The sequence below is a fragment of the Paenibacillus thalictri genome (assembly GCF_004307995.1).
GTDB classification, from domain to species: domain Bacteria; phylum Bacillota; class Bacilli; order Paenibacillales; family NBRC-103111; genus Paenibacillus_AF; species Paenibacillus_AF thalictri.
The window spans coordinates 115,344-230,686 of the sequence record NZ_SIRE01000010.1 but is presented as its reverse complement, the minus strand read 5'-3'; the positions used below and the strand labels follow the sequence as shown (position 1 = coordinate 230,686).

Here is a 115,343-nt window from a genome sequence, read left to right as displayed (position 1 = left end):
GGGATCACACCCAGCACCGGAATGCCCGTCCGCTGTTCAAGCCAGTCAAGCCCCGGCTGCAGCAAGCTGAGATCGCCGCGGAATTTATTGATGAGGAAACCTTTGATTCTCCTTCGCTCGTGCGGCTCCAACAGCTCCAGGGTACCGACAATGGCGGCAAATACGCCCCCTCTGTCGATATCCGCCGCCAGCAGAACGGGAGCGTCAGCCCATTCGGCTACACGCATATTGACGATATCGCGGCTCTTCAGATTAATTTCAGCCGGACTGCCGGCCCCCTCGATCACAACGAGATCGTATGCCGCTCCGAGCCTGTCCAGCGCTTCGCGGACAATGCCCGCCGCAAGCGGCAAATAATCCTCGCGGTAACGGCGCGCGCTCATCTCCTCGTGCGGCACGCCATGAACGACGATTTGCGCGGTCATATCGCGGGTCGGCTTCAGCAATATCGGATTCATATCGGTTGTCGCCTCAATGCCGCAGGCTTCCGCCTGCATTCCTTGGGCTCTTCCGATTTCTTTGCCGCAAGCCGTGACATAGGAGTTCAGCGCCATATTTTGCGACTTGTACGGAGCCACTCTCCAGCCGTCTTGATAAAAAATGCGGCAAAGCGCCGCGGTCAGCACGCTTTTTCCCACATCGGAGGCGGTGCCCTGAACCATAATTGTTTTCGCTCTCAACACAAGGGGCCTCCTCATCTTATATTATGCCGCATTCGCAATATTGACCGGGTTCGATGGCAATGTCCCAGAACGGCTCTCCCCGCGAAAAAGCCAGCCAAGCGCGGATGGGGCCGCCGTGCGAAACGATCAGCACGTTTTTGTATCCGGAAGAGGCAACATCGCTCATAAATGAGCGCATCCGGGCCAATACATCGCTTAAAGACTCCGTCCCGCCCGGCGGCGCCGACGTTTCGGCATGGTCGTACCAATCGGTAAGCCGGCTGCCCAACTTGGCCAACGCCTCATCGTACGTCAAGCCGTCCAAATCGCCGAAATCCGTTTCCATCAGCCGTTCATCGGCAATCAGCGGACACTCCTCATTTACCATGGATCTGAGGAGTTCGGCGGTTTCTTGAGCGCGGCGCAGCGGGCTTGTATAGACGGCTTCGCAGAAGACGCCCGCTGCCGCGAGCCGGTTCCCTAACTCCTCTGCTTGTTTGCGGCCCGCCTCGTTCAACGGAATATCGCTGCGGCCCAAATATCGCTTCTGCACATTCCAATCGGTCGCTCCATGCCGGACCATAAGTGCGTTTACACCTTCGCCGGGCTTCACGTTGCGGTTTCCCCGCCGCCTAATAACGAGGCGGCCAGCGCTGCGACAAGCCGTTCGTTTTCCGGGCGGGTTCGCACGGCAATGCGGAAATACCGGTCATCCAGCCCGATAAACGTCGCGCATCGCCTAATAAATATGCCTTGCTCCGCAAGCCGCCGCTGCATCTCGTTGGCGGGAATATGGCTTGGACCAAGCGCAACCAGCAAAAAGTTGGCAACACTGTCGAAAGCGGTGCAGCCGAGCCCATACAAACGGTTTTGCAGCCAGCTTCGCTCCACGGCGATCAATTCCCGCGTCCGCCGCTCATATTCGTGATCCTGAAGCGCCAGCACTCCCGCTTTTTGCGCAAAATGGTTTACGCTCCACGGCATCTGCAGCCGCCGCAGTTCGCGGATCATAGCCGGTCCGGCTACGATAAATCCAAGCCGCAGGCCGGGGATCGCATAAAATTTTGTCATCGAGCGGATCACCACAATATGTTCGCTGGCGGCCGCTTCGCGGATCATCGTCACATTCGATTCGTCGGGAAAAAAATCGGCAAACGCTTCATCGAGCACAAGTTTGGCTCCATGCTTGTGCGCCTGCCGGGCAAGCTCGCGCAGCTCATCGCGTTCTCTGCGTTCGCCGGTAGGGTTGTTCGGCTGTCCGAGAAACAAAGCGTCCACCTGCGGCAATACATCGATCAGCTTGGACGGCTCGATGCGAAACCGTTCCTCTGGGGACGAAGTTACCGAGACGACGTCGGCCCCCGCCTTCTCCAATGCCTCACGGTACTCTGAAAAAGTCGGATCCGTAACGGCCGCCCGGCGAAAACGCAGCGCCCGCGGAAGCAGGTCAATCAGTTCGGCCGCACCGTTGCCGACAAGTATCGAATCGAACGGCACGCCGTATTTGGATGAGATCGCTTGGCGCAGCTCCCGGACCTCCGGGTCGGGATAACGCGTGATGTAATCCCACTCGTCCAGCAGCATGTGCCGCAGCGCGGGAGGCGGTCCCAGCGGATTAATGTTGGCGCTGAAATCGAGCCGTTCACCGGCTTTTCGGCCAAACGCCTCTTCGGCGGCCGCCCAATTGCCGCCATGCCCGTTTTTTTCCAAATCGATGGGGCCGCCGGTTTGTGATAACTCGTCTTTTTGCAGCATCTTCTGTATTCACCCGCCTTTTCGTTGATTCTCTATTTCTTGAAGACCCGGCTTATAGGATCAGCTTGCGGACGGCACGGGCGATCAAGCTGCCATATACAACATCAAATATGCCGCCGCCAGCAAGCCGGCCAATTCCACAGCTTCATTTAAGGCGCCGTACGTGTCCCCCGTCCAGCCTCCCAGCTTGCCCGTCACATAACGTCCGGCCAGCCAAGCAACGCCTAGCTGCACGGCGGTAACCGCCAACCACGACGCGGAAGGGACGATACATAAGCCGGCCAGACAAAAGCAGGAGGCCACGACCCAATCGCTTACGCGTGCAGCGGAAAAGTAACTGCCAAGCCCCCCTGCCGAACCGATATACGAGCCGCGAATAATGGCAGCGACCATACACCAGCGGCTGACTGCGGGAATCGTCACAAAGCCAAACAACAGCCCGCCGCTGAGCCACGAACCGGGCGCTGTTTGCGCCCCCGCAAAACCGCCGGTCCCGCAGGCCAGCAGCATCCATAATGCGGCCCATTTGAGCAGCAGCAAAAATATCGCGGCGATCACGCCCATCGCGCCAACCCGGCTGTCTTTCATAATTTCCAGCATACGCGCCCTGTCGCGGTGACTGCCGAACGCATCGGCAGTATCCATCCAGCCGTCCATATGCAGCCCGCCCGTCAGCAGCGTCCAAACCAGCAGCGCCACTGCCGCATTCAGCGGGGCAGCTTGTGCGGGCAGAAGCACTGCAACTGCATAAACAATAAGGCCGATGAACATCCCGACCAACGGATAAAACCTCAGACTGCGGCTGACTGTATGAGGCACATAAGGAACATGAAGCGGCAGCGGCATTTTGGTCAAAAATTGAAAAGCAATAACAAGGCCGTGCCACCATTGCGGTTTTGGTTCATGATTCATGGCCGCCACCACAACCAGCCTGCGAGAATGAGGAGTAACAGCATAATCAGCACCGCCGTTTTGTACATCATGCCAACTGTCAGAGGAATGTCTCCGCTGACAATGTTCCGATGCGCTTCCCCCATCCGCGCCCGCACGGAAACGACACCTCCGTAGCGGTTTTCTCCGCCGAGCTGGATGCCCAGCGCCCCCGCCACTGCCGATTCAGGGATGCCGCTGTTCGGGCTCGGATGTTTGGCGGCATCGCGGAGCATGGCCTGCATGGACTCTCGCGCATTCAGCTTTCTGCTGAGCAGCGCGACAAACCACAGCAAGCAGCCGGTTATTCGTGCAGGCACATAATTAAGCACGTCGTCAAGTCGTGCGGACGCCCAGCCGAAGTAACGGTATTTGTCGTTTTTGTAGCCGACCATCGAATCCAGCGTGTTTGTGGCACGGTACAGCAGCGCGCCGTACGGACCGGCGAGCAGCGCGTAAAAAAGCGGCGAAACAAAGGCATCCACGATGTTTTCGGCGACTGTTTCTACTGCCGCACGCGACACTTCTCCTTCCGGCAGCGTATCCGTATCCCGCCCGACGATATATCCCACACGAATGCGAGCTTCCTTCAAATCGCCCGCGGCAAGCGCGTCATAGACCTGCATCGCCGCCTCTTTAAGCCCTTTGACCGCAATCGTGGTCGAGATGAGCCAGATGGATAACAGCACGTGAACGATGGGATGCAGCATCGCGGCTGCTTTCAGCAAAACAAAAGATACGATCAGCGTGACCGCCAATAAAAAAAACACAAGCGCGATCCCGAGTCCCCGCTCCTGTGCCGGACTCATCCCGGAAACGCGAAACCGCCTCTCGAACCAGGCGATCGCTTTGCCGAAGCCGATGACCGGATGCGGCAGCCAGCGCGGATCCCCGACCGCCAGGTCCACGATCAGCGCGGCAATAGCAAACGTCAGCGTATTCACAGCTCGTCCAAACCTCCCGTTTGCTGTAATGCAAGCTGTCGTAAGTTTACCGGAATGCCGCACACGACAAAATAAGTATCGTCCGCTTGCGCCGCCAATAATTGATTGACCCTGCCCGCCAAATCCCGGTACACCCGGCCCAGCTGATACTCAGGAACGATGCCGTGACCGACTTCGTTGGTGACCGCGATGACCGGAAAAGGAGCCGATTTCAGCGTTGCCGCAAGCTGTTCGGCCTGGGCTAACAGTTGACGGCCCGTCCCCGGCTTGCTCCAGCGCTCTTCTCCCGAACCATCGTTCTGCAGCAGCAAATTGCTCAGCCACAACGTGATGCAATCGATCAGAACCGCTCCTACCGGCAGTTCGTACAGCCGTTTAACCGCTTCAGCCAACTCATATGGCGACTCCACCGTCTCCCAACCCGCTGGACGGCGCTTCCGGTGTTCTTCCACGCGATCTTCCATTTCGCGGTCATAAATTTGCGATGTTGCGATATAAACGACCGGTTTGCCGCTGCGTTCACCGTAACGCTCACCCAGCCGCTCGGCAAACGAGCTTTTTCCGCTGCGGGCGCCGCCGGTTACCAGGATGAATTTGTTGTTCACAGCCATGTCGTTTTTTCGGTAAAAGGCGTTCTGGCCGTTACCGGCGCATCGGCTGCGGGATATCCTACAAAAACCGAACCGATAATTTTGCGGTTATCCGGCGAGCCGATAAATCGATGCAAACGTTCGTCGCGCACAAGTCCGATACCGCGGGTTCTCCAGACAAGGCCAAGCCCATGCTCCGCCGCCGTCAGCCACATCGAATGAATCGCACAAGCGGCAGCATATTCGTTGTCCTCGGAGGAAGCCTCGTCGCCGGGAACCTTATCGGCTGTAACAACGATAACCAGCGGCGTATTTTCCAAAACCAGCAGCGATTCTTTGACAAGATGCGGTTTGGTAGGGAATCTTTCCTCCAAAAACTGCTTCGCCAGTTGTTCATAACGAAGTTTGGCTTCGCCGCGGATGACATAAAAATGCCACGGCTCACGCAGCCGGTCGTTTGGCGCCCAAGTGGCCGCTTCCAGCAAGGCCGCAATTTTGGCGTCCTCCACCTCGCGTGGTTCATAGGCGCGGACTGCCCGGCGATTTGCAATAATCGGGATCGTGCTCATCTATGTAGTCTCCTTCATGCTTTCCTTGAGGAAAGCCGGTAATGTTTAAAATTCCAACCCAAGCACGGCAGGTACGCCTTCTTCATAGTAATGCTTGACCGCCCGAATTTCCGATACGAGGTCGGCCTGCTCAATCACTTCCGGTTTCGCATTGCGCCCGGTCAGCACCAAATGCATATGACCGGGCCGGCTTGCGATCAGCTCCAGCACTTCCTGCAAAGGCAGCACGTCGTCAACCGGAAATCTGTCGATAGCCAGCGCATTGTTAATTTCATCCAAAATAACGACGTCCCACGGGCCGTGCATCACTTCGGATTTGGCCGTATCCCATGCAACGCGCAGCGCTTCGCGATGCTCCTCCGGCGTCTTTGTCCACGTAAAGCCAACCCCAAGCTGACGCATCTCTATGCCGATTTTACTTAAGGTAATTTGTTCTCCATAGGTGCGCTGCGGCGACTTGATGAACTGCAGGATCAGCACCTTGCAGCCGCGTCCCGCAGCGCGGACAGCCAAACCAAGAGAGGCGGTCGTTTTGCCTTTGCCGTCCCCTGTATATACCAGCGTGTATCCCTTCCGGGAGGCGCGGTTAGTCTTTGTTTCCTGTCCGTCCATCGGTACTTCGCCTCCTTGCTTGTCCGTATTCGGCGCAGCGGTCGACGAACCTTTTGGCCGCACCTTGGTTTGATGCAAAATGCATATGAGTGTATCCCGCCGTCACGGATCCGGCGCAGTACCCGTCCCATCCGGCCCCGCGCAGTCCTTTCGTCTCATAGGCATACGGATAATCATCGACAGCCGGAGCAAGGGTTGAATAATGGAATTCGTGTCCCCGGATCGATTCCCCTTCCGCCAGCAGCAAATTATTTCGCGCTGCCTTCACTTCGCGGTAACCAAGCGCCGCCAATTTGATCTGCATCCGCACTTCGGCGGGAATCAGCCCGACCATCGGATGGACTTGTCCTGCCCGGTCGGTAATGGAGCGGGTCAAATACATGTATCCGCCGCATTCCGCAAATAACGGCAGTCCCGACTGGACACGCCGTTTCAGATCGTCGTTTTGTTTTTTGTGCGATGCCAGCTCGGCGGCGAACTCCTCCGGAAACCCGCCGCCGATATATACGCCGTCCGCTTCCTCCGGCACCGTTTCGCCGCGAAGCGGGCTGTACTCGTAAAGCTTGGCCCCAAGCAGCTCCAGCAGCTCGAGATTTTCCGGATAATAAAAGTTAAAAGCAGCGTCCCGCGCTACGGCAATGGTCGGGGTAAACGACAGCGCCTGCCGCATTTCCTCAAACAGCCGTATTTCCGGCTGTTTCAGCGGTTCGGCAGATTGCGCCAGCGCCAATACCGCCTCCATATCGACGCCTTGCTCGACGACCTCGGCCAACCGCGCAAACAGTGGCTGCAGCTCCCCGCGTTCGACGGCCGGAACGAGACCCAGATGCCGCTCCGGCACCTGCAGCGTCTCGTCCCGACCAAGCCAGCCAAGGACAGGCAGGCCGCATTCCTGCTCGATTGCGGCTTTGACGATCTTGTAATGCCCGGCGCTGCCGCATTTGTTGACGATGACACCGGCGATGTTGAGGTTGGGGTCCAGCTTCTGAAAGCCAAGCACGACAGCCGCCGCGCTGCGGGCCATGCTTTGCGCGTTCACGACAAGCAGCACCGGACTTTGCAGCAAAGCGGCAATTTCCGCAGTGGAGCCTGTATTGGAGAGCGGGTCTTTGCCGTCATACAAACCCATCACGCCTTCAATGACCGAAATGTCGGCAGCTCGGGAGCCGCGCAAAAAAATGTCACGCATCGTATCGTGCGCCGTCATCCATGTGTCCAAATTACGCGATACGCGGCCTGTCACCGCCGTATGATAAGTCGGATCGATGTAGTCGGGTCCGCACTTGAAGCCCTGCACCTGCAAACCGCGACGCCTAAGCGCCGCCATAATGCCGAGAGTTACCGTCGTTTTGCCGGCTCCGCTGCCGGTTCCGGCAACGACAAGGCGCGGTCTATGCTCGCTCATATGTTTGCCTCCGTGCCCGCGGCACGATGATTAGTAGCGCCTTGCTGAGAAGTCGTCGCACGATCAGCATCCGCGTTTTCGGAGCCGCCTCGCTCCGTGCTTACGGCCATTTCGCGTTCGGCCGGATTACCCAAATCCGCATTTGAGCGACCGCTTCCGGTCCCTTCTTGGCCAAAAACAGCGCGAGCGACGGATATCGTCACGTTGCCGCTTTTTTTCTTCTTCAGCAGCCAATCTTCCGCACCGCTTGCAAGACGAGCAGCAGGCTCGCATACGCCGTAAGCCCCGGTATACTTAAACACCGTGTCCGAAGGATTCGGCAGCGTCACCGTGTTGAGCTGCTCGGGAGTATAAGTCGTGAGCGGCCATTTATATTTGGAGCATACTTCCAGGAGCCCCTGTTCGTCTTTTTTCAAATCGATAGTGGCGATGCCACGCACGCTTTTTATCGAAAGGCGCAGCTCTGCCAGCGTATCGCCAATCACCTGCTCGATTTCCGCCGCCGAAGTGCCGCGGTTGCAGCCGATGCCCAACACCAGCGTTTTCGGACGGTACAACACGCCATTACCAAGCAGCGCCCGCTCTTCGTCGCCGCTCAACAAGCGGTCCGTTACGACAAGCGCTGCGTCAAATTCCACGCTCATCGCCTCATCGGCGCTGCCGAACACCCAAATGTGCCCCGGCAAAGGTTTGTCGTACGTCCACCAGTTTGTTTCTCCGGTTTCTTGCACGATCACCACACGTTCCTCGTTAACGACCGATGCGCTGACCGGCGTCGCTTTCTCGAAGCTTTCGATTTCCCAGCCGAAGCTGCGGCCGAACAAATCGACAGGGATCGTTTGCTGCACATCCGACGCCGTCGTGATGACCGGGCGAGCGCCAAGCACTGACGCCACCTGACGGGTTAGCTCATTGGCTCCTCCGAGATGGCCGGAGAGCACGCTGATGACATGCTCTCCGCGGTCGTCGATCACTACGACGGCGGGGTCTTTCTTTTTGTCTTCCAAAATCGGAGCGATCATGCGGACCACCGCACCAAGCGAAATAAATAAAATAATGCCGTTATACCGTTTAAACAAGTCGGGCAAGATCAGCTTGACCGAACCGTCGAACAAAGCGATACCTTTCTCTTCTTCATCGCCTCGGGCGAATTTGCCCATATAATAAAGGTCAATGCCCGGGAACCGCTCCACAAGCTGCCTTGCCATCTCTACCCCGTGTTTGGTGATCGCTGCTGCGACAAACGGCTTACTCATGGCTTGGCACCCCTTTCCGGTAGCCGTGCGTAAACGATTTATCGTATAGTTTCGAGCGGTGCTCGTCGCGGTCGACAATCGACGGGTCAAGCGCCCAGCCTGCAAGTATCATCGCATGCATACGGATGCCGGCTTCACGCAGGTCGTTATCCAGATTGCTTAACGTTGTCCTGACGATTTTTTGGTCCGGCCAGGTCGCTCTTTGCACGACGGCCACAGGAGTGTCTTCCGACCAGCCGGCGGCAAGAAACTCTTTAACCACCTTCTTGGCCAGCGTTGCGCTTAAGAACAGCGCTACCGTACAATGATGGGACGCCAAGTCGCGCAGCTTTTCGCGTTCCGGTACAGGCGTTCTGCCTTCCGCCCGCGTCAGAATGACCGTCTGCGTCAAATCGGGAACCGTCAACTCCGCGCCTAGCGCCGCAGCCGAAGCAAAAACCGAGCTGACGCCGGGTATGATCTCATACGCGACATCTTGCTGCTTCAAGAGTACCAGCTGCTCCAAAATAGCGCCGTATACGGACGGGTCCCCGGTATGGACACGCGCCACCGACTTCCCGGCCCGTACCGCTTCCACCATACGTTCCACCATTTGCTCCAAGTCCATCCCGGAGCTTTGCAGCACTTCGGCATGCTCGCCGGCACGGGCAATCAGTTCCTCGCTGACCAGCGAGTCGGTGTACAGCACCACATCGGCCTGCCTTAAAATGTTCAGCCCTTTGACCGTAATCAAATCGGGGTCCCCGGGTCCTGCACCAACAATATACACCTTCGGTTCGATCCGCATTATTTTCTCACCACCATTAATGTCAAATATTCAAGCTCCTGGCCCTTCAGCTCCCGCACATCCCGCCAAACCAGTTCGTGCGGCGAAGTTACCTTCGTCACAACCGACGCCTTGTCGGCAAGCCCGAGCTCCTCCAAAATCTCAATCATCATATCCAGCACTTTGGCCACTTTAATAAAAACGATGGCTTCATGCGATTGTACAGCACGTTTCATCGCCTCGCGGTCATGATTCGCCGGGACGATCGCCACTTGATCGTCGCCGTCAGCAAGCGGCAGATCGAGACGAGCGGAGGCGGCCAGTACCGAGGAAATGCCGGGTACCGAGCTGACCGGCACTTCAGGATGTTTCTCCCGCATCAACCGCGCCATGTGAATGAACGTACTGTACAGATTCGGATCGCCTTCCGTCACAAAGGCGATATCTTTTCCCTCCCGAAGCAGCTGCCAGCACATATCCACCGTCTTATTCCACTCGCGGTCCAAAGCCGCTTGGTCGCGGGTCATCGGAAATACGAGGCCCAGCATTTCCTTCTCTGCCGTATCCACATAGAGCTCGACGATTTCCAGCGCGTACGATTTGGCTCCCATTCTTTTTTTCGGGTAAGCGATAACCGGGCATTCCTGCAGCATCCGGTACGCTTTGACGGTAATCAGCTCTGGATCCCCTGGCCCGACGCCAATGCCGTATAAAGTTCCCGGCTGTGCCGCTGTCGTTGTCATATGTCGTTCCTCCATCCGGTAATTACGTAAATCGGATTCAATCCTTCAAACCGGGTCATATCCAAAATCGGCTTGCTGCGGGCAATTTGCACTAGCGCCACTCGCACTTCATAGCCTTCTTCGCGCAGCGCCTTCTGCGTGTCCGCCAGCGTTTCGATCGTCGCCGCATTGACAACGATACGGCCGCCTACACGCAGCCGGCTGCAGCAGATATGCAGCAGCTCGCGCAGCTCGCCGCCGCTGCCGCCGATAAATACCGCGTCGGGATCGGGGAACCCGTCCAGCCCTGCCGGCGCTTTCGCCTGTATAGCGGTAAAATCGGCGCGAAACTTGCGGAGGTTCAGCTCGATATTTTCCATGTCGGCTTCATTTTTTTCGACAGCATATACTTGACCGCGCGAAGCCAGCTTGGCGCATTCCACCGCCACCGAGCCGGAGCCCGCTCCGATATCCCACACGATGCTGTCCGCCTTCAGCTTCAGCTCGGACAAGCTGAGCACACGCACTTCTTTTTTCGTAATCAGCCCTTTGTCGGGCTTGCGCTGATGAAATTCCTCGTCTTCGAAGCCAAAGCCGCGCCGCGCTTCGGCGCTGCCGCTCTTTCTGCGTAAAATGACGATATTCAGCGGGGAAAAGGTACTTGACGCCGCCATATCGGCAAGCGTCCAATGACCGCAGCGTTCGTCTTCACCACCGAGGTTTTCAGCGACAAACGCCTCGTATTCGTCCATCCCGAAATCAAGCAAATAACGGGCAATCACCGCGGGATTGTTCGTTTCGTCCGTCAGCAAGGCAATTTTCGCTTTGCCGTCAATACGCTGCGCCAAGCCGCGGATCGGCCGGCCGTGCACGCTCTCCAGCACCGCATCCTGCCAGCTGTCCCCTAGCCGGGCGAAGGCAAGCTGCACCGAGCTTAAATGGGGGTGTATTTGGACGGCCCCCGCGCCCGCTTTCTTCGCAATAAAGCCGGCCACGCCGAAAAAAAGCGGGTCGCCTGACGCCAGCACAACGATGCTGCTGCGGGTTCGGCGCTCCAGCAAATCGTCCACGATGCCGCTTAAGCCGCCTTTCAGCACGATGCGTTCAGCCTGACTTTCCGGGAACATCGCCAAATGCCGCTCGCCGCCGACCAAAACCTGCGCTTCCCTTACATAACTCAGAACTTGCTCGTTTAATCCCGATGCTCCATCGTCACCGATACCGATGATTTGTATCCGGTTGTTAACCACTACGTATCGCCCTCCCTAACGTATCGCCTTTCATAGTGACCAGCACTGTCTCTATCCTGATTCCGCCGCTCACATGATTCAACGCGTGATGGCAGGCGTATTCGCATAATATATCGAAAAACTTCATGAACCCCGCTGCCGCAAGCACATCTCCGGCATGCGAGGCCGTATTCGCCCCTTCGACGGCTGCCTGCAGTTCCGGATCCGCGCCGGCTTCCCGCGCCGCTTGCGCGAGAAAAGCAAAATCGACGGGCGCACTTTTGGAATGGACCATCATCACGCCTTGCGCTACTTTCGAAAATTTCCCCATCATGCCGACCAAACTGACGGTCTCCATGCCCAGTCTTTTCGCATGCAGCAAAGAGAACCCGACAAAATCGCCCATTTGGATAAAAGCTTCTTCCGACAGCTGGGGGAACATTTTCATCGCATATTTTTCGCTGCTGCCCCCGGTTGTCAGCACGACATGCCTGCAGCCGGAAGCCTTGGCGACCGATAACGCCTGCACGACGCTGGCTTTATAAGCCGACGTCGAAAACGGCACAACGACGCCTCGTGTGCCGAGAATCGATATGCCGCCGAGAATGCCCAGCCGCGCGTTCAGCGTTTTTTTGGCGATTTCCTCGCCGTCCGGCACGGAAATCACAACCTTGACGCCCCGTTCCACGGCATACTCGGCGAGCACTTCTTCCACTGCCTGCAAAATCATGCGGCGTGGTACCGGGTTGATCGCCGCTTCGCCAACAGGAACCGGAAGCCCCGGCTTGGTGACGCGTCCGACGCCGACGCCGCCGTCCAATTCAATGCCGTGGCCGGATGTCCAACCTACGGAGGCGACAATTTTGGCTTTGTGCGTTGCATCGGGGTCGTCTCCGGCGTCTTTGATCGTAGCGCATTGCGCCATGTCTTGCGTATATTCGCATTCGATCAGTTCGAATGTATGAGCAAACCCGGCGGGCAGCCAAACCTCGGCTTCCTCCACTCGCTGTTGAGCGATCAACATCGTAACCGCGCCTTTGGCAACCGCGGTCGCACAGGCACCGGTCGTAAACCCGTGGCGCATCGGTTTGTCATCTTGACCTTCCGACCGTTCGCTCATTTGGGACACCTCCGGCGCTGCATTATCCCCGCTTGTCCGCCAGCAGCGAGAGCGCATTCACCGCTGCAACGACAACTGTGCTGCCGCCTTTGCGGCCAATGTTCGTAATAAACGGAATATCGAGTTTGCGCAGCTCGTCTTTGGACTCCGCCGCGGACACAAACCCTACCGGCATGCCGATGATAAGGCTTGGCTTGGCATAACCTCCCTTGACCAGCCGGATCAACTCCAGCAGCGCCGTCGGCGCATTGCCAATCGCATAGATGCCGCCGCTTGTTTCCTTCAGCGCTTTGCGCATCGACACAATCGCCCGCGTCGTATTCAGCCGTTTCGCTTCTTCCATCACATCCGGATCGGATATGTATACATGGACGTCGCCGCCGTATTTGCGCAGCCGGTCTTTGCTGATGCCCACCTGCACCATCTGGACGTCGGCCACGATGTTTTCGCCGTTGCGAATTGCGGTGATTCCCGCTTCCATCGCCTGCGGATGAAACACTAAGCTGCGTCCAAGCTCAAAATCCGCCGAAGCGTGAATAACCCGCTGCACAACCCGGTATTGGTCATCGCTGAACGAATGTTCGCCCAGCTCTTCCGTAATGATTTGGAAGCTTTTGTCTTCAATTTCTTGCGGCTGTATCGTTAATGGCACAAATTCCGTTTTAAAATCCATCGCTTGACCTCCTGATTGAACTTATTTTATGTATCTGCCCTGAACCTGCTTGTACACAAGTTTGCAAGTTGGTTTCGGTTTTAGGCATTCAAAACCTGAATTTATCTTGCTAGAGCTGCAGCTTCTCCACTTCGGCGAGAACTCCGCCGAAATCGGTAAATACGGTGCCAAACTCAATCTCGGGACGTGATATTAAAATAACCTCGATCCCCATCGCCAGCGCGGTTTCCACTTTTTCATCGACGGCCCCGGTTGTACCGCTTTCCTTGGATACCATCACCGTGGTTTTGAATTGACGGTATAACGCTTCGTTCATCTCTTTGGTAAATGGGCCTTGCATCGCTATAATGTTCTTCTGCTCGACGCCAAGCTCTTCGCATTTCTCCATATTGTCGCGTCTTGGGAGCATGCGGGCCACTAAGCGAATATCGGGATCTTGAATCAGGTGGCGGGCAAAAATATGCAGCGTTTTGCTGCCCGTCGTCAGCATGACTGAACCCTTGCGGCGTTTGGCTTCCAAAGCAGCTTCCTCATAACCGGAAACGACCGTTAGCTGAGGATTGTCGCCATACAGCAAAGATGCGCGCTCAAAACGAATATAAGGCAGCCCCAGCTGCCGCGCCGCAACCATCGCATTGCGGTGTGCCTCTTCGGCAAACGGGTGGCTGGCGTCAACGACGGCACGGTAACCGCCCTCTTGCAGTAATTGCGCCATCTCATCCGCCGTCAACCTCCCCGTGCGGACGGTTAACCCGTGCTCCTGCAAACTTTTGGCGGCGCTATCCGTCACAACCGAACAGCATAAGGAGCTGCCGGTTTCTTTCAGCCGCAGCGCCAGTTCTCTGGCGTCGCTTGTGCCGCACAGCATAAATATCATACGGTTGTTCCTTTCCGAATGTATTTCATCATAATTGTCACTTATGACCAGCGATCATTTATTGTGATCATGCTTATGGTCGTGGTCATGAGCGTGTTCGTGGCTATGTTCATTTTCATGCGCATGATCGTGGTTGTGATTATGGTGATGCTCGTGAGCTTGTTCATGTTCGTGTTCATGTTCGTGTTCATGTTCGTGTTCATGTTCGTGTTCATGTTCGTGTTCACGCTCGTGCCCATGTTCGTGCTCATGGTCATGGTGATGATGATGTTCATGATGCGCAGCCGCTTCCAGGCGGTATTTGCAGTTGTCGCAGTTCATGAACGCCTGGCCTTGCACCGCTTCGGCCACACGGTCGAGCAGCAGCTCCACCAATTGCGGATGGAAGCCGAAGTATCCCGCCAATACGACATGCACATCCGGGTTCCTCTCGGCAAAAGCCGCCGTTAATTCTTCAATCCGCTTGATCAGCACGCCTGTAAACAGAAAATAAGGGAGCACGTAAATCGTCTTCGCCCCAAGCCGCAGACACCGTTCCAGCCCCTCATCATAAGAGGGTTCCGTAACGCCGATAAAGCAGCTTTCCGCCCATTTCACCGGCACCTGCTCCCACAGCAGCCGTGTCATTTTATAAAAATCGCTGTTTGCGTCGCTATCGCTGCTTCCCCGTCCGAGCAGCAGCACAGCCGAATTGGCGACTCTTCCTTCTTCTGCGCCGTTAGCGGCAAACCCCGCTTCGCTCAACCGTGTTTTTAAAATATCGGTGACTTTCCGGTGCACGCCGATCGGACGTCCGTAGGCAAATTGAACATGCGGATATTTATGTTTGGCTTCGTCGATTGCAGCAGGGATATGCAGCTTGGCGTGTCCGGCCGCAAACAATATAATCGGCACCAGCACGACCCGCGAAGCCCCTTGCTCTACGCAGCGGGCGATACCTTGCAAAATATTCGGCGAAGCAAACTCCAGAAAACATGTCTCAATCATAAATTGCGGCGCCATGCTGCGGACTTGTCCGGCAAACTGCAGCAATTCCTCATTTCCTTCGGGATCACGGCTCCCGTGGCCGACTAACAATATTGCGTCCATGTTAATCTCCCTTCATCAATCGCCGCAAACGGCATTCACTTCCACTTGCGGCGCGTGCTCCCGATGCAGGAAGCCCGCCACGTCGCCAACACGTTTGAAAAATTTATGAAAGCGTTCATTCGGATGGCCTTTTTCCGTATATAAACGGAAAATTTGTTCGACAACCGGCACGATTTCCTCCGCGGAAATGCCTTCGGCGACAAGCTGCGCGGGATGCGCATTGCGTCCGATCTTTTTGCCTCCAAGAAATAAATCGTAAGCGCCTCTGCGGAATACAATGCCGATGTCTTCCATCACCGCGCCGTAACAAGCCATGCCGCAGCCGTTGAGGCCAATCATCAATTCCTTTGGTGTTCTGACTCCGCCCAAAAGCCGATTCAACTGCTCCGCGACCGGAATCGCCTCATCTTTCTCCAAATTGCAAAAATCGCACGCCTTCACCTGCGCCACATCGCCTAACGGAAACACTAGCAGCTTCTCCTGCTTAAGCCGTCCGATCAGTTCGGCCGGATCTTCGGTCTGTACCCGCAAAATGACCTGATGGTTCGGCGTATATTCCAGCTCGCCGGTTTCTCCCGCCATATCGGCCAGCAGTGCCATTTGGCGTGCTGTGAACTTCTTATTGGCAATACCCGGGGATACGCCAACCTCAAAAATCGAAACTTGTTTGCGTACTGTAGGGACCTTTGGTTCCGTTTCCGTAAACGCGCCGCCGGATATAACGCCTTTCGCTTTTAACGTTTGCAGCGCCTGTTTAGCGAGCTCAACCGGATTCCGTGCGTTGCTGCGTAATGGTTGATCTGCTTGCGGGCGCGTTTGAGCACTCCAAACCGCCGCTCCCTGCGGCCTCGCTTCAACGGCGACGGCAGCGCCCCCAGACACTGCTGCGGCTGCCTCACCTTGAGGTGTCTCTCCCCAGAAAGGGATACCGGGCTCATAAGCGGGTTGGCCCGTACCGCCGGCTTTTGCCGCTTGAACGAAATCTGGCGTTTCCTCTTCGCTCTCCCAAAAATCTTCCTCATCCCTGTTCTGAAGCGCCCAAGGCTCCGCTTCCGGACGAAGCCGCTCATGCGGCTTCAGCGGCTGCTCCAGCGTATCCAGCGTATATTTGCGCTGATATCCGCGTGGGGTAATCATTTTTCCATGGTAGGCAAATGTAGACGAGTTGCCGATAATCACCGTCGTCAGCATGCCGATATCGTGCTCAAGCATAGAACCTAGCGTTGTCAATATGACTTGCTCACGATCGCGATAGGCGCTTTTCACCAGGCCCACCGGCGTATCCGGCGAACGGTATTTCATAATAATCCGCTGGGACTCGACAATTTGCCGTGTCCTTCTCCCGCTTCTCGGGTTGTACAAAGCGATGACAAAATCGGCCGAAGCCGCCGCTTCCACACGGCGCACAATTTTCTCCCAGGGGGTCAAATGATCACTCAGACTGATCGTGCACGCATCGTGCATGATCGGCGCCCCGAGCAGCGACGCGCAGGAATTAATGGCCGAAATACCCGGGACCACTTCCACCTCAACGCCGGTGTCGGGAGTCCAATTTTTGCCGATCAACACCTCGTATACCAATCCCGCCATCCCGTACACACCTGCGTCACCGCTGGAAATAACTGCCACCTTGCGGCCCATTTCCGCCTGCCGGACCGCCTCTTGCGCCCGGCTTACTTCTTCGGTCATGCCGGTCCGCACGATTTCTTGATCCGTAAGCAGTCCGCGAATCAAGTCAACATAAGTGTTGTAACCGATAATTACATCGCTTTCCTGAATGGCTGTACGCGCCCGTTCCGTGATATGTTCAAAATTCCCTGGGCCGAATCCGATAATAAGCAGCTTTCCTTTCATCGCTATCCGCCTCCTTTTTTACGACTCATCTTATGCTTCTGGTTCCGGCGCAGGGCTTGGAAGCCCCAGATCGGCGAAAGTCGCCATCTCATCGGTCAGCTTCAGCGCGGCCTCCATCAGCGGGAAAGCAAGCGCCGCTCCGGTCCCTTCTCCGAGTCTCATACCGAGATGCAGCAGCGGACGCAAACCGAGCTCTTCAAGCAAAATGCGATGGGCCGGCTCTACGGAAAGGTGAGATGCGAACATATACGCCTTGCATCGCGGCTCCAATCGAAAAGCTGCCAACGCCGCCGCTCCGGTGATCACTCCATCGATAACAACCGCCACCTTCCGGGCGGCCGCGCCGAGTATAACGCCGACCAGCGCAGCGATCTCCAGTCCCCCCACTTTGGCGATGACGTCGAGCGGGTCCGCAGGATCAGGCTTGTTTATGCGGATCGCCTTTTCGATTACGGCGATTTTTGCATTCAGCGCGGCTTGCTCCAGACCCGTGCCCGTGCCGGTCAATTCGCTCACGGAACGTCCGGTAAAAACCGCTGACATGGCGCTGCTTGGGGTCGTATTGCCGATGCCCATCTCCCCGAGAGCCATAACCGCGATGCCTTGGTCAGCCAATTCGTGAGCGGTTTTTATGCCGGTTTGAATCGCCTCCAGTGTTTCCGCACCAGACATAGCCGGACCTTTGGCCATGTTGTTTGTGCCGCCGCGCACTTTGCGGTTCACAATCCCTTCCGGGGTTGGGTCAAGCCGGCTGCCGACATCAACTACACATACCTCCGCTCCGAATTGCCGGCTCAGCACATTAATGGCCGCTCCGCCGCGGACAAAATTGCCCATCATCAGTCCCGTCACCGCAGAAGGATAAGCGCTGACGCCTTCTTCCGTCACGCCATGATCCCCGCACATGACAACTACCGCCTTACGTTCCAGCTTCGGGTCCGGCTTGCCCTGAATTCCGGCCAGACGGACGGCCATATGTTCAAGCTCCCCCAAGCTTCCAAGCGGTTTCGTCAATTGATTTAGACGATGCTGCATGGCCCTCATGGAAATTTGGTCGGGCTGGGTAATCTGTTCGATCGTCTGTTGTAAAATGTCCATCCGTTTCCTCTTCCTCTCTACCCTTACGCTCCATATCGCATCAAGCCATTTTGATTATCAATGGTAAAAGTGAACCCACCCTATAGCAGAATCGGTAAGACTTGTTCTCCGCCCTAAGAGGGCAAGAACTCATCTTAATATTCGCGCGTTGCTTATGCTTAAGTCCCGGTCTTCGCTCATACCGGTTATGACTTGGTCCCGCGCTGCATGGCTCGAATCGCCTCTACTGATTCCTTGACGGAATCGTAAACCGCTCGCCCGATCGCATTGCCAAGCGCAGTCGCCGTCCCCGCATGTAGATGAACGGCATCCGCAAAATATTGCGGGCTGGAACCTATGACTATCGCATCCGAAGTCGTTCCCGTTGCAATAAGCCCCGTGTTTGCATCCATGACCTGCAGATCGTGAAGCGCCGCCGCCTTCGCTTCCGTTGCCGCCACCGCTGCTTCTACCAGCGCGGAATCGGTCATCGCCCCTTGGACAAATATCATAATGTTGATCGTTCCGGTTTTGTAAGCGGCGTATACCGGCCGCGGCATACCGGCCCGCGCGGCATTCCCTACACCTGCCGTCGTACAAACGACAAGACCAAACCGCTCCCCGCACGCCTCTTGAACCGATGCATTTTGCAAATAAGCGGCCGTCATGAGTCCGATCGTACCTGCCGCCGGATAACCGTGAGATTGGATGATGTTCTCCATATCCCTCTCCGGGTAACTGCAATCGTAATCTTTGGATACGTGCACATTGATAAAATGATCGGCTTTCCCCAGGCCGCCTCCAACGATGGCGCTCGCCAGTACGGAAAGCATCGATTCGGAGCGGATCCGAATAAGATTGTGCTGCAGCTGCATCTTAAGACCTTCCCATACCTTCGGCCGATAGAAGGCCGCTCCTCCGGCAAACGGCAATGCCAACTTGGTCCACCCCGTTTCAACATTGGTAAAAAAAAATCGCTGCAACCGCAAAAAAATAGAAGCATTTCCGACAATGGGTCAGAAAATGCTTCTATTTACGTTAATAATAGAATAATAGATTCCATGCATAAACAAGGAATGTGTAATCCTACTATTAGGATAAACGCTGCAAGTTTTCCGACACCACCCTAATTCCCGTAGGTAACAGTGTCTTCAACATCAGGTAGGTCTCCTGACTCAGAGCTTCCTTTCCAGCGTCTTCCCGGAATGACTCCAGTGACTTTATGCAGAAAAGTTAATCGGCTTTATCATGCCGATGCTCCTTACAGTGGCGGGTCCGTGCCGGATTTAAACCGGACTTCCCTTTTAAGCCGAATCTCACAAATCATGCAATCCGGCACCTGATGGAAACAGTATTCAATTCTTTCATTAATGCTGCTCTTAACGATACAGTAACTATAACATTAGCCGGAAGGTGTGTCCAGAATCCGCATGAAGCCCGTCATGAAGTCCATAGGACTGCACACTAAATCAACTTGCACGGCGAAATACGCAAATCAGCGATGCCGCGTTTAGTTTAACCGACTTGGCTTACCGCCGCACGGCTGCGCAGGTCGTCGCCGCTTACTTTGGACAATTGGTTTAAAAATTCCTGCTGAAAGCTTCCCGGACCCGCATCGGAGGTAAGCGCCGCCGCTTTCTCCGCGGCAATGCCGTATGCGGCAAGCGCCGCTGTGGAGGCAACCAGCAAATTGTTCTCCACCGCCGCAAAAGCGCCGATGACCGATGTCAATAAACAACCGGTTCCGGTTACCTTCGTAAGCAAGCGGTCGCCGTTGCTGATCTTATACGTCGTTTCCCCATCCGTGACGATATCGTCTTTTCCCGTTACGACAACGACGCAGCCCAGCGTGCGGGCCGCTTTTTGCGCTAGTTCCGTGGCGCTTCCCGCGCCTTCTCCGGCATCCACGCCTTTGATCGCCCAATTTTCCCCGATCAGATTGGCTACCTCGGCGGCATTTCCGCGAAGTACGGATACGCGTATACTTTGCATGATCGTCCGGGAAGTTTCGGTTCTGTAGTTCGTCGCTCCCGCTCCCACAGGGTCAAAAATGACCGGGATGCCGTGAGCATTCGCCGATTTACCGGCCAACAGCATGCTGTTGACGACATGATCGTCCAATGTGCCGATGTTCAGAACCAACGCTCCGGCAATGCGGGCCATATCCTCCGCTTCGTTGGGAGCGTATGCCATCACCGGAGATGCGCCAAAAGCTAACAACCCGTTTGCCGTAAAGTTCGTGACGACAACATTGGTTATATTAAACACCAAAGGATTGCTGCTCCGCACCCGTTCCATAGCATCTACGAGACTTTGAACATTCATATGATTCAACCTGCCTTTACCCTTTATTGTAATGAGTCCTGAGTGCTTTGCCGCTCCTTTTTGGCAAGCGTGCGGCTCAGCATGTCCTTCTGCATATGTTTATTCAGCACACCGGCTACCGCTTCGCTTGTTTTGCAAGAAAACAATTGATCCATCATCAACACGGAGCTTTTTAGCGAGCTTTGCAAGATGCTGTTTTTTACTTTCAGAATCGACTGCGCCGACATGCTTAAATCGGTGATGCCAAGTCCCAGCCACAAGGGCAAAGCGCGGATGTCTCCCGCCATTTCGCCGCATACGCTCACCGGGATGCCCTGGCGGTGCGCCGCCTCCACCGTAAGTTTCAATAAACGAAGCACTGCGGGATGATACGGATCGTACATATGGGCAATCGCTTCATTCATTCTGTCGACCGCGAGTACATATTGCACCAAGTCGTTTGTCCCGATACTGAAAAACTGCACTTCATCGGCGAGCAGATCGGCAATTAACGCCGCTGCCGGCACTTCGATCATGACGCCGACTTCAAGGTTATTTTTAAACGGAATGTTCTCTTCCGTTAATTCGCTTTTCGCTTTCTCCAAAATTGAATTGGCCGCACGTACTTCGCTGATGGAAGAAATCATCGGGTACATAATTTTCACATTGCCGTAATGACTTGCGCGCAAAATGGCCCGCAGCTGCGTCTTGAACAAATCTTCCCGGTCCAGCGAGATGCGGATGGCGCGGTAACCGAGAAACGGATTCTCTTCTTCCGGAAGCGAGATGTAGTGAAGATTTTTATCCCCGCCGATATCAAGCGTGCGGATAATCACCTGCTTGTTTCCCATCCGTTCGGCTACCTGCTTATATACCTCAAATTGCTCGTCTTCCTTGGGCAAACTGTCGCGATCCATATACAGAAACTCGGTCCGGAATAAACCTACGCCGGTTGCGCCGTTCTTCACAACCAAATCCAGCTCCTTCACCGAGCTGATATTGGCCGCCAGATGCATCATCACTCCGTCTTCGGTCTGCGCGGGAAGATGAGCCAGCTCCTGCAGCTGCTCCCTCATGCTTGCCCATTCCCGCTTGCGAACCATATATTCTTCGGTCCGCTCCTCCGACGAATTTATATGAACGATCCCCTCTTCCCCATCGATAATTAAATAATCTCCGGTTTGTATCGGTTTCTGCAGTTTGCCTTCCAATCCCAACACATAAGGAATTCCGAGGGCGCGAGCCATGATCGCCGCATGGGAAGTTTTGCCCCCGAGCATGGTCACTACGCCAAGCGCAGAGCTTAAATCAAGATGCGCAAGCTGTGAAGGCGAGAGTTCCTTGGCAACGAGAATATACGGCTCATCAATCGGCAGCATCGGGCTCTCCAGCTTGCCTAATAAATGCTTCAGCAGCCGGTTGCCCACATCCTTAATATCCAAGGCGCGGTCTTTCATATACTGATCGTCCAGCAGGTCGAACATGCCGACAAATTTATCGATCGTCTCCCGCACGGCCACCTCAGCCGCCTTATATTGCCGCTGCATGATGCTTTGCACTTCGTTCATAAACACCGGGTCTTCCAAGATGGCCAGATGGGCATCAAAAATCGTCGATTCTTCTTCACCGATCAAACCCGCGATTTCATGTTTAATATGCTCGATTTCGGTCTTAGAGCATTGAATGCCCTCATAAAGCCGTTCGAACTCAACGGCCAGATCGGCAACATCAATCATTTTTTCGGGAAAATCCCACTCGAGTGCCGGGATGACAAAGGCTTTCCCCATCGCGATGCCGGATGATGCACCTATCCCCTCAACCAACAGTAGTCCCTCCCTCTCCCACAGATGATTTCAGCACAACGGACATTACTGAAGTCTGGCCTTTTTTCACCGACGTATAAGGAGCAAAGCTCCACGACTTAACTTGATTAACGTTTGTGATCAGCATAGGCGTCGCCAGCGATTTGCAATTCTTTTTCACTTTCTGCAGCTCGAAACGGACAAGCAATTGCCCAGGCTCAACGATATCGCCTGCTTTGACATATGCGGTGAAATATTTGCCTTGAAGCGCTGCGGTATCGATACCGATATGCAGCAATACTTCCAGCCCCTCTTCCGTCTTGATGCCAAGCGCGTGCAGCGTCGGATAAATTAATGTGATTTCGCCGGCGACCGGGGACACAAGCTCCCCTTTGTCCGGGATGAAGGCAACTCCGTTGCCGACAAGCTTGCCGGAAAAAATCGGATCCGGCACTTCTTCAAGCGGAATCATCCGCCCTTGCATCGGCGCGCTGAACAGCACCTGCTGAACGTCTTTGCCGATGACTTTTTTGATCTCCTCACGGATCAGCTCGGAATAAGTGCCGAATACAACCTGCACATTGCCGCCGCCAAGGCGAATGACGCCGGCTGCGCCAAGATGTTTCAGCGAAGTCGTATCCATGAGCCGGTCGTTCTCCAGCGTAAGCCGAAGCCGCGTTATGCATGCTTCCATTTTCTTAATATTTTCTTTTCCGCCCAGCGCTTGAAGAATTAACGGAGAACGGTATGGAATATCGCCCGCCCATTCCTCCAACTTAGATCCTTCTTCGCGCCCCGGTGTCGGTATTTGAAAACGGCGGATCGCCCAGCGGAACAAAAAGTAATAGACCAAACCATAACCGATGCCAAGCGGAATAAGCATCCATCCGTTTTTAGCGAGATGCAGGTTGATCAGAAAATCGATCGCCCCGGCCGAATAGGAGAAGCCATGATGAATATCAAGGGCGTAAGCCGTCCACATCGACAAACCCGATAATAAAGCGTGAAGCACAAACAAATAAGGAGCTACGAATAAAAAGGCAAACTCGATCGGCTCCGTTACGCCCGTCAAAAACGATCCAAGGGCCGCGATCAGAAAAGTCGCCCTGATCTTTGGCTTCAAATCCTCGCGTGCTTCATGGATAATAGCCAAGGCAATCGCCGGCAGTCCGAACATCATGATTGGATATAACCCGGCCATATAGATCCCGGCTGAAGGATCTCCGGCAAAAAAACGCGGCAAGTCGCCAAACACCATTTGCCCTTGCTTGGAGTAGGCCCCGATCTGGAACCAGAAGAAATTGTTGAAAATATGGTGCAAGCCCGAAGGTACCAGCAGCCGGTAAATGACGCCGTACATAAACGCTCCAAAGCCGTCTAGGCTTAATATCGCCCGCGACAGCTTTTCCATCAGCACTTGGAGCGACGGACCGATCTGCACCATCAGCCAAGACAACAGCAGCGCGACGATCCCCATTATAAGCGGCACGATACGTGGTCCGCCGAAAAACTGTATATATTCCGGCAGCTGCATGTTTTTGAACCGGTGAAACGTAATCGCCGCAAGCAACCCTATCAATATACCGCCGGGAACGCCCAACTGAAACGAAGGGCCAAGGTAATGCATCGTTACCTGCGTGAACATATAATAGCTGATTAAAGCCGACATCCCTGCGATTCCGGCGCTTTCCGTCAAACCAAGAGCCACGCCGACGGCGAAAATCATCGGCAAATATGTAAATACGATTTCTCCTGCAAAGCTGAATATATCCCCCAAACGTTCCAAAGAAGCCCCTTCCCAGGGCATGTTTCCGAGCCGGAGCAAAATGGCGCCGACCGGAAGGGCGATCGTCGGAAGCATAAGGGAGCGGCCAAACTGCTGCAGGTTGCCCATCCAGTTCATGGTCGATTCCCCCTGTTAATAAAAACGTTAGCTATTACGATGGTAATTCGAGACGGGCATTTTGTCAACGAGCGCTTATAAGCCCCCTAATGTGCCTTGTACTCGCGCATTGCACGCCTTCCTGTCGCTTCGCTTAGCATCGGCGCGCCGCGCTTTACAAATAGCGTTGATATAATACAAGAAGCGGGCCAATTGGCCCGCCATTATGCGCATATTTGCAATTTTTAAAATTGGCGGCTGTTGAAGCCGTAGCTGCTTGGCATAAAGCTGTTTATGCCAGCACCATATTGCTGAGTTTGTGCCGTTTGGGCTTGATACGATTGGGTCGGAGCTTGGGAATCCGATCTCAAGTAGGCGTCATGGCCCCATTGGTTGCCGCGGTAATTTGCCGTATGGAAGCTTTGCGGCGATTGCTGGTAGCTGGAGTAGGAAGACTGGTATGAAGTCCCCGTTCCGAAGTTTTGGTTGCTTTGGTTGTTTTGGGCCGTTTGAGTGTACTGCTGCTGCAAATTGGTCGGAGTTTGAGAATCCGATCTCCACTGAGCGTCATGACCCCATTGGTTGCCGCGGTAGCTTGCCGTATGGAAATCTTGCGGATTCGCTTGTTTTTGGTTGGTGTAATGGGATTGTACGAAGCCCACCGGCTGATATTTCGCTTGATAACCGCGATACTGGGAATTTACGGAACCGGCTTGACCAAAAGTGCTTTGGGACGCGTTGTTTTGAAATTGATTGTACATGTGTGTGCCTCCTTCAAAATTGGGGTCAGTCTTCACCAATGAGAACTTTTAAGCTTTTTCCCATTTCCGAAGCCTTTCTTATTGTCTCTGTCGGCCCGTTTTTTATGAATGAATGGAGGCTGGATATATAATGCAAAAAAACCCGTCGCTTGCGCGCGGGTTTCATTTCATATACGTTTGCTTAAAGCGGCTTTTACGTTCTGATGCAGCATACTGGCGGCGCTGCGGGGCGCCGCTTGCTTCGTAATCGCCGACACGATCGCTACGCCGTCGCCTCCGGCGGCAATGACCTGAGCGGCATTATCGTGACCGATTCCGCCGATGCCCACCATCGGAATGCTCCATCTTTTCTGAATTTGCCACATCAGATTGGTTCCGATCGGCTCTCCCGCATCGCTTTTGGTCGCTGTTGCATAGATCGGCCCGACTCCAAGGTAGTCGGCCCCTTGAGCTACAGCATATTCCGCTTCTTCCATCGTTCCCGCGGAAATGCCGATAATTTTGCTTGGGCCGAGCAATTTCCGCGCATCGCTGCCCGGAATATCATCCTGACCGACATGCACGCCGTCCGCATCAAGCAGCAGCGCGACGTCAACACGGTCATTGACGATAAACGGCACATGATATTTGCGGCAGAGGTCCCTGATTTGTCGGCCTTGCTCAAGCACTTGATGGAGCGGCGCATCTTTCTCGCGAAGCTGCAGCAGCGTAATGCCGCCTTCCAGCGCTTCCTTGGCCATCTCGGCAGCGGTCCATTTTCCGTTGCCCGACAGTCCCATAACCAAATATACAGGCAAATATTGTTTGATTCTTTGTCGCATCAACACAAATTCACATCCTACGTTCTTATACGTTTCGCGGATTTAATACGGCGTCTTCAACTTTGATGCACCGGTCCATAATGACTTCAAGCCCGCTGCGTTGGGCGATTTCCGCCGCTTCGTCGTTAAAGATGCCAAGCTGCAGCCACAGCACTTTGGCATGAATCGCAGCCGCTTCTTCGGCCACAGGCGGCGTATGCTCGCTGCGCCGGAAGACGTTGACGATATCGACCGGCTCGGGGATGTCTTTTAAAGACGCATAGCTTTTTTCGCCCAAAATCGTTTCCGCGTTCGGATTGACCGGAATGATCCGGTATCCTCTTTTTTGCATTGCTTCGGCGACCATATACGACGTGCGGTCCGGTTTATCCGAAAGCCCGACGACAGCGATGTTCCCTGCCCCGGCCAACATTTCTTTAATATGTTCCCTTGACGGATTTTCGAAAGCCATGTCTGCATCCCTCCAGATGGATTACGATTTTTTGTAAGATATCGCTTGACGTCCCATCGCTTCCCAGATAGCGACAAACTGTTCTTTGTCGATCTTCTGCTTTTCTTTACCGCTTAGCGGATCGTTGATATAAACGTTCTGCTCATCAATGCCAACGACCAGTACCGCATGCTCCATAAACGTAGTTTGAATCGGGCCGATCGGCGTATCCCAGATAACCCACTCCGAAGGAACACGGTAGTCGATCGTTGTCCAAGCGACAACCGGGATGCCGCTCAGTATTTGCTTCTCAACTTCGGCAAACGGCTTACGGGTCAGATCCACAGCGGTCGGAACATACTTTTTCAGCAGATCGATCAGAGCGGAGTGATAAATGCCAAAACCTCTTCCCCTAGTTCCGGTCGGATCTCCGACAAATCCCAAGTTGGGATTTCCCCACGATTGAATGCGCCCATCCTTATTAAATACGATTGGCGTTTTATCGTATTTCATTTCCGGCAGCAGCTCCATTTTGCTTTTGTTCACGCCGTAAAACTGGAGCAGCATCGTCAAACTTGTGATTTCGCAACCGGACGGCAGCTCGGGTTTCTGCCGCACCATAGGAGCGTCGATCATATTGGACGTCTTTGCCGGCGGAAGCTCGGCAGGCTCCGGAGCCGGATTAGCGGCAACGGTGGCTTGCCCCGTACTTTGATTGTCGTTAACCGGCGCTTCCGCGTAAGCGATCATGCCGCCCGCACCTTCGGCTTCCGCGAGCAGTTTGCCCGAAAACTTCGAATAAAGCATAAATGAAAAGACGCCGGCGGCAAACACGAGACCCGCGATGAGAAAAAAGCCCAAAGTCACTTTCATCCCGGCCAACAGTACTCTCATAGCTTTCCCCCTCCGCCCTAGTTTGTAAGACGTGCCGTTATGTTATGCGTCGACGAGTTCAATCTGAGCGCCGAGAGACAGCAAATGATCGAAATATTGCGGGTATGATTTGGCCACATGATGCGCATCGTTGATAGTCAATCCTTTTTCCGAACGCAAGCCAACTACCGTCAACGCCATAATGACGCGATGGTCGTAATGCGCGTTGATTTCAACGCCGCCCGTAACGCCTTCCGGCTTGCCGTGGATGATGATTTCGCTTTGACGCTCCTCCACGTCTGCCCCCGCTTTGCGCAGTTCGGTTACAAAATCGGTAATACGGTCGCATTCCTTATAACGCAAATTTTCGACATTATAGAAACGGGACGTTCCTTCCGCAAAGACAGCAGCAGCAACCATAGCCAGCACCGCATCGGTAAAATGATCCCCGTCGAATTCGCCCGCTTGCAAACGTTGGTTCCCTTGTACATGAACAACGCCGTTTTCATGCGTCAAATTAACGTTCATGGCGCGCAGTACATCAACTACCGCCTTTTCGCCTTGGCGGCTTTTTTCCTCGAGTCGCAGCACTTTTACATCCGAATGGGTTACGGCAGCAGCAGCCAAGATGGCGGCAGATCCCGGATAGTCACCTTGTACGACATATTTTTGCGCCGTATACTTTTGCCCGCCGGGAATTTTGAAATGCATCAAATCGTCGGAAGCTTCGATCTTGACGCCTGCTTGTTCGATCACTTCCAACGTCTGGCCAACGATGACCTTCGATTTCAGATCATGCAGCACTTCGATCTCGCTGTCCTCTTCCAATAGAGGCGTCATAAACAGCAATGAACTTAAAAATTGCGAGCTCACATTACCGGAAACGGTAATTTTACCGCCGCGCGGTTTGCCGCCGCGAATCGTAATCGGCAATTTGCCGCCGTTATGCTCTACCTCCACACCCATTTGCTGGAGCGAATCGATCAGATCGTCATGAGGACGTTTTCCGAGTGAATTCGGGTATGCGTTAATAAAGGTTAAATCCGGGCAAAAAGCCGCGATCGACATCAGAAAACGCAGCACGGCTCCGGCATTGCCGACATTCAGCTCGCCGATTTGTTTCGGATGGCGTCCGAAACCGGTGATTGTCATTTTTTCCTCGTCTTCGTGCAGCTCTGCACCCAAATCTTTGATACAGCGGCGCATCGCATCGCTGTCCTCGCTGTGAGCGGGGTAATAAATCGTGCTTGTCCCTTCGGCAAGCGCAGCAATCAGCATATAACGCGTCGTATAATTTTTTGAAGATAATGCATTGATAGTGCCTTCAAGCCGCTCTGTCGGTTTCACTAAAGCCTTCATGAATTCAATCTCTCTCCTATTCGCCTTCAACTGTTATAACCTATGTATGCAAGCAATCATTCAGCAACGCGACTTATGCCGTGTACGTTACGGAAGCCCGGCGTTCTCCTGCAGGCGGTAAGCGCACACACTCCAACCTGCCGATCCAAAAAGATCCAAGCAGGTTTACAGTCAGTGTACCATACGGAATCGTTCTTGGAAACCGTTTGGAGACGGCCCCGCAAAGCCAATAACGCGCAATTGGCGCCCAAAAATGATTCTCCGCTAAGCACATTAGATCTCATATCATGTAAGGGGTCAAATCCCGTTTGACACCTCGCTTTTGTTTATTCTATCATGAAAACAAATCCACCAAAAAGGCAGGTCATATTTCATGAAATCCATCAATGCCAGTCAGCTTCAATCCCGCTTGGAAAAAAACGACGTACCGGTTATCATCGATGTCCGCGAACCGGAGGAAGTTGCCCAAGGCATGATCGCCGGAGCGATACATATTCCGCTCGGAGAAATTCCCGCCAGACTTCATGAAATTCCGCAGGACCGGGAAACCGTTATGGTTTGCCGCGGCGGCAACCGCAGCAAGCGAGCCATCGAGTTTCTGGAAGAGCAAGGCTATACCAAACTGGTGAATCTGGAAGGCGGCATGATGGCGTGGGATCAGCAGTAACTATTACAGCCTGGACACGATTTCATCCACAACCTGCTCGACGCTGAATAACGTCGTATCGATGGTCATATCTGCAAAATCATAGGCCTGCTTACGCTGTTCCGCCAATTTGCGCACTTGTTCTTCGAAATTGCCTTGGAACAGCGGGCGGTCTTTGTCCGAACGAACCCGCTCTATAATGACCTCGACCGGCGCTTTCAGCGCGATGACAAGCCCCCCTTGCTTTAACGCCTGGCGATTGGTCTCCGCAAGCACTGCGCCGCCTCCGGTGGATACGACAAGACCGGAGCGAGCCATGGTACGAACGACGGCTTCCGTTTCGATAGTCCGAAAAGCAGCTTCCCCGCGTTCCGCGAATATTTGCCTAATCGGCATTCCCTGCTCCCGTTCCACCAGATGATCCGTATCTATCAAATCCCATCCCAGCCGGGCAGCCAATGCCTGGCCTACGGTCGTTTTTCCGGTACCTGCCATCCCTACAAGCACGATATTTTTCGACAATCTGATCATTCCTTCAGGTAAAGTTTTCTCCTATCATATCATAAGCCTAGCTCCGATGAATAGAAACGCGCTTTTTTTCATAATATCAGAATGTACCTATTTTCAGCGGAGCTGAACCATTCTGATATTGCAAGAAAAGCTTCCGCTAGAGCACGAATGTATCTTCATCGAAAATCTTCGATTCAGAGCTTTTCTTATAATATCAGAATGTACCTATTTTCAGCGGAGGTATAAACTCCATTATATGGAGCCAACCTGATATTACAAGGTCTGCGGTTCTCATTTTATTCAAGGAGAGATGGTAGCTATGCACTCAGCGCGTTCATGCCAGCATTCGGTCCAATCGTTAGGAACTTCGGCCAGCCCAACCCAGAAGAAACTGCATCACATCATCAATTCGGACACACCGCTGTGCCGCGAAGATGTCGTATGGATTCTTGAATATATTAAAAAAAAGGTGGCTGAGGAAGATCCTCACTTGCTGGACCTTTCCCAACCACGCTTGCTGCAAAACTTTCGTTTTTTTGCCGAAGTCGCGCTGATGCTTATTCAGCGGAGAAACGGCTTCGATCAAGAACCGGATCGCTTAAAAAAATGGGTGGCCGAGGCGTCCTACGGTCTGTTCGAGCAGGAACGCCGCTAATGTGCGCCAGAGCCCGGCGTACTATTCCATCCAGTTGAAGTGGAAAGAGCCTTCTTTGTCCAAGCGTTGGAATGTATGTGCGCCAAAGTAGTCGCGTTGCGCTTGCAGCAGGTTCGCAGGCAAACGTTCCGTACGGTAGCTGTCGTAATAAGCCAATGCGGAAGCAAATGCCGGTGCCGGAATACCGCGTGTAACGGCGATCGACACGACTTTTCTCCAAGCCGCTTGGTAGTTGTCGACCACTTGTTTGAAGTAGTCGTCAAGCAGCAAGTTTTTCAGTTCCGGATTGCGGTCATAAGCGTCTTTGATGTTTTGCAAGAAACGGGCGCGAATGATGCAGCCGCCGCGGAAGATCATGGCAATGCTGCCATAGTCAAGATCCCACTTGTACTCCTCGGAAGCCGCGCGCATTTGGGCGAAACCTTGTGCATAAGAGCAAATTTTGCTGGCGTAAAGCGCTTGGCGAACCGCTTCGATAAACTCGTTTGCGTCGCCGTCAAACGGCACGTTTTCAGGACCGCTGAGCACTTTGCTTGCTGCCACGCGCTCTTGTTTCATCGCCGACAAGAAACGGGAGAATACCGATTCCGTAATGATCGACAACGGAATGCCGAGGTTCAGCGAATCTTGGCTTGTCCATTTGCCGGTACCTTTTTGGCCCGCGGAGTCGAGGATCACGTCAACCATTGCTTTGCCGGTTTCCGGATCTTTTTTCGTGAAGATATCGGTTGTAATTTCAATCAGGTAGCTGTCCAGCTCGCCTTTGTTCCACTCGGAGAAGATGTTGTGCAGCTCGTCGGTGCTTACGCCAAGCACGTCTTTAAGCAGTTGGTACGCTTCGCAAATCAGCTGCATGTCGCCGTATTCGATGCCGTTGTGCACCATTTTGACGTAATGTCCGGCGCCGTCCGGACCGATGTAAGTACAGCAAGGGTCGCCGTTGACTTTGGCGGAAATCGCCGTCAAGATCGGCTCGACCAGTTGATAAGCGTCCTTTTGGCCGCCCGGCATGATGGCAGGGCCTTTCAAAGCGCCTTCTTCGCCGCCGGAAACGCCTGTACCGATAAAGCGGATGCCGTGAGCTTCCAGCTCTTTATTGCGGCGCTGCGTGTCAGGGAAAAATGCGTTGCCGCCGTCGATGACGATATCGCCTTTGTCCAGATGCGGGAGCAGCGAATTGATCGTGTCGTCCGTTCCTTTGCCGGCTTGGACCATGATCAAAATTTTGCGCGGCGTTTCAAGCGATGCCACAAACTCCTCGATGCTGTATGTGCCAACGAGATTTTTCCCCTTGGCTTCTTCAATAAGGGTGTCGGTTTTTTCACGGGAACGGTTGAATACAGATACCGTAAATCCTCTGCTTTCAATATTTAATGCGAGGTTTTTCCCCATGACCGCAAGGCCGACGACTCCGATTTGTTGTTTCGACATTTGGTTTCTACATCCTCTCGTCTTTATAAATATTAGATCGTCATAGCGCAATAGCCGCCGTCTACATAAACAAGCGAGCCGGTGACAAAGCTGGAAGCTTTATCGGAAGCGAGGTACACCGCAGCTCCCTGAAGTTCTTCCGCTTCGCCGAAACGGTTCATCGGCGTATGACGCATGATCGAATCTATCCGATCGGGAGACAAAATTTTACGATTTTGTTCCGCCGGGAAAAAGCCAGGTACAATCGCATTCACCCGCACGCGGGCCGGCGCGAATTCGCGAGCCAGAAACCGGGTCACATTGTTTACGGCCGCTTTGGATGCGGAGTAAGTAAACACCCGGGACAGCGGAATTTCCGAAGATACGGAGGATATATTGATGATGCTGCCGCCTTCGCCCTTGTCGACCATATGTTTCCCAAAAATTTGGCAAGCTAATACGACGCTCTTCAGGTTAACCTCCATGATGGAATCGTACTCCTCCATCTGGATGTCGAAGAACGGCGTTGCGCTGTTTTTGCCGGGGCAGTTCATCAATACGTCCACACGGCCTGTCCATGCGAGTACATCGGCCAGCAGTTGTTTCAGATCGTCCGCGCTGGTCGCGTCGGCGCTGAACACTTTGGCGTTGCCGCCGGCTTCGCGTACGCGTTGCGCGACTTCCTCGGATTTCTCGGCGTTACGGCCGACTACTGCCACATCGGCACCATGACCGCCGAGACCGACGGCCATCGTACCGCCCAAAGTGCTGTTTCCCCCGATAATCACCGCTGTTTTACCCGTCAAATCGAACAAATTCATGAAAAAAGCCTCCATTCTTTTCATTATAATCCACCAGGGATTGGGTTGGAAGAGCATATTGCATTTTCGTTATGCAAGTTTCGCTTGCGTTACTTCGTATGTGCTTTCTGGAACGCCGCGATAGCATCAAACTGATCCTTCAACTGGTTGTAGACCTGGCTGTAAATCCCCGTCAGCTCACGGTAAACACCATTATTCTGAGCATTTGGCTCATAACGACGGGTTACCTGCATCCAGTGGTGAACCTTGGAGAAATCGTTGATTTCGCCCATGGCCAGCATGCCTAGCTGCGCAGCCCCCAGACCCGAGCTTTCAATCGAATTCGGCACGGCCACTTCGGTATCCAGCACATCGGACATGATCTGCAGCCAGAACGGCGAGCGGGCAAAGCCCCCTGAAGCGCGCACTTCTTTCGTTTTGCCGCCCAGTTCTTCCAGCGCCGTAGCAACGGAATGGATGCGATACATTACGCCTTCCAACACGGCGCGGATCATATGTTTCTTCTGGTGATACAGCGACATTCCGAAAAATACGCCGCGTGCGTTGGCATTCCAATATGGAGCGCGTTCTCCGGCCAGCAGCGGCAAAAAGATCAGTCCGTCCGAACCGGCCGGCACCTCTTGCGCCAGCTGCGTCAAATAATCGTACGGGTCCATGCCGCGGCGGATGCCTTCTTCGGCTTCCGCTGTCGCCAGCTGATCGCGGACCCACCGGAACATGATGCCGCCGTTGTTAATCGCGCCGCCGACACACCAGAAATCCTCGTTCAGCGCATAACAGAACAACCGGCCTTGCGGGTCGGTCAGCGGTTTCTGCACGACGCCGCGAACCGCTCCGCTTGTGCCGATCGTCACCGCATAGATGCCCTGCTCAAACGCGCCTACGCCGAGATTGGCCAGCACGCCGTCGGAAGCGCCGGCTATAAACGGCGTATCCTCGCGCAGCCCCATCGCTTGCGCAAACTCCCGCTTCATGCCTTCCAGCTTGTGGGTGGTCGATACCGGATCGGGCAGCTGCTCGTGGCGTATTCCCGCCGTGCGCAGCGCCTGCTCGTCCCAATCGAGCGCGCGCAAGTTAAACAGCCCGGTGGCGCTAGCGATGGAATAATCAATCACCAGCTTGCCGAACAGTTTGGCGAAGATATACTCTTTAATGCCGAGAAATTTAAAAGCCGTATCATGAAGGTCGGGACGGTTGTCTTTCATCCACATCAGCTTGAGCAGCGGCGACATCGGATGAATCGGCGTGCCCGTGTTCAAATAAATTTGATGGCCGTTATGTTCTTGTTTAAGTATGGTTTCATAACCTGCTGCGCGGTTATCCGCCCAAGTGATGCACTGTGTCAGCGGATTGAGCTCGCGGTCGACCGCGATCAGGCTGTGCATGGCGGAACTGAACGATACGCACAATACCTGATCCGCGGAAATACCCGATTTTGCCACCACGCCGCCAATGGCGCCTACAAGGGCCCGGAATATTTCATCCGGGTCCTGCTCGGCGATATCCGGCTTAGGCGTATGCAAAGGGTATTCGATCGAATGCGAAGCAAGCACCCGTCCGTCACGGTCGATCACAAGTGTCTTGGTACTGGTCGTACCCAGGTCCGCAGCTATGATATATGGCTTTGCTGCTGCCGAAGTCATTTCACCAAGTTCCCTTCGCTGTCAAATTGAAGATCGTACGGTTCGGTCAAAATTTCGATATCCGGATGATTGCGCGCTTCCTCCAGCAAATTGACGGAAATCTCGATTTCCCCCAGATGAAGCGTATCTTTAATCCGCACCATGCGGCATTTGGTGTAATCCAAAATGTTGCACGTTTTGACCGCTGCTTTGATTGCGTAATAATCGTTCTCCAGCGTTGTCGCGATTTTGGTCGGCGCGCAAACAGTGGAAGTAAGGCCGTTGACGGTTGTGGCGTCGCGGTCCATCTGATCGACAAGCCGCTGGGTCGTAAAATCGGCGGTGCCGACGCCGTTGGCATTGCCTTTCGTTTCCGGCGTCAAATCAAGCACGACCATCTTCGATACGTCGGGTCCGCCATGCGCATAAGGCGTCGGATAACGCCCGGTCACGTTTGGATCCATGCCGTCGCCGCTGATGTTTTTGCCGATATAATCGATAATAAGAGCATCGATTTGGCCGAACAAAATTTTCGGCAGCCGCGCTTTCGCTTCTTCCAGCAGCTGCTCTTCGCGCGCTTCGATTTGCGCCGCAGGCAGCACCTCAACGCGGCACGTCTCGTCGTACGCATTTTCGACCAAAGCTACGCCGAACAAAATCGGCAGCTTGGCGAGCATAATATTGGCCATAGCCGGCACATTCTCGGCCATATATTTGAAACCAAGCTGGTGGCATGCCTCAGCGCCCTTCTGCTTGCCCAAACCAATCGAAATCATCTTCATTATGCCGCTTTCGATCCGGCCGCGGAAGGCGGTATGCGGTTTGACGCGGTTAATGACAACGATGGCGTCGGCTTCCGATGCGTATTTATCCACATAGACCGGCAGGCCGTTCGGGAGTTCGTCGAGCTTGACCACTTCCATCGTCGAACGAATCGGGGCGCCCATCGCTTCTTCCGTTACACCCAAATGGTGCAGCACTTCCTTCTGGCCTTCCGCTGTAGCGCCGCCATGGCTGCCCATGCAAGGCACGATAAACGGCTCGCCGCCCGCCTCTTTGATCGCGTCGATCGTCGTTCTCGTGAACTGAGCGATGTTGGCCACACCGCGGCTGCCGACGGCTACCGCTACGCTTTGTCCCGGCTTGATCTGATCGATTGCGCCCGGCTTGCGCAGCTCTTGGCGCAGATCCTCCGCCGGCTGATCCAGCTTGGCTGCGTCAAATTTTTGACGGATGCGTACCATTTGCGGAATCGGAATGTCCGCCAGCACTGTTCTTAAGATGCTCATTACATTGCGCCTCCTGATATGTTTTTGACAGAATCGCGGATCACCAGCTCAGTATGGAAAAAGATCGTCTCCTCCTGAGTTTGCTTTGTTTCTATAAAATCAAGCAGCCTTGCGGCTCCCTCCCTGCCGATGCGGTCTATGGGACGTCTGACTGTCGTTAACGCCGGGCTGGTATACCCGGAAAACAGCTGCGCGTCAAAACCGGCGACGGAAATTTCGTCGGGCACCTTAAGGCCGCTTTCCTGGATCGCTTTGATCGCGCCAAGCGCCATCTCGTCGTTGCAGCAAAACACCGCAGTCGGCAGCTCACCGGATATGCCCGAAAGCAGCTGCTTCATCGCATCATAACCGCTCTCCAGACTATAGCTTCCCCTAACCTGGTATTCCGGTATTACCGCGAGCCCGTTTTGAGTCAAAGCGTCCTTATAGCCTTCCCGGCGGGCCTGCGTCGATTTGAAGGTTTCTTTCCCTTCAATAATGGCGATCCGCTTGTGTCCCTGCTGGATCATATAGTCTACAATCCGGTAGGCGCCCCCGCGGTCATCGGGAATCATATTCATGACCTTGACCGGATCCACTTGCCGGTTCATCACGATTAGCGGAATTTCCTTGGCTTTCACATGCTCGATAAACGGCTGGTCCTGTTCGCTTTGGCTCATGACCAAAATGCCGTCAAAACTTTTTCTGGTGATGCCGTCATACGACTTGTAATCGTCGATGCCGCGTACAACCAAATTGTATTGTTCCTTAATGACATCGTTAACGCCTCTGACCGATTCATAAAAAAAGCCGGCCGACGTTCCCGTTTGAAGCGTTGAAAAAAAGAGCCCTATATTGTATGATCGATCAAGCACCAGACTTCTCGCGCTGTAGTTTGGCGAATAATTGAGTCCTTGGGCGAGCGCTTTAATGCGCTCCTTGGTCTCCGGATTGATCAGAGGGCTGTCGTTCAGCGCGCGGGAGACGGTCGTATGCGAGACGTTTGCAAGTTTGGCAATATCTTTAATGGTGACCAAGTCTACCACCCCGCGTTCATCATATCATAGTGGTGCACACGTTAACAACGGGTTTTGCGATTTTCGCAAAAAACATCGCTTGTGCGCAAAAAATGAAAAACTTTCAACCAGCACTTTCGAAAAGTTCGCCGGCGGCCGCTTATAAGAGTATGCTCGTCAGCAGAAGGTTTCCATTCCCCGGCAAAACAAATGGCCCGTGCAGAAGCATCGCACAGGCCATCGTTATTCAAGCAATCGTTCACATTTCCAGCAGAAGCATCTCATAGCGCAGGTCCTTCAACCTTTCCTTGCTTTCCTCGGCCGCCTTCAAATCGCCGGACTGCAGCGCATCGCTGAGCGTTGCCAGCTCATAGTCCAGTTCCATGCGCAATACGGGAATGCGCTGATCCGGACGTTTGGAACGGAATGCGTGCATCATTTCCTCTACTGTAACAACAGGTTCCTTTTGAAATAACACTTTATGCTCCACCCCCGATATTTCAACCATACGGATAATTTCCCCGAACATAATGTTCTCGATCAAAATTTGCCTGTCCTTGAACCTTTTCACCACCGCATGACCGCGGGTGTCGCCAATCATCTTCTCCATCAGCTCTGCCAACTTCTCGTCTTTAAACGAATAATTCCCGACAATTTTGTAACGTTCCCCAATGCGTTGGAACTTCAGCTTCACCAACTTGCGTCCGGTACGGATGGAGATGATGAATTGCTGCTCATTCTCATTCCAATACAAGGAGTAGCCTTCCTGGATCAGTGCCTTTATAAAGTTACGGATTAGCCGGCGATCAAAACGCAGCTCTAGGTTGCAGTACTCCACTTCGTGACTTTTACTCACGGCAATCCCCTCCCCATGTAGTATTTTCGCCAGGCAGCAAGGCCGAACATCGATTACAGACAGCCCGTCAGTTAATGGAATTTTCAGATAATTCTGTCTTACCTCTATCTTATTATGAATAGTATGATTTAGCAACTTGGATTATTGTCTTTTTTTTAAGGAAACCGAACCTAAATTTTGGTAAGCATGGGCAAAAAGCAAACCGCCCAGCAGATTTGAACTGCGGACGGTCTATTTTAAGCGCATTACGCCGGTTTTATGGCGTCGTCGTTGCATCCTGCGGGTTGTTTTTCTTGCGTTCGCGATCGTCGAGCTCGGATTGCAGATCAAGCTGGTTATCCGAGTTGATCGTATAAAAATCTTCGTTATAGCCCTTATAAATGCGCAGCCGTGTGGTCATCAACCGGTTATTGACGTATTTGCCGTCGGTCAGCTGGGCGTTCTGCCAGAACATATATTGATATATGTTCGTGTCGGACGTTGTGTCGACAATGATCGGTTTGGTCGATAAAGTGACGGTTGTCGTGCGGATGCTGCTCGTATCCTTGATATATTTTTGGATGGCTTCGATTTTCTCGTTGTCCACTTCTCCCGCAACGATATAGTTGTAACTGTTGCGCGGCCTGTTGTACGAAACCGTCGGCGCCTGGCGCCATTTCTTTTTCAGCTCGGATTCGCTGACATACAGCTGCTGGGTCAATTTTTCCTTCACAAATGTCAGGCCGGTCACGTCGATGCCCATTCGCTTCACATCCGACAATCTCCAATATTTGTTGGAATCGCGTATCGCCGTGTCGTTGCCGATAATCAGCGCCGGATACTCCGAGCCCAAATAGACATAAATATTAGAGAGAGGGTCTCTCATTTTGATTTCCTGATAGTCGATGTTCGGATCCTGGACAGGTTGTTCCTTATATAAACGGCTGTTGATATAAATCGTTTTCGTATCGTCTTTAAACGTAATATTGGCGCCGAGCAGATTGCCCAGCTCTTTGACTGGCAGATAGCTGGAGCCTTCATATACCAGCGGGTCGTTCTCCATCTTGATTGGCTTGCCGTCGAGCACGACGTTAAAGTCCGGACGCAAATACGCCTCAACCCTCTTGAGCACATCCTCTGCATACGCCCCTGCGGTAAAAACCGAGGCCAACAGCGCGCCGAAACCTAAAATACGGCCGATTTGCTTCACTTTCATGTTATTCTCCTATCCTTAAATATTGAAATAAATAAGTGCATCTGTACCCATTTTACCATGATACGCCATTTTTCGCATGTTGTCCTGTGCCTGGAGGACGAATTCATTCGTAAAAAATAGATTGACTTTGTCACTAATTCCGATAAAATAAGTTGGTAATAACCCGTGAATGGCATCCAAGGAGTGATAGTTTCGCATATGATAGAAATCGCAAATGTCTCGAAAACGTTCCATCAACGCACAGGCGGTTCGTTTACCGCTCTTGATAACGTATCGCTGACGATCCAAAAAGGGGAGTTTGTTTCATTGCTCGGTCCGTCGGGCTGCGGCAAGTCGACTTTACTTAATCTCGTAGCCGGACTTGAAACGGCGGAATCCGGCAACATCCATGTCAACGGAAAAGCTTGTACCGGCCCAGGCCCCGACCGTGTCGTCGTTTTTCAGGAGCACGCCTTGTTTCCATGGCTGACGGTTCTGGACAACGTGGCCTTTGGGCTTAAGCAAAAAGGCGTCGGCAAAAAAGAACGCGAAGCGCTGGCCATGGAGCAGATCAAATCGGTGCACTTAAGCAAATTCGCCGACCGGTATCCCCACGAGTTGTCGGGCGGCATGAAGCAGCGGGCCGCTATTGCCCGAGCGCTGGCCATGGACCCGGAAATCCTGCTGATGGACGAGCCGTTCGCCGCGCTGGACGAACAAACCCGGCTTGTGCTTCATAAAGAACTCGAAGAAATATGGCTGCGCACCCGCAAAACGATACTGTTCATTACACATAATATCCGCGAAGCCGTTATATTGTCCGACCGCGTGCTGGTCATGTCAACCCGGCCGGGCAAAATCAAGAAAGAATTTCTTGTACAAGCCGCCCGCCCCCGGGACATATCCGACTCCGTGCTGCACCATGTCGAAAGCAGCATCATGGAAGTGCTCGCCGATGAGCTGGAAAAAGTCGTAAAGGAGGAGACTGGCGATGAGTACAGCATTAAGAAGAAGTCTATTTCTGATCCTGCTGCTGATAGCGTGGGAGGCGGGATATAGAATATTCGACTGGGGTTGGAAGTTCCCTTCGGTATTTCAAGTGCTGCAAGCCTTTTACGACGGATTTGTCCACGGCAAGCTGCTGGAAGCCACCTTCGAGAGCGTAAGAAGGCTGCTCACCTCGTTTGTGATATCCATAGCCGTAGGCGTCACACTGGGCTTTCTGTTCGCACGATACCGGATTGTCGACGATACGATCGGCTTCCTGGTTGTCGCGCTGCAGACGATCCCTTCGATCGCCTGGCTGCCCTTCTCGATCATTTGGTTTGGCATGAACGACTTTTCGGTCATTTTCATCACTACGCTGGGAGCAACCTGGACCATGGCCATGTCGAGCCGCACCGGCATCAAAAACATTCCGACTTTGTACATTAAAGCGGCGCAGACGATGGGCACCGGGAACGGGTTTAAAATGTTTTACCAAGTCATGGTCCCCGCGGCGTTTCCACATATGATGACCGGTGTGCGGGTTGCGTGGGCGTTTGCCTGGCGCGCGCTTGTCGCCGGCGAGCTGATCGCCAAAGGCGTCGGCCTCGGACAATTGCTGCAGGACGGCCGCAATTTGGCAGACACCGCACTGATGCTTTGTATCGTCATCATTATTGCTGTACTGGGCACCCTTTCCGACCATTTCTGCTTTAAGCGGATGGAAGATAAGATTTTGCTCCGTTACGGCTTAGCTTCTTCGAAGAAATAAGGCTGACTCAGCTTACGTTATACGGGCTGTTCGCTGCACTACAGGTTGCTTGTGGTATGGAATGGGCATAGCCAACCAATCTTGCCGATTCCGTACCGTAAAATATAAATATATTAAAAAGGTGGAGAAAAACATGAAAAAACGTTGGACATTTAGCGTTGCCCTGCTGCTGATTACAGCCCTGGTGCTGGCAGCTTGCGGGAGCAAACAAGAGCAAACCCCTGCGGCATCGGGAGGCGCGTCTTCCGGCAAACCGGCTTCTTCCTTATCAACCGTAAGACTCGGTATTTTCAAAAACGTCACTCATGCGCCCGGTTATGTGGCGATCGAAAACAAATACTTCCAAAAATATTGGGGCGACAACGTTAAAATCGAAATCACCGCTTTCGATAACGGCTCCGATTTCTCAACGGCGCTGGCAACGGATCAAATCGACCTGGGTTTTGTAGGCCCCGGCCCTTCTACCAACCAATTTCTGAAAAGCAAAAACTTCCGTGTCGTCTCCGGATCCAACAACGGCGGCGCCGTATTGGTAGCCGCTAAAGATTCCGGCATCACCAATGTGAAGGATCTTGTCGGCAAAACGGTAGCGATCCCGACCAAGGGCAGCACGAACGAAATTTCGCTGCGCCTGCTGCTACAGCAAAACAACATCAAAGTAACCACCGATAAATCCGGCGCCAACATCATCGCCCGCGCCCCGGCCGACACGCTGATCGCTATGCGCCAAAAAGAAATCGACGCCACACTGATTCCCGAACCTTGGGGAACGCAAATGGAGCAAGAAGGCATCGGCAAAATTATCGTAGACTGGGATAAAGTGCCGCCGAACAACGGCAATTATCCGCTGACCATTCTTGTCGCCAGCGACAAGCTGCTGAAAGACCACCGCGATATCGTGAAAGGCGCCATTCAAGCAAACATCGACGGCATCGATTTTATTAAGAAAAATCCGGACAAAGCTTACGAGCTGATCAACAACCAGTTGAAGGCGCTGAGCGGCAAAGGAATGGACATTCCGCTGATCAAAGCGGCGATTTCCCACTTGAACTTGACCTCCGACGTCAGCAAGGAAGCGATCGAAGAAATGGCCAGAGTATCAATTGACGCAGGTTACATTAAAGATGTGAAAAAAGAAGAGCTTGACCTCAGCAAATTCCTTGATTTGAGCTTGCTGGACGAAGTTAAGAAAAGCAAATAAGCCATAAGGCATAAGACGGACTTTCGAGAGTCCGTCTTATTTTTTTGCGTATTTTAGCTTCCCGCTCCTTAGCCGAGCCTTTCCGCGAATGATTCAGATCGGTAGGCCGTAGCTTGTAGAGTTGGCGCTTCAAGCGCCGGGGAAGCCGAATATCGCCGTTTCTGCCGTTTCTCCGGCAGGAACATGCTGCCGGCATGTGGTATTTTAGGGGTAGCCAACTACGAAAGCGCATCCAATCCATCTTAAGGAGTGAATGGAGACATGCCTGCGGTTACGATCCGGGATGTAAAAACAATTTTGACGGCTCCGCAAAACATCAATCTGGTTGTCGTAAAAATCGAAACGTCGGAGCCCGGTTTGTACGGTCTCGGCTGCGCAACCTTTACCCAGCGTTACCTCGCCGTCGCCACAGCCATCGAAGAGTATTTGAAGCCGTTTCTGATCGGCAAGGATGTATCGCGCATCGAGGATATATGGCAGTCGGCCATGGTAAGTTCGTATTGGCGTAACGGGCCGGTGCTGAACAATGCGCTTTCTGGCATCGACATGGCCTTGTGGGACATTAAAGGCAAACAGGCGAATATGCCGCTCTACCAGCTGTTCGGAGGCAAATGCCGGGATGCCGCGGCGGTCTACACGCATGCCGACGGACGCGACCTGCATGAGCTGGAGGAGCGCGTTGCGGCTTTTCAAGAGATGGGCTACCGCTATATCCGGTGTCAGATGGGCGGTTACGGCGGCAAAAACCACAAGCTCCACTCCCCGGATTATGTTCCGCCCGGCGCCTATTTTGATCCCCAGGTGTATGTGCGCAGCGTCCCTGCGATTTTTGAACATATCCGCGGGAAATTCGGCTATGATCTGGAACTGCTGCACGATGTGCACGAGCGGCTTGCCCCGATTGAAGCGGTGCGGCTTGCCAAGCAATTGGAGCCTTATCGGCTGTTTTTTCTCGAGGATGCGCTGCCTCCCGAGCAGCTTGACTGGTTCCGCATGATACGCAGCCAATGCACGACGCCGCTTGCTATGGGGGAACTGTTCGTTCACCCCATGGAATGGACTCCGCTTATCGCCGAGCGGCTCATCGATTACATCCGCGTACATATCAGCGCCATAGGCGGCATTACGCCGGCGCGCAAGCTCGCCGTGCTGTGCGAAGCGTTTGGCGTGCGAACGGCATGGCACGGTCCGGGAGACGTCTCTCCCGTCGGTCACGCAGCCAACGTGCACTTGGACGTGAGCTCGCACAATTTTGGCATACAGGAATGGTCGCATGTCAGCGACCAGCTGCTTACCGTATTTCCCGGCACACCGGAAGTCCGCGGCGGTTATGTGTACATCAGCGATGCTCCCGGGCTGGGCGTCGATATTGACGAACAAGCGGCAGCGCGATTCCCATGCGTCAATAAACTGCCGGAATGGACGCTTGCCCGCACGCCGGATGGAACTTCCGTCCGCCCGTAATTCAGCATATATGCAACAAAACATCCGATTGCGAGGAGAGGTGCGATATGAAGGTGGCCGTAACCGGAGCCGGCGGTATGGTCGGAAGGTTCGTAATCCGCGAGCTGCTTGAGCAGGGCTATGAGGTCAGAGCCGTTACACTGGAACCGTGGGCGGATTGTCCGGTCGAGCAAAAACAAGCGGATATGCTCAATTACGAGCAGGTGTTAGACAGTTTCGCAGGGTGCGGCGCGGTCATCCATCTGGCCGCTTTCCCAAGTCCTGTCGGCCGTCCGGAAACGACGGTGTTTCACAACAATGTGATGGGGTTATATCACATGCTGCTCGCCGCTGGCGAAACCGGCATCGCCAGGGTGGCGATCGCATCCAGCGATTGCGCTTATGGTGTGACATACAGCTTTCAGGAAACCCGCCCCGTTTATTTTCCGGTTGACGAACGCCACCCTGCCGCTCCGGACAACTGCTACGGCTTATCCAAGCAAGTGGGAGAGCAGGTGGCCGGGAGCTTGGCTAAACGCTTCGGCATGAAAGTATCTTCACTGCGCATTACCTATGTCGTCGACCCGCAAAAATACGATGCTCCGTCGTTTATCCAATCAACGGAGCAGCCTGATCGAGAGCCTTGGAATTTATGGTCCTACTTGGACGGGCGCGATTGCGCGCGGGCCTTCCGTATGGCAATTGAAGCGACGTTTGACGGCCACGAGGTGTTTAATATCGCCGCTGCGGACCATCGCTGCGTGCAGCCGACCGAAGAGCTGTTATCGCGTTATTATCCGGAGATCAAGCTGACCCGGGCTCCTTCCGGTCACGAGAGCTTGCTGGATTGCTCCAAAGCGAAGCGCATGCTGGGATTTGCCCCGCAGTACAGCTGGAGACGCTGATCTATTGCGACGTATTGAATTCCTGCAATCCGCAGGCCTATCTAATAAAAGGAATTCAAAACAAGCTGTCTGAAGCGGCAAAATAATCCCTTTCGGAAAGCAACGGGCTTCCAAGTCATTTGTTCAATTTATATAGCGAAAAAACGAACTGCACCCCGGCGGCTGGAGATGATCCAACCGGTTGGAGGTGCAGTTCGTTTACATGAACCGGTATTAAAAGGTTGTTCAGCAATTATTGCGGCGGCGCTACCGGATAATCCTGCTCGATTTTCGGGATAATCGTGCTTTGCACCTTCGTATGGGTCGTGCCGTCCGTCGTGAGCAGCACGCGGTCCCAATCGGCCCCGCCCTTGCGGGAGTATACCCGCAGCACGTGGGTCCCTTCATTTAACGCAAATTGCGTATTGTCGAACGCCCGCTTCCAGTCCGCGTCCTTCAGCGTAACACGCTTCAGATCCGAATTGTCGAATTGAATGAATACGGAGCCATTGGAGGCCGACGAACCTGTCGAAAACAAGTGTACTTGGTAAGAATCGGCATGTTTCACTTTAAACTCGTATTCAACATAGGCGGTGCCGTTCGGAATTTTGTCCGGAGGCAGTACGTCCTTATATGCCGGGTCCAGCACTTTTGCGCTTGTGACATCGGGTACATTCAGGCCGACTTTCACGTATTTCCCGCCGGACACATCCGGCTTGTCGACAATGGCGATTTCGCCGTCCTGACTGGAATTGTAGGTGATGTCCTCCGCTTCGAACAAAACATATACATTTTCGTCGTCGGCATTTTTAAGATCCACATTAAAATATCCGTAAGGACTGCCCGATTGAACGATCGTTGAAGTTTTGTGCTGCAAACCAAGGGTATCCGTCACGGTCAGCGTTACGGTAAAGGAACCTACCTTTTCAAACGTATGCTCTACCCTGCTTTGATCCTCTCCCGCTACCTCCGGCGTACCGTCTCCGAAATTCCAGCTGTAAGAGGCAATACGGTCCCCCAGCTTCCGATCCGGATCGTAGGATTCGCCTGCGTCAAACGTGATCTTCAGCGGCGGCCGCCCTCCGGCCGAATCCGCCTTGAGCATGGCAACCGGAGCTTGGTTGGGATCTTTGTTTTCGATCAACGCCGTTTTTGTATCCGTACGACCCTTATCGTCGGTCACCTTTAAGTTAACCAAGAAGGTGCCAAAACGGTTAAACTGTTTAACCGGCGCGCTCTGTGATGAGAAAGTGCCGTCCCCAAAGCTCCATTCGTACTTCAAGTTGTTTCCTTTGCTCGAAAACGCATCAAATTTCACCGTACGCGCCCCTGTACCCCGCTCTCCATACTCGCTGGCATGGTCCACGGTAAATTCGGCGCTTGGCGCTCCGGCCGAATCCGGCGATGATTTGCCGGATACCGCGATCCGGTAAGTCTCCGACTTGAGCGGTAAGCTGACCGTTTGGCCGTCTACCCGCGCTCCCGCTACCTTTTCGCCGTTAACGGTCACGCTCTCCGCTTGAATCCCTACCGGCAAATTCACAGTCGCCGTTGCGTCCTGCGGCGCATCGGAAACTGTAAGCAGCCATTCCTTTTCGTTTAGAGCAAGAACGGCGGTGACCGGTACGTTTGCTTCCAGCCGCTTTACGCCGTTAATCCACAGCTGCCGGCCTTCACGCATCATCATGCCGCTAGGGACGCCGGATTGTTCACGTATCCAGGCAAATGTTCCGTCTGTCGTCAGATGGCCCGCCGTAGCAGACTGGCCGGAATTCATCTGCAGCAAATACGTGTCCTGGCTGTCCTCCATCCCCACTCTGGCCGCCGTAACCTCCGCCGTGCTTAAATCTTGAACGGCAGGCGCTTTCTCGTTAAGCCCTTGCGGGACTAGCACGGTCAAATATTGGATTTTATCGGCGTTCTGAGCCGCTTGGATATACGATTCGTTAATATCCTCCTTAAAGAGGCTGACGATGCCGCTTTTGGCTTCTACTTTTTGCGAAGACGGAAAAATGTAGGCTTCCATCTTGGCTTCGGCCAGTCCGTAATAAGGAATCGTGTTTTCCGTTCCTGGTTTTGGCTTTTCGGTCAGCTCCGGCGTGGCCTGCTTGGTGATCGCCCAGCGGGCGTGTGCCCCTTCGGCATGAAGTTCCCCTAGACTATGCAGGTTCATCGTCCAATCGGCGGCCCCGATCCGTGAAGATGTCTGGTCGGCAACAACAAAATATTGTTGGCCGGGAAAAGCGACCGCCCGCTTGTGCGTGCCCATCACCGAACGGTCGTCGGCGTAGAAGTCGCCTTCCTTTTGCGCAAAATCAAACCGGTCGGTATCGATTTCATAAGCCGATCGCACCGGCATGTACGGATCGGTTTCATTGCGGGTGCTGCGGCCGTTCATCGTAATCAAGTTGTGCGCCTGCGGCGTTTTCAGCCACGAATTAAAGGCGCTGTACTGACCGTAACCGGTATCCGTGGCAAACAGCGCATTTTTGCCCCAGATGTTAAAATGCAGCTGATCTTGATGCTGGTGATTGTCCGATTCCGGCGTCCCGTTAAACATCAGCCAAAGCGTTTTATCGCCTTGGGGCTCCATTGGAGAACTCCACTGGTTGCCCAGAACGGCATTCCCGCCAAATGGCTGCCCTGTCTTGGGATTAACACCTCCGTTCATAAACGTCGTCCGCGATACGGTCGGCGGTTTGGCGGCAATCGTCGCATCATAGGTCAAATATTCGTCAATGCCGATCTGATATTGCGAAGTAGCCCCGGTATAATCGGGCAAATATACTTGCGTGTTCGCATAACTCCACTGCAGCACCTCCGACAGCTTCAGCCCTTGTCCATACTGGGGCGCATCGGTGTTTTTATATAACCCGGCCGCCATATGGGTGGCGTACGGCTTGACGTAACTTTCTTCCGTATTCGGCAGCCAGCCGTTGCCCATGCGTGTTTTGACCGCCCATTCGAACACCGGCTGCATGTTGCGGATCAGCGTGTCCGGCGCAATATCGGCCGGCGCCTGATCGCCGGTAACATGTTTGTAATTCCATAAAAAAGGGATCAGATTGACAAGCGTAAACTGCCCGTAATGCGCGCCCTCCCGGGAAATGCCGTCCGAGCTGAATTGGAAATCGAACACATTGTATGTACGTTCGATGGCGATGTTCAACCAGTACTGCGCTTCCGGCTCATCCGCCAAAGTCAATGCCACCGTACCGAGGCCAAGCGCCGGCTTGGAGCGGTGATTATGCGGGCGCGGCGGCTGCGGCGTCATCAGCCAGTCGGCTATGAATTGCGCTTCTTTTTTCAAACGGGCACGCGCCTCCTGGCGTTCTTGTAACGACAAGTCGTTGAACAGCCAGTCATAAGCCGAAGCATAATCTTGCAAATAGGTCGCCCAGTAGATGTCACCGTCGTCCTTAGTCCTCTCCTCCACCGTACCGGTGTACATATGTATAAGCGCCGCTTTCGCTTGATCCAGCGCTTGCTTCTTGATGTCGACGCTGACCGCTGTATCGTCTTTGATCATCATATAATAAAAAGCAAGCAGCTTCGCTCCACGCGAACGGTCGTTTTCATGAAGCTGCGGGTCGGCGTAGTCGTAGCCTAAGTAGGTGTTGTTGACATCGGCCTCCATTTTCGCCCACAGCTGCTCGTAATAAGAGCCTTTCATCAGCCTGCGCGCCTGGTAGTCCGGCAATTCCTTATCGGTAAACCACAAGCTTGGATGCACCTCCTGTGCGGGTAACGCAGCTAGTTTCAGCTTTTTGTCCTGCAGCTTGCGAATCAGGCCGTCCATCTTTTTGTCTTCGTCCGATGTTTTGGACTCCGGCGGAATCAGCTTCGGATCGATGATGTGCAACCCGCTGTACGACGTGTAATCGTAAGCGCTTGCAATTTGCGGTGCGGCTAAAGCAAGGCAGACCATCAGGCCAAGCGATGCCGGGCGGTTCCATTTTTTTCGTTTCATCCCATACCTCCTGTAAAGCGAATGGTTAACAATCAACGAGCTACCCCTATTATACTTCCGTCCGATTTTGCCGGGGGCAGGTTATTTTTATGTAGGGTTGTGATTAATTTGGGGGAAATTGCCCCCTCAATCCCCCACGGGGGGACTCCAGGCGCTGCGCCCTGAACCCGCCGCCGGCGGAGCGAGTGTGTGCCCCGGGCACGCGCCTGTTGCTTATCGTTTTGCTGATGCAAAACTGATAAGCGCCGCGCTTTACTTTTGGCGGAGGGATGCGGGGTGCTACGGGGTGCTTCATCCTCGCGCATTCGGTGCGCCTTGCTTTTGCTTCGCTTAGCATTGGCGCACCTGCGCTTGCTGTAGTGTAATGAGGTAAGGCTCACCGCGCTATCTGTAACGGCAAGTTTTTGAAATAAAACAAGGACACTCACTAGAGTGCCCCCGGGCTAAAACCCGCTGTTTTCAGTTTTGTTTACCGACCGCTTCGAGACCGATATCGATACTTTCTCCGTATGCAGCTATTTTCATGGCTTAAGATCGTAGGAATTGCGATGCGATTTTTTTATGATGTAATATCGTCGAAATTTTGCAAAAGGCGCAGCTTCAGCCCTTTTTCGTTTGTTTTTAGTTCTTGCATGATCGGAATCGTCATATCGGTATTGAGGTTGTATTTCAGGCCTCAGTGCATAATGGCAAAAACGACCGGAAACAGGTCAAGCGCCTTTTGTGTTGGTCGGTACATGGTTTGTGAACGGTTTGTATCTCCTTCTATCTTGACGAGCAGGCTTGCTTCAACAAGTGATTGGAGCCGTGCGCTCAAAATATTAGTTGCGATGTGCTCGCGTGAAGCAAGAAACTCACGGTAATACCGCTTGTTATGGATAAGGACGTCACGAAGTATGACTAGGCTCCAGGGATCACCCCATATGTCGAGCGCATATACGATTGGACAAACTGTGGAAGGTCGCTTTTTCATGAGGCTGATTATACAATTCGTACTTGCATTTTGCAATCTTGTACTTGCATTTTAAAAGTACATAATTTATACTCGGTGTGTAGCCAACCATTAACGAGGGGAGATAATTTGCATGAATCAAAGTTACAGCACTTTTTTTAAGGTAGACCAAAGCCCCGAAGAAGTCTTCGCCGCTATCAATAACGTCCGCGGATGGTGGTCTGAGGAAATTGAGGGAACTACCGACGAACTCGGTGAATTTAAGTACCACCACCAAGACATTCACCGCTGCACTATCCAAATCACCGAGCTTGTTCCAGATAAAAAGGTCAGTTGGCACATTACAGACAACTACTTTAACTTCGTAGAGGACAAGAAGGAGTGGACGGATACCAACATTGTTTTTGAAATCGACAAAAAAGACGGCAAAACAGAAGTTCGCTTTACGCACGTAGGCCTCGTTCCCGCCTATGAGTGCTACTCCGTCTGTACGGACTCCTGGGGCATCTACATAAACGGCAGCCTTCGCGACTTGATCACCAAGGGTAAGGGCCAGCCCAACCAAAGCGAGCAAATTGCAAACAAACACGGCATAGCGAACTCTTAGAAACCCCATACCATAGCCCGCAGCTCGGCGCTTAGCAACCGAAGCTTTGCCAAGAGATTGCGCTGCTTCTTCTGAAAGCGTCGAGCAACGTATTAGCCATAGTCAACGCAGCCTTATGCGGGTTTCTCCCCAAAAATTTCGCCGTCACTTTGGGTAGGGTTCCCCTCTCAATCCCCCCACAGGAGAACTCCAAGAGCTGCGCCAATGTTGTCCGTTTAGCGATCAATGGCTGCTATTCAGACCGCGTACTGGCTGCATTAGCGCAATCATATCGGGCTTATGGAGTAAACCGGAACCATAACATGCTTGAACGCAGCAAATGAAGCGATTTCGATTCAACTTGATGAAAGTTGATCGTTGGTTGGCTGGCTGTAAAACGGACATCTTCGTTGCTATGGTAGGACTTATGCGTGCGAACATCATGCTCCAACGCTAACGGACCGGAGCGCCGTTATGTGGCAAAAAAAACAAGGTTTACATTTTTAACGGACAGGTGCGACTTTATTTGCCCAAAAAAGTCGGAGAAACCGCGATGGTAAACCAAATAAGAGCGCTGGTGTCCGTCCCATTGAGCAAACCTCAGATTTAGTTCACATAGCTGCGCCCATGTCCATTAGAGAGGGGGTTTCTCCAACGTCCGGGATGCACAATGCTTAAATGATGCCCAATGGGTGGGGGAACCACAATGAATCGACAGTCCCACTCAGTCCGTGATCCATCCGGATGGTTCTATGTCCGGAACGGGTCGCCGCCGCGCATAAAAGAAGCTTGATCATTCCTGTGACGATACTTTGATCCATCGGCTTCTTATCCTGACAACGGCGCTGCGCCCTGGACCCGCCGCCGGCTGAGCGAGTGTGTGCCGCGGGCCCGCGCCTGTTGCTTATCGTTTTGCTAGCGCAAAACCGATAAGCGCCGCGCTTTACTTTTGGCGTGGTGACGCGGGGAGCTGCGGTGTGCCTCGTCCTCGCGCATTTGGTCCGCCTTGCTTTCGCTTCGCTTAGCATTGGCGCACCTGCGCTCTACTTCGTGGGATGCTGACTTAAGATAAACGAAAATAACCCGACCGGATTAATGCCGGCGGGTTATTTCCTAAATCCATATGAGCTTACTCCGAACCCCTCAGCCTATTAGTACTATTCTTTCAATAAGCTTTTGGCACTTCGACCTTTTGGGTCAAGCCGTTCTCCGTAAAATAAATGTGTACGCCATGGTCCTGATCATCCATAAAATGCGACACATATTTGCTTTCGTCCTTGCGAATCGGCACAAGCAGCGTGGCGATCCGGTGGCTGCGGGCTTCGCGGGTGGCGGCGTTTAAGTGCCATTCGCGCGGCAAACCTTCGATTTCAACAGGATCGACGCCGGTGAACTCATCGGTTTGCGACAAGGTCAAGTCTCCGGAAGAGCTATAGACGAATCTGCCGTCGAGACCCGCTTTTTGGCCGCGCAGCTTGAAGGTTTGGCCGTCCAGCTTCATCCGGTTCGGGGTATGGAGCAGCCAATCGATTTTACCCGGCTGAGAAAGGTCGATCTGATCGACAATCACGATGTACGATTGATTGAAGAAATAAATTTCGCGCACATAACGGCTCAAGTAAGGCACGTGTTCTTGATACGCGGCTGTCGCGTTGCAGCGGGAATACGTATAAGCGTCATACGATGCGACTTGCTCGACGACACCTTTGGCCGCCATGTTGAGCACTTTGTTTGTACCGGCGTATTGCCCCAGACCGTCGATCAAAATATTGTTGGTCGAGCGTGTCGTCTTGCGCCAATTCATATGCATCGTGCTGCCAAAAGCGACGTAATGCCCGCTTTCGATGGCCAGCGGCTCGCCGAAGGCATGCAGCAGGAAGCCGTTTTGGTCGCCGTGGCTGTGGCTGATTGAGCCGTAAGGGCTGCTCTTGATCAGCAGCATAATATGATCCTCCGGCTTGTGCATATTGGCGTGAAACGCCACCCAGCCGATATCGCGGAACCACTTTACTTTTTCGATGTCCGATGGCTCCACTGCTTGAATGGCAGGGAAATCGTTGCGGTACATCATTTCGTCGAAACGGAAATCCCACCAGCCATAGTTATAGAACTTCATCTCCGAGTCGGTGTCGGTTTCTTTCACCCGCTCGTAGTACCATTGATGCCAGCCGTTTCCGGTTACCCCAGCGAACTGCCGCACGTTAAATCCGGTTTTTAAGCTGACCGGATCACCCAGCGTGGACTGGTCGCCAAAGCTGCAGCGAATCGTATCCGGGCTGAAGCAATACAGCGGGAAATCGGCGGTTTTTTTGAAAAATGGCCGCTCGTAAAAATTAATCGCCGTATATTTTTTCAGCAGGTTCATCGCTTCGGTGACAAAAGCCATCCCCGTCGTCCAGTACATCGGGCCTTCCGCCCAGCCGCCGTCGCTGCCGCCCCACGGAGAATATAAACCGGAGTAGTATTCCAATGTGTAATCAAGCCATTCCCGCGCCTTCGGCTCCTCGCCGAACATCGCGATACAGCAAGGAACAAGCACAGATGAAAGCGAACGCACCGCATGGCTGTCAAACGGGACCTGATGAATTTTCGATCTCTCGATGACATGGAAAGCGATCTGCTCGGTACGGCGCAGCAAGTTCGCCCGAACCTGCTCGCGTTCTTCGGCCGTCAACGTAGGATACAGCCAGTCGTAACCCCACGCCACAGCTCCCGCGATCCGGAAAGAAGCTTCGTCGTTATAATCCCGGGAAGTTGTGCCTTCCGTTTCCCAAGTCAGCACATGCAGCAGCCATGTTTTGGCCCGCTCCAGCAGCATCTCGTCCTGCAAAATAACGCCGGCCACACTCAGATGGCGTATCGCATACAACGTTTCCTGGCAATCGATGTACATCTGCCTCCACAGCTTGGCCACCCGTTTGTTGTTCGGATAACGCTGCGGTTCCGGCATGAGTTCCCGTTCAATCCACGGCTTGACGGAACGCTCGTAAAATGCGGACCAGCCGCTGCCCTCGGGATCTTCCTTTATTTTACTCCGGAACGTATCCAGCTCCGCAGCCTGCAGCCACAATCTGGGATGCTCCGCTTGGGCATGACGGTACCTCACTTCCCGGGAAAGAAGCGGCGTCTGCGGCAGATCCTCCGGCACCGTAAAGGAGCGCACCCCACTCCATCCGGTATATTCGTCTGCTCCTTGTTCCGTATCTTCGTTGGTTATTAAGGCATAACGCCAATAATGGGTGCCGGCAGGCAGCACATAATCCGGCGTATATAAATTGTAAGGGATCGGTCCGGCGGTTACCGTGTCGTCAGATGAAAAATCGGCGGTCGATGAAATTTGCAGCACATAACGGTCATTTTCCAGTTGTGCCGGCATCCATGTAAACCGGGGCGGATTTTCAAGCAGCTGCGTTGTTTCATTAGGTTCGTATTGTACCGTCAAAATGCCGCTTTGCGGTTCGTATAATGGCTTTTTCATAAAATGGCATCCTTTCTCTCCGAGGCCGCTGAAAAAGTGAACGCTGTATGAGCAAATCATACTTACGATCGCCAATTGTCCCCAAATTTCTTGAATTCACCTACTTGCAGCAGGTGAAATTCGGGGACAAAAGCGAACGCTGGCGCTTCTCCAGCATGATTTCGCTCACTCCGCTACTTTTTTGTGGCCTCTTTCTCTCCCTGTTTGTCCCTATTCTTGTACTAGCACCAAACCTTGATCGCTTAACATATAACGCATTTGCTTTTCTTCCAACTGAACGATCAGCATATCGCCGTCCATTTCCAGCTGGGCGGGAGAGCCGCTGCGGTATGCCTGCACATACCGGGCTTGTGTTCCATGCGTTCGCTGCACGATGACATAAGCGGCTTCGCTTGGATCAACGGATGTGCCCGGCGTTTCGCCATAATAAACCGTACCGCCGACCGGCATCACGGAAGCGTAATACAGCTCTGCCGCCTCATGAGTTCCTGTTTTCCATACGAGACCGGCCGCTGTAGATGTCATTCCGGTTACATGGATGTATTCATAACCATTTTCCGTACCCAATTTCTCGCCGCTGCGTCCCCACTGTGCCGTGTCGCTTGCTGGAATGAACGGATATAACGAATGGAAGAAAAGATCGATATCGTTTGCTTCGTCCAGCTTCGTTTCCACCCAATCGATCAGCAGATCGCCAGTCAGCAGCACGTGCCGATTGATTATGCAGCCTTCGTAAGCACCGGCCGAACGAGTCCAAATATATGTGCTTTGCGGCGTTTGTTCCCACTTGACGTATTCCCCGGTATGTTCCTTCTGCGATTTGGCGCCGACTGCAACCGTATTATGGCTGGCCGTTTGTGCAAACCAGCTCTTGCGCATCTCCGAACCGTAAGGCACCATGCCCATGTCCGGGGAAATCGCGCCTAAGCGGTGCTCAACGGAAACGTGGAGTTTGTCGTAATGGCCGTGCGATCCGCCGTGCGCGCCAAAATCGGTTAAAAATGACAGCGCATTCCCGGGTTGTCTGCCAACCGCAAATCCGGAATCGGGCAGCAGCTTGGACGTATTGTCCGGCACAGCGACTGACAAGTCCGCTTCGCCGTACACAACGGCTTCCAGCCCGCTGCGCAAAGGTTCGCCGCCCAATTGGCGGTACGCTTCTTGCAGAATAGGAACATAAGACGGCTGACCGTATTTAGCAAAACCGATCTCCATAATTTCGGCGATTTCCCGCGCATAAGGAACCCGCTTGTAAGGTCCGTCATGCAGCGCAGGCAGTTCGCCTTGCCCATTGGCAAGGTCCGCCAGCACATCGTACATTCCTTTAAAACATTGCTCCTGGTCACCGCGCAAATGGTACAAGTCGATTCCGAACCTTTCCGCCATTTCGACGGTAATCATATATGCCCGCAATACGAAAACATGGTAATACGTTGCGCCTTCAAATTCGAATTGATCGGGTTTGACGCCAATCGTCAAGTGATGCTGCAGACCGCCTTCACCGGCAATAAGCTCTTCCAGTTTCTTTTGCTGGCCTCTGGCCGCATAAACACAGGACAACGAAGCGTTCAACCAAGCCGTGTAATTGTTCTCCGGATTTTTTTTGTCATGGATCAAGATACGGCGGTATTCCACCATGCTTTCCTCCAGCATATCCAGAAATTTCTCCCAGACCGGCTGGTCTTCATTCAAACCCACTCCTTCATCTTGCAGCAGCAGATAAGCGCGGATCAGTGTCGTGGACCAGATTCCTTCGGTAAGCGCCTGATGGAATGCCCGGCCTTTCAACATCCATGGCTGTGCATCAGGGTGAACCGGATAATGCGGAAATTGTTCCGCGTATCGTACCAGTATGGTTTTCCCCAGTTCGGCATAACGCGCTTCTCCAGTACCCGCATAAACGGCCGCGGCCTGCAGCGCGTAACGGGCTATCGACTGATGTTTAAAAACAAGCCATGCCCCGCGGTAAACATCCTCTTCGATCCGGCAGCCATGCGGACAATGAAAGACGGTTGCATCCTCCTCCGCAGGATCAAACAACAGTTCCGTATGGTGTTCGGGGCACACATATTGATGCCACCAGCCTCCCGGCTCCTCGGGGATGGTTACGCCATGCTCCAGCACCACATCCAGTTCCTGCTGCAGCTTCAACAGTTCCTGCTTACACCAATCGGTACGGTTCATTTTTTCCGCTATGTTCATTGCACTCATTTTGTACAGCCTCCGATTTTATCCGAAATGATCTCTTTGTCGGGTTCCCGTTATGACATCGTTGACTTGATTGAAGATCCGGCCGGTTTCGCCGAACCGATCGCCACCAGCTTATCGGAAGGCATGGTCAGCGTCACCCGTGTGCCTGATCCTAGCTCGCTTTGTATGGAAAGCCCATACTTCTCGCCGAAAACGATTTGAATACGGCGGTGCACATTCATCATGCCGATGCCTCCACGGCGGTATCCGGATTGGGCCGGCTCGTCGGCCAGCTTGTTTTCGCTTAGCTGCTGCTGCAGCTTCAGCAGCTTCTCCGGCGGAATGCCGCTGCCGTTATCTTCGACGGTAACGATAAACAGCTCATTTTCTTTTTTGGCGTCGATGCGTATATAATGATGCGGTTCAATGCCGTTAAAAAACGCATGTTGAAAAATATTTTCGACAACCGGCTGCAGCGTAAGCCGAACCATTTTTTCCAGCAGCAAAGATGGCGGAATGACCACGTCAACTTCAAATTCGCGGCCGATCCGGTGCTTCAAAATGTTCAAATAATTGCGCACATGGTTCAGCTCGTTGGCTACCGTAATTTCTTCCAAATTCGTTTGCACCGAATACCGCAGCATAAAAGCCAGCGCTTCGACGATCTCCGAAATTTCCCCGGAATCCTTCACGATAGCGTAACAGTTGATCGTCTCCAATGTGTTGTACATAAAGTGGGGGTTGATTTGCAGCTGCAGCGACTGAAATTCCGCCTTATGCCGCTCCAGCTCGATCAATTGCAGCTCCAGCTCGTTTTTCTGGTTAATCAGTTCGGTTTCGTACACCTTCTTGATCATTTCCTGAAGCCGCGTCACCATCAGATTGTAGCTGTGAATGAGCCCGCCGATTTCGTCGTTGCGGCGAAATTCCCCGATGTACTGCCAGTTGCCCTTTTCCGTTTCGCGCATCCCTTCCTTCAACTCGCGAATCGGAGCGACGATTGATTTGCCGAACCGGTATGCAAGCCACAAGGCGACGATCAGCGTAATGAAACCGACGACAAGCGTTGTGGTGCGGATCGTCGCTATCGGCTTGCGCAGCTCGTCGACAGGCATCGATACGACCAGATGCCATTTGGAATAAGCGGATTCGCGGGATACGTACAGTCGTTCCTTGCCGCCCGCTTTCTCCGTAAACATGCCTTTGTCGTAAGTGAGCACATTTTTGCCCAATTCGCCGGCCAATTCGGTACCAAGCAAATTTTTGTCGGGATGATACACGTAACGGCCATTTTCGTCAACAATAAAGAAATATCCGTCCTTGCCGATGTCAAACCCATCCCAGATGTTCGACAGCTCCTGGACCCGAAATTCGATGGCCAGCACGCCTTTGTAATCGTAACTTGCCGCTCCGCGGATTTTACGGGCCATTGTGATGACCAGGTTCTTGTCCTCCGGCCTCACGCTTTCGTTCAAAATCGTCAGCGCCCCGTTGTCCGGCGTTTTTTCCACAAGCATTTTATATCGTTCGGATATGGCGCGCTCATCCAGCGCACGCTGATTTTGATTGTCATAAAAAATCGAACGTCCCTGATCTCCGATCAGATAGACGAGATTCAGCTGCCTGTACAGCGTAAATAACGGCGGCATGACATAACGATTGATCTGGTTGCTGTAATCGAAATAAGCGTATGAATCGTCTTTGTCGATTTCCAGGAAATTTCTCACATCCGAACTGGAAATAATCGAATTGCTGACCAGCTCGTAGGTCTGGAGATAAATATCCGTTTGGTACAACGCGTTATTGATCGTCTGGGACATATATTTTTCGACTTGGACATCCAGCGCTTTAGACGATTGAAAATAAGAGACAACGCCAACCGAGGTTAAAGACAATACGATCACGATAATAAAATACACATAAATTTGACCGGACAACGTGCGGGCTTTCATTATTCAATCCCCAGCTTATGACGGAACTCGGACGGCAGGCAGCCCGTATATTTCTTGAACGTTTTCGTAAAATGCGGATGATCGGCATATCCGACCTCGTTGGAAATGTCCGTAATCCGGTAATGCGGGATTTCCAGCAGTTTCTTCGCTTTCTCCATTCTGCGGCGAATCCGGTACTGGACAAACGTTTCTTGGGTCGTCTGCTTAAACAGCTGACTGAAATAGGAGGCGTTCAGCCCTATGTAGTCGGCCACCTCCTCCAGCGACACTTCCCTAGCCAGATGTTCTTCGATATACAGCTTTGCTTCCTCTACGGGATCTTTTGCTTTGCCTTTGCGTTTTTGCTTTAATTCGTTAAAAATATCCATAATCGCCGCTTCAAACGTATGCCAAGCTTCCTCTTCGGTTTCCACACCGTGAAAACGCAGGCCGGAAATAAATGCAAACACGTCGCGTGTATTCAGCTTTTTGATCAGCAGGGCGTAACACTCGTCCAGCAGATCGCAAAGCTGGCTTATCGTCAGCTGGTGTGCGCTGCATTGCTGCCGGAACGTATGAAGCAGTTCGTTAATTTTCCCAAGCTGCAGTGTCCAGATGGCGTCTTCCGTTTGTTCGGCCCAGCCGTCCAGCTTAAACACGGAAACAGACGTCTTTGTCTGTTTGGACGTATTGGCGATCAATTTGCGTAGCACGTCATGGATCACTTTTTTGTTGATTGGTTTCAGCAAGTATTCTTTGACGCCATAAGAAAGGCATTTTTGCGCATATTCAAAATCGCTGTATCCGGAAATGACGACAATTTGCATATTCGCCGTAAACTCCAATTCCGTCAGCTTGCTGCACAACTCCAGCCCGTCCATCTTCGGCATACGGATATCGGTAAATAAAAAATCCGGGCGATCGTTCCTGATTTGCTCTAGCGCATCTACACCGTTTTCAGCTACTCTGATTTGAGCGATCGGCAGTTCCGATTGCTCGACCAGTTTCTCAAGCCCTTTACGAATCATCGGCTCGTCATCCACAATGAGTATGCGATACATCATCAGCCGCCCCCTTAATACCTTCTGTCATGAATTTTATCCTGTTATAAGTAGTGCTCCCCACGCGTTAACCGCGTGAGGAGGCTTGTTGGCAACGCTTATTTTCTTCTCGATTCCGTAACGATAATTTCCGGATATTTGCTCTTGTTGTTGTATTTGTCAGTTGCTTCTTTAATGACGTCGTTACCGCCTTTTTGCTTCCACTCGTCGATTACTTTCGGCCAATCGGAAATCGGCTCTTTGCCATAAACCATTTTGACCATATGAGTGAGCAATACGTTAGGCGGCGTATCGGAGTTCGGCGCAACATCCGGGTTCTTCACCAGCGCATCAAGACGCGGCTGGAAGTCGATGCCGTCGCGGCCCTCTTTTGCAAGTATTGTATCATAAACGTTCATCAATTTCTTGCCTTCATCCGTCAAGCTCAAAGTACCTTTGTTGTAAGTGGTGTCTTGAACCATCCACAGGAATGCTTGACGGTAGCGCTCTTCGTCTACAGCAGCCGGTTCGGTTGGCGTTTTGTAGTTGATTTTGCCGTTTTCTTCGGTATACGTTTCGCCTTTGACGCCAAATGTGAAGAATTTCTCAGCTTCGTCGCTTAGCATCCAGTCGAAGAACTTAATGATGTTTTCCGGATTTTTCGCTTTTTTGTTGATGAAGTACGTTCTTGTTACGGAACCGTACAAGTAGTAGCCGCCTTTACCGTCCGGACCTACCGGAGAAGGGATAACTTCCAGCTTCGCCGTCGGCACAGTCGCTTTTAATTGGGCTTCCCATTGCAAAATTTCGTTGGCGTTCATCGACCACATGCCGGCTTTGCCTGCAAGGATGGTGTTTTTGAATTGCGTCGGGTTGATCGTCGCAAATTCTTTGTTGATGAGGCCCTCATCGTACATCGTTTTGTAGGTTTGGAGCGCTTTTTGCATATTTTCCGTGTTGAAGAACTTCGGCACGATTTGATCGCCTTGCTTCATGGATTGGGACAAGTACGGGAATACGTCATAAGAGCCAAAGAACGTATCGGCATATTTAAAACCTTCGCGACCCATGAATGGATTCTCAACACCGAGTTTCTTGAATTCGCGCAGTACATTCATCGTTTCGTCTACCGTCTTCGGAACCGGCAACCCTGTCTTGTCCAGCAAATCTTTGCGGATCCAAGTAGAGCGGCGGGAAGGATTGGACAAGAACTCCGGAATACCGTAAATCTTACCTTGATATTTCATCCGTTCCCAAGCTTCCTGAGGAATTTTCTTCAGCAAGTTTTGGCCGTATTTTTGCAGCAGATCGTCTAGCGGCATAAACACGCCGGCTTGGATCGAACCCGCCATTTCTTTACCGTTAATGCCGCCGTCGCCTTGAACGACATCCGGGATGTCATTTGTCGCGAACATTTGAATCATTTTTTGCTCGTATTCTTTGTGGGGGACAAGCACGATATCAAGATCTGTGTTTGTCATTTCCTCGAGTTTTTTCACCCATTTGTCTTCGTTGATGTTTGGCGATTTCTCTACATAAGTAAAGTTCAGCGTACGCATCGACATCGAGAACTTCGTTTTTTCAGCCGGTTTGGCCGGAGTTCCTGCAGCCGCATTCGTATTGCCTCCGCTTGGAGCCGCAGCAGGAGCCGGTTTGGCTTCCGGGGAACATCCTGCGAGCATGCTTGCAGCTACCACAGAAGCCGCGCTAACTTTAATCCACTTTTTCATAGTACCCCTCTTTTCGTAAAATGATGTTATAACCGACAGCGCTTACATCGTTTGCACATTTTCATTATTAATCCCATGCATTATTTTCACAATGGAATGACTTTGGCTGCTATTGTCTTTTCTTTAGGTGAGAGTCTGCCGGGCGAAAAAAAACCTAGTGACTATTTATTCATCTCCATGCTGTATTCCGGCTATGGGATGGCACTCCACCGCTCATGAATAAATACTCACTGCAATGCATCGCCCAGCAAACCGAGGCCGCTGAAAATGTAGCGGAGTGAGCGAAATCATTCTGGAGAAGCGCTAGCGTTCGCCTTTGTCCCCGAATTTCACCCGCTATATGCGGGGACAATTCAAGAAATTCGTTGGACAATCAACGATCGGAGGAATGATTCGCACATGCAGCGTTCACTTTTCAGTGGCTTCGCAGACTCTGGTGTTTTCTTTAGGACTTGATCGAGCCGATCATCATGCCTTTGACAAAATGCTTTTGCAGGAACGGGTAAATAATGACAATGGGAATCGTTGCAACGATAATCGTCGCCATCTTGATGCCTTCAGGATCCATATGAGCAAGCGCGCTGAACTGCGAAGAACTCGGGTCGACGCTGATATCGTCGGTCATGATCAGCTGGCGCAGCTTAACCTGCAGCGGCCATAAAGCCGGTTTATTGATGTAGTATAACGCGTTCATGTACGTATTCCAATGACCGACCGCATAAAAAATACCCAAGGAAGCCATAACCGGCTTCGACAGCGGCAATACGATGCTCCAAATCATGCGCATCTCGCTGCAGCCGTCCATCCGCCCGGAGTCGATAATTTCGTTAGGCAGCTGCATGAAAAACGATCTCATGACGAAGAAGTTAAATGCGCTGATCGCGCCGGGAATCAGAAGCGCCCACAATGAATTCGTAAGGTGGAGCCACTTCATCAAAATAAAGTTAGGAATCAGCGGCGCTGAAAACACCATCGTAATCAGAACAAAAATAACGATATATTTGCGTCCGGCATACTCCTGGCGGGAAACCGGATAAGCCAGTGAAGCCGTTGCAAGCAAGTTGATGATCGTCCCGACAATGGTAATGTACACCGTCACGCTGAAGGAACGCCAGATCGATGCGTCGCCGAATACGTATTGATAGTTAATCCATGTGAAGTTAACCGGCGTAAATACGACTTTACCCGCTACGATGGCCGTCGAATCGCTGAGCGATTGCGCCAGCACGTTCAGAAACGGCAATATCATGATCAAGGACAGCAAGCTCAGAAACAGCAAGTTAAAAGCGTTAAACGTTTGCTGACCGGCACTTATTTTTTTCATTCGAATCACCCCTAAAAAGTGCTTTTCTATCGTAAAAGCTCGGCTGCTAAGCACGTGCTTAGTACAAGCTCTCTCCCGTTGTTTTTCTGCTGAACAGGTTGCCGATCACAATCAGCAGCAGCCCGACCACCGATTTAAACAAGCCGATTGCCGTGGTGTAGCTGAACTCGGAGCCCTGCAGACCGGCCCTGAAAATGTACGTATCCAATATATCGCCATGTGACATATTAAGCGGATTGAGGAACACATACACCCGTTCGAAACCGAAATCAAGGAACTTGCCGATATGCAGCAGGAACAAGATCATAATGGTCGGCAGCAGCGAAGGCAATGTAATCGATAACGTCTGTCTCCAGCGGTTCGCCCCATCCACCTCGGCGGCTTCGTACAGATCCGGATTAATGCCCGCCAGCGCGGCCAAATAAATGATTGTGCCGTAACCCGAGTCGCGCCATATGCCCGACCCGATGAGAATCGTGCGGATCCACGACTCTTCGCCGAGGAAGTAGACCGGCTCAAAACCAAGCAGCTTGATGAACTGGTTGACAATCCCTGTCGATGGGGATAAAATGCCTACGGCAATCCCGCTGACGATAACCCACGACAGAAAGTGAGGCATGTATACCGCGGTTTGCAGCACTCTTTTGTAAAATACGAGCCTTAATTCATTAAGCAAAAGCGCCAAAACAATCGGCGCCGGGAAAGCGATCACCAGATCGTACAACCCGATCAGTAGCGTATTGGACAAAATTTTCAAAAAGTCCATGTTGGAAAACATCCGCTCAAAATGCTCCAGCCCTACCCATTTGCTCTTCCATATCCCGTCGAAGATTTTGTATTCTTGAAAAGCGATGATGGAGCCAAGCAGCGGAAAATATTTAAAGATTAAAAAATAAATGATTCCCGGAAGTGAGATAAAATATAAAGCTTTATACTTCCACATATAGGAAAATAACCCTTTATTCGTAGCCGATTTGTAGCTGATATTATCAGTTGCTTGCACCTTGCCTGCCATGCTCGTCCCCTCCCTCAAGTTTATTCTCGATTGTCGCGACCGCTTTCTTCATTGATATCATGTAAACTCTGACTCCTCCCAACCGGCACCGTAAACTGCTGTTATTCGTGAGTGTGCCGAGCCAGGCTGCGGCTTGGCGAAATTGCAGATTACGTTTTATACCTATATCGTAACCGGAGCCTTGTAGATCGACAATGGAATCGCTTTCTGATGAATTGTGTTTTTTTTAGGTTTCTTTTTATAGCCGTTATGCTATAGTGGGAACATATCTTCCCCAGAGGTGAATGGCATGAACTTTAACGGCTTTTCCGCACAAGATTTTGAAACATTTACCATCGATGGTCTTGAACCTCGAATGCATGCAATACAAGAACGTATTCAGCCCAAATTCAGAGCGATCGGCGAAACCTTGGCGGGCGACATGTCCGTTATGTCAGGCAGAGAAATGTTCGTGCATATCGCCAAACATGCCCGGCGTAAAGTAAACCCGCCGGTGGATACGTGGATGGCGTTTTGCGCCAATAAACGGGGGTACAAGCAGGTCCCGCATTTTCAGATCGGGCTGTTTGACGACCGGCTTTTTATGTGGCTTGCTTTTATTTACGAATTGCCCAATAAACAAGCGATTGCCAAAGCGATGCTGCGCCAATTAAATGAAGTGAAGCAAACGCTGCCGGGCGAATTTATGCTTTCTTTTGACCATATGAAAAAAGATGCCGTATCCGCGGCTGAACTTAACAAAAAGGAACTGAAGTCGGCGATTGAACGGTTCCGCGACGTCAAAAGTGCGGAGCTGCTGATCGGCAGACAACTTTCGCCGCAGGACGCCGCCGTTACGGACGGTGCCGCTTTTATCGAAACCGCTGTCGGCGTCTTTCAAACCTTGATGCCGTTGTACAAGTTAGCCTGCGACGAAAAATTTAGATTAAATTAAGCTTTTCTAAAGGAATATTTAACACATATTGTATACACTAAGGGTGCAACACCAGCTAACAGGCAGTACATAATCCACAAGGAAAGGTGGCTACCGAAAAACATTGTCGCGTATGTACAGTAAAAAGCTGATTGCCAGCGCTATGGCTCTAACTATATTGCTAGGCGGCGGGCTTGCTTACGGTTCTGCTCAGCAAGCGTTCGCCGAAGACACGAATTCTGCCAATCAGCAGCAAACGCAAAGCAAAAAAAGCGAAGCAAACTCGGGCGAGCTGAAGCAAAAATTCGGCAAACGTCAGATGTCCAAACGCAAGGAAGGAAACTTCCCGATTGTCAGCGAAGCGGCCGAAATTCTCGGCATGGACAAGGATGCTTTGGACAAGGCGCTTGAAACCAAGACATTAACCGAAATCGCTAAAGAAAAAGGCATTTCGGAAGACGATCTTGTGGCCAAGCTGCAAGCCGAACGCAGCAAAAAAATCGACGAAGCCGTGCAGTCCGGAAAAATTCCCGCCGACAAAGCGGAGAAACTCAAAGCAAGCATGTCCAAGCATCTCCGGTTTATGGTCAATAAGCCAAACCTGCACCAAATGGACCGCGAGCGTTTTATGAAAAAACATCCTATGTTTTTCCATGGAGTGGACAACATTGCCGGCATTCTTGGCATGACAAAAGAAGAATTAAAAACCGAGTTGAAATCGGGCAAGTCCATCACTGAAATTGCAGCCGCAAAAGGCATTGCCAAGGAAGATTTGATCGCAAAAATCAAAGAGCAGATGACTCCGGTTATCGAAAAAATGATTGACCGTAAAAAAGAAACAAAGTAGTACCTTGCATTGCACATCGTTTCCATTTCGACCCCCAAAAAGAAAGCTGCCGCTCCCCCAAAGCGGCAGCTTTCTTTTTGTCGCGTTCTGGCGTGTTCACAATTCCGTCATAACCTTCTTATATAATAGGAGCGATGATCAACCGCCCTTAACGGAAGGTGTGAGCCTATGCGAATACGAAACCGCCATATTCCGGCCGCTATGCTGGCCGTCGCTGCCATCTCCTCGGCCATTGCCGCAGCAAGCCTGAATAACGATAACAGCGCCGCCGCGTCTGCCGCAATCCCGGCGCCAGACGGACAAGCGTTATATGAGCAGCATTGTCTGGCATGCCACGGCACCGATGCCCGCGGTATGAGCAAATATCCAAGCCTGATCGGCAGCGCAAAAACGAAAAATTTTGATCGTGCTTATAGTTTTATTAGCCAAAATATGCCGCAAAATGCCCCCGGATCGCTGAAGGAAGATGAATACAAAGCGATAACCAAATACGTTTTGTCGCTGAACGGAGTTCCTACCGATTTCTCCGATATCGATTCCCACTGGGCCCGCCAGGACATTGTGGAGCTATTCGACAAAAAGTATGTGGACGGTTATACGGTTAACGGAAAGCTGCTGTACAAACCGGACCAGCATATTACACGCGCCGAATTCGTCCGCTATTTGGTTAAAGCCAAAGAGCTGTACCTATCCAATTCGGACACGGCGGGCTTAACGGATATCGATTCGCTGAAAAACAACAAGATTTATATCATTACCGCGGTGGAGAACGGGCTTGTGGACGGTTATCCGGACCATACGTTTAAACCGAACAACCCGATTACCCGTGCCGAAATTGCCGTATTGCTAGCAAGGAGCGAGCTTTTGAGCGCTGGCGCCGCAGATCGCGGATTTCAAGATATCCCGCATGGTTACTGGGCGGAGAAAGCGATATTCGCCGTGCAGCAGGCGAAGCTGTTTGACGGCTACGAAGACGGCAGCTTCCGCCCCGACAATAAAATGACCCGCGGTGAAGCGGCAGCGGTAATCAAGCGGTTGGTGGACGCTCCTTAAAGTGCAGTACCGCCGGCCATGCCGCATAAGCGCATAAAAAAGAAGCTTCGAAAGCCGCGGTATACTGCGGTTTTTGAAGCTTCTTTTTGAAAAGGAATCTTAACAGATTCCCGCTTCGTATCAGTTTTTCGAAAAAGCGCCTTGGCGCACTCTCGAGGCGATGCGGTCAAGAGCGTGAAACCGATACAGCAGGTAAAGCGCTGCGATCGACAAAATCGCTCCGGTCCAGAACGGCAATTCATGGCCGGAATCGTAAACGGCGGCGCCAAGCAGCGGGCCTGCAATACGGCCCAGGCTGTCCATCGAAGAATTTAAACCTGAAGCGACGCCTTGTCCGACAGGCGTTTTTTGCGAAATCAGCGAGGTGACGCACGGACGGATCAGCGCATTGCCTGCTCCAAATACCGACAAATAAATCGCCGCCGTCACTACGCTCGATGACAGCAGGATCAGCAGAAAGCCGGCAGCGGAAAGCAGCAGCCCGATCGCAATCACTCGCTGCTCGTCGCCTTTCTTAATATAACGGCGCACGACGCCACCCTGAATGGCCGCGCCGACCACGCCGCTGACCGCAAAGATAATGCCGAATTGAAGCGGCGTAGCGCCGATTTTATCCTGCTCGAACAGCAGCAGCGTAGCCTCCAGCCCAGCCAGCGAAAACGATACGAAAAACGAAAGGATGTACAAATATTTATTGACGCCAACAAAGGCCGACCACCGGGACTGCTTTTCCGTTTTGCCGCGTTTCTCCGGCGTCAGCGATTCCGGCAGCATAACCAAAGCAAAGAACAGTGTGGCCAGCGCCAGCAGCGACGAAGCAAAAAACGGAACATGATGCCCCCACTGGCTTAAAATCCCGCCAAAAGCCGGTCCGAAGATGAAGCCGAGACCAATCGACATGCCCACCAAACCCATGCCTTTCGTGCGGTTTTCCTCCGTTGTTATATCCGCCACATACGCCACAGCGCAAGCCGTAGCAGCTCCGGAGAACAACCCGCCGCATACGCGGGACAAATACATAAGCCATAAGTTATCCCCGGATATGCCAAAGATGAAAAAGCTGACGCTGAAACCAGCGAGCCCGATCATAATGATAGGCCGTCGCCCGTACCTGTCCGACAGCCCGCCCCATAAGGGAGACATAAGAAAAGACGCGGCGGAGTAAACCGACAGCAGCAATCCCAGATGTACGGTACTGGCTCCCGATTCGGTAACGACCTGCGGCAACACAGGAATGATAATCCCAAAGCCGATAAAAATGGTCATCAACAGCACCATAATGACGGCAAGCTGTTTTTTCATACTTCAAGCCCTCCAATATTCGCTTATGAAATGATTCCCAGCTGCATACCAAACATATGTTATCACAAAATGCGATTGCATGAAAATACGGCTAAAAATCATGCCCGCTCATGGCCAATCTGCTTACCTGCAATTAGACGGACACACTTTGGTTAGATTTACAAAATATTGAGAAACTATATCTTCGAATATACTTGCATCCGCGGCAGTTTTTGTTATACTCAAATCTGGTTTATTTCTGTCGAAAGAAGGGCTGTCAAGGTGGATCACCATCGAACTCCTCTATTTACAGCGCTGAAGCAGCATGCCGAGCGCAACCCTATTCAATTTCATATCCCCGGTCATAAAAAAGGTGTAGGCATGGACCCGGAGTACCGTGAATTTATCGGCGACAACGCCTTGTCCATCGACCTTATCAATATAGCTCCGCTGGACGATTTGCACCAGCCGACCGGCGTGATCGAAGAAGCGCAGCGGCTTGCCGCAGACGCTTTTGGCGCAGATCACACGTTTTTCTCCGTCCAAGGCACAAGCGGCGCGATTATGACGATGATTTTGACCGTCTGCGGCCAAGGCGACAAAATCATCATTCCGCGCAACGTGCATAAATCGGTGATGGCGGCGATTATTTTTGCAGGCGCCAAACCCGTATTTTTGAAGCCGGTACGCGATGCCAATCTCGGGATCGATCATGGGGTCACCACCCATTCGGTCAAACGTGCGCTTGAAAGACATCCGGACGCTAAAGCCGTGCTGGTCATCAATCCGACCTATTACGGGGTTTGCGCTAACTTAAAGGAAATCGTCGATCTCGTGCACAGTCACAATATGCCTGTACTGGTCGATGAAGCGCACGGCGTACTCATCCATTTCCATGACAAACTGCCGATGTCCGCGATGGAAGCCGGGGCCGACATGGCAGCAACCAGCGTGCATAAGCTCGGCGGCTCGATGACCCAAAGCTCGGTGCTGAACGTTCGGGAAGGAAGAGTCAACGCTCAGCGTGTGAAAACGATCATCAGTATGCTTACGACGACTTCCACATCGTACATCTTGTTAGCTTCGCTGGACACAGCCAGACGGAATCTGGCGGTCAACGGGCGGCTTATGGCCGAAAGAGCGCTTGAATTGGCGCATCACACCCGTAAAGCGATCAACGAAATACCCGGCCTTTACTGCTTTGGCGAGGAAATTCTCGGTACCGAAGCGACTTACGACATGGATCCGACTAAAATCAACGTACACGTAAGAAAGCTGGGCATCACAGGATATGACGTGGAAAACTGGCTTCGCGAGCACTACAACATCGAGGTAGAACTCAGCGATATGTATAATGTTCTCTGTCTTGTAACTCCCGGCGATACGAAGCAGAATGTCGATATTCTCATTCAAGCCTTCGTCGAACTGTCGAGACAGAACTACAACATTCGTACGGAAAACGAGCTGGTCATCAAAATTCCGTCTATTCCGCAGCTGACATTGACCCCACGCGACGCATTTTATGGAGATACGGAAGTCATTCCGTTTAAACAATCCGCGGACCGCATTATTGCCGAATTCATCTATGTGTATCCGCCGGGCATTCCCATTCTCCTCCCAGGCGAAGTCATTACTCAAGATCTGATTGACTACATCACGGAGCATGTGGAAGTCGGACTTCCCGTGAAGGGACCTGAAGACCGCAGCATCCAATTTGTCAAAGTCATCGTAGAAACGCCAGCCATATTTTAAATACGTCAAAATCCGGCCCCATTTGGCATTGCGCCTCCGGCGGCCGGATTTTTTCATAACTTCAATTAGCTCAGCTTGGGCCAAGCGCTTTCGATCCACTCCACCACATCGGCAATAGCGTGTTCGTTATGGTGTTTCCCCCGCCGATTCGCTATGCGGTGCAGTTCAGGCACCGCGTTGTCTACGGCAACACCCACCCCTGCCCTGGTCAGCATCTCCAGATCGTTCATTTGGTCCCCTATCGCTACGCAATGTTCAATCTTCATATCGAGATGATCCAGCAAAATGTCAAGGGCATGCCCTTTTGTCGCGTCTTGGGGCAATATTTCATAATACTTGCCGTCCGAACGGACAAAAGTCACATCCTCCTCCACTACCCACGCTTCCACCGTTTTCTGCACGTCATCCAGCAAGGCGGGTTCCCAGGCAAGCAGCACCTTGTGCCAAGGCTGCGGCAGCGTATGATAATCGGTTACCGTTTTTCCGTAAAAACCTTCGATTTGCCGGTGCAGGTCCGTAATCTGATTTTCCTGTACGAAATAAGGCTTGCCGTCGCAATAAATCTCCACACCCAGACCTGGAAAATGCCCGGTCAGTCTCGCCAGCAAATTCGGCACCGATGCCGGCAGTGTCTTCTCCCACACGGTCCGCTCCATGGCATAATCATAAATGACAGCACCGTTGTACAAGATAACCGGCGCGTTAATCGGCAGCTCTTTCACATATTTTTGCGCAGAAGACGTAATTCGACCGGTCGCTATCGTGAACCGTCCCCCTTGCTGGGCAAAACGGTGAATAGCGCGTTTATTTTCTTCACTGATCGTCTTACCGCTGTTCAGCATCGTTCCATCCATATCGGTAATCAACAGACATCCGTCCAATTTCCCCATACATGAATCTCTCCATTTCGTCTCATTATTGTAAAAACGCCTTCATAATGCTATGATAAATCTGATGCGTATTGAAAATGATTCCAGAAGCTTTGATTCTAGAAACCAGTCAGGCAGGTGTAATTTTAATGGCACAAAGCGCTTATATCAAATTCGTAACAGGCTCTGCCGTTTCATCCATGACGCTCGACGAATTAAAGGAACAACTGCTTGGATACAAGGAACAGCTTGCTTTGACCGGTAAACAGCTGGGCTGGGACTATGCCGATGCCGGCTTTCCTTATACGATTGAAACCAAGCCCGAGGGCGAAGGCAAGTGGTTTTATTTAAAGGGTACTTCCTCCCTTTATAAATACATTGTGCTTGGCGTCGGCTCCGATCCAAACGGAGATGAGCAAAAAAATTATGTGCAGATGGTACTTCCCGATGACTGCACGCATGGCGACAAAGCCAAAGGCAACGAGCTTTGCAAATATTTAGGTCGTCGCTTCAAAGCGGAGCTGCATCTGTTTAACGGTCGCACGATGTACTTCAACCCGAGAAAATAGCCGTGAACACACGAAAAAACCCTTCCGCTTAATGAAGAAGGGTTTTTGTTTTCGCTTATTGTTCTTTGTCTTGCTCCATGAGCTCTTCGTACACTTTGACTACGCGGTCCCATTCCGCTTCGTCTTCTATAGTTGCCAAGAAGGCTTCATCGTTTTCTTCCTCGATACGGAAAATAACACCGTCCGCTTCAGGTTCGTTGCGATCCAGCAACACGGCGTAAGCCTGGTCCTTCACCTCAAAAGTGTAAACCATGACCATTTCATGCTCATTGCCGTCCTGATCGGTTACGATAAATATTTCCTCATCATGCTCATGATCATGGCCACAGCCGCAATCGTCATGTTGATGATTATGATCGCTCATCGAATGACCCCGTTTCTTGTAAAATTAACAACTCCCATCACATAGTATCATGTTCACGGGATGAGGTCAACGAAGGAACGCGCAGCTGTGATCCGATCCGTTATTCGGATACGATCACTTTTTCGGCTACCACCGTATAGTCGCTGGAGTCATCCAGCTTCACGGAGAATTTCACCTTGTAATTGCCGGCTTTCGAGAACGTAACGGTAAATGGCCACGGGTACCAGAAATTATCCTTCTGCGCCCCTACCGTCTTCTCATGAGGAGCGACAGCTTGCTCTCCGGTTGGCGTTTCAATAGAGATTTTAAACGAGCTGATGCTCGTATTTAAGCTGTCGACTTGAGCAAATACCGCAAAATCTAACGTATCGCCTTTCTTCACTTTGCCGAACGGCTTCTTGATCGAATAATCTTTATCGACCTCCGAAGCGATGATCATATGTACATTCGGCTTATAGATGTTAATCGTAGAATTGGCATTGTCCCACTTCACCAGCGACTGCAGCGAATCGGCCAGCGCTCTTACGGGTATCATGGCATTGTTTTTTATAAGAAAAGCGGGTGCATCCCCATCTGCGAACTGCTTTTCCACATTGTTAATGTATACCTTTGCCTTGCTAAAGCCTTCGTAGTCTCCCCAGAGCGGGCTTGCTGCTACCGTTGCCGTTCCAAGAAGGGAAAGCGTTAATGCCAGAACAAGCATCCGACGTGCTTTCATAAAGTAACCCTCCATCATGACGTAAGTGCATTATCTATAACGTTATACTCACGATGTCCCAAAGAGTTGCGCGGAAAAAATATTTTTACATAAAAAAATCTATATATGGTGCTCTCAACTCAATTATCGATATTTTTTCACAAAATATGCTATAAATTTCAAGCTCTTGTCGATCATAAAGCCCTACGGCCGCAACGGTTTAAAATCTGAACTAAAACTATTTTAATATTTTTAAAAAGAAAAAAACTTGAAATGATTGGTATCCACATGATAGATTATAAAAGATATGCGAGGGTCCGCGTTGTAATAGAAAGTGGGGGTATTTATCGTGAGCCTGCAAATTCAAATGCTTGGAACCGGAAGCGCTTTTGCCAAGAAGTTTTACAACAATAATGCGTTGGTATATTGCAACGGATATACTTTATTAATCGATTGCGGCTTTACAGCACCCCGCTCCTTATATGAGCTCAAGATTCCATTAAACCAGATTGACGCAATCTTAATCACTCATATTCATGCCGATCACGTCGGAGGGCTGGAAGAAATGGCTTTCCAGCTTAAATATGTATTTAACACCCGGATAAAGCTGATCGTTCCTGCGACGATCGTAGATCCGCTCTGGGATACTTCGCTTAAGGGCGGGCTGAGCAATCCTGCCGAGGGCATGACCGGACTTGACGACTATTTCGAAGTTATCATCGTGGATGAAGGCGACATAATCCCTCTCCATGACGGCTTTAACATTGAATTGGTTCTCACGGAGCACATCCCTAATAAACCGAGCTATTCAGTTTATCTCAATGACAATACGTTCTTCAGCGCGGATATGAAATTTATGCCGGCGCTCATCCATCATGTTCATTATGAACGGAAATGCAAGTACATTTTACACGAATGCCAGTTGTTCTCTCCCGGACTGGTTCATGCTACGCTTGATGAATTGTTGACGCTTCCCGAGTCGATTCAGGAGAAAATACTGCTTATGCATTACGGGGACAATATCAGCCAATTTGTCGGAAATACCGGACGAATGGAGATCATGGAACAACATCGCATCTACCAATTCCCATAACTCAAGTTTGCCCCGTTATTCCGAACGGGGCTTATTAATTTTCCATAGCGGCAGGAGGGATTAAGGCGGTCGGCAGAGAATTGGTATCTTGTACCACGGAATATGACTAGTCGTTCCCAGTAAGGAGTAATGTCTGATGTACTTACGTACTTTAATTGCCATTTATTCCGTCGTTATCGTCATTTCCTCTATGGCTTTTGATACTGTCCGCAACCCTGAGATCCTCGCGCTGCTTGGGCTGCTGTTTGTACTTTTGCATTATGTGAAAAAAGACAGCTTCTATATACAGGTATTGCAATTTGCGCTGCTTGCCGGGATGCACCTCTTAAGCGGCTCAAATATGGTTTTGATCTTATATCTGCTCCACCTGGGCAAACAATTTCAAACCATTCGCTCCAAAAGATGGGCGTTTGCATTTTCGGTCGTCTATTTTATCGTTTTTGCCATCGTTTCTGCTTACCATAACCCTTTGTATTATACACACTTGTACAAATCGCTCTTTTATACTTTGTTTTCCGGCGTTTCATTTTCAATCGCTTCTATATATGTATATAAATTTGTACAAATCTTGCGCTCGCATGCGCAAATCCTTTTGCACGAAAAAGAACGCCTGTCGGCCTACGACACACTTACCGGGCTTATCAACTTCGATGAATGCCACCGCAAGCTGGAGAAGCTTGTCGAGAAACAAGAGCCTATCGTGCTGATATTGCTGGACTGCAAGGACTTGAAGTCGTTAAATTCGGCCAACGGCTTCCACGGGGTCAATAAGCTGTTGAAGCAGGTTGCCCAACTGCTTGGCATTATGTTTCCGGACGCTTTGTTTACAGCGCGGTACGGAGGTGATGAATTCGCCATCGTCCTGAGGGCAAATCAAGTCGATGCGCAGCTCTCCTACATTTCGCACCAATTGGCTTCCGAGTTCACCAAACTGACCGGCATTCAAATCACTTACGGTACGTCCATCTACCCCAACGACGCGCAGTCCAAAGACGATCTGATCACGATTGCCGAAAAAAACATGTTTGTCATGAAACGCGAAGCATGGCTCAAGCAAGAGGAGCAAATGTTTCGCTCGGAAAAACTGCGTGTCGTAGGCGAACTGGCTTCGGGAATGGCGCACGAAATCCGCAACCCGTTAACGACCATTAAAGGTTTTTTACAAATTGCCAAAGCAAACGGTTACAATATCGAACAATGGTATGGGCTGATTATGAATGAAATTGACCGGATGAGCATGCTTACGGGAGAATTTTTGCAATTTTCGAAACCCCAGCCCAAACAATTTAAGCTGGGCAACCTGCAAGGCTGCGTGCAGCGGGTCGTCTCTTTGATCGAATCCGAAGCGACCCGGCTTGGGCACAGCGTAAAGACTGAAATGCCCGATGATGAGGTTTTATTGTGGATGGACCAAGACAAGATGATTCAACTGCTGCTTAATATGGCCAAAAATTCTTTTGACGCCATGCCGCTGCCCGGTGAAGTCACCTTCCGACTCACAACAAAGTCCAAACATACGGTTATTGAAATTCGCGATACCGGAATTGGCATGACAAGCGAAGAGCTTGAGCAAATATTCACCCCCTTCTATACAACCAAAGAAAACGGAACCGGGCTGGGCTTGTCGATCTGCCACAAAATCATTCAAGACCATCAAGGGAATCTCGAAGTACAAAGCGAAAAAAACAAAGGAACGTTGTTCACCATTACGCTCCCGCTTGCAGATATGAATTAAAACGAACTTCCGAAGTTAACACGTCAAAGTACCCGGCTCGCTGGCAAGCCGGGTACTTCCGTTTCTTTAAGGCTCAGCCGCGCTGTCGCCGCCGCTCCGGTTTTCAATAATTAATGTGCCGCTTTGCTCAAACCAGGTTGTCTTGATGGGCAGTAAAGCCGAGGCATCTTCGATGGAAATCACCGGCTCCTGCTCTTCCATTCTGATCTTCTTTTTCAGCTTGCCCTTCCCTCCGTTTAAGGTAAAAGCATCCGTATCGAGCAGCAGATCGACTTTATTCGATGGAAGTTTGATTTGATACTCCTTGTCTTGATCGGCTGCTTTCACTGTCTCCATGGAAGCTCCGAGCTGCTGTGTCAAATAGGAAACCGGCACGTATATGCCGCCGTCCCTCTGGTACACTTTGCGCTGCGGGTTGACGCCATGTCCGTTATAATACAATCTCACCAGCGGCCACTTTTTCATCCCGTCACGCTGCAGCATGGAGCTGATTCCTTGCTGTTCAAACGGCGGTGCAGACGGTTTCGGCTTCTTATCTTCAAGCTGGTACCAATGGTCGTAGAACGGAGTATAGGCCAAACGTTTTCCGGCTTTATCGTATGCCCAGACTTGCAGATTGACGAAGGCTACTTTGTCAAGCGGAGGCATGTCGGCAAGATCGACAGTTAAGGTAATCGGTTCTTTTGATGAGGTGGATGTTTCGTAAAAACTCCTTTGAGGAAAAATATCTTCTTTTGTAAATACGGCAACTTTCACGGAATAATCGATCTCTTGGTGTTCCGTTACAGCTGCTGAGGAAAATTGAATGCGGTAAAGGGATTGTGAAGCATCTTCTTCCGACTTTTCCTTCATGAAGTCGGTTACTTCGGGAGTGCGAATATCGGCGTAGTCGTCCATCTTTGCCACGGAAGTCCAGTATTTCAGCATTTCCGGCTTGTCGGTAACCGGCGGAATGTACTCATTCTCATGACGCAGCATCCCGACGATATCGCGGTTCGTTTCAGGCTGCTCCATGGCGCTAGGGCCAAACAACATCACGTAGTCCTCCGCCATAATTTCACCCGGATCCCAGCGGTGGTTGTAAGGCATTTTCTCGCCGGCAAATCGTACCGGGTAACCGTCGAGCTGGCGAACCTTGGCCCATTCCGACGTTGAGGTCACTCGCGGAGGCGTTACGCCTTCTTTCTTTTTCAACCAATAATACGTAAAATGATGGCCATACTCGTGAATAAGCGTTCTGCGCACAGGAATTCGCTCTACCTCGTACAATGAGATCGACTTGCGTTCCGGATCGTATTTGCCGACCCTGAAGCCGCTGTTTCCTACACTCTTATCCTGGTGCAGCTCCACCGATTTTAATTCGGCCAATTCGCTGCTATGCCCGGCCTGCAGCAGAAGCTCATACAGTTCCTTTAACTGCTGCGTATCCCACATGGGCGTATCGCTCGTAAATCGTATTCCTTCGGGGGATGTATACTCATAGGTGCTTGCGGTGCTTTCCGCGGCGCTTGCAGCGCCTCCTAAACCGATGCAGCAAAATATTGCAACAGCCCAAATCCATTTTCTCATCGGCATTCCCCCGTTGCATCTTGGTTGTATGCGTTTTCAATAATAATCCATTTTATCATATCCATAGGACCAAAGATACTGCTTTACGATAATTTAATACTCTGAAATGAATCCGCAGACACATTTTTTTGATACATTTAATCATAGCAACCCGCGCAGGTTAATTGTATACTGTCATTACATGCATGAACTCATATTGCGTTAAGTTCAGCCCACTTCAGAGCAGGAGGTCGCCAATATGCCATTGTCGGCTGAAGCGTTATTTACGGCAGCTCATCACCGGATTGCCGATTTTTTGTCGGAAGAGCATTTTTCCCGATTACAACAGGTTATGCAAATGGAGAAAGTTGCGGAAGGGCAACGCCTGTTCTGGGAAGGCGAGCTCGCCGACCGCTGTTTTTATGTAAGCAAAGGAATCGTGAAAGTATCCAAAACAACGGAAGACGGCCGGGAGCTCATATTGCAGCTGCTGTTCAAAGGGGGTTTCTTTGCGGAAATCGGCGGTTTTGGAGACGTCAATTACAGTTGTACCGCTGAGGTGCTGAAATCCGGCGAGATCGGAATCGTCACCCAACAGGACCTGGACGGGCTCATATATCAGTATGGCGGCTTTGCCGTGCAGTTTATGAAATGGATGGGCCTCACCCATAGAACAATGCAGTCCAAAATTCGCGATTTGATGCTTTTCGGCAAACCGGGGGCGCTGGCTTCAACGTTGATTCGTCTGGCCAATTCACATGGCGACGTATCCCCTGAAGGTATCCGCATCAAACTGAAGCTGACCCATGTGGAGCTCGCCAACATGATTGGGGCGACCAGGGAGAGCGTCAATCGGATGTTATCCTCCTTCAGGGAAGAAGGCAAGCTCAGCATAGACAACGGTTATATGGTCATTCACGACCTGGGATATTTCAAAAACATCGTAAAATGCCCGGATTGTCCCCCCGAAATTTGCCGGTTTTAACGTTCAAGTGCCTGCCGTGTCGCGAGTCCTTTCTTGGCGGGCAGCCATTTGCAAAGCAAGCGTGTAATCATCTTTCGAACCGATGGCAAAAGCAAACTGCGAATCGACCTGCTGCTCGTTCAAGAAACTTTCCGAAACGCCGCCCCAAGCGATTTTTTGCAGCATATCCGGCAGACGTGTTTCCCCTTTGGCAAACATGTCTGCAACCACTTCGCCGCAGCTGTGATGATATACCGCGTGCAGCGGACAAGGTTGTCCGGCAATCACCGGAACCGCCGCGTCATACGAAAAATATTTGCGGTGCTCCCACAGCAAACGTCCCGCCTTCGCCGATATAAACGGCATATTTCCGCCGGCAATCCACAAATCATCGTGTTTGGCCAGCATAAAAGCGGCATGCATCCCTCCTAACGGACCTTTACCCGGCAAGTAATCCGTAATGATGCGGATCGATCTATCCAATACCGGTAAAAACATCATGGGTTCATTGGTCACGACTATAATTTCGGAGCAAAGCTTCTGCATCTCGCGAATCTGCTTCTGGATCACCGTTTCCCCGCCAAAAGGCAGCAGCGCCTTAACCGCGCCGTTCATTTGTCGATTGTCCCCTCCGGCCAATAAAACACCCGATAACATAAGGACCCACTTCCTTTTTTACTCATTCGTCCGATCTACTTGTAACTATAAACCGATTACATGAATCTGCATGTTATATATGTCACAGAAACAAGGCCTATTTCTAGAAAAAGTGATAATTGTCACATCCGTTTGGCAGAGGATCATGTATCTTAAGATCAACGAAACCAGTGCGGAAGGGGTTGCTTCAATCATGATCGATGTACTGCAAACAAGCGTAAAAGGCGTTCATAATACCGATTTTTTCTCGGAAGAAAATATGAATAAATTGAAGGAAATTATGTATGAGCACAAAATGCCTGCGGGCTCCCGGTTGTTTTGGGAGGGGGATAAAGCTGACAAGCTGTACTTTATTAAACGCGGCAGAGTCAAAATAACTAAATCCAGCGATGACGGGAAAACGTTTATTTTATATATGTACGGCGAAGCAGATATGTTCGGACAACTTGATCCGTTCCACAATTCGACTCACGGCTTTAACGGGGAAGTGATGGAGGACAGCACGATCGGCATCATTCAGCAGAAGGACCTCGAAGTGCTGCTGTGGCAGCATGGAGACCTGGCGATCGAATTTATGAAATGGATGGGGCTCATGCACCGCATGACCGAAACCAAGTTTCGCGACATCATGATGTTCGGCAAGCCGGGAGCGCTTTGCTCCACGCTGATCCGATTAGCCAATACGTATGGCAAACCTCATGGAACCCATACCGTGATTTCCAAAAAATTGACCAACAGCGAACTTGCCGATATGATCGGAGCGACACGGGAAAGCGTCAACCGGATGCTCAGCGATTTGAAGAAAGTCGAAGTTATCGCTTACGAAAACAACTATATTATCATCAAGCGGCTTGATTATTTGCGCGATGTCTGTCAATGCGAGAATTGCCCGAAGGACATGTGCCGGATTTAAAAACAAGAAAGAGGCTTTTCCCCAGTTGGCGGAAAAGCCTCTCTTATTCTAACCGGTTATTTGTGCGGTTCCAGCAGCGAAAGCGGAAAACTGGCTTCCCGGTCAGCCCCCATCTCGCCCCAAGCCATAATTCCATTGACATACTTCAAATGAAACGGCTCATCAAAACCTTGCACCCGGTATACGCCAGGGAGAAATCCGGCTGCATCCAGCGTATAGGCCTTTGCCGTGTTGTATTTGCTTTGCAGTATTTCTCGCTCGCTTGGAAATTGGGCGTGTTTCATCTGCTCCATAAGCAGCTTTAATTCCGTTTCCAGCTCATCTCGGGTCATTTCGCTAAACCGCTTTTTCACTCTGCTGCCCCTTTCGACGAAATCCGACTGATTTTCAAGGAAATATACGAAAAATCAACAAAACTTCTTAACATTCTGCATAGGCGTTTGATGTATAATTGAGATAGTAATCCATAGGAGGTGCCATTTCTTGATAACAGAGCTTTTGCTTTCCAGCAAGAAGATCCCTGTCAGCTTTATATCCTGTGATCAAAAAGCGATTCCCCAGTTAATTCGCATGCTGCAAAACAATGAATGGCGAAATTCAAGAGAAGGCCTTCCCGAAATTGATGAAATTGAACATATCGAATTAGTCGGCAATCATGCTATCCTTCATTCAGCCAAAGCCAATGAACAAATCCATGTACCGCTCTATTAGAGAGCGGTTTTTTCATTTTCTTTTCTAAAGATTTTTTTAGATTAGCAAGTGCTTTTGGCTTATTGCTTGGTAAATGGCCTTCATTTATGATAGTTACGTAAACTTAACCGAGGTGTTGTTGCAATGAATAGAGAAAATCAACGCAGCTTTTTCCGTTTGGCCTTTGAACATCCCTTATGTGCGGAGTTGAAAATCATCGGCTTGCAGGACGGACTTGAAACAAAAACGGGAAAAATCGCCATTCACGACGTAAGTGCCGGCGGAATGCGCTTCTGGTCAGACATCGACTTTACGAACGAGCTGAACGTTCTTTTTGAAGCCAAATTTATTGGTCTCGGCAAACCTTATAAGCTGCTCGGGCAAATTTTGCGGATCAAAGAAGTAAAACCTCGCATCTATGAATATTCATCCAAATTTTCACTTAGCGAAGCGGAAGAATCCGCATTAATCAGTTTATTAAATGCGATGTCCATCAAACTTCGCAAGATGAAAATGTTATCCAGCTGCAGCTTTTGCACAAACGAAGAGCTGGAACTATTTCAGCTGTTATAGTTTACGAGGCTCCCCAAACATACCGGCAGCTAAATATTGCTTATCCTGACTAAGCGGCCACAGCCAAGTGTTAAAATGTGTTTTCTCCGGCAGCAGCCGGTCGAAAGCATCTTTAATTCCCGCCACCGCTCCCGGCAATCCGTATTGACCGAAGGCGCCAAACAAGCTGCGCACTCGGTCTTTTTCCGTCCGGGCCATATACATCTCATCCATAACGCTTTGCGTCTGCTCATCCAGCTTAATGATATCGGTCCATAAGACGACCCGCCCTCCCGGCTTCACACTGCCGAACAGCAATCGGTTATAAGCTTGTACGCAACGCGCGTAGACAGAGGAAAGCTGCTGTGAAATGAGATTCATTCCCGGTTTGTCGTATTGCTCCAAATAAGGGGCTAACGTAAGCAATGCATCGATAAAAAACAACTGTGTATACACAGGGGAAGAGATCACAAGATCATATTGCGGTTTACCCGCTTCAGGCTCCGCTTTCTCGAATTGTCCGTAAGCATCAAGCAAATAATTGGACAGGCGGCCAATATCGGCCTTTTTCTCCAGCATCTCCATCAGAGTGCCCATAAAGTTCATCCGTTCCAGCCCGATAAAATCGACGTTTGTTTTTAAGCTGATCTTATGGGCGAGCGTGCCGGTGATGTTCTGCACCGCCGCTTGGCTTCCCGTATTGCCCATATCGTAGTAGTCCACTTTATTCGTATACGCAGCGAGCTGCACCAGATCGATATCCGTCCAATGTCCGGTACCGAATACCGCCACATCGACCGGCTCCTGCAGCTGCTGCAAGGCGCTGAAAATCAGCCTCTGTATCTCTAATCTATGATACTCTGCATTTTGCTGCAGCTCTTTTTGCAATTCCTCGTGTGTCCCGGTATTTTTCATCGTAAATCCCTCGCCCTATCGTCCATATGTACATTCAATGGTACTTATTATATCATACTGCTGCTTGATGTGATCAAGATTACAAAAAGAAAAGAATCCTTAAAAATTAAGGATTCTCGTTCAAACATATGACCTGTAGTGGGCTCGAACCACTGACCCCCACCCTGTCAAGATGGTGCTCTCCCAGCTGAGCTAACAAGTCGTGTAAACCATTTCGTCTGGTGCATAAGCTATTATATGACAAGAATAACGAATTGTAAAGAAAAATGTTGAAAATTCCCGAATTCAGGTCCAGCCCTATGAAAGCCGGACCTATTCGCACGTATGACGCGGGTTTCCGATACCTGAACGTGAGTCCCGGGCGCTCACCCGGGCGACGCAGATTTCACTTAATGGTCGTACCATGGATTCAAATGAATCAGCACCTCGTCGACATCGTTATGTTTTTTCTTAATTGTGCTTTTAATGAGCCGGGAAATATCGTGGCCTTGCTGAATCGTCAGCTCTCCGGGCACGCTTAAGCGCACATCGATTAAAATATAATGGCCGTGCTCACGGGCGCGCAGCCGGTCAATTCGTTTCACTTCGGGAATGGATTTGATCAGAGCCTCATATTCGGCCAGTTTTTCCGGGCTGACCGTTTTCTCCATCAGCACGTCGATCGATTCTTGTCCCATGCTGACGGCGAGCTTTAAGACTAGGATTGAGACGATAATTCCCGCAAGCGGATCTCCCAACGTCAAATAAGGGATGTTGTAAGCTGCGCCTAACATAGCTAAGCCAATACCGGCAACCGCCGCCAGAGATGCGTAAATATCGGCCAAATGGTCATATGCGGTTGCAATCAAACCTTTGCTGTTAGCCTCTCTGCCGATACGAATCGTGTAAATGTAAAGCCACAGCTTCCAGACCAACGAAACAAGCGCCGCGCCTAACGCAATGATACTGGCCTCACCTGGCTCTTCAAATAACGCGATAATGGCGTGATACCCGATAAACAATGCGGCAATGGCCAAAATCACGGCCACTACGGCGGAGCCCAGCACCTCTGCTTTGCCATGACCATACGGATGGTCTTCGTCCGCAGGCCGTTTCGATATTCGCATCGCGCTTAACGCGGCGGCGGATGCAATGACATCGCCGGCATTATGAACTCCGTCGGCCAGCAGCACCTGGCTGTTAAAGAAAAAGCCGACAACCAGCTTAATGGCCGTTAAGCCGACATTGCTGATCAAGCTGACCCAAACTGCGAAAATGGAAGCATTGTTCCCTGAACTCATCAATTGTTACCTCCGCCAGAAGTTTTTCCCCATGGAAACAAAAAACCTCGACCGGTGTGGTCAAGGTTTGCGCTTATTTTTGAAATTTATCATCACATTGTTCATGTTAGATCACCACTTTTTTTAGTCAGCACAATAGCAAGTACGATAAATTATAGCATGTTATGGGAACCGGTGTAAAGAAAGCTTAGCCCATATGCCAAAAGACCGGTTACTTAAAGGTTTGAGCGTTCGTGAGCACGCCATTTGTAAAATATAAATACTGGACTGCCGAATAACCGTAACGGTACACCCACTGTTCCATGTTACCGTATGAGTTGACGTTGTCCGGTTTACCCCAGGACATGAGGACCTGTTCCCTAGTCATGTTTGTTTGAAGTTTCTGCCTTCTAATTAAATCCTTCATCTCTTCAGACCAGTTGTAGTCGCCAAAAGGATCTTGGATGAAAAACGCAGTTGTCAGAGAGTTGAGCGAAGGAAACTCGAAATCGACCGTTTTGCTGCCATTGCTTAAAGTCACATTTAGTCCGTTATAGCTGACCACGGATAACTTCTCGTACTGATAGAACTTATCGTCTTCGCTACTATTTTTGGGATACGGCAAACTGCGGGCCCATAACGTATCGGCCGCCTGCTTCCAGAAAACTTCTGCAGTTAAATCCGTCTTCAACTGCTTAACCGCATCATTGATCTTGTTTTTATCGCCCCATGAAACATCTTTGGAGAAATCACCCGCAGTCAGATCGATCCTCCGGTCTTCTCCCCAAGCGGCTTGTATGTCCAAATAATCGGTCAAAAACGGAACCGGCGCATACAGCACATCTTGCTCTGAAAGAATAGGATAGTCCATACGGCTGGTGTGCGGATCCATACCTCTGCCAAAATAAGAAATCAAATCGTTGTTTGATCCGACCAGAATGATCCGGTTGGGATGATTGATGCGCAGCACGCCTTCCAAAGGCTGGGCCGACATTCTCAGCTCGCTGAGCAGCGGCCATAACGGGATATATACAACATCATTGCGGACGATGGGAGGATAATCGGATTTCAGATAATTGCCGTTAACATAAATTTTGTAACCGTCCTGCAGAAGATTGACCGGTTTACCCTGATCCCACGGCCCGTCATACCATACATCGCTGTAAAAACTCGTGCCTTTAACGGCAGTTCCATTCCCTTGCGGTATGCCGTTCTCCAGATCGCCCATATAAACAAAGTGATTGCCTTCCCATTCAAAATAAGGGTGGCCCATAATCTATAACGTACTATCCTTAGTCTGAACGACCGCATGTTGTTTTTCCTCGTTCCACTCCACCTTGGAGCCAAGAGCCTCATCGATAAATTGCAGCGAAACGAAAGCTTGTCCGTCTTCCAATGCCGGAGGCACATCCAACGTCAGCGATTTCCCGTTCACTTGAATTGCTGGATCCCCCAGATCCAGCTTCACGGACAACCCATCTTTGCTTAAGGTATAAGACTTCTGTCCATCCACCGTAAGTGAAAGGTTAAGAATTTTGGCTAACTCGCCTAGAGGTACAAGCATTTTGCCGTCAATAAAAATTCCAGCATCCCAATTCACCGCTTTTGGCTCTGCCGGATCGGCGGCAAAGACCGTACCTCCAGCTCCAAATATGAAAGCAAAAGACATAAGCATTACTACACAACGACGAAAAAATACATTCATAAGTACGGTACCTGCCCTTCGAATAGATACCCTGAGTGTAGTAGATATTTCCATATTTTTCAATACAAATCTGGTATCTCCCATTTTGCATCGCGAGAACATAAAAAAAGAATGCCAAAAAGTTTAGGAAAATACCGTTCAATCATGGACAGGACGATGAACAAACTATGAGTTTACAAGCCGAGTTTTGTCATGTATGCTATATTCAAACTAGCAAAAGGAGGTGAACGCATGAATGACAATCAACTAAACCGTATAGAAGAAATGCTTGGAGCACTTATCAAAATGGTCGGAGAGAATAATAGCAGATTAAAGACGCTTGAGGACAAATCAGATAGGTTGGAGTCCAAAGTCGATAGGTTGGAGGACAAAGCAGATAGGTTGGAGTCCAAAGTCGATAAGCTGGGATCGGATATGCAAGAGGTCAAAAGCAGCGTTAAAGAATTAATGCAAGGTCAAGAAAGGCAAGATCGTATTCTTGAAATGCTTTCGGTCAAATCGATTGAGACCGACTCATACATTCGAGATTTCAAACGAAAAATGTAGAAGCCCACTCATCCAAATGAAGAGTGGGCTTTTGTTTTGAGCGATTAAAAAGCAAAAAAGCCTTGCTACACAAGGCTTTTCCTGTATGACCTGTAGTGGGCTCGAACCACTGACCCCCACCCTGTCAAGATGGTGCTCTCCCAGCTGAGCTAACAAGTCGCATTCACCGCTTGTTTGTTTCCCTTGCGGTTTTTTTATAATAACAGGCCAGGCAATAGATGTCAAGACTTAGCGCCCGTCTTTTTTCAAACCGTTTGCTTTCTCAACGTAGTTCATACAAGGCTGGCCCGACGATTTAAGCACAACCGCGGATGGCAGTTCGCCGGTTTTGAAGCCAAACGCTTTGCAGCCTCGCGGAAAACGCGAATCCCATGTCACATAAAAATGTTTACATCTATAACAGTTAATCCGAGCGGCTGCTTCCTTCTGTTGATTCATGGATACCTATTACCTCGTCGATTGAAAAAATTCGATCCGTTCCCCGTTTACACCGCAAAAAAAGAAATAGCGCGATCCATCGCGCAATGCGATAACGGTCAGCATGTATACTTTACCATAATCCGCCTTCGATGGACACAAAAAAATCCGGTCCCGCGCCGCGCGCCAAGTCCGGATTTTCGTTACCGCAATATACGTTTTTTCACTTGAACATTGTTGCCGTGATGACCATATTTCGCTTTTACATCTTTCATCTTCTCTTGCATCGTCACAAGAATGTCCTTCATGCGCTGGCTCATTGGCTTAACCGTTTCCTTTACTTCGCCGTTAACGACGATATCAAAAACTAACATATGCCTCTCGCTCCCTTAATTCATCGTTTGGTCTTAAGTTCATTGTATTGTACGTTCATTAAGGGAGCATTAAATCCATGTGCGCAATTTGTGAACACGACTATTTTTTTACGGCCAACCCTTTTCCCCGCGTCAAAATACACGGAACCCCAAAGCCGACGGCGCCCGGCTCCGCCATTTTCTCCAAGTAACGCAAGCCCCGTGCGCATAGCCGGCATTTATCGCAAACATCGGACGTAACCACTTTCATGCTGAACTTCGACCGGTCAATGCTGCTTGGCGGCATATTTTTTTTGACAGTTTTATTTTTGACCATGGCTCGCTGCACCTCTTTTGGCTATACCTTGACGGGCATACGTCCCGTAGTATTATGTATGCAGATCGCCATAAAGAAGCGTGGGCAGGTGCCAAGGGTTTCAAAAATAGAAGCAGCGCCGAGATTTGGCAGTGTGGGCCTGCCAGTTTAACTCAATGATTTTGTTTCAGGCAATCCGCTACAAAACGTTTGGTCTGCTCAATCGCTTCATGCAGCTGCGGAGTTTCCCCCTGAAACGGGTGGACCGTGTTAAAGGTATGATTGCCTCCTTCAATGACGACATGCCGGGCGGAGGGATACTGAGCAAGCAATTTCTCCGTACCTAACAACAAGCGGTCGTGGTCTTTGCTGCCTTGAATGAAGGCAACCGGAACCTGTATATGCGCGATTCTTCCGATAATATCGAACCTGTCGCGGTTGCTTTCGATGTCATCGATAATAACTTTATCCAGCGGCATTTGCTGCTGAGTGCGGCCGTTTAACGTATAAGAGCGCCCGACGGACTTCATTTCATCGATGTTTTCTTTGGAATAGATGTTGACGTTGGCGATCCCGTTCCAGCTAATGACTCCAGCGACCTGGCCGGGATTGTCCAAAGCATAAATCAGGCTCGATCCGGCCCCTTTGCTGTGCCCTAACAAAAAGATCGGAGCGCTTTTGACAGCGGCGGCATTTCCAATGCGTCCTGATGCGACCGCTAGTACAAGCGTATCGACATCCTCGAGCTCAAGCGAATACGTATTTTTCTCAAATTTCTCCAACTCGGTAAACTCCAGCAAATCCGCTCCGACCCCGTTATGGGAAAAATTAAACGTAACGACGTCCATGTTTTCCGCGAGCCGCTCGGCTGCATAAGGGAAAAATCCCCAATCTTTAAATCCTTTAAAACCGTGGCAAACAATTAATGTAGCAACCGCCTCCGATCGTGCCGGAAATACGCTGCCGCGGATGTTCCTTTCTTGCTCCAATTGCAACTCAAAATCAAGCGCCATAACAAACGCCTCCTTTGGTGGATTAAATGCCCAGCATCTTTTTGCCTCTTGGCTGCGTGCCTCCGGGATCGGGTTCTAACGTAATGCCGATCGTATCGAAATCTTTCCCGGCTTCTTTTAACGTATAGGTCATAATCCCGTTGCCCTGCAAATCGACTCGAAATGTACCGCAATTGCTCCGCTCGCCTTTTTTGACCAGCCATACTTGATAAGCCTGCTCCCCTTCCAGCGCGGGAAGTCCGCTGGTCTGCAGCACAAGCTGTGTCGTAGCGCCCTTTTGGGCTATCCAGGCCTTGCCTTTAGCTTCAGGATGCGCTTGGTCAAACGATTTCAGATCATATTGGGCTACAAATTGCGACGGCATTAATTCCGTCCGCTCGGCCGCTTGTTCCAGCCGCTGCATCTGGTTGATCCCCCACCAGCTGGCAGCTCCGATGATTAATAGGCAAGCTGCGGCAATCGAAGCGGCCCGGCGTGCTTTCCCCGGCCGGCTAGTATGGACCCATATATTTTTGCCCTCAGCGCTTTCCTCCATATTTGCCTCAGGGTGGCTGCCGGTAATTTCGCCAAGTATTTCCGCTTTCCAATGCGGCGGCGGTTCCACTTCGTCCAGCTCCATGGGCAGCATCTCCCACGTCTTCGAAAGCTCGGCAAGCTCTTCTTGGCATGAAGAACATGCCGATAAGTGCAGCTCAAATTCGTTTCGCTCATGATCGTCCAGGTCATTGACAAAATAAGAAAACAATTGATCGCAGGGATTGTTGACTATGTTCATTCGACCCCCTCCTCCCTTAGCGGCGCCAGATGCTTGCGCAATATTTTTAGCGCCTGATGCAAGCGGCTTTTGACCGTCCCCAGCGGTTCTTGGTTGTGCTCGGCGATTTCGCTGAGCGTATAACCTTCCCAATAAAAAGAACGTATCAACCGGACCTGGGAATCCGACAAATGCTCGTACGCCTTTTCGATATGTTCCTTAAGCCAGCGGCGCGATGCGGCTTCCTCGGGTCGAATCAGCGATTTCTCCTGCAGCTTCTCCCAAACCGACGTTTCGATCGGAACGATGTGTGGTTGTCTGCGCAGTTTCCTGAGCTGGTCGATACATATATTCCGGGTAATGGTCAGCAGCCAATTGATAAAAAGTCCTTTGGCGGCATCATAGCCTTTTTCGGTAGTCCACAAACGGGTAAATACGAGCTGCACGATTTCTTTGGCCAACTGCTGGTCTTTGCATGTTTTGATCGCAAAAGAGTACACGAGCCGGGCATACCTGTCGTACATCGTCTCCAGAGCATCGCTCTGCTTGTTTAAGATCATGCGCATTAACTGCTCGTCGGAATATTGTTGCATTCATGCACTCTCCAAAATTCAGCAAGCACCCCATAACAGGTAACGCTGCACATTGTGCTTCCGGTTTTTTATACAGTCATTGTACCATCACTCCAAACAACAAAAACAGTCCGAGATGAAAAAGGAATGAAGTTTCCTTTTCTCTGCGGACTGCTGATGTTATTAATTTCGGAAATTATCCGGCCTGGAACTATTTGACGATAATTTTACCCTTCATCGATTCTTTATGAGGCTCGCAAAAATACGTATATTCCCCCGGTTGATTGAAGGTCAACGTATAGGATTCTCCATCTGCAAGCAAAGGTGTTGCGAATAACGGTTTACCTTCCACTAGCGCATCGGAGACAACGTTATGTTTGGCGATCTTGTCCTTGTTCGTAAACGTAACGGTGGAACCGACCTCCACCGTCAATTCCGGCTGCGTAAACTTAAATCCCGCAATATCCATCGCATACGCTTTGCCCTTGGAGGTTTCCGGCGCAGCGGACTGCTTGGACGATGTGGTCGGGTCGATGACATACCATACGCTGCCGACGCCTTGACCGGTCACATCGCCTGGTTTAGCGTCTTTCACCCAGTAATAAAGCGGGGCTCCTTTATATGCCGTTTGTTTTGTGCCGTCGTCGCGGGTTATCACAGTGAAATCAGGCGCCTTCAAATCCCCGCTGGAAGTGATGTGTTCCGAATAAAAGATCGGCCAATTCGCTTCGCAAGTTCCTTTGCATACACTTTTATTTTCCGTATCTTTGGTGTATAAATAAAGCGCCATTCCTTTGCCGTCCGCCAAATAACTGCCCAACTTCTCATCTTTGGCGACCGTGACCGCGGAATAACTTGCCGCATACCAGACGTTGTTTACGCCTTGTCCTTTGGTGTCGCCCGCTTTCTCGTCTTTAGCAAAATAATATAACGGCATGCCTTTATAGGTAGTCTGCTTTTTCCCGTCTTCGCGAACGATCGATTTAAAATCGCCCGCGTTCAGCTCGGCCGGAATTTGCATATTGTCGGCATAATAGATCGGCCAGTTTACGGCGCATTGATCTTTGCACATGCTCATATTCTCCATATCTTTCGTATACCAATACAATGTGCTGCCCGCAGAGTCGGTCAGGTACGCGCCAAAATCCGGATTGGCCGCGATGTTGATCCGGGCGTACTGCGTTTCCGCCGCCTTCGCGGCGTCAATGACTTTCTGCTCGGCCAACGTATCGGCCAGCGTTTTGCTTCCGCCTTTCACCTTCGCCTTCAGCGCTTCAAGCGTAGCGGCGGCGATGTGCCCATTCCGCAAGCTTCCGGCCCCCGCAACTTGCGTCAGCCCCTGTTTATTGGCAAATGCCAGCACGCCGTCATATGTAAAATCGCTATCCTGCTTGTAACCAAGCGACTCCAGCAGCACCTTGTAATACTGCTGGGCCGTCACTCCCGCCGACGGTTCAAACGTCCCGCTTCCCGTACCGCTCCAGCCTAGGCTCGGATTCGCTTTTAAATAACCCAGTATGGCTTTGTTTGCCTCGCTGACCGATGCGGCGTCCGTGAAATTGTCCATCCCTTTATACGCAAGCGCCGTTTGTTCCAATCCTTTCAATCGTAAAAATAAGATCGCCGCCTGCAGTCTTGTGGTTGCTTTCGCCAAATAAGCATCGGTAACGCCGCTGCCCTCTCCTTGCAGCATCCCTAAATCCGCGGCGACTTGCGCGTCCGTTTTGACAACGGGCGCTACCGCTTCCGTGCTGCCGTCCGCAGCTAAAACCGGAAGCGCGGAAGAAAGCGCAACTGCGGTCCCCAATACGAAAGCCGTCATTTTTTTACTTGTCATCACCAGCTATTCCTCCCCATATACATTGTTTTCCAGCCTATCTGTAAAGGCTTTCAAAGAGAAATAACGGAGCAATCCGGCAAACGGTTTGTTGAATGCCAAAAAATGTTCAAACAAAAAAATTCTGCGAGGCAAACTGCCGCACAGAATTTTCGTCTATGTATACTGTTAGAAAAGAAACCATTCCACATCAATCCAAAAGAATATGCCGAAGACCGGACTCGAACCGGTACGGTAGTCACCTACCGCAGGATTTTAAGTCCTGTGCGTCTGCCTATTCCGCCACTCCGGCTAACAAGGGCATTCATGCAGCCTTATCATGGTGGGCCCTGAGGGACTCGAACCCCCGACCAATCGGTTATGAGCCGACCGCTCTAACCAACTGAGCTAAGGGCCCTTATACATAAAAAGGAGTATTGGTTGCGGGGGCAGGATTTGAACCTGCGGCCTTCGGGTTATGAGCCCGACGAGCTACCGGGCTGCTCCACCCCGCGTCATTGCCGTCTTCACAGCGGCAAAAATAAATATACACCAGTTCAATGTATAAAGTCAAGGAAAAATTTATACCATATATCTTACGCCAAAACGCCCTTTTTTCGAGCGGTACACTTCCACTTCCTGCGGACATTCGTACCCGTAAATCCACCAGTCCTCTTCCATTCGTTTGGCAAGGCAGCCGGCTTGAAATTTGCTTTCATACAGTTTGACCCAATAAACCCACTTTATATTCATATATAAAATCACTCCTGTTATGGAAAAACTGAGGCATTTATAGGATAACCAAAAAAGCTTCCTTGTTACCAAGGAAGCTTTTCCAATTTTTGAAGCCCACGACTGTCCGTTGAGCCTTCTATTATAAGTGCATATTAACTGGCATGATGCTCGCGCTGCTCCGACTGCGCCGCTTGCTCGTCCAAATCCCGCTGACGATGGGCGATGCGGCTGGAAGCCGATGAGGCGATGCTGGCTACGAGATCGTCAAGAAACGTATTGACGCGGCTGCCGATCTTCGTATCCAGCTTTTTAATAATGCCCGTCTTTTGCTTATCCAGATGGCCGAATGTCGTAATCGCGATGCTGCCGTATCCGAAAACAGACCCGAGGGCAAGCGTTTCGTCACAACCAAACAACCCTTCATCCGTCTCAATGATCGACTGCAGCGGCTCGGACAGCATACCTTTTTCAGCCAATACGTCAAGCTCGATGCCGACAAGAATAGCGTGCTGAAGTTCCCTTTTATCCAATACGGCCTTGATTGATTCTATACATGTATCTAACGTGAGATTAGGGTAATAAGGAAGCTGCATTTCTCTGACGATATAGGCGATATCCGCGAGTTCCACACCACGTTCCGCCAGCTTCTGATAAACCGCTTCCTTCACTTCTTTGCTGTGTACTTGACGTTTCATGATAAATCGCCCCTTCCGCATCGTATACTCGAGATGATAGCTCCAAATGTGTACTTTCTGTGTACACCGAGGAGAATTTTATTATAACATGTCCTGCGCCATTCTGCTCATATAATATGTAGAAACAGACACGCAGGGAACGACAGGGGCGACCATCTTGGAAAATTTACCGCTTGAACTCACCCAGCAGACGTTTGGAATCACCTGCCGGGGTCGTGAACACTTCGTACATTTTAATGGTTAACTGCATCTCCATTTGTTCCGTCGTGCCGTTTAAGTAAATATTATTTTCGCCGGTGGTCAGCTTGCCGGTGCCAAGAAAACTTGCCTGAGTCGTGCCGACCAATCGGCCTAACGTATCGAAGGCGTCAAACTGCAGCTTGGAGAATCCGGAATCGATCTGAACCAACGGATCACGCTTCATATTCATATCCAATCGTAATTTATAGGAATACGTCATGGAATTTCCAAGCCGGTTGTAATAAGGCGTTATCGTGTAGTAGTCGATTTTGACATCAAACGGATATAATGAAAACTGTTTGTCGTCCAGACCGTCCTGCAAGGCGACGCTGTATGCGGCTATCGTCGATTTATATGGCGAGACTGTAGCGGCATCTTGAATTTTGATGCTTAAACCTTTACCCGTTTCCGAAGCCGGAAGCGTAAAAGAATAACCGACCACCAGCGAAGAGTTTGGCAAAATGTTCTGTGTTGTTACGTTTTGCCGGTTGCCCGAATACAGAAATCCATCGGCGCTTTGCAGGTCTGTTTGAAATGCCGGTACGGCCATCGGCCTGTCGCTCTGATTGGTCAGCTTGAATTTGGCCGTTATGTTTTTGGAGCCTTCGCCTTCATTATCGTTCATGCGAAATTCGATCATCGATACAGCCATTTCCGGATGGATGACGTCGCTGATTTGATCGAATTTCATCGGCGTACCCAAGGTGTAAGGCAACGCCGCGCTGCCATTTAGGTCCGCGCTGCCGGGAAGTGCGATATTCACTCTGCCCACACTGTAATTAATCGGCCCGCCGCCCGTACCTTGAGCAAACGTCTCGGTTGTCAGCACGTTTAAGCTGGAAAGCACGGAATCCAAATCGGTATTGATAACGTAATGAATGTATTTCTGCTCCTTGGCCTCCAACACAATCGAACCCGGCTCGCCGCGTTTGCCGCTGAATATTTTAGTTGAAGTTTTGCCGTCCACATTAAAATCCGGTACCGTTTCCCGGCCGCCCGTCGGATTGCTGACTAGAAGCTGAACCACATAAGAAAGTCCTTGGGATGTAATTTCCTTGTTAATGCTGACCGGCTTGTATTCCAGCGGCGATATGTAAGGAAGAATGTTAAACGTATTTCCCCATTTTTTCAGCATCGACTTATCGGTGATGAGGGTATCGCCGCCACGCCATTGACGTTCTCCGACCGGAATCGCTAACATGAGCGTTTCCGCCTTCGGATAAGCATAAACATCGACATCGGTCCAATTGATTTCGGACAATGTTACATTATCGCTGCGGTCGATTACGGACATATAGCTGAGCTCTTGTGTTGTTTTCGGCTGGATCGATTTCGAATTTGCCGAACTTGGCTGAAGCGTATATTCCACGCCTTCTGCCGTTTTCACCCGCAGCTCGTAAGTGTCAGGCACACGAACCGTTTGTGCGGCCTTGTTACTAACACGCACAACAACGCCGATGCGGGTCCCGTTTAAAACATGCTCGTTGAGCGTTGATTTGACTTCCACATCCAACTGCTCGTTCAGCTTATATTTGCTCGCAACATCCATAGACAAGCTTGCTTCCTCAGCCATTCCTTGTTCGGGAATATCCGAAGCGCTGACGCCCATCCCGCACGTAAGCAGCGATGCGGAAATTACAAGTGAACCCGCCGTTTTTCTCCAATTGATTGTCAAGATACTCTCCTCCACCTAAGCACAATATTATTTCGCAAGCTGCACTTTTTCTTTATCTTTGAGTTGATGTTGTCCGGAGACGACAAGCTGCTCGCCTTCTTTCACCCCGGAGGTCACTTCCTGGACGGTTTCATTCAGCCGGCCCAGCGATACTTTACGCCGTTCCACAGTATCCCCGTTTAAAATGTACACAAAAGTATCTCCGCCTTCGCGCACAACCGACAACGTGGGCACCGATACGACAACCTGGTCGGTTTCTTCGGTCAGCTGAACTTGCGCTTTCATCCCCGGTTTCAGCTTTTTGTCTTGGTTAGGCACCTCAAGCTCAAGCGAATACGATTTCTGGGACCCCATGACATCGGACAAATAGCTGATTTTACCTTTTGTTTTATCCACGCTGCCAGGCACATAAAAAGTGAGTTCGCTTTTGCCGCGGACCAGCTGCGCGGTCGCTTCCGTCAGCTCCGCTTTGATTTTGATCGGATCGAGCTTCTGCATCTGCGCAACTTTGAAGCCTACCGGAATGGTCATGCCGACGTCAATCGGCAGATCGGTAATCACGCCGCTGGTTGGCGCTTTAATTTCCAGATTGCCCAAGGCGCGATCGGCTTCGCGCAAGCTCAGCGACGATGATTGCGCCTGCTGTTCCAAGGCGGCGAGAGAATTGGTGCTCTCTAGTGTTTTCAACTTGTCTTGGGAGCTCTGGATATCAAGTCTCATATTGCCCAGTTGGGTTTCGGTCTGCTCCAATTGAATTTTGGTGACAAGCCCAAGGTCGTAATCGTTTTTCATTTTGTTGTATGTTTTTTCCAAATCTTTAAGTGACGCTTCGGTTTTGGCAATGCCGTTTTTCAGCTCCTGCTTGGAGTTGGCCAAGTCTTCCTTCGACTTCGAAAGCTGCAGCTCCGAGCCGCGGACGGCCACTGCCGCTTTTTCCTTTGAAAGCTGCACATCGGTCGGATCCAGCTTCACAAGCACTTCGCCTTGCTCCGCGTAGTCGCCGCGTTTTTTGAGAATTTCCAAAATATCTCCGCCGCCCTTGGCAACGACATCCATCTGAATGGAAGAGGCGACATCAGCCACTTGTTCGATCGGATCACCGATTTTTTGCTTTTCGATCTTGCTTACCTTGACGGTTTTTAATTGCACCTCCGCCGGCTTATCTTCCGTCTTGGCGGGCGGTTGGGCGGCTGTACAGCCCGCCGCCAGCGCCGAACTAAGCAATATTACGGCAGCCCATTTGGCAGTTTGCTTTGTTTTACTCAGAAACAAGGTATTCATCGATTAATCTCCCTCTCCTTACGTACATTTGCAGTAAACGGACAGCCCATTTCTCCATTAATGAAGCGGCGCCGCATCCACCTCGGAATGGTCTGATTTTTGCTTTTTATGAAACAGCCGCGACATTTTGTCTTTAAATTTGTAGACCAGCTCATAAGCAATCGGTACGATAAGAAGCGTCAGCATCGTTGAGGTGGTCAAGCCGCCGATCACGACTACCGCCAGCCCTTTCGATATGATCGTACCTTTGGAGAGTCCGAGCGCAAGCGGCATTAAGGCAATAATCGTCGCACCCGCGGTCATGATGATCGGACGCATCCGGGTCATGCCCGCTTCCACTAAAGCGTCGCGTATGGACTCGCCGCTTTCGCGCAGCTGTTGAACGCGGTCAACCAATACGATCGCATTGGTAACAACAACGCCAATCAACATCAAGAAACCGATAAGCGACGTGATGTTAATCGATTCTCTCGTCAACACCAGGCCAAGCAAGCCGCCAATCGCGGCAAGCGGCAAGGAGAACAAAATCGCAAACGGCGCGCTTGCATTGCCGAAAGCCAGCACCATAACCAGATACACAATAAAAATAGAAGCAAACATTGCCATAAACATCTCTTTAAAGCTTTTTTGAATATCGTCGGTAACGCCTTTCACCTGTGTGCGGACCCCGCTTGGAAGGTCGACGCTTTTCAGCGCTTGCCCAACCTTGTTGCTGACGCCGCCTTTATCTTTGCTGTCGATATTGGCGGTGACACTGACGATTTGTTCCTGCGCTTCTCGGTTGATCGCAACCGGCGCATCGATCTGCCGCACTTTCGCCACCTCATTAAGCGCAATGGTTGCCCCGGTTGGCGTTTTGAGCGTAAATTGGCCGATTTTGTCCAATGAGTTTTTATATTTCGGGTCAAGCTCCACTCTCGTCTTATACAACACGTTGTCGAAACGCAGATCCCCGACATCCAGCTTCGTAATCCAGCTGTGGACGCCGCCCATAATTTGTGATGAAGTCAGCCCGTACAGCCTTGCTTTGTTCTGGTCGACGGTAATTTCCACTTCGGTTTTCGATTCGCTCAAGCCGTCTTTGATTTCAACAAGCTCCGGAAATTCCTTCAGCTTCTGCGTAACCCGCTCGGCCGCCACTTTCAGCAAGTTGATATCGTCACCGATCAGTGCATAAGAGAAATCCGATCCGCCGGAAGGTGGTCCTCCTGTCAGCAGCACGCCTTCCGCTTCAGAACCCTTGGGCAGCGAATACAATATTTTTTCTTGGAACTCCTTGGCGATCGCCTTCGCATTTGACGCTTTGGACGCTTCAGCGAAAAAACTCGCCCGGTAAGCAACCCGGTCCGTGCCGCCGTTGTAACCGATCAGCGATTCGATATAGTCGAACGCCGGCTGGCCGGCGGAATCTTTGGCTTCGAGCATCATCGTCTCGATTTCCCGAACCTTTTCGTTTAACGTTTCGATTGTCGTTTCGCGAGGCATTTTGATCGTAAACTGCATCAGCTTGTCGGATTCGCTTTCCGGCATAAACGACACCGCCAGCTGCGGAACCGTCGAGATGACGGTGACGGCAAACAGCACAAACGCCAGCAGCGACATTTTGATCGGATTTTTCAAAGACCACAGCAGCGTGCTTTTATATTTCAGCATCAGTTTTCCCGTATGATTTTCGTCGTGATGACCGATCTTGTTTGATCTTAGCACCATCAGCTTAGCAAGCATCGGAATGACCGTCAGCGCCACGATCAGCGACGACAGCAGCGCACACACGATCGTTATCGCAAAGGGGCGGAACACTTCGCCGATGACGCCGCTGACAAAAGCGATAGGGCCAAATACGCCGACGGTCGTAATCGTTGATGAGGTGATGGCCGCTGCGACCTGTTTGGTCGCAAACCGGATAACGGATTCATCGCGCTGCTGCGCTTTTTGCAGCTGACTGAATATATTTTCGATCACAACGATACTGTCGTCGACGACCCGCCCGATCGCAATCGCCATGCCGCCCAAGGTCATAATGTTAAGCGAAATGCCCAACGGCGCCATCACCAGCAGCGTAATAAGTATCGACAAAGGAATGGACACAAGCACGATAATCGTCATACGCAGGTTGCGTAAAAACAGCAATATCATTAATGAAGCGAGTATGGCGCCCATCGAGCCTTCCTGCACCATGCCGTGAATGGACTGCTTGATATCCGTGGCGCTGTTGTAAATCGTATGGAACATGATGTTCGGGTAATCTTTCTTCCAGCCTTCCATCAACTGGTCCGCCGCGGCGCCGAATTCAACGGCGTTAGCGCTTTTGGTCTTGTACAGGTTAACGCCGATTGCCGGTTTGCCGGACAAGCGCGAATAAAACTCGGATTCCTGGATCGCTTCCACACGGGCCAGCTGTTTGAGCAGCACCGTATCGCCTTTCGGCGTCGTAATTTTCATGTTTTCCAAGCCATAAATCGTATTGGCGTCGCCTTTGACGCGCACCATCTGAGTATTGCCGTTAAAATCAACCGAACCCGCAGGGCTGGAAACAAGCCCTTCCTGAATCAGCTGCGACAACTGCGCCGGAGTCAGGTTGTAATTGTTCATAGCGTTCAAATCCAGCTTGATGTTGAGCACCGCTTCCTGGTTGCCTACGGAGTCGACATGGTCAAGCCCTTTGAGCGAATTGAAGCCGGGCAATATGACATCTTTATACACCCGGTCAAGCTCGTCTTGGTTCATGCCGTTCTGGGCATAAACCGATAAATAATATACCGGTTCGGAAGCAAAACCAAGCGTAAGCACTTTTGGCTTCTCCGAGCTCTGCGGCAGCTTCACGTTGCCGATCAAGCTTTCGACGTCTTTTTTGACATCGTCGGGTTTCTTATCTTGTTCCAGCTCAATGATGATTTGCGAAATGTTGTCGCTGGACGTCGAACGCAAAGTCTTGATGCCTTCCAGTCCGGCAATCGCCTTCTCCAGCGGCTTCGTAATGTCTTCCAGCACGTCTTTTGGCGGCGCCAAATATTGCGTGGACACAACGACAACCGGAAACGAAATGTCCGGCATGCTTTCCACCTTTAATGTCGACGAGGCAAATACCCCTCCAACAAAAAGCAATACGATCAAAATAATGATAGCCGCAATATTTTTCATCGAAAAATCGGTTAACTTCAACATGCTCCCCTAGTTCCTCCCATCCATTCCTTCCATCCTTGCAGCTTATGTATGCGGGTAATGAAATTACTCGTCCCTATGCCTGATTCATTCCTCCTCTATGAAAATTCAGCAGCCATATTATTAAAGTTAATAAGTTTATTAACGATAATAACATACAATTCCCTTAAAAAGTGGCCATGCTGGAAATATGTACCCTTGAAGATTTACGCTTCATTTTTCCATATTATGCTGGTTGTCATGATGTCATTGTACTTGATGCAAACCGTTGAAAGCGCCGGGCCAGGGGCTGATTTTCCGCAGCGGAAAACTCCGTCTGGAGACGGAGAACGCCGGCACAAATCCAACTCGCCGGAAGACACAGAAACACCGCTCCCCTACAAGAGATGCGGTGTTTCATGCTACGCTGCCGATTAGTCTGTCGTCGTAAACCAGTCGATTTTTTGCGAGGCGAGCAGTTTTTTCTGCCCTTGGAATGAGTCATATACGCTCAAGCGGTATGTTTTTAACGTTTCCAGCTTGAAAATAAGATCTTGGTCGGTTTCGATAATTTCAAAACCGTCCGTTTTGCCAAGACGAATTTTCGTATCTTTGGTACCGTCGTTTGGCTTGGCTCCATCAAAATCTTTGAAATCAAATTCGCGTGTAAACGTCTTATTTCCTTTCTCGTCGTCAAACGTAAACACAAGCTTGCGGCCTTCGGTATTTGTTTCGACAAGCGCATCTTTAGTCAGCTCATAATTGAAGGTGAGCTTTAATTCGCCCAGCTTCAGCCAAGTCGTAATATGGTTTACGGTGAGCGTATAAGGAGCCAGGTCCACCTTGGTCAAATTGGCTTGTACCGCAACGCGTTCTTGCGGCAGCCAATAGGCCGAAGCGTTGATGTATCCGTCGGGCACGGCGTCTTTCTCCGAAAGTTTTCCTTCCGTTATCGCTTCGCCGATAATGATATGCATACCTGAAGGCGATACGCCTTTAGGCACGTTGGCCGAAACAAACAACAGCGCTTTGCCGCCCGGTTTTACTTTGTTCTGGATATTGGTGACGGCCGCCGGATAAATCGAACCGTCCGGCGCTTTAAATTGAGCGATCAGCCGGGTGACACCGGTGTACCGTTTTTCAAGGTTCGCTACCTCCAGCTGCGCCAGCAGCGTGTCCGTCGTATCGCCCTGCAGCGTCTGCACGCTGCGTACCTGGTAACCCGCGCTGCGTCCCAGATGAGAAGACACGAAGGTCTCCCCTACATTATTGTAAGGCATATTCATCAGCTCGGAGCTGCCCGTAAATTCGAGCAAATCGTTGATGACCGTGTCGCTTTCCTTTTCCTGAAGCACCAGCTTCACCTTGGAAAATGTATAAGTATAAGGCATCTTACCGATGAACTGGTAATTCGCTTCGCTTCCCACAGGAAGCCCAATGATTTTATCCGTTTGGATCAGCTTGGCTTCTACATTAACCGCATCGTCGAGTTCGAAATATCCGGTCAGAGCGGGAATCGGCAGCGCATCGCTTTGCTTGTTCTGCAGAACCAGATTCGCCGTCAGCATGTCCTGATCTTCCCAAGGCAGGCGGTTAAACGTCATCACTTTAGCGGTGTACAATCCTTTTTTGGTCGAAAAATTGTACTCTTTGCCTATGTCTCCCCCGTCCGTTTGCGATACGGCAGGCAGCTCATAATAAGCTACGCCAAGGTTCATTTTTAAATCGGCCACGTTTTCCACTACCACCAGCTGCCAATCGTTAGGCTGAACGGCGATCGGGATTGTGCCGGACATTTCGATTTCTTTGTCGACCTGCGGATTGATCGTCAAATCTTTGATGTTTTTGGCATCCAGCGGGTACAGATAACCTTCGCTTGTCCGCAGCGCGAACTGATACGCCGGAATCGCAATGCTTTTATTGCCGACATTTTGCATAATGACAATAACCGTCGCGTTGTAGTCTTTTTCGTTTTTGCTGACCAGCAGCTTTTTGATGCTTGTTTTCATCGGAATGCCATTCATCTTGACGATACGCGAGCTGCCCGCCGGGGTAACGACGGAGTAGCTGTCGGGTACGCTGATTTCGCCGATTTTGCGCTCAAAGCTCGGCAAGCTGAAATCCCATTTGATAAATTGAAACACAAGATCCGAAAGCTCGGTTTCTTCGTTAACCGTTGCATAAAAACCGATATCCATCGTTGCCTTTGGCGTGACCCGGTTTTTATCCTTATCTTTCGGCAGCATGCGTACCGAAATCTGATTGCCCGATTTGGTCAGCAAATGGACCCAATAATCGATAAACATCAGATCGGCGGCATCGTTGTTATGAATCGTAACGGTAAAAGCCACATTTTTACCGCCCTGATCGTGCAAAATGTTTAAATCTCTCAGCTCGAAGTAGCTGTTGTCCGTAATGTTCACGGTGCCCAGCGTCGGTATGCCGCCGTCATCCGTTCCAGACGCTGCGCCGCCGTCGGCATAAGCCGGAGGAATTGCGCCGATCATCAGCGCAATCCCCAGCAGCAATACAAGAAGCCTCGTTCGTGTTCGGTGCATGATGCCGGCTCCTTTCTATTATCTCATAATCGCTTGGGTCGAGGTCGCTCCTCCGATATTAATCGGGGCGGTCGGGTTGTCTTTCATCTGCTGCAGCGCGGCATCTCCTTGCGACTGCCACTGTTTTAAAGCATCGCGGATTTGCGTTTTGCCCTGCACGACATCCTGGAATAAATTACGTCCGATATCGCGGACTTGGTAAATGTTCGGTTTCTCGCGATATAATTTATAGTCGTCCTGGCGGCTGACCGGAATCAGCTTCGTGAACGCGTCCATGTTAAATTCGATGCCTTCTTTTGGCTTCAAAAACTTTTTCCGGGCTACGAGCTGGTACGAGCTTCTTGCTTTTAATTTGGCCCACTCTTCGCCGTTGATGAACTTGATAAATTTCCATGCATCTTCGGCATTTTGCGCTTTCGCGTTAATGCCCATAATGCCGTTCATCCCGATATAACCTCCGACATTAGGAGCTTCCGGGTGAGTCGGAACCGTTACGACATTCCAATCGATCGGCGTAAAGCCTTTAATGTTTTGCGCGCTTTTGTTGGCGTTGATGATTTGGTCGAGCTGTCCGTAGTTAATGATCGACATCGCCACCCGGCTCGATAAGAAGTCGTCATGCTGGAACGGATTAAAGTCCTCTCCGTTCGGATTCATCATCCGTTCTCTCATCTTGCTTTGGTCTTGCGGCGCCGGAATAATTTTATCGTTGTTGAGCTGGAGCATCGTCTTCCAAATCTTTTCCCATTGATCGGAATCGACCGTCATTTTCTCGCCTTTGTCGTCAAACAAAGTGAGCTGCAGCGGAGCCGTATACATATCCATCGAATAGAACAAATCCCCGCCGGAATACGTGTTGAAGGAAAATCCGTATTTGCGGTTGTCTCCGTCGCCTTTTGCCACTCTTCTGGCCAGTTCAAACGTTTCTTCCCAAGTCATGCCGTCTTTGGGGTAAGGTGCGCCGGCATCGTCGAACATTTTTTTATTATAAATCAGTGCGGAGGAGCTGAATGTCGGGGCCAATGCGAACAGCTTGCCGTCTCCTTGCTTTTTTAAGCCGTCGATTACAGCGGGCACGATGTCCGTCGTATCGAATTTGTCCTTGGCGATCAGCGCATCAAGCTGGGTCAGCATATTGCTGGACACCAAATCGTTTAGCTGCTCGTAGTTGGTGAGGATCACGTCAGGCGGGTTATCGCCTTCCATCGCCTTTTTCAAATTTTCCATCGGATCTTCCGGCTTCTCGCCGGGGTTCGGTCTGGCATACCCATAGCGGTATTTCTCATCCATCGTCGGGATGATTTCGATCTTAATGTTCGGGTTGGCGAACTCGAATATTTCGGTAAACTGCTGGCGGAAATATTCATCGTCTCCATAACCCATGCTGGAGGCGATACGCAGCACACGTTCTTTCTTAGAATCGTCCGAACCTTGATTTTTGCTGCATGCGGCAAGCACCGGTATGGTCATGCCAACGGCCAGCGTGAGCGGTACAGCCCTCTTTATCCATCGTTTCAATGCAGGTTCCTCCCATTTTTTATAAGTTGAACCCAAGCCTTGGAGGGACCGTTCCATTCCGTAAAAGGATGGTCTTGCCCGCTCCAGACTTTTGGTTGCACTTATATATTTCTTTATATTTATTTGATTGCTCATTTGGCGAGCTTCTTAGGCGGACGGATCATAATCGTTTCACCGTCGAACTCCATGGAAGCTTTCGTATCAATCCCCAGCGCCTGCAAATAAGCCTTCGGTATTTGCAGTCTTCCCGCTTTGTCGAGCACGACATATTCCTCGTGAACGTCCTGAATCGATTGTTCGTCGGAAGCCGCCGCATCCAGATTCGGGTTGCGCTTGACGAATTCCGTGCTTGTCATCCCGTCGCGGATGGCAATGACACGGTCCACCTTGCTGGCCAGCGACAAATCGTGCGTAACAATGACGATCGTCACGCCAAGCTCGCGGTTGAGCTTGCGGAATATATCCATAATCATATCGGACGTTTTCGTATCGACCGAACCGGTTGGTTCGTCGGCGAGCAGCATCTGCGGACGGTTCGCCAGCGCAATCGCGATCGCCACCCGCTGCTGCTCGCCCCCTGAGAGCTGATGCAGCTTGTTGTGAATGCGTTCCTTCAGCCCGACCCATTCAAGCAGCTGCAGCGCATAAGCGCGATCGTATTGTCCGCTCAGCATCATCGGGGTTTCCACGTTCTCAAGCGCCGATAAATAAGAAATCAAGTTGCGCGCATTGTTTTGCCATATAAAACCGACCGTATTGCGCTTATATTGTACGAGCTGTTCGTCGGTGATTTTCAGCAAATCCCATTCGCCTACCTGCACCGAACCTGCCGACGGGCGGTCCAAACCGCCCAAAATATTCAGCAGCGTCGATTTGCCGCTGCCGCTGTTGCCGATAATCGCCATCATTTCCCCGGCAGCAACGGAGATATTAAGCCCCTGCAAAGCGACAACCTCGATTTCGTCGGTTTTATAAATTTTGACCAAACCTTCGCATGTAATCACAGGTCATCACTTCTCCTCTCCCAGTTTGACGGCCTGATGCACGCGCAGCCGGCGGATATGCAGGAACAACAGCGCAGCCCCGGTCAACATCATAAATCCGACGACAATATACAGCTGATCCGTATCGCGGGCATTAAATACGACCCTGAACGGCGGTACCTGGGTTTTGACGTTTTCCGTCGTTTGCAGAAACGGCAGGAACAAATAACTCGTCAGTTTGCCGATGCCGATGCCCAGCGCAATCGACAGACCCGCGGTAGAAATCTGCTCCAGCAGCAGCATGCCGGTCAGCTGTCTCCGCGACAGTCCCATGGCCCGCAATACGCCAAACTGCACGACACGGCTGGACAAGTTGAAGAACCAGTACAACACGTAGCCGATCAGCGACACGATGACGGACACAAGAAAACCAAGGCTGAGGATACCAAATACGCCGCCTCTGGACGGATGTTTCTTCTGCGTAATCAGTTCGTTGCGCACATCCTGCACGCTTGCAATTTGCATGTTTTTGGCGGCCAGCGCCTCGACAATCGGCGTTACTTTAGCGCCTTCGTCCATTTTCAGCCATACTTCATAAGGAACGATGGAAGCCTGATCGTATATATATTCCAAATTGGTGATGAAAAAAGGCGTCTGATCCGGATATTGACTTGGCCAATACGGCACTGTCGCCACAACAACGAATTCAAGCTGCTGCTGGGCCACCGTAATATTGATTAAGTCGCCTTCTTTAATTTGATATTTCTGGGCGAACGAGGTCGGAACAATTACCGCTTGCTCGTAAGTGCCAAGCAAATTCAAATATTGGTTCGGATGTGCTTTAAATAAATCTCTCCGGAACCAGCCTACTTTGGCAAAATCGACATTGTCGATACCCAGTACCATGCCTTGGCCAAGCGTTTTGCCCCCGGCTACGACGTTGCCTTTTGTTTTCAGCACCCGTGCCGCCTGAGTCACCCCCGGCAGCTCGCGGAACACTTGAAAAGGCGGCTCTACGTAACGCAGCTTGGGTGGCGGGCCTTCTCCTTGACCGCCCGGTCCCCCGGCTCCCCCGGGAGCGCCGCTTCCTGCCCCGGAACCCGCTCCGGCACCGCCGGCGCCCGAACTGTTTCCTCCGGAGCCATTGCCTCCGGAACCGTCTTGAGGCGAAGCGTTAGGATCCGGCAAATCGTCCGAGAACCCTTCCCACACCGTCTGAATAATGACATCCGTGCCGTATTGATATAACGTGCGTTCCGTCGAGTTCAAATCGATCGTCCGCGCCGCCGACGAATTGTACACCCCAAGTCCCAGCGTCAAAATAAGCAGCAGCATAAGCGGATAATACGCTTTGGACGAACGGGACAGCTGCGTCAGCGTCAAATAAACGGGCACCGGCACAAAACGTCTGCTAAGCCAATTGCCGAACTTTAAAAGCCATGGAAAAATGCGCAGAAAAAACAGTCCCAGCGCAATAATCGACAAGGCCGGCACAAAAAACAACAGCGGATGCACTTGCAGCTGGTCGCTGGTCAGCCCTGTTTTGACCGACAGCACTTGACGTTGGTCGAACAAATAATAGCCGTAACCGACCACTCCAAGCAGCGCGATGTCCAAATACCAGCGCTGCCACACCGGAGTCCGGTCCGAGCGGGCGAGCTGCTTTTTGTAATCGACGATGGAAGCTCTGGCATATACGATGGCTGGAATAATGCTGGCCAGCAGCGCAATCACAACGGCGGCTACTCCGTACAGCAGCGATTCCGCCGACATGCCGACAGGGACCGCCTTGCGGTCGACGAAGGTCAGAAATCCGCTGGAGGAACCGATGCTTTTGGCCATAAACCAGCCAAGCAGCGGTCCGACCAACAGTGCAATACCGCCGAGTATGATGCCCTCCAGCAAATAAATCCAGATGATTTGCCGGGTGCTGCCTCCGCGGCTCCGCAGTACGGCGATAACGCTTCGCTGCCGTTCGAGCGACTGGCGCGCATTCATGACGATATAATAAAAAACCATGGCGATCATCGGCGCAGCCAGCGTAAACAGCAAAATTTGCAGCTGGATGCTTTGGGTCTTAAACTCTCCCAGCATAGGCAAAAACGAAACGTCGACTTTCGTATTTTTCAGTTTCTGAAATAAGACGATATCGAGCCGCTCCAGCTTATTCTCCAAAGAAGAGATCTGACTCGTCTGAATATCTTTCAAATCAAACGCGTAATACCAATTGGCCAAATTAAGCGGAATTTTCTTTTGCTTTAATATGTAATCGTTAAACAGCGCATCGTTTACGTAAAACTGGCCAAGCACACTTTCCATCCCTTGGTACCAATACAGGTCCGCATCCTGCTTTTCCTTAAACGTCCCGACCACCTTCACCCGCAGCGGGGCGATGCCAAGTCCACCGGTAATCGGATAGTTAAAAACATCACCGACATGAATGTCTCCCCGGTACATCGCTTCTTCATGGATAATCGCTTCGACGATGCCGTTCTGCAATTTATCCGACGGCAGCTGGCCGTTCGCCAGCTCGATATGCTCGTTTAAATCGGGCTGCGCCACGATGGTCATCTGCCGTCGCTTGCTGGGGTCCACTTTGGAAGGATCCTCCGGCGAGATCTGGCTGCCGCGAATCGAATAAGTGCGAACATAAATGCTGAATGGGAAACCGATGCTTGCAGGCAAATCTTCGTGTATGTATCCGTCGACGTCGGCCAGCGCTTCCAGATCCGCTTTATCGCTGCCGGCCGCCTGGTAGCGCAGCAGCACGGAGCCTGCCGGAAAACCGCCGCTTTTTTCCTGCAGCGAACCGGCAACAACCCTTTTGAGCGAGCCGTCCGCATACATCGGAATGCTTGTCGTAAACGCAACCGCCATAATCAGACCAAGCAGCGTGCTGGCAGTGAGCCATCTCGTATTCCACATTTTGCGGCGCAAAAACCGCAGCAACGGCAGTTTCATATTAGCGGCCTACTACTTTCTGCCCCGGGGTCAGCCCTTTGACAATTTCCACATCCGTCGGCGTCTGCTGGCCGATTTCCACATCGACCTCCCGTTTGTTGCCTTTATCGTCAATGAGTTGTACATAATTGCGTCCCGAATAGGAGCGCAGCGCCGCATTCGGGATCATCACCGCATTTTCTTTGCGCGAGAGAATGACGGAGACGCTTAACGGCGTTCCGCGGTTGAGTCCTTGAGGAAATTCGTTCAACTGCACAAGCAAGTAATTGTCGATCGAATCCGGCTGGTTCTGTTGTCCGTTCGGACCCGAACCAAATCCGCCGCCTTGGGAATTTGCCGTTTGCTTCGGGTTGGGCAGCTGCAGCACTTTACCCTTGTGTTGTCCCGACCCGTTAATATCGACGATAGTCTCCATGCCTACAGCAATTTTCTTCAAATCGTCCTGGTTGTTGATCGAAGCCGCCACCGTCAGCTGGTTCAGGTCGGCAACGACGGCAACCGCGTCGTACGCTTTGACGGTATCGCCTTTTTTCATATAGACGGAAACGACGGTGCCGGAGAAAGGCGCCTTCAGCTTCGCCTTCGTGACCGTATCTTCCAACTTCAGCATATCTTCGCGTTTAAGCTCAAAATCGATTTTCGCCTGCTCCAGCTGTTCGGCGCTCATCTCATCGGCTTTGCGCAGCGTCTCGATCATCTGCAATTCGTCTTTGCGCAGCTGCAGGCGCTTCTGCTTTAATTGGGTTTCCTGATCAGATACATCGAGCTCGGCAATCATCTGTCCTTGCTCCACAGTATCGCCGGTTTTCACATAAATTTCCTTCAGACGTTTGTTCGTATCGTCCGTAAAATACAAATCTTCCTCTTTAGTCGCCATCAGCCGTCCGGAGCCCCGCACCTTCGTTTCGAGCGTATCCGTTTTGACGGTATATTCGGGTTTCTTGGAAAGCTTGGGCGGATTTACAGTCGGAAGCGTCTCCTCCATCTCTTCCTTTGGAAGCAAGGAGCACCCGTTAGCGGTCAGCAGCACCGCCGCCGCACATAAAATCATGACGGGTCTGGCCGGTCGTCTAACCTGCCAAAAATGTTCCATCCACCATTTCGAAGACACGGTCGGCAACCTCCATTATTGTAGTATCGTGTGTGGTCATACAAATGGAAATGTGCTCATCCGCTATAATATTGCGAAATACGGACATCACTTGCGCCCCCATTTGAGAATCCAGCTCCGCGGTAGGCTCGTCGGCCAATATGAGCGACGGACGATGCGCGACCGCTTTGGCGATGGCAACGCGCTGCTGTTCTCCGCCCGACAACTCGAACGGACGGTGATGCATCCGTTTGGTCAAACCGACCAGTTCCAAACAATATGCCGCGCGGGCCTTCCACTGCGATTTGGGCACTCCGGCCATCCGCAAGGAAAGTTCAACGTTCTCGTATGCGGACAACAATGGCATCAACGCGAAAGACTGAAATATAAAACCAATCTCCTTGCGCCGGATGACCGTTCGTTCATCGTCACTGCAGCGGTGAAATAAATGCTCCTTAAACTTGATTTCCCCGCTGCTGGGCGTATCAAGTCCGCCGATCAAGTTCATCAGCGTCGTTTTGCCCGATCCGGAGCGGCCTTTTAACATCACCAGCTCCTTCGGGTACATCGAGAAGTTGATTCCTTTTAATACGTGCAACCGATCTCTCCCCACTTGGAACGAACGCTCTACGCCACGCACAGACAAAATCGGCATGCTTTCTTCCGTTTCCGGCTGCAAAACCGTGTTCCCGCCGCTGGTTAGCGCAGTATCTCCTTCCCGGTCCGGTTGGCTGCTCTCTTTGTTTTTGCCGAACCATCTCGCCATTCCTTTCTCCTCCCACTGGTACGATGCTTCCTGTATTGGATAAGTATAACAAACATATAGACGATGCGAGTTACGAAAAAGTTACAGCATTCAGCAAAATTTATTCGTTTCCTTGCATCGCGCTTGCATGAAAAATAAATATTTATTAAAATAAAAATACGAACATATATTCCTATTTCAAATCCCTTTAAAGAGGTTAACCTATGACAAAACAGGTCACGTTCGAACCGATACGCTCCAAGCAGGCGCTGAATCCCGTGAATGCGCCTTCCATGCCGTTTTCCTGGTCGCTTAACCCGTACCGCGGCTGCCAGCACGGGTGCAGTTTCTGTTATGCCCGCTCCACCCACTTCTTTATGGGTATGGATACGGACGACACGTTTCAGCGCCATATTTTTATAAAGGAAAATGCCCCTGACGCGCTGGAACAACAGCTTGCCAAGCTGATCCGTTCCAAGGGCGGGCTTGCCAAGCTGGGCAAAGTCGCGATCGGCACGGCGACCGATCCGTACCAGCCTATCGAAAGCAAAGAACGGGTTACCCGCCGCTGTCTGGAACTGTTCGCCTGTTACGGCGTACCCGTCAGCGTGACAACCCGCTCTCCCCTGGTGCTGCGGGATCTGGATCTTCTAAAGCAAATTCCCGACGCTACGGTCAATCTCAGCATCAGCACCTTGGATTCATCCGTGTGGAGAAACTTCGAACCGTTTACCCCCTCGCCCTCGCAGCGGTTCAAGACATTGGGCACTTTAGTCGAAGACGGCATTCAAGCGGGAATATTTATGGCCCCCATACTGCCCGGGATTACCGATTCCGAAAGCACTTTGCAGGCCTTTATACAGGAAGCCGCAACATATAACCCCCGGTTTGTGATGGCGAGTTATTTAAGATTGAGCACTCGTGCGGTGAAGGTATGGTTTTTTCAAAATCTGCAGCAATGTTATCCTGAGTTGGTTTCATTGTATGCGCGCTGGTACGCGGAAAGCGGACGATTACCGGGAGAATACCGCAATAACAAACACCAAATGATCGATTCGCTGCTCCAGCAATCGGGATTAACCGCCCATGTTCCATACAGCCAAAACAACCGTCCAGCGGATTTGGAAAATGCAGCCACTCCCGTGCAATTGGAGTTTTCTTTTTAAAGAAATGCGCTTTTTCGCGCCGTTTTTATCAGATCAAATAAGCCTTTGGCCGCTTGTTTGTCGATTTATATTTCGCATTGGAGATATGTCCCAGTTCCTGGCACATTTTATACATTGCCCCCAAATTGGAGGATGTGATACCTTTAAACAAGTGTCGAATCCAATACGGATCACGTATTGGTACGGGGGACGCTTTTACATGGGGTGAATGTGCGACTTGTCAAACTAGGGAAAACCTCTTCCCGAACCCGTCAACTAACCTCGGAGGCTATAGGAGGTACGTTTTGAAAAAATTTACTCACACCATGCTGCTTGCAGCTGCCATGGTCTCTTTGCTTATGACAGCCACGGTAGAGACGCAGGCCGCTCCCTCGCAAGAGGATAATGTCAAAGTACAAATCAACGACGAGCTAGTGCAATTCTATGACGCGGGACCTTATGTAGACGAAGAAAACCGGCTGCAGGTACCGGTCCGTTATTTGACGGACAAGCTCGGACTCTCCTTGGATTGGCAGAAGGCAGGAGAACAGTACAAACTGACGATTGCAGGCAAACAAAAAAACATCACATTGACTACAGGTCAATCCGTTGCGCTCGTGAACGGCCAGAAAGTGAATATGGATACCGGCGCGAATTATAAGCAAGGACGTGTATACGTACCTTTCCGGTTTATCTCCGACGCTCTTGGCATCCGGCTGCAATGGGATGCGGATAACCGCATTGCGATTATGAACGAAGACGGCCAATACCACGCTCCGGCTTGGTACGCGCAAAAGTATGAAAAGACGCTGGATATGCGGGCAACCGCTTATACCGCTTCGGCTGCTGAGAACGGCAGCCACGCAGCGCTTGATTACTTCGGCAACCCGCTGGAAGTCGGCACCATTTCCGTGGATCCGTCAATCATCCCGTTGGGCTCCCTCGTTTATATCGAAGGGTATAATTACGACGGTTTGCCGGAAGGCGGAATGGTCGCCAAAGCCGCCGATATCGGCGGTTCCATAAAAGGCAACAAAATCGATATTTTTGTGCCCGGCAACCGAAAACAAGCTTTATCTTTTGGCGTTCAGAATGTGAAAGTATATCTGATGAAACAGTAGGATTCCCCCGAAATCCAACATAAGTACTCCGGGAAATAACGTTCCAAATTGACTTTTCAATTTGGAACGTTATTTTTTTACACAATCTCCAGGAATGCATTTGGCCTATATAGGGGAAACCAATACAGTCATTCCTATACGCATTTCCCGGAGGTGGAATCCGTTTGAACCTAAAAATGACGTGTGTCATTGCCGTTCTTCTGCTCGGCTGCCTCGGCTGGATGCCGTTAACCGCCGCGGCGCCGCAAAGCGAGGTCGTTTGGAATGTGGAAACGGATCAGAAATTGATCGCTCTCACGTTCGATGACGGTCCCAATCCGGTGTACACTCCGCAAATTCTCGATATTTTGCAGCAATATCAAGCGAAAGCGACCTTTTTTGTGCTTGGCAAAAAAGTGCAAGCTTATCCGCAAATCGCGATTCGCGAGGTAAATGAAGGCCATGAAATTGCCAATCACACATTTGACCATCATTTTCTCAAAAATGTATCGCCTGAAAAGCTAAAGGAAGAAATCCGGCAAACCCAAGATGTAATTTTCGATATCACCGAGCAAATTCCGCACGTATTTCGGCCACCCGGGGGATTCTATAACGATGCCTTAATCGACTTGGCCCGGGAAGATCACTTTACGGTGGTCATGTGGTCATGGTATCAGGACACGAAAGATTGGAAGAAGCCGGGTGTGCAAAAAATCGTCAATACGGTGTTAAACAACGTCCATAACGGAGATATCATCTTATTTCACGATTTGGAGGGAGACTGCCGGCAAACGGTAGAAGCGTTAAAAATCATCCTTCCCGCCCTTAAGGAACAGGGTTACCGGTTCGTTACCGTTTCCGATATGATGAGAATGACTAAAAAGTAGCCGTTATTTCATGCCTTTGGCCATTTTGACAACCTCTTCATCCGTAAGTTGTCTTCCGGTTATGCTAATATAAGTCCCATTTTCCAGCCAGTTAAACATGAAAAAATCGTCCTGGGTCGTAATATACACGGCTTTGCTGCCGCGAACGAACACTTCTTCCGTTTTTTGCGGCATGTTGACACCGGTCGAAATATTTCCATATTCCGGCATTTTATATAACGTGACACGCAAAAGATGCTCTTGATCATTGATATAAGTCAGAAGGGCATGATCCGCTTTGCTTTGTCCTTCATGCAGCCATACCGCGGCTTCGTCTAACCGGTATCCGGCCGGCAAGTAACCGGGAACTAATGCGATAAAGCTGGTATATTGCTTAAGTTCGTTTTCGGTGACCTGGACGGCCTTTAATTCACCGATTACCCCGGTATTGCTTTCATTTTCATTTTGAGAGGCAAGGACTACCGCATTATTGCCCGGAGCGGAGAACGACCCTTGGCCCGGAACAAGAACTCCGAACACAATGCCGCCAACCAACAAAATAAATGTAATCATTGCGATTACGCCCGTTTTTCGGATAAGGCTGTGAATTTTCCGCTTTTTGCTCAGTAAAGCCGATGTTTCGTCCCAAGCCTGGGCAATGTCCACACCTTCCATCCCTTGCGACGATTCAAGATCCGCTTGGCCGCGGAGAACGGAAACCCGTTTGGCTTCCGCCCACAGCCTTACCTTCATCCGCAGCAGTTCCGCGATTTCTTCCGGCCCTTTGTCCTTATAGCTGGCTGCAGTTGCTTCCATAAAAGCAGACACCAGCACCTGCCGGCAATCATTCGGTTCAAGAGCTTTCAGAGGTTCGACGCACCCGACGGTCCGAACATAATGCTCAAACAAAGCCCGCTGCACCGCTATTTTCTGCAATATGACGTTCCCCTTAAAGAGTAGCAGCCAATTGGATTCCATTCTTATTTATCACCCGCACCCGCGTCTACTTACGGTCTTGACAATCCGCTCGCCAGCTTCTCGAGATCCTGACCGCTGATTTCCCCTTGCAAGTAAATATTGATATCGTTATCGTTCCATTCCAGCGTTTGGATTCCGCTCTTATTATCCGATTTCGCCCGCTGGCCATCCGGCATATTCCCTATGCTGCTGAATGCGCGTTTCCGAAAAAGCACTTTTAACTGCTTCCCGCTGCCCTGATCTTCATAAATCAGCCGAACCGCACTCCCTTTGGTTTCCCCCATGGAATAATGAACGACGGCTTCCTTCAATTCATAACCTTCAGGCAAGTAACCGAGGACAGGCATTGAAAATTGAGCTTCCCGGTACGCTTGCTCCAGTGTGACGGTCACACGGCGAAACGCGCCTTCATCAGGCAGATCGTGATTGTCCTCCGGCGGTGGAGGCGGCCCGTCATCCGGGGGCGGCGGCGGTGTCAACGCCTTGCTTGGATCCGGCTGATAGGTGCTGCCGGCATGTATGCTGACGGAGGTTCCTTTCTTTTTATAAACCATCTCGTACATGGAACGAAACGCTTCGGTCGTTTGCAATGAATGAAACAGAACCGCCCCCAAACCTAACGAAGCCGCAGTCACCGCGGCCCACTTGAACGTACGGCGCCATTTCCGCAAACGCCGTTCACGCTCCAATTTCTCGCGCATTCGAAGCCATGAAATCTCAGGAGCCGGCACAGGGGGCAACGCGCCTTCCTCACTGTCCTGTAAGGCGCGCTCCCACAACCGATCAAACGTTTCGTCAAACCGGTCATTACTCATGGACCACCCACCTTCCATTCCTGCTCGACTTTGCGTTTGACCGCTTCCCTGGATCTGTGCAGCGCCGTCCTTACGTGTTCTTCGGAAACGCCAAGGCGCGCCGCCATTTCTTTATAACTCAGCTGCTCCAGCCATCTCATTTGCAGAACATGCCGGTATATGGGTTTTAACTGCCGGATATACCGGATAATCGCTTCCTTCAGTAACTTGGCTTCCACTTCCGATTCGGTCGAATACGGGTCCCCTTTACCCGTTAATAAGGTATTATCTATAAAGACGTCGGCCGGAAGCAGTTCGTCACGTTTTTTTTGATTTTTTCTCAAATAACTGATTGAGGTATTCCGCGCAATGGTGCGAAGCCACGGAATCAGCTTGCATTCCTCCACCTCATGCGGACATTTGCGAATAATATTTAAAAATGATTCCTGGATAACATCCTCCGTGGACGGATGATCTCTGAGCATATACATCACGGAGGGATAAAGCAACTGGTAAAATTGCTTGTACAATTGCTCCTGAAGCAGCGGGTCAAGCAAGCGAACATCCCCGGTCAGCAGGATAAGCAGCGATTTGGACATGGCTCCTCCGTTGATTTCAATTTCAAGGGTTACCTAACTCTTAACGCATGAAACGCCAAAATGTTACAGTTTGAGCAAATAAAATTTCAATTCGCAAGTTTGGAGTCATGATTTGAACTAGGATGTGATTGACGTGCAGCTTTTCCCAGCATCAATTTAATCCATATAAACGAAGAATGGGAACCGGGTATAATACGTGTTATCGGGCGAGGTAAAACAGAAGACACCTTCGAAGAAGCGATCGATTAGCCAAACGATTGAAGAAGAAACTTATGGAGAAAATGATCGAACCTTGTCGTTGAAAAGGAGAACTCTTGCGTGAAGAGCGATCGAAACAGCTCGCGAAAAAGGGAAGGAGCGAAAAGTCCTTCCCACATTTGTTTTGATAAGGGGTTACGAACATATCAAGCGGAGGGACTGTTTATTGCTCCTCGGAATGCCATGAGATATCGGTCAGTCCGGTTCGAACACCCAGTCCCCAACCAAACATCCCTTCCCGGCTCGTTAGCTCGGCGCGAATCGTATAAATTCCCGCTTTCCAGCTAACCGGCAGCTTTATATGATCGGGACGAATTCGCCCGTCGCTTTCCGGAGGGGCCCATTTCCATTCGCCTTGGTATACTTCCTGTTCATTCATGTATAAACGCAATTCATCGCTGAATCCAAAAGATAACATCGTCTCCTGATCTTCGGATATAGAAAAAGTGCTTCGGACTTGGATGGTAACGTCTCTATCCGCTGGAAATAACCGGTTTATATTCAACGTGCCGTTTTCCTCGACAGCCGCCTTCGTCCAGCTCATATCCGCTGGAATTGCCGTTCCATATGGATAAGGCCCGGATACCAACCATTCGGTAACATAGGTTTCGGACATTAATCGGCTTAAATCGTCTGGAGCTTCAAGCGTCAATGCCGAACCCGTATCCTCCACCGTCAAATGCCGGACATAAGAAGGCAAATACCCCCATACCCCAACCTTCCCGGTACACGGACCATGCAGCAGATTCGGGATGAACAGCTGCGGCGATGACGAATCGCCTACATACACGGCGGCGCTCCGCCCCTTGACCTCAACGGCCAGTTGGGTCCACTCTCCCGACGGCATCGGCGCGGGAGCTTGATAGCGGGGACCGTTGTAAATTTGCCATGTCGACGATCCGTTCATGATCGGATCATATTGGATTTCACCCGGTTCGTCATCAGTGCCTGGCGATACATAAACCAGTTCGAAATTTTGCGCATCCCGCGCTCCAAAAACAAGCCCCACAAATCCGTAAGGTCCGGGACAGGCCATTTCAATCTGGAGCCTGTAGGATTCGGCGTTCATTTCATCGAGCAAAAGAACCGGGGCAGCAAGATCGTTGTTCTCAAAATAAAGCGCGCCGCGGCCCTTCCATTCTCCTGGTATTGCCCCCGACTCACCCAAGCTGAGCCGGCTTAAATCGCCATGCAAACTATTAAAAAGAACCGACATATCGGCAACCCCCGATTCCAAATTTTACATATTTCCATCATACGGAACATACGTTCCCAAGTCAAGCCAAAACACAAAAAAAGCGGCCTCAAGTCTCATCTTGAGCGCCGCTCCCCTTGTGCAACCGCGATTCCGGTTCATCTTATTTTTCGCGCAAAACCCGGATAACCGCATCTGTCACTTCATCCGTCGAACTTGTACCGCCCAGATCGGGGGTTTTCACTCCCGACTCCAATACCCGTTCAATCGCATCCAGTACCGCTGCGCCCGTATCCAGCTCGCCAAGGTGATCCAGCATCATCTTGGCCGTCCATATTTGTCCGATCGGATTAGCAATCCCTTTGCCCACAATATCCGGGGCCGAGCCGTGCACCGGCTCAAACATCGAAGGAAACTTGCCGTTCAGATTAATATTCGCCGCAGGCGCAACCCCGATACTGCCCATAATGGCCGCACCGATATCGGTCAAAATATCGCCGAACAAATTGCTCGCTACAATCACATCGAATATATGGGGACGTATCACAAAAAAAGCGGCGAGCGCATCGATGTGCACCGAGTTGGTCTCCACTTCCGGATGACGTCCGGAAATCTCCTTAAATACCTTGTCCCAAAACGGCATCGAATGAATGATGCCGTTGGATTTGGTCGCGCTTGTTACACGTCCGCTTCTTTGCTTGGCCAGCCGGAAGGCATATTCCATGGCGCGTTCCGTACCTTTTCTCGTAAACACCGCGCTTTGAATCGCCACCTCGTCGTCGCCCCGGTGAATTGTTCCCCCGATTTCCGAGTACTCCCCTTCGCTGTTCTCGCGCACGACCATAAAATCAAATTCGCCGGGATGTTTCAGGGGAGAAGCCAGACCTTTCAGCAGCTTGGCCGGCCGGACATTGATCGACTGCTCAAACTCCCGCCGGATTTTAATCAGCAGCCCCCACAACGATACATGATCGGGAACAACGGCCGGATTGCCGACCGCTCCCAAAAATATGGCATCAAAGCCTTTTAATATGTCCAGACCGTTGTCCGGCATCATCACCCCATGCTGCAAATAATAATCACAGCTCCACGGAAATTCCTCGTAAGCAAACTTGATTCCGCCATGCAGCTCAGCAGCCGCATTCAGCACCCGTACCGCCGCCGGCACAACTTCCCGGCCGATTCCATCCCCCGGGATAACGGCAATGTCCCACTTCTTCATCCACCCATTCTCCTATCTGTGAAAATAGTGACTTCACGTCATAATCGCGAGTTGTTCCCGCTTCACCTCAAACATCACGGGCTCTCCCGTAAAATGACGCTTCATATCCTGAACCATGAGTTTGCCGATGCGCCGGCGCGAATCCGCATTGACACCGGCCAGATGCGGCCTTGCTATTACGTTGTCCAGCCTTCTGAACTCGCTGTCCGCAGCAAGCGGTTCCGTTTCAAATACGTCCAATCCGGCATAAAACCGGTTTTGGCGAAGCTCGGCAAGCAGTGCCTCCTCATCGATCAAATCGCCTCTGGCCGTATTGATGAGCAGCGCCCCGTCCTTGATCCGCTTCAGCTGCCCGGCACCGATCATACGATACGTTTCCGGCACCTTCGGTGCATGCAGGGAAATAATGTCCGAGCGGGAAAGCACTTCGTCGAGCGGAAGCAGATGCACGCCAAGCTCGCCTGCAACTTCTTCCGAAACAAACGGGTCGTACACCAATATCGCTCCCCCAAACGGCTGCAGCAGCTTGATGACCTCGCGTGCCACCATGCCAAGGCCGATCAGGCCGACCGTTTTGCCCCGCAGCTCATACGACTCCATCCCTTCATGTTTCTGCACTTGCCCGCCCCGCATGGCACGGTCGACCGGTATAATCTTGTGTCCCAGCGCCAAAATGAGCGCAAGCACCGATTCGCTGACCGAGACGGCAATCGCATAATTGCTGTTCAGCACGCGGATACTGCGGTCGTAGACAGACCAGGTCGGAAACACGGGGCGGATCGATCCCGCCATTTGCGCGACCAATTGCAGCCTGCCGGCTGCATCCAGCACCGCATCGCTAACCGGAGTGCATCTCCAGGATGTGATCAGCGCATCGGCCCCTTGAATTCGGGAGATCAATTCCTCTTCGGTAAAAGGACGGTCAAACGGGTTCCACTCCACCTCGCCAAGCGATGCCAATTCGGCAAGCGTGTGTTCGTCAAAAAATGCCGGAGCGAGATGCCGCGGAATTTGCACTAACAGCTTATTCATCATATTACCATTCCTTCCTCGCAGAATGGAATAGGGGCAGACTGAGAAAACCATCCGCCCCTGCTCCTTGCATTAGGTTATTTTTTCACTGTTTTCTTAGCGTCCAAAGCTTTTTGGTAAATTTCCAAATATCGTTTCAGGTTCATTTTTTCAAGCGTGCCGACATAATTGTTCCATTCCTTCTCGATATCGGCGTCGCCGATTATAAAACGGGCCGTCATCGATTTAAAATAGTCGTTGATCGTCTTATCGAGCTCGGCAAGCTGCTGCGATTCCGATGTCGGGAAGAACAGCGGAGGCACAACCTCCTCCAGCTTCGGCTTATACGGCTCATAGTTCTTTTTGGTGATATCGTAATACATCTTCTCTTTATCCGGCTGTTTCAACACCGCTTGACCGGCATACCAATCTTTGTCGGTCCGGTAGTTAAGACCAAACTGTGCCCAGGATTCGTTCTGCACGCGTCCAAACGGGATGAGCAGCCGATATGTCGCCGGATTGCCGTCACGTCCGAGATCTCCCTGCTTTG

104 protein-coding genes, 5 tRNA genes and 2 riboswitches (2 of these 111 cut by a window edge) are annotated in these 115,343 nt (G+C 51.2%); of the genes, 23 read left to right on the top strand and 86 right to left on the bottom strand.

The window, feature by feature from the left end:
* The 28 genes from EYB31_RS15615 to aroA form a co-directional block, all read right to left on the bottom strand.
* On the bottom strand, positions 1–683 hold the beginning of the coding sequence (locus EYB31_RS15615; RefSeq protein WP_240762456.1) for a cobyric acid synthase. 859 nt of this gene lie to the left of the window's left edge; the window shows 683 of its 1,542 coding nt (coding positions 1–683); its start codon is at positions 681–683; the stop codon falls past the left edge of the window.
* 16 nt (positions 684–699) lie between these two features.
* Positions 700–1,275 carry a histidine phosphatase family protein gene (locus EYB31_RS15610; RefSeq protein WP_131014271.1) on the bottom strand — a complete coding sequence of 192 codons (576 nt, stop codon included), beginning with the start codon at positions 1,273–1,275 and terminating at the stop codon, positions 700–702.
* On the bottom strand, positions 1,272–2,417 hold the full coding sequence (gene cobD / locus EYB31_RS15605; protein ID WP_131014270.1) for a threonine-phosphate decarboxylase CobD: 1,146 nt from the start codon (positions 2,415–2,417) through the stop codon (positions 1,272–1,274). Before cobD ends, EYB31_RS15610 begins: the two co-directional genes overlap by 4 nt.
* An 84-nt stretch (positions 2,418–2,501) precedes the next feature.
* Positions 2,502–3,329, bottom strand: a complete 828-nt coding sequence (gene cobS / locus EYB31_RS15600; RefSeq protein ID WP_131014269.1) for an adenosylcobinamide-GDP ribazoletransferase — start codon at positions 3,327–3,329, stop codon at positions 2,502–2,504.
* Positions 3,326–4,291 carry an adenosylcobinamide-phosphate synthase CbiB gene (gene cbiB / locus EYB31_RS15595; RefSeq protein WP_131014268.1) on the bottom strand — a complete coding sequence of 322 codons (966 nt, stop codon included), beginning with the start codon at positions 4,289–4,291 and terminating at the stop codon, positions 3,326–3,328. The genes cobS and cbiB overlap by 4 nt, the downstream gene beginning before the upstream one ends.
* Positions 4,288–4,902: a bifunctional adenosylcobinamide kinase/adenosylcobinamide-phosphate guanylyltransferase gene (gene cobU, locus EYB31_RS15590; RefSeq protein ID WP_131014267.1), complete on the bottom strand. Its 615-nt coding sequence runs from the start codon at positions 4,900–4,902 to the stop codon at positions 4,288–4,290. The genes cbiB and cobU overlap by 4 nt, the downstream gene beginning before the upstream one ends.
* Positions 4,893–5,450 carry a nitroreductase family protein gene (locus tag EYB31_RS15585; protein ID WP_131014266.1) on the bottom strand — a complete coding sequence of 186 codons (558 nt, stop codon included), beginning with the start codon at positions 5,448–5,450 and terminating at the stop codon, positions 4,893–4,895. The genes cobU and EYB31_RS15585 overlap by 10 nt, the downstream gene beginning before the upstream one ends.
* A gap of 45 nt (positions 5,451–5,495) precedes the next feature.
* Positions 5,496–6,062, bottom strand: a complete 567-nt coding sequence (locus tag EYB31_RS15580; protein ID WP_131014265.1) for a cob(I)yrinic acid a,c-diamide adenosyltransferase — start codon at positions 6,060–6,062, stop codon at positions 5,496–5,498.
* The gene (locus EYB31_RS15575; RefSeq protein ID WP_131014264.1) at positions 6,037–7,467 is read right to left on the bottom strand and encodes a cobyrinic acid a,c-diamide synthase CobB; all 1,431 of its coding nucleotides are present in this window, start codon (positions 7,465–7,467) and stop codon (positions 6,037–6,039) included. Before EYB31_RS15575 ends, EYB31_RS15580 begins: the two co-directional genes overlap by 26 nt.
* A complete protein-coding gene (locus tag EYB31_RS15570; RefSeq protein WP_131014263.1) occupies positions 7,464–8,723 on the bottom strand; it encodes a cobalt-precorrin 5A hydrolase in 1,260 nt (419 codons plus the stop codon). The genes EYB31_RS15575 and EYB31_RS15570 overlap by 4 nt, the downstream gene beginning before the upstream one ends.
* Positions 8,716–9,510, bottom strand: coding sequence for a precorrin-4 C(11)-methyltransferase (cobM, locus tag EYB31_RS15565; protein ID WP_131014262.1), 795 nt, complete (start codon positions 9,508–9,510; stop codon positions 8,716–8,718). Before cobM ends, EYB31_RS15570 begins: the two co-directional genes overlap by 8 nt.
* The gene (gene cobI, locus EYB31_RS15560) at positions 9,510–10,232 is read right to left on the bottom strand and encodes a precorrin-2 C(20)-methyltransferase (protein WP_131014261.1); all 723 of its coding nucleotides are present in this window, start codon (positions 10,230–10,232) and stop codon (positions 9,510–9,512) included. The genes cobM and cobI overlap by 1 nt, the downstream gene beginning before the upstream one ends.
* Positions 10,229–11,461 carry a precorrin-6y C5,15-methyltransferase (decarboxylating) subunit CbiE gene (cbiE, locus tag EYB31_RS15555; RefSeq protein WP_131014260.1) on the bottom strand — a complete coding sequence of 411 codons (1,233 nt, stop codon included), beginning with the start codon at positions 11,459–11,461 and terminating at the stop codon, positions 10,229–10,231. Before cbiE ends, cobI begins: the two co-directional genes overlap by 4 nt.
* The gene (locus tag EYB31_RS15550; RefSeq protein ID WP_131014259.1) at positions 11,454–12,560 is read right to left on the bottom strand and encodes a cobalt-precorrin-5B (C(1))-methyltransferase; all 1,107 of its coding nucleotides are present in this window, start codon (positions 12,558–12,560) and stop codon (positions 11,454–11,456) included. Before EYB31_RS15550 ends, cbiE begins: the two co-directional genes overlap by 8 nt.
* Before the next feature lie 22 nt (positions 12,561–12,582).
* The gene (locus EYB31_RS15545) at positions 12,583–13,233 is read right to left on the bottom strand and encodes a precorrin-8X methylmutase (RefSeq protein ID WP_131014258.1); all 651 of its coding nucleotides are present in this window, start codon (positions 13,231–13,233) and stop codon (positions 12,583–12,585) included.
* A 109-nt stretch (positions 13,234–13,342) separates the two neighbouring features.
* Entirely contained in the window at positions 13,343–14,110 is a 768-nt protein-coding gene (cobK, locus tag EYB31_RS15540; RefSeq protein WP_131014257.1) for a precorrin-6A reductase, read from the bottom strand.
* A 54-nt stretch (positions 14,111–14,164) separates the two neighbouring features.
* Positions 14,165–15,199: a sirohydrochlorin chelatase gene (locus EYB31_RS15535; RefSeq protein WP_131014256.1), complete on the bottom strand. Its 1,035-nt coding sequence runs from the start codon at positions 15,197–15,199 to the stop codon at positions 14,165–14,167.
* Positions 15,200–15,214: 15 nt separating this feature from the next.
* The gene (gene cobJ / locus EYB31_RS15530; protein WP_131014255.1) at positions 15,215–17,059 is read right to left on the bottom strand and encodes a precorrin-3B C(17)-methyltransferase; all 1,845 of its coding nucleotides are present in this window, start codon (positions 17,057–17,059) and stop codon (positions 15,215–15,217) included.
* 24 nt (positions 17,060–17,083) lie between these two features.
* Positions 17,084–18,151: a nicotinate-nucleotide--dimethylbenzimidazole phosphoribosyltransferase gene (gene cobT, locus EYB31_RS15525; RefSeq protein ID WP_131014254.1), complete on the bottom strand. Its 1,068-nt coding sequence runs from the start codon at positions 18,149–18,151 to the stop codon at positions 17,084–17,086.
* Positions 18,152–18,336: 185 nt separating this feature from the next.
* On the bottom strand, positions 18,337–19,068 hold the full coding sequence (locus tag EYB31_RS15520; RefSeq protein WP_240762453.1) for an adenosylcobinamide amidohydrolase: 732 nt from the start codon (positions 19,066–19,068) through the stop codon (positions 18,337–18,339).
* A 205-nt stretch (positions 19,069–19,273) separates the two neighbouring features.
* Positions 19,274–19,488, bottom strand: a riboswitch (cobalamin riboswitch).
* A gap of 157 nt (positions 19,489–19,645) precedes the next feature.
* Positions 19,646–20,455: a hydroxyethylthiazole kinase gene (gene thiM, locus EYB31_RS15515; RefSeq protein WP_131014253.1), complete on the bottom strand. Its 810-nt coding sequence runs from the start codon at positions 20,453–20,455 to the stop codon at positions 19,646–19,648.
* A gap of 23 nt (positions 20,456–20,478) precedes the next feature.
* Positions 20,479–22,257 (bottom strand): phosphoenolpyruvate--protein phosphotransferase, encoded by a 1,779-nt coding sequence (gene ptsP, locus EYB31_RS15510; protein WP_131014252.1) that lies wholly within the window; start codon positions 22,255–22,257, stop codon positions 20,479–20,481.
* Complete coding sequence (locus EYB31_RS15505; protein ID WP_131014251.1) at positions 22,250–24,139, bottom strand: glucose PTS transporter subunit IIA; 1,890 nt, start codon at positions 24,137–24,139, stop codon at positions 22,250–22,252. Before EYB31_RS15505 ends, ptsP begins: the two co-directional genes overlap by 8 nt.
* 224 nt (positions 24,140–24,363) lie before the next feature.
* Entirely contained in the window at positions 24,364–24,879 is a 516-nt protein-coding gene (locus EYB31_RS15500) for a hypothetical protein (protein WP_131014250.1), read from the bottom strand.
* Positions 24,880–25,046: 167 nt separating this feature from the next.
* Complete coding sequence (thiE, locus tag EYB31_RS15495) at positions 25,047–25,700, bottom strand: thiamine phosphate synthase (RefSeq protein WP_131014349.1); 654 nt, start codon at positions 25,698–25,700, stop codon at positions 25,047–25,049.
* Between the two features lie 25 nt (positions 25,701–25,725).
* Complete coding sequence (locus EYB31_RS15490; RefSeq protein WP_131014249.1) at positions 25,726–26,151, bottom strand: CoA-binding protein; 426 nt, start codon at positions 26,149–26,151, stop codon at positions 25,726–25,728.
* 21 nt (positions 26,152–26,172) lie between these two features.
* Entirely contained in the window at positions 26,173–27,024 is an 852-nt protein-coding gene (locus tag EYB31_RS15485) for a C39 family peptidase (RefSeq protein WP_170318236.1), read from the bottom strand.
* Positions 27,025–27,066: 42 nt separating this feature from the next.
* Positions 27,067–28,362 carry a 3-phosphoshikimate 1-carboxyvinyltransferase gene (gene aroA / locus EYB31_RS15480; protein ID WP_131014248.1) on the bottom strand — a complete coding sequence of 432 codons (1,296 nt, stop codon included), beginning with the start codon at positions 28,360–28,362 and terminating at the stop codon, positions 27,067–27,069.
* Between the two features lie 373 nt (positions 28,363–28,735).
* On the opposite strand from aroA, the gene EYB31_RS15475 reads away from it, so the two are divergent.
* On the top strand, positions 28,736–29,029 hold the full coding sequence (locus EYB31_RS15475; protein ID WP_131014247.1) for a rhodanese-like domain-containing protein: 294 nt from the start codon (positions 28,736–28,738) through the stop codon (positions 29,027–29,029).
* Positions 29,030–29,032: 3 nt separating this feature from the next.
* Here the strand turns inward: EYB31_RS15475 and EYB31_RS15470 are convergent, their stop codons facing one another.
* The gene (locus tag EYB31_RS15470) at positions 29,033–29,539 is read right to left on the bottom strand and encodes a shikimate kinase (RefSeq protein ID WP_131014246.1); all 507 of its coding nucleotides are present in this window, start codon (positions 29,537–29,539) and stop codon (positions 29,033–29,035) included.
* Positions 29,540–29,837: 298 nt separating this feature from the next.
* On the opposite strand from EYB31_RS15470, the gene EYB31_RS15465 reads away from it, so the two are divergent.
* Positions 29,838–30,173: a hypothetical protein gene (locus EYB31_RS15465; protein WP_131014245.1), complete on the top strand. Its 336-nt coding sequence runs from the start codon at positions 29,838–29,840 to the stop codon at positions 30,171–30,173.
* A 21-nt stretch (positions 30,174–30,194) separates the two neighbouring features.
* Here the strand turns inward: EYB31_RS15465 and gndA are convergent, their stop codons facing one another.
* The 7 genes from gndA to EYB31_RS15430 all read right to left on the bottom strand — a co-directional run bounded on the left by gndA (position 30,195) and on the right by EYB31_RS15430 (position 38,361).
* Positions 30,195–31,604, bottom strand: coding sequence for an NADP-dependent phosphogluconate dehydrogenase (gndA, locus tag EYB31_RS15460; protein ID WP_131014244.1), 1,410 nt, complete (start codon positions 31,602–31,604; stop codon positions 30,195–30,197).
* Positions 31,605–31,636: 32 nt separating this feature from the next.
* A complete protein-coding gene (locus EYB31_RS15455) occupies positions 31,637–32,404 on the bottom strand; it encodes an SDR family oxidoreductase (RefSeq protein ID WP_131014243.1) in 768 nt (255 codons plus the stop codon).
* A gap of 89 nt (positions 32,405–32,493) precedes the next feature.
* Complete coding sequence (gene gntK, locus EYB31_RS15450) at positions 32,494–34,047, bottom strand: gluconokinase (protein ID WP_131014242.1); 1,554 nt, start codon at positions 34,045–34,047, stop codon at positions 32,494–32,496.
* Positions 34,044–35,315, bottom strand: coding sequence for a nickel pincer cofactor-dependent isomerase, group 22 (locus EYB31_RS15445; RefSeq protein ID WP_131014241.1), 1,272 nt, complete (start codon positions 35,313–35,315; stop codon positions 34,044–34,046). Before EYB31_RS15445 ends, gntK begins: the two co-directional genes overlap by 4 nt.
* Positions 35,315–36,331 (bottom strand): LacI family DNA-binding transcriptional regulator, encoded by a 1,017-nt coding sequence (locus EYB31_RS15440; protein ID WP_131014240.1) that lies wholly within the window; start codon positions 36,329–36,331, stop codon positions 35,315–35,317. Before EYB31_RS15440 ends, EYB31_RS15445 begins: the two co-directional genes overlap by 1 nt.
* A gap of 238 nt (positions 36,332–36,569) precedes the next feature.
* Complete coding sequence (locus EYB31_RS15435; protein WP_131014239.1) at positions 36,570–37,166, bottom strand: hypothetical protein; 597 nt, start codon at positions 37,164–37,166, stop codon at positions 36,570–36,572.
* A gap of 256 nt (positions 37,167–37,422) precedes the next feature.
* Positions 37,423–38,361 (bottom strand): stalk domain-containing protein, encoded by a 939-nt coding sequence (locus tag EYB31_RS15430; RefSeq protein WP_131014238.1) that lies wholly within the window; start codon positions 38,359–38,361, stop codon positions 37,423–37,425.
* A 198-nt stretch (positions 38,362–38,559) separates the two neighbouring features.
* Here EYB31_RS15430 and EYB31_RS15425 point away from each other — a divergent pair, with 198 nt between their 5' ends.
* From EYB31_RS15425 to EYB31_RS15405, 5 genes are all read left to right on the top strand, one after another.
* Positions 38,560–39,399, top strand: a complete 840-nt coding sequence (locus tag EYB31_RS15425) for an ABC transporter ATP-binding protein (protein WP_131014237.1) — start codon at positions 38,560–38,562, stop codon at positions 39,397–39,399.
* On the top strand, positions 39,332–40,096 hold the full coding sequence (locus EYB31_RS15420; RefSeq protein WP_240762451.1) for an ABC transporter permease: 765 nt from the start codon (positions 39,332–39,334) through the stop codon (positions 40,094–40,096). The genes EYB31_RS15425 and EYB31_RS15420 overlap by 68 nt, the downstream gene beginning before the upstream one ends.
* A 133-nt stretch (positions 40,097–40,229) precedes the next feature.
* Positions 40,230–41,297 carry an ABC transporter substrate-binding protein gene (locus EYB31_RS15415; protein ID WP_131014236.1) on the top strand — a complete coding sequence of 356 codons (1,068 nt, stop codon included), beginning with the start codon at positions 40,230–40,232 and terminating at the stop codon, positions 41,295–41,297.
* Between the two features lie 261 nt (positions 41,298–41,558).
* Positions 41,559–42,761, top strand: a complete 1,203-nt coding sequence (locus tag EYB31_RS15410) for an enolase C-terminal domain-like protein (RefSeq protein WP_131014346.1) — start codon at positions 41,559–41,561, stop codon at positions 42,759–42,761.
* A 47-nt stretch (positions 42,762–42,808) separates the two neighbouring features.
* Positions 42,809–43,645, top strand: a complete 837-nt coding sequence (locus EYB31_RS15405; protein ID WP_165452440.1) for an NAD-dependent epimerase/dehydratase family protein — start codon at positions 42,809–42,811, stop codon at positions 43,643–43,645.
* Positions 43,646–43,877: 232 nt separating this feature from the next.
* Here EYB31_RS15405 and EYB31_RS15400 read toward each other — a convergent pair whose 3' ends face one another.
* Together EYB31_RS15400 and EYB31_RS41535 are read right to left on the bottom strand one after the other, a co-directional pair.
* A complete protein-coding gene (locus EYB31_RS15400; protein WP_131014234.1) occupies positions 43,878–47,594 on the bottom strand; it encodes a PKD domain-containing protein in 3,717 nt (1,238 codons plus the stop codon).
* Between the two features lie 676 nt (positions 47,595–48,270).
* Positions 48,271–48,567 carry a winged helix-turn-helix transcriptional regulator gene (locus EYB31_RS41535; protein ID WP_131014233.1) on the bottom strand — a complete coding sequence of 99 codons (297 nt, stop codon included), beginning with the start codon at positions 48,565–48,567 and terminating at the stop codon, positions 48,271–48,273.
* A gap of 112 nt (positions 48,568–48,679) precedes the next feature.
* On the opposite strand from EYB31_RS41535, the gene EYB31_RS15390 reads away from it, so the two are divergent.
* Positions 48,680–49,153 (top strand): SRPBCC family protein, encoded by a 474-nt coding sequence (locus tag EYB31_RS15390; protein WP_131014232.1) that lies wholly within the window; start codon positions 48,680–48,682, stop codon positions 49,151–49,153.
* Positions 49,154–50,297: 1,144 nt separating this feature from the next.
* Here EYB31_RS15390 and EYB31_RS15385 read toward each other — a convergent pair.
* The 7 genes from EYB31_RS15385 to EYB31_RS15355 all read right to left on the bottom strand — a co-directional run bounded on the left by EYB31_RS15385 (position 50,298) and on the right by EYB31_RS15355 (position 61,840).
* Positions 50,298–52,610 carry a DUF4962 domain-containing protein gene (locus EYB31_RS15385; RefSeq protein ID WP_131014231.1) on the bottom strand — a complete coding sequence of 771 codons (2,313 nt, stop codon included), beginning with the start codon at positions 52,608–52,610 and terminating at the stop codon, positions 50,298–50,300.
* Between the two features lie 210 nt (positions 52,611–52,820).
* On the bottom strand, positions 52,821–54,821 hold the full coding sequence (locus EYB31_RS15380) for a heparinase II/III domain-containing protein (RefSeq protein ID WP_131014230.1): 2,001 nt from the start codon (positions 54,819–54,821) through the stop codon (positions 52,821–52,823).
* Positions 54,822–54,871: 50 nt separating this feature from the next.
* Entirely contained in the window at positions 54,872–56,752 is a 1,881-nt protein-coding gene (locus tag EYB31_RS15375) for a sensor histidine kinase (RefSeq protein WP_131014229.1), read from the bottom strand.
* Positions 56,752–57,795: a response regulator transcription factor gene (locus EYB31_RS15370; protein ID WP_338119947.1), complete on the bottom strand. Its 1,044-nt coding sequence runs from the start codon at positions 57,793–57,795 to the stop codon at positions 56,752–56,754. The genes EYB31_RS15375 and EYB31_RS15370 overlap by 1 nt, the downstream gene beginning before the upstream one ends.
* Before the next feature lie 95 nt (positions 57,796–57,890).
* A complete protein-coding gene (locus EYB31_RS15365; protein WP_131014228.1) occupies positions 57,891–59,501 on the bottom strand; it encodes an extracellular solute-binding protein in 1,611 nt (536 codons plus the stop codon).
* 445 nt (positions 59,502–59,946) lie between these two features.
* The gene (locus EYB31_RS15360; RefSeq protein ID WP_131014227.1) at positions 59,947–60,825 is read right to left on the bottom strand and encodes a carbohydrate ABC transporter permease; all 879 of its coding nucleotides are present in this window, start codon (positions 60,823–60,825) and stop codon (positions 59,947–59,949) included.
* 58 nt (positions 60,826–60,883) lie between these two features.
* Positions 60,884–61,840, bottom strand: a complete 957-nt coding sequence (locus tag EYB31_RS15355) for an ABC transporter permease (RefSeq protein WP_131014226.1) — start codon at positions 61,838–61,840, stop codon at positions 60,884–60,886.
* A 289-nt stretch (positions 61,841–62,129) separates the two neighbouring features.
* Here EYB31_RS15355 and EYB31_RS15350 point away from each other — a divergent pair, with 289 nt between their 5' ends.
* From EYB31_RS15350 to EYB31_RS15340, 3 genes are all read left to right on the top strand, one after another.
* Positions 62,130–62,774: a YktB family protein gene (locus EYB31_RS15350; protein WP_131014225.1), complete on the top strand. Its 645-nt coding sequence runs from the start codon at positions 62,130–62,132 to the stop codon at positions 62,772–62,774.
* Between the two features lie 112 nt (positions 62,775–62,886).
* Positions 62,887–63,600 carry a hypothetical protein gene (locus EYB31_RS15345; RefSeq protein ID WP_240762449.1) on the top strand — a complete coding sequence of 238 codons (714 nt, stop codon included), beginning with the start codon at positions 62,887–62,889 and terminating at the stop codon, positions 63,598–63,600.
* A 168-nt stretch (positions 63,601–63,768) separates the two neighbouring features.
* Positions 63,769–64,653: an S-layer homology domain-containing protein gene (locus tag EYB31_RS15340; RefSeq protein WP_131014223.1), complete on the top strand. Its 885-nt coding sequence runs from the start codon at positions 63,769–63,771 to the stop codon at positions 64,651–64,653.
* A gap of 120 nt (positions 64,654–64,773) precedes the next feature.
* Here the strand turns inward: EYB31_RS15340 and EYB31_RS15335 are convergent, their stop codons facing one another.
* Complete coding sequence (locus tag EYB31_RS15335; protein ID WP_131014222.1) at positions 64,774–65,955, bottom strand: MFS transporter; 1,182 nt, start codon at positions 65,953–65,955, stop codon at positions 64,774–64,776.
* 261 nt (positions 65,956–66,216) lie between these two features.
* Here EYB31_RS15335 and EYB31_RS15330 point away from each other — a divergent pair, with 261 nt between their 5' ends.
* Positions 66,217–67,686, top strand: a complete 1,470-nt coding sequence (locus EYB31_RS15330) for an aminotransferase class I/II-fold pyridoxal phosphate-dependent enzyme (RefSeq protein WP_131014221.1) — start codon at positions 66,217–66,219, stop codon at positions 67,684–67,686.
* 65 nt (positions 67,687–67,751) lie between these two features.
* On the opposite strand, the gene EYB31_RS15325 is transcribed toward EYB31_RS15330, so the two are convergent.
* Positions 67,752–68,576, bottom strand: a complete 825-nt coding sequence (locus tag EYB31_RS15325) for a Cof-type HAD-IIB family hydrolase (protein ID WP_131014220.1) — start codon at positions 68,574–68,576, stop codon at positions 67,752–67,754.
* Between the two features lie 128 nt (positions 68,577–68,704).
* Between EYB31_RS15325 and EYB31_RS15320 the strand changes: the two genes are divergently transcribed.
* Positions 68,705–69,124, top strand: coding sequence for a DUF1885 family protein (locus tag EYB31_RS15320; protein ID WP_131014219.1), 420 nt, complete (start codon positions 68,705–68,707; stop codon positions 69,122–69,124).
* Positions 69,125–69,179: 55 nt separating this feature from the next.
* On the opposite strand, the gene EYB31_RS15315 is transcribed toward EYB31_RS15320, so the two are convergent.
* Together EYB31_RS15315 and EYB31_RS15310 are read right to left on the bottom strand one after the other, a co-directional pair.
* Positions 69,180–69,488, bottom strand: a complete 309-nt coding sequence (locus EYB31_RS15315) for a DUF1292 domain-containing protein (protein WP_131014218.1) — start codon at positions 69,486–69,488, stop codon at positions 69,180–69,182.
* A 100-nt stretch (positions 69,489–69,588) separates the two neighbouring features.
* Positions 69,589–70,206 carry a stalk domain-containing protein gene (locus EYB31_RS15310; RefSeq protein ID WP_131014217.1) on the bottom strand — a complete coding sequence of 206 codons (618 nt, stop codon included), beginning with the start codon at positions 70,204–70,206 and terminating at the stop codon, positions 69,589–69,591.
* A gap of 328 nt (positions 70,207–70,534) precedes the next feature.
* Between EYB31_RS15310 and EYB31_RS15305 the strand changes: the two genes are divergently transcribed.
* A complete protein-coding gene (locus EYB31_RS15305; RefSeq protein WP_131014216.1) occupies positions 70,535–71,278 on the top strand; it encodes an MBL fold metallo-hydrolase in 744 nt (247 codons plus the stop codon).
* A 136-nt stretch (positions 71,279–71,414) separates the two neighbouring features.
* On the top strand, positions 71,415–73,013 hold the full coding sequence (locus tag EYB31_RS15300; RefSeq protein ID WP_131014215.1) for an ATP-binding protein: 1,599 nt from the start codon (positions 71,415–71,417) through the stop codon (positions 73,011–73,013).
* Positions 73,014–73,079: 66 nt separating this feature from the next.
* Here the strand turns inward: EYB31_RS15300 and EYB31_RS15295 are convergent, their stop codons facing one another.
* Positions 73,080–74,582 carry a stalk domain-containing protein gene (locus tag EYB31_RS15295; protein WP_165452439.1) on the bottom strand — a complete coding sequence of 501 codons (1,503 nt, stop codon included), beginning with the start codon at positions 74,580–74,582 and terminating at the stop codon, positions 73,080–73,082.
* A 238-nt stretch (positions 74,583–74,820) separates the two neighbouring features.
* Here EYB31_RS15295 and EYB31_RS15290 point away from each other — a divergent pair, with 238 nt between their 5' ends.
* Positions 74,821–75,546 (top strand): Crp/Fnr family transcriptional regulator, encoded by a 726-nt coding sequence (locus tag EYB31_RS15290; protein WP_131014213.1) that lies wholly within the window; start codon positions 74,821–74,823, stop codon positions 75,544–75,546.
* A 3-nt stretch (positions 75,547–75,549) separates the two neighbouring features.
* Here the strand turns inward: EYB31_RS15290 and mobA are convergent, their stop codons facing one another.
* The gene (gene mobA / locus EYB31_RS15285; RefSeq protein WP_131014212.1) at positions 75,550–76,182 is read right to left on the bottom strand and encodes a molybdenum cofactor guanylyltransferase; all 633 of its coding nucleotides are present in this window, start codon (positions 76,180–76,182) and stop codon (positions 75,550–75,552) included.
* 193 nt (positions 76,183–76,375) lie between these two features.
* Here mobA and EYB31_RS15280 point away from each other — a divergent pair, with 193 nt between their 5' ends.
* On the top strand, positions 76,376–77,095 hold the full coding sequence (locus EYB31_RS15280; RefSeq protein WP_131014211.1) for a Crp/Fnr family transcriptional regulator: 720 nt from the start codon (positions 76,376–76,378) through the stop codon (positions 77,093–77,095).
* 56 nt (positions 77,096–77,151) lie between these two features.
* Here the strand turns inward: EYB31_RS15280 and EYB31_RS15275 are convergent, their stop codons facing one another.
* A complete protein-coding gene (locus EYB31_RS15275; protein WP_131014210.1) occupies positions 77,152–77,448 on the bottom strand; it encodes a DUF1811 family protein in 297 nt (98 codons plus the stop codon).
* Between the two features lie 130 nt (positions 77,449–77,578).
* Between EYB31_RS15275 and EYB31_RS15270 the strand changes: the two genes are divergently transcribed.
* A complete protein-coding gene (locus EYB31_RS15270) occupies positions 77,579–77,806 on the top strand; it encodes a hypothetical protein (protein WP_131014209.1) in 228 nt (75 codons plus the stop codon).
* 123 nt (positions 77,807–77,929) lie between these two features.
* Positions 77,930–78,358 (top strand): PilZ domain-containing protein, encoded by a 429-nt coding sequence (locus EYB31_RS15265; protein ID WP_131014208.1) that lies wholly within the window; start codon positions 77,930–77,932, stop codon positions 78,356–78,358.
* Here the strand turns inward: EYB31_RS15265 and EYB31_RS15260 are convergent.
* From EYB31_RS15260 to EYB31_RS15240, 5 genes are all read right to left on the bottom strand, one after another.
* The gene (locus tag EYB31_RS15260) at positions 78,353–79,252 is read right to left on the bottom strand and encodes a hypothetical protein (RefSeq protein WP_131014207.1); all 900 of its coding nucleotides are present in this window, start codon (positions 79,250–79,252) and stop codon (positions 78,353–78,355) included. The genes EYB31_RS15265 and EYB31_RS15260 overlap by 6 nt on opposite strands.
* Before the next feature lie 129 nt (positions 79,253–79,381).
* Positions 79,382–79,454, bottom strand: a tRNA-Val gene (locus EYB31_RS15255).
* A 187-nt stretch (positions 79,455–79,641) separates the two neighbouring features.
* A complete protein-coding gene (locus EYB31_RS15250) occupies positions 79,642–80,532 on the bottom strand; it encodes a cation diffusion facilitator family transporter (RefSeq protein ID WP_131014206.1) in 891 nt (296 codons plus the stop codon).
* 211 nt (positions 80,533–80,743) lie between these two features.
* On the bottom strand, positions 80,744–81,784 hold the full coding sequence (locus EYB31_RS15245) for a stalk domain-containing protein (protein ID WP_131014205.1): 1,041 nt from the start codon (positions 81,782–81,784) through the stop codon (positions 80,744–80,746).
* A 3-nt stretch (positions 81,785–81,787) separates the two neighbouring features.
* Positions 81,788–82,180: a copper amine oxidase N-terminal domain-containing protein gene (locus EYB31_RS15240; RefSeq protein ID WP_165452438.1), complete on the bottom strand. Its 393-nt coding sequence runs from the start codon at positions 82,178–82,180 to the stop codon at positions 81,788–81,790.
* A gap of 267 nt (positions 82,181–82,447) precedes the next feature.
* Here EYB31_RS15240 and EYB31_RS15235 point away from each other — a divergent pair, with 267 nt between their 5' ends.
* Complete coding sequence (locus EYB31_RS15235) at positions 82,448–82,762, top strand: hypothetical protein (RefSeq protein WP_131014203.1); 315 nt, start codon at positions 82,448–82,450, stop codon at positions 82,760–82,762.
* 86 nt (positions 82,763–82,848) lie between these two features.
* Here EYB31_RS15235 and EYB31_RS15230 read toward each other — a convergent pair.
* The 22 genes from EYB31_RS15230 to EYB31_RS15125 form a co-directional block, all read right to left on the bottom strand.
* Positions 82,849–82,921 (bottom strand) — tRNA-Val (locus EYB31_RS15230).
* A gap of 69 nt (positions 82,922–82,990) precedes the next feature.
* Positions 82,991–83,140 (bottom strand): uracil-DNA glycosylase, encoded by a 150-nt coding sequence (locus EYB31_RS15225; RefSeq protein ID WP_338119946.1) that lies wholly within the window; start codon positions 83,138–83,140, stop codon positions 82,991–82,993.
* Between the two features lie 242 nt (positions 83,141–83,382).
* Complete coding sequence (locus EYB31_RS15215) at positions 83,383–83,553, bottom strand: mechanosensitive ion channel protein MscL (protein ID WP_131014201.1); 171 nt, start codon at positions 83,551–83,553, stop codon at positions 83,383–83,385.
* 100 nt (positions 83,554–83,653) lie between these two features.
* Positions 83,654–83,869, bottom strand: a complete 216-nt coding sequence (locus EYB31_RS15210; RefSeq protein WP_131014200.1) for a hypothetical protein — start codon at positions 83,867–83,869, stop codon at positions 83,654–83,656.
* Positions 83,870–84,021: 152 nt separating this feature from the next.
* Complete coding sequence (locus tag EYB31_RS15205; RefSeq protein WP_131014199.1) at positions 84,022–84,861, bottom strand: alpha/beta hydrolase family protein; 840 nt, start codon at positions 84,859–84,861, stop codon at positions 84,022–84,024.
* Positions 84,862–84,883: 22 nt separating this feature from the next.
* Positions 84,884–85,636, bottom strand: a complete 753-nt coding sequence (locus EYB31_RS15200; RefSeq protein ID WP_131014198.1) for an anti-sigma factor — start codon at positions 85,634–85,636, stop codon at positions 84,884–84,886.
* Positions 85,633–86,208: an RNA polymerase sigma factor gene (locus EYB31_RS15195; protein WP_131014197.1), complete on the bottom strand. Its 576-nt coding sequence runs from the start codon at positions 86,206–86,208 to the stop codon at positions 85,633–85,635. Before EYB31_RS15195 ends, EYB31_RS15200 begins: the two co-directional genes overlap by 4 nt.
* 190 nt (positions 86,209–86,398) lie before the next feature.
* Positions 86,399–88,024, bottom strand: a complete 1,626-nt coding sequence (locus EYB31_RS15190; RefSeq protein ID WP_240762474.1) for a plastocyanin/azurin family copper-binding protein — start codon at positions 88,022–88,024, stop codon at positions 86,399–86,401.
* A gap of 206 nt (positions 88,025–88,230) precedes the next feature.
* Positions 88,231–88,316 (bottom strand) — tRNA-Leu (locus tag EYB31_RS15185).
* Positions 88,317–88,344: 28 nt separating this feature from the next.
* Positions 88,345–88,421, bottom strand: a tRNA-Ile gene (locus tag EYB31_RS15180).
* Positions 88,422–88,441: 20 nt separating this feature from the next.
* Positions 88,442–88,518, bottom strand: a tRNA-Met gene (locus EYB31_RS15175).
* Positions 88,519–88,585: 67 nt separating this feature from the next.
* Positions 88,586–88,756 carry a hypothetical protein gene (locus EYB31_RS40235; protein WP_165452431.1) on the bottom strand — a complete coding sequence of 57 codons (171 nt, stop codon included), beginning with the start codon at positions 88,754–88,756 and terminating at the stop codon, positions 88,586–88,588.
* Positions 88,757–88,890: 134 nt separating this feature from the next.
* On the bottom strand, positions 88,891–89,433 hold the full coding sequence (locus EYB31_RS15170) for a phosphatidylglycerophosphatase A family protein (protein WP_131014195.1): 543 nt from the start codon (positions 89,431–89,433) through the stop codon (positions 88,891–88,893).
* Between the two features lie 166 nt (positions 89,434–89,599).
* Complete coding sequence (locus tag EYB31_RS15165; protein ID WP_131014194.1) at positions 89,600–91,348, bottom strand: hypothetical protein; 1,749 nt, start codon at positions 91,346–91,348, stop codon at positions 89,600–89,602.
* Between the two features lie 27 nt (positions 91,349–91,375).
* Positions 91,376–92,629: an efflux RND transporter periplasmic adaptor subunit gene (locus EYB31_RS15160; RefSeq protein WP_131014193.1), complete on the bottom strand. Its 1,254-nt coding sequence runs from the start codon at positions 92,627–92,629 to the stop codon at positions 91,376–91,378.
* A 57-nt stretch (positions 92,630–92,686) separates the two neighbouring features.
* A complete protein-coding gene (locus EYB31_RS15155; protein WP_131014192.1) occupies positions 92,687–95,794 on the bottom strand; it encodes an efflux RND transporter permease subunit in 3,108 nt (1,035 codons plus the stop codon).
* A gap of 410 nt (positions 95,795–96,204) precedes the next feature.
* A complete protein-coding gene (locus EYB31_RS15150; RefSeq protein WP_240762447.1) occupies positions 96,205–98,328 on the bottom strand; it encodes a hypothetical protein in 2,124 nt (707 codons plus the stop codon).
* 18 nt (positions 98,329–98,346) lie between these two features.
* A complete protein-coding gene (locus tag EYB31_RS15145; RefSeq protein ID WP_131014190.1) occupies positions 98,347–99,846 on the bottom strand; it encodes an ABC transporter substrate-binding protein in 1,500 nt (499 codons plus the stop codon).
* 131 nt (positions 99,847–99,977) lie between these two features.
* Positions 99,978–100,850: an ABC transporter ATP-binding protein gene (locus tag EYB31_RS15140; protein ID WP_131014189.1), complete on the bottom strand. Its 873-nt coding sequence runs from the start codon at positions 100,848–100,850 to the stop codon at positions 99,978–99,980.
* Positions 100,851–100,856: 6 nt separating this feature from the next.
* A complete protein-coding gene (locus EYB31_RS15135; protein ID WP_170318235.1) occupies positions 100,857–103,790 on the bottom strand; it encodes an ABC transporter permease in 2,934 nt (977 codons plus the stop codon).
* 1 nt (position 103,791) lies between these two features.
* Positions 103,792–104,841, bottom strand: coding sequence for an efflux RND transporter periplasmic adaptor subunit (locus EYB31_RS15130; protein ID WP_240762472.1), 1,050 nt, complete (start codon positions 104,839–104,841; stop codon positions 103,792–103,794).
* A gap of 19 nt (positions 104,842–104,860) precedes the next feature.
* On the bottom strand, positions 104,861–105,535 hold the full coding sequence (locus EYB31_RS15125) for an ABC transporter ATP-binding protein (protein ID WP_240762470.1): 675 nt from the start codon (positions 105,533–105,535) through the stop codon (positions 104,861–104,863).
* Between the two features lie 314 nt (positions 105,536–105,849).
* On the opposite strand from EYB31_RS15125, the gene EYB31_RS15120 reads away from it, so the two are divergent.
* The 3 genes from EYB31_RS15120 to EYB31_RS15110 all read left to right on the top strand — a co-directional run bounded on the left by EYB31_RS15120 (position 105,850) and on the right by EYB31_RS15110 (position 108,757).
* Positions 105,850–106,791, top strand: coding sequence for an SPL family radical SAM protein (locus EYB31_RS15120; protein WP_131014187.1), 942 nt, complete (start codon positions 105,850–105,852; stop codon positions 106,789–106,791).
* A gap of 142 nt (positions 106,792–106,933) precedes the next feature.
* Positions 106,934–107,076: riboswitch (cyclic di-AMP (ydaO/yuaA leader) on the top strand.
* Positions 107,076–107,891, top strand: a complete 816-nt coding sequence (locus EYB31_RS15115) for a stalk domain-containing protein (protein WP_240762445.1) — start codon at positions 107,076–107,078, stop codon at positions 107,889–107,891. It overlaps the preceding riboswitch by 1 nt.
* A gap of 164 nt (positions 107,892–108,055) precedes the next feature.
* Positions 108,056–108,757, top strand: coding sequence for a polysaccharide deacetylase family protein (locus EYB31_RS15110; RefSeq protein WP_240762443.1), 702 nt, complete (start codon positions 108,056–108,058; stop codon positions 108,755–108,757).
* A gap of 3 nt (positions 108,758–108,760) precedes the next feature.
* Here EYB31_RS15110 and EYB31_RS15105 read toward each other — a convergent pair whose 3' ends face one another.
* The 7 genes from EYB31_RS15105 to EYB31_RS15075 all read right to left on the bottom strand — a co-directional run.
* Positions 108,761–109,672 (bottom strand): DUF4367 domain-containing protein, encoded by a 912-nt coding sequence (locus EYB31_RS15105; RefSeq protein ID WP_165452437.1) that lies wholly within the window; start codon positions 109,670–109,672, stop codon positions 108,761–108,763.
* 71 nt (positions 109,673–109,743) lie between these two features.
* Positions 109,744–110,529 (bottom strand): DUF4367 domain-containing protein, encoded by a 786-nt coding sequence (locus EYB31_RS15100; protein WP_131014185.1) that lies wholly within the window; start codon positions 110,527–110,529, stop codon positions 109,744–109,746.
* Complete coding sequence (locus EYB31_RS15095) at positions 110,526–111,107, bottom strand: RNA polymerase sigma factor (protein WP_131014184.1); 582 nt, start codon at positions 111,105–111,107, stop codon at positions 110,526–110,528. Before EYB31_RS15095 ends, EYB31_RS15100 begins: the two co-directional genes overlap by 4 nt.
* A 421-nt stretch (positions 111,108–111,528) precedes the next feature.
* Positions 111,529–112,581, bottom strand: coding sequence for a hypothetical protein (locus EYB31_RS15090; protein WP_131014183.1), 1,053 nt, complete (start codon positions 112,579–112,581; stop codon positions 111,529–111,531).
* A 142-nt stretch (positions 112,582–112,723) separates the two neighbouring features.
* Positions 112,724–113,782: a tartrate dehydrogenase gene (locus tag EYB31_RS15085; protein ID WP_131014182.1), complete on the bottom strand. Its 1,059-nt coding sequence runs from the start codon at positions 113,780–113,782 to the stop codon at positions 112,724–112,726.
* Positions 113,783–113,815: 33 nt separating this feature from the next.
* On the bottom strand, positions 113,816–114,817 hold the full coding sequence (locus EYB31_RS15080; protein ID WP_165452436.1) for a hydroxyacid dehydrogenase: 1,002 nt from the start codon (positions 114,815–114,817) through the stop codon (positions 113,816–113,818).
* A 74-nt stretch (positions 114,818–114,891) separates the two neighbouring features.
* On the bottom strand, positions 114,892–115,343 hold the 3' portion of the coding sequence (locus EYB31_RS15075) for an extracellular solute-binding protein (RefSeq protein WP_131014180.1). It continues 1,285 nt past the right edge of the window; only the last 452 of its 1,737 coding nucleotides appear in the window; its start codon lies beyond the right edge, outside the window; the stop codon is at positions 114,892–114,894.

What these genes read in the sequence shown, in the direction of transcription:
- cobD (WP_131014270.1), bottom strand. Translation starts at nt 2,417, where the DNA reads ATGCTGCAAAAAGACGAGTTATCACAAACCGGCGGCCCCATCGATTTG.
- cobS (WP_131014269.1), bottom strand. Translation starts at nt 3,329, where the DNA reads ATGAATCATGAACCAAAACCGCAATGGTGGCACGGCCTTGTTATTGCT.
- cobU (WP_131014267.1), bottom strand. Translation starts at nt 4,902, where the DNA reads ATGGCTGTGAACAACAAATTCATCCTGGTAACCGGCGGCGCCCGCAGC.
- EYB31_RS15585 (WP_131014266.1), bottom strand. Translation starts at nt 5,450, where the DNA reads ATGAGCACGATCCCGATTATTGCAAATCGCCGGGCAGTCCGCGCCTAT.
- EYB31_RS15580 (WP_131014265.1), bottom strand. Translation starts at nt 6,062, where the DNA reads ATGGACGGACAGGAAACAAAGACTAACCGCGCCTCCCGGAAGGGATAC.
- EYB31_RS15575 (WP_131014264.1), bottom strand. Translation starts at nt 7,467, where the DNA reads ATGAGCGAGCATAGACCGCGCCTTGTCGTTGCCGGAACCGGCAGCGGA.
- EYB31_RS15570 (WP_131014263.1), bottom strand. Translation starts at nt 8,723, where the DNA reads ATGAGTAAGCCGTTTGTCGCAGCAGCGATCACCAAACACGGGGTAGAG.
- cobM (WP_131014262.1), bottom strand. Translation starts at nt 9,510, where the DNA reads ATGCGGATCGAACCGAAGGTGTATATTGTTGGTGCAGGACCCGGGGAC.
- cobI (WP_131014261.1), bottom strand. Translation starts at nt 10,232, where the DNA reads ATGACAACGACAGCGGCACAGCCGGGAACTTTATACGGCATTGGCGTC.
- EYB31_RS15550 (WP_131014259.1), bottom strand. Translation starts at nt 12,560, where the DNA reads ATGAGCGAACGGTCGGAAGGTCAAGATGACAAACCGATGCGCCACGGG.
- EYB31_RS15545 (WP_131014258.1), bottom strand. Translation starts at nt 13,233, where the DNA reads ATGGATTTTAAAACGGAATTTGTGCCATTAACGATACAGCCGCAAGAA.
- cobK (WP_131014257.1), bottom strand. Translation starts at nt 14,110, where the DNA reads ATGATATTTATGCTGTGCGGCACAAGCGACGCCAGAGAACTGGCGCTG.
- EYB31_RS15535 (WP_131014256.1), bottom strand. Translation starts at nt 15,199, where the DNA reads ATGGACGCAATATTGTTAGTCGGCCACGGGAGCCGTGATCCCGAAGGA.
- cobT (WP_131014254.1), bottom strand. Translation starts at nt 18,151, where the DNA reads ATGGACATTTTACAACAGACGATCGAACAGATTACCCAGCCCGACCAA.
- thiM (WP_131014253.1), bottom strand. Translation starts at nt 20,455, where the DNA reads ATGAATGTTCAAAGTCTCGTAGATGCTATGGAACGGGTGCGGAGCAGC.
- EYB31_RS15505 (WP_131014251.1), bottom strand. Translation starts at nt 24,139, where the DNA reads ATGAACTGGATGGGCAACCTGCAGCAGTTTGGCCGCTCCCTTATGCTT.
- EYB31_RS15500 (WP_131014250.1), bottom strand. Translation starts at nt 24,879, where the DNA reads ATGTACAATCAATTTCAAAACAACGCGTCCCAAAGCACTTTTGGTCAA.
- thiE (WP_131014349.1), bottom strand. Translation starts at nt 25,700, where the DNA reads ATGCGACAAAGAATCAAACAATATTTGCCTGTATATTTGGTTATGGGA.
- EYB31_RS15490 (WP_131014249.1), bottom strand. Translation starts at nt 26,151, where the DNA reads ATGGCTTTCGAAAATCCGTCAAGGGAACATATTAAAGAAATGTTGGCC.
- EYB31_RS15485 (WP_170318236.1), bottom strand. Translation starts at nt 27,024, where the DNA reads ATGAGAGTACTGTTGGCCGGGATGAAAGTGACTTTGGGCTTTTTTCTC.
- aroA (WP_131014248.1), bottom strand. Translation starts at nt 28,362, where the DNA reads ATGAAGGCTTTAGTGAAACCGACAGAGCGGCTTGAAGGCACTATCAAT.
- EYB31_RS15475 (WP_131014247.1), top strand. Translation starts at nt 28,736, where the DNA reads ATGAAATCCATCAATGCCAGTCAGCTTCAATCCCGCTTGGAAAAAAAC.
- EYB31_RS15470 (WP_131014246.1), bottom strand. Translation starts at nt 29,539, where the DNA reads ATGATCAGATTGTCGAAAAATATCGTGCTTGTAGGGATGGCAGGTACC.
- EYB31_RS15465 (WP_131014245.1), top strand. Translation starts at nt 29,838, where the DNA reads ATGCACTCAGCGCGTTCATGCCAGCATTCGGTCCAATCGTTAGGAACT.
- gndA (WP_131014244.1), bottom strand. Translation starts at nt 31,604, where the DNA reads ATGTCGAAACAACAAATCGGAGTCGTCGGCCTTGCGGTCATGGGGAAA.
- EYB31_RS15455 (WP_131014243.1), bottom strand. Translation starts at nt 32,404, where the DNA reads ATGAATTTGTTCGATTTGACGGGTAAAACAGCGGTGATTATCGGGGGA.
- gntK (WP_131014242.1), bottom strand. Translation starts at nt 34,047, where the DNA reads ATGACTTCGGCAGCAGCAAAGCCATATATCATAGCTGCGGACCTGGGT.
- EYB31_RS15445 (WP_131014241.1), bottom strand. Translation starts at nt 35,315, where the DNA reads ATGAGCATCTTAAGAACAGTGCTGGCGGACATTCCGATTCCGCAAATG.
- EYB31_RS15430 (WP_131014238.1), bottom strand. Translation starts at nt 38,361, where the DNA reads ATGAAAGTGAAGCAAATCGGCCGTATTTTAGGTTTCGGCGCGCTGTTG.
- EYB31_RS15425 (WP_131014237.1), top strand. Translation starts at nt 38,560, where the DNA reads ATGATAGAAATCGCAAATGTCTCGAAAACGTTCCATCAACGCACAGGC.
- EYB31_RS15420 (WP_240762451.1), top strand. Translation starts at nt 39,332, where the DNA reads ATGAGTACAGCATTAAGAAGAAGTCTATTTCTGATCCTGCTGCTGATA.
- EYB31_RS15415 (WP_131014236.1), top strand. Translation starts at nt 40,230, where the DNA reads ATGAAAAAACGTTGGACATTTAGCGTTGCCCTGCTGCTGATTACAGCC.
- EYB31_RS15410 (WP_131014346.1), top strand. Translation starts at nt 41,559, where the DNA reads ATGCCTGCGGTTACGATCCGGGATGTAAAAACAATTTTGACGGCTCCG.
- EYB31_RS15405 (WP_165452440.1), top strand. Translation starts at nt 42,809, where the DNA reads ATGAAGGTGGCCGTAACCGGAGCCGGCGGTATGGTCGGAAGGTTCGTA.
- EYB31_RS15400 (WP_131014234.1), bottom strand. Translation starts at nt 47,594, where the DNA reads ATGAAACGAAAAAAATGGAACCGCCCGGCATCGCTTGGCCTGATGGTC.
- EYB31_RS41535 (WP_131014233.1), bottom strand. Translation starts at nt 48,567, where the DNA reads ATGAAAAAGCGACCTTCCACAGTTTGTCCAATCGTATATGCGCTCGAC.
- EYB31_RS15390 (WP_131014232.1), top strand. Translation starts at nt 48,680, where the DNA reads ATGAATCAAAGTTACAGCACTTTTTTTAAGGTAGACCAAAGCCCCGAA.
- EYB31_RS15385 (WP_131014231.1), bottom strand. Translation starts at nt 52,610, where the DNA reads ATGAAAAAGCCATTATACGAACCGCAAAGCGGCATTTTGACGGTACAA.
- EYB31_RS15380 (WP_131014230.1), bottom strand. Translation starts at nt 54,821, where the DNA reads ATGAGTGCAATGAACATAGCGGAAAAAATGAACCGTACCGATTGGTGT.
- EYB31_RS15375 (WP_131014229.1), bottom strand. Translation starts at nt 56,752, where the DNA reads ATGAAAGCCCGCACGTTGTCCGGTCAAATTTATGTGTATTTTATTATC.
- EYB31_RS15370 (WP_338119947.1), bottom strand. Translation starts at nt 57,795, where the DNA reads ATGATGTATCGCATACTCATTGTGGATGACGAGCCGATGATTCGTAAA.
- EYB31_RS15365 (WP_131014228.1), bottom strand. Translation starts at nt 59,501, where the DNA reads ATGAAAAAGTGGATTAAAGTTAGCGCGGCTTCTGTGGTAGCTGCAAGC.
- EYB31_RS15360 (WP_131014227.1), bottom strand. Translation starts at nt 60,825, where the DNA reads ATGAAAAAAATAAGTGCCGGTCAGCAAACGTTTAACGCTTTTAACTTG.
- EYB31_RS15355 (WP_131014226.1), bottom strand. Translation starts at nt 61,840, where the DNA reads ATGGCAGGCAAGGTGCAAGCAACTGATAATATCAGCTACAAATCGGCT.
- EYB31_RS15350 (WP_131014225.1), top strand. Translation starts at nt 62,130, where the DNA reads ATGAACTTTAACGGCTTTTCCGCACAAGATTTTGAAACATTTACCATC.
- EYB31_RS15345 (WP_240762449.1), top strand. Translation starts at nt 62,887, where the DNA reads ATGTACAGTAAAAAGCTGATTGCCAGCGCTATGGCTCTAACTATATTG.
- EYB31_RS15340 (WP_131014223.1), top strand. Translation starts at nt 63,769, where the DNA reads ATGCGAATACGAAACCGCCATATTCCGGCCGCTATGCTGGCCGTCGCT.
- EYB31_RS15335 (WP_131014222.1), bottom strand. Translation starts at nt 65,955, where the DNA reads ATGAAAAAACAGCTTGCCGTCATTATGGTGCTGTTGATGACCATTTTT.
- EYB31_RS15325 (WP_131014220.1), bottom strand. Translation starts at nt 68,576, where the DNA reads ATGGGGAAATTGGACGGATGTCTGTTGATTACCGATATGGATGGAACG.
- EYB31_RS15320 (WP_131014219.1), top strand. Translation starts at nt 68,705, where the DNA reads ATGGCACAAAGCGCTTATATCAAATTCGTAACAGGCTCTGCCGTTTCA.
- EYB31_RS15315 (WP_131014218.1), bottom strand. Translation starts at nt 69,488, where the DNA reads ATGAGCGATCATAATCATCAACATGACGATTGCGGCTGTGGCCATGAT.
- EYB31_RS15310 (WP_131014217.1), bottom strand. Translation starts at nt 70,206, where the DNA reads ATGAAAGCACGTCGGATGCTTGTTCTGGCATTAACGCTTTCCCTTCTT.
- EYB31_RS15300 (WP_131014215.1), top strand. Translation starts at nt 71,415, where the DNA reads ATGTACTTACGTACTTTAATTGCCATTTATTCCGTCGTTATCGTCATT.
- EYB31_RS15295 (WP_165452439.1), bottom strand. Translation starts at nt 74,582, where the DNA reads ATGAGAAAATGGATTTGGGCTGTTGCAATATTTTGCTGCATCGGTTTA.
- EYB31_RS15290 (WP_131014213.1), top strand. Translation starts at nt 74,821, where the DNA reads ATGCCATTGTCGGCTGAAGCGTTATTTACGGCAGCTCATCACCGGATT.
- mobA (WP_131014212.1), bottom strand. Translation starts at nt 76,182, where the DNA reads ATGTTATCGGGTGTTTTATTGGCCGGAGGGGACAATCGACAAATGAAC.
- EYB31_RS15280 (WP_131014211.1), top strand. Translation starts at nt 76,376, where the DNA reads ATGATCGATGTACTGCAAACAAGCGTAAAAGGCGTTCATAATACCGAT.
- EYB31_RS15265 (WP_131014208.1), top strand. Translation starts at nt 77,930, where the DNA reads ATGAATAGAGAAAATCAACGCAGCTTTTTCCGTTTGGCCTTTGAACAT.
- EYB31_RS15260 (WP_131014207.1), bottom strand. Translation starts at nt 79,252, where the DNA reads ATGAAAAATACCGGGACACACGAGGAATTGCAAAAAGAGCTGCAGCAA.
- EYB31_RS15250 (WP_131014206.1), bottom strand. Translation starts at nt 80,532, where the DNA reads ATGAGTTCAGGGAACAATGCTTCCATTTTCGCAGTTTGGGTCAGCTTG.
- EYB31_RS15245 (WP_131014205.1), bottom strand. Translation starts at nt 81,784, where the DNA reads ATGGGCCACCCTTATTTTGAATGGGAAGGCAATCACTTTGTTTATATG.
- EYB31_RS15240 (WP_165452438.1), bottom strand. Translation starts at nt 82,180, where the DNA reads ATGTCTTTTGCTTTCATATTTGGAGCTGGAGGTACGGTCTTTGCCGCC.
- EYB31_RS15235 (WP_131014203.1), top strand. Translation starts at nt 82,448, where the DNA reads ATGAATGACAATCAACTAAACCGTATAGAAGAAATGCTTGGAGCACTT.
- EYB31_RS15215 (WP_131014201.1), bottom strand. Translation starts at nt 83,553, where the DNA reads ATGTTAGTTTTTGATATCGTCGTTAACGGCGAAGTAAAGGAAACGGTT.
- EYB31_RS15210 (WP_131014200.1), bottom strand. Translation starts at nt 83,869, where the DNA reads ATGGTCAAAAATAAAACTGTCAAAAAAAATATGCCGCCAAGCAGCATT.
- EYB31_RS15205 (WP_131014199.1), bottom strand. Translation starts at nt 84,861, where the DNA reads ATGGCGCTTGATTTTGAGTTGCAATTGGAGCAAGAAAGGAACATCCGC.
- EYB31_RS15200 (WP_131014198.1), bottom strand. Translation starts at nt 85,636, where the DNA reads ATGAACATAGTCAACAATCCCTGCGATCAATTGTTTTCTTATTTTGTC.
- EYB31_RS15195 (WP_131014197.1), bottom strand. Translation starts at nt 86,208, where the DNA reads ATGCAACAATATTCCGACGAGCAGTTAATGCGCATGATCTTAAACAAG.
- EYB31_RS15190 (WP_240762474.1), bottom strand. Translation starts at nt 88,024, where the DNA reads ATGACAAGTAAAAAAATGACGGCTTTCGTATTGGGGACCGCAGTTGCG.
- EYB31_RS40235 (WP_165452431.1), bottom strand. Translation starts at nt 88,756, where the DNA reads ATGAATATAAAGTGGGTTTATTGGGTCAAACTGTATGAAAGCAAATTT.
- EYB31_RS15170 (WP_131014195.1), bottom strand. Translation starts at nt 89,433, where the DNA reads ATGAAACGTCAAGTACACAGCAAAGAAGTGAAGGAAGCGGTTTATCAG.
- EYB31_RS15160 (WP_131014193.1), bottom strand. Translation starts at nt 92,629, where the DNA reads ATGAATACCTTGTTTCTGAGTAAAACAAAGCAAACTGCCAAATGGGCT.
- EYB31_RS15155 (WP_131014192.1), bottom strand. Translation starts at nt 95,794, where the DNA reads ATGTTGAAGTTAACCGATTTTTCGATGAAAAATATTGCGGCTATCATT.
- EYB31_RS15150 (WP_240762447.1), bottom strand. Translation starts at nt 98,328, where the DNA reads ATGCACCGAACACGAACGAGGCTTCTTGTATTGCTGCTGGGGATTGCG.
- EYB31_RS15135 (WP_170318235.1), bottom strand. Translation starts at nt 103,790, where the DNA reads ATGAAACTGCCGTTGCTGCGGTTTTTGCGCCGCAAAATGTGGAATACG.
- EYB31_RS15130 (WP_240762472.1), bottom strand. Translation starts at nt 104,841, where the DNA reads ATGATTTTATGTGCGGCGGCGGTGCTGCTGACCGCTAACGGGTGCTCC.
- EYB31_RS15125 (WP_240762470.1), bottom strand. Translation starts at nt 105,535, where the DNA reads ATGCCGATTTTGTCTGTGCGTGGCGTAGAGCGTTCGTTCCAAGTGGGG.
- EYB31_RS15120 (WP_131014187.1), top strand. Translation starts at nt 105,850, where the DNA reads ATGACAAAACAGGTCACGTTCGAACCGATACGCTCCAAGCAGGCGCTG.
- EYB31_RS15100 (WP_131014185.1), bottom strand. Translation starts at nt 110,529, where the DNA reads ATGAGTAATGACCGGTTTGACGAAACGTTTGATCGGTTGTGGGAGCGC.
- EYB31_RS15095 (WP_131014184.1), bottom strand. Translation starts at nt 111,107, where the DNA reads ATGTCCAAATCGCTGCTTATCCTGCTGACCGGGGATGTTCGCTTGCTT.
- EYB31_RS15090 (WP_131014183.1), bottom strand. Translation starts at nt 112,581, where the DNA reads ATGTCGGTTCTTTTTAATAGTTTGCATGGCGATTTAAGCCGGCTCAGC.
- EYB31_RS15085 (WP_131014182.1), bottom strand. Translation starts at nt 113,782, where the DNA reads ATGAAGAAGTGGGACATTGCCGTTATCCCGGGGGATGGAATCGGCCGG.
- EYB31_RS15080 (WP_165452436.1), bottom strand. Translation starts at nt 114,817, where the DNA reads ATGATGAATAAGCTGTTAGTGCAAATTCCGCGGCATCTCGCTCCGGCA.